This window comes from Sulfitobacter sp. PR48 (assembly GCF_028807335.1).
GTDB lineage: Bacteria > Pseudomonadota > Alphaproteobacteria > Rhodobacterales > Rhodobacteraceae > Sulfitobacter.
Map to the genome: position 1 here is coordinate 1 of NZ_JARAMM010000002.1, position 115,343 is coordinate 115,343.

The following is a 115,343-nucleotide window of genomic DNA, read 5'->3' on the forward strand; positions in this document are numbered from 1 at the left end:
AGCTGGCTATTCCTGCGCTCTCTTGCCTGGAACTGAGCAATTTTGGACTGAAACGGGTGGGCGACAATGAATGTCAACACGACCTAGCTAACGAAGGGTGCCGCGCTGCCCCAGAGCTGTTTGACACGTTCATCCCGACCGCAACCCGCGCGGTACCGCTTGTAAGCCACGGATTTTTTCACCCCGATGCCGACGCTGCTGAAGGCGAGCCTGTCACTGCTCTTGTAATAATCCTGATGATAGGCCTCGGCCGGGTAGAATGGCACAGGCCCAAGAATGGGCGTGACGACCTTCTGGCCCAGTTGTTTTTGCGCATCCGCCCTGGCCATTTCCGCCGCTGCCTTTTGCGCCGGACCCTGCGCGAAGATCGCAGTGCGGTAGCTGTCGCCACGGTCGCAGAACTGACCGCCTGCATCTGTCGGGTCGACCGACCGGAAGAACATGGCAAGCAGGCTGTCGCGGCTGACAACATCCGGATCGAATGTGATCTGAACCGCCTCGTAATGGCCGGTGCCGCCTGCGGTGACCTGTTTGTATGTCGGGTTCGGCGTGGTGCCGCCCGCAAAGCCGGACACGGCTTCCTTGACGCCGCGAACAGATTCGAAATCGGCTTCGACGCACCAGAAACAACCACCCGCAACTGTCAGCGTTTCGGTGCCCGCGGCCTTTGCGCTGCCCGATTGCACCACCAGCCCGACGGCAATCAATGCGCCCAGGACCAATGCCTTGACCTGCGTCAGCTTCTTCATTTTCACCTCCATGAGTCCGCTCTGTCCGCACAAGGCTGAACGCGCATGGGGGTTAGCGCAAGCGGTGAACGGTCAATGTCACGCTGTGGTGAAAAGGCGTGATTGCGACCTTCAGATATTGTCGCTGCGCTTTGATGTTTCCTGCAGGGCCTGGCGGAACAGCCGGATGGCCGGTGTCGGTTCCTCCTCCGCCCGGGCCATGATGCCGACGGGCCCTGACATGCTGTCGGTGTCGATGGGCAGGGCCAGCATCCGGCCTGCTGCAATGTCGTCCGCCACGACTCCCTGGCTGATGATCCAGATTGCCTGAGCCGCGCCAAGTGTCATGGCGCGCCCGAAAGCGCCCGAAACAGTCTCTATCTGGTGTGAATAGCCTGCGATGCCGCGTTCGATCATGAACCGGTCAACCAGGGGCCGGATTGCCGCACCGGGAGGCGGATAGAGGATGCGCTGATCGGCCAATGCGGCGGCGTCCGTGGTTTCCGACCTTGGGTGCCCCCTGGCCACGGCAAAGATGACCTTTTCTGAATAGAGCTGGGTAAAGGTCAGACCGGTCATGCGGTCCGGTGGTCCCATGCGTCCGATCAGCAGGTCAAAATCGCCCGCGCGCAAACCGTTGATCAGATCCGTGATTGGCCCTTCGACGACAGTAACCGGCGTTGCGGGTGACAGGGCGGAGAATCGCAGGATCACATCCGGCAGCAAGTCGGCAGAGACCGACGGCAGGGTCCCGATGCGCAGGGGCGCTGCACGGCCGGCACTCAGCGCATCCAGGCTGGCCAGCCCGTGACTGACGGCGGCAAGCCCCTGTTCCGCGAATTGCCGAAACACAGCGCCCTCGCGCGTCAGGCTTACCCCGCCCCGGCCCCGGTTCAGCAAGGTGACGCCAAGGATGGTTTCGAGATCGCTCAGGGTCTTGGATACCGTGGGCTGGGTCAGGAACATCCGTTCCGCCGCCGCCTTGAGGCTGCCGCCGCGCAGGGTTTCGACAAAGGCCGAAAGGTGACGCATTTTGATCTGTTTGGTGCGCTTAAATTCCATATTGGAACTTATAGCGCATATTTTCTCATTTTGAATGCACCTTTCGATTGGTTAAGCTGCCCCAACGGATCAGGGAGAGTGCCATGTCAGAAAGCTATGAAACCGGGATGCGGGTTCGCCGCGAGGTGCTGGGTGATGCCCATGTGGACCGGGCGGAGGCGGCCAAGGTTGATTTCGACGCGCCGTTCCAGAATTTGATCACCGAAGGGGCCTGGGGCACGGTCTGGGCCGATGACACGATCTCGCGGCGGGAAAGATCCATGCTGACGCTCGCCCTGCTGGCGGCGACAGGGAATTTCGAGGAAATCCCGATGCATATCCGCGCCAGCCGCAATACCGGGGCCGAGCCGCGCGATGTTTTGCAGGCCTTTATGCATGTGGCTGTCTATGCGGGCGTGCCAAAGGCGAACCATGCGATTAAGCTTGCCAAACAGACCTATGCCGAACTGGGAGTTGAGATATGAGCACTGGACCCAAGACCGGAGGTTTTATTCCCCGCGACCGTGGCTGGCAGCCCGACGCGCTGACGCCGCCCTACAAGACCAGCGTCAAACGCAGCCCGCAGGCGGCATTGCTGTCCTTTCCCACCACGCTCAGTGAAGAAACCTCGCCGGTGTTCGGGCATGGCATCCTCGGGGATCTCGACAACGACCTGATCCTCAATTTCGCCCAACCGGGGCAAAGCGCGATTGGCCCCCGGATCATTGTCCATGGTCGGGTGCTGGATGAAATGGGCCGCCCCGTGCCGGGTGCGCTGCTGGAATTCTGGCAGGCCAATGCCGGGGGGCGCTATCGCCACAAGAAGGAAAAATACCAGGCAGCACTTGATCCGAACTTTGGCGGCTGCGGACGCACGATCACAGGCGAGGATGGATCTTACGAGTTCCGCACCGTGATGCCGGGGCCATACCCCTGGCCCAACGGGATGAACGACTGGCGCCCGGCGCATATCCACTTTTCGGTTTTTGGCCACGGGTTTGCCCAGCGCCTGATCACCCAGATGTATTTCGAGGGCGATCCCATGATCCCGCTTTGCCCGATTGTCGGTGTGTTGAAATCGCAGGAAGCGATTGATCAGCTGACCGCGCCGCTGGACATGCACCGTACCGTTCCCATGGATGCGCGGGCCTACAAGTTCGACATCGTTCTGCGGGGCCGTCGGCAGACCTATTTCGAAAACCGGGTGGAGGGACTTTGACCATGGTACAGAAACTCGACTACCTCAGGGAAAGCCCCAGCCAGACGGCGGGCCCCTATGTGCATATCGGCTGCACACCGAACTTTACCGGGATCGGGATATACGGTGGCGATCTGGGAACCACCATGAAGACCGGCCCGGTCCAGGGTCAGGAGATCGTGATCAAGGGGACCGTTTTCGATGGCACCGGCACACCGCTGCGCGATGCGATGATCGAAATCTGGCAGCCCGATGCGGCGGGGCTTTTTGCTTCTGCCAATGAAACGCGCGGCACGCCGGATCCGAACTTTACCGGCTGGGGGCGGTCGCCGGGTGACATGGAAACCGGGGAGTTCATCTTTGACACGGTCAAGCCGGGCGCGGTGCCGATGCCGGATGGCCGGATGCAGGCGCCGCATATCACGGCCTGGATTGTCGCACGCGGCATCAATATCGGCCTGCATACGCGCATCTACTTCGAGGACGAGGCAGAGGCGAATGCCAAGGATCCGCTGTTGAGCGGGATCGAACATCAGAACCGCGTGCCGACCCTGCTCGCCAGGAAAGAAGGTGAGGGTCAGTATCGTTTTGACATCCACCTGCAAGGCCCGGACGAGACCATATTTCTTGATATTTGAGGCAATGACATGACCAAACCCTGCATCATCTGCGTGGCCATCACCGGATCGGTCCCGACCAAGGCAGATAACCCGGCGGTGCCGGTGACGATTTCCGAACAGGTGGAAAGCACCCAGGCAGCATTCGAGGCGGGGGCGACCATCGCCCATTGCCATGTGCGCAATGACGATGAAACGCCCACCAGTGATCCCGACAAATTTGCAGCGTTGAAGGAAGGGCTGGAAAAGCATTGCCCCGGCATGATTGTCCAGCTTTCGACCGGAGGCCGCTCCGGTGCCGGGCAGGCGCGGGGCGGTATGCTTCCCTTGCGTCCGGACATGGCTTCGCTCTCGGTTGGGTCAAACAACTTTCCCAGCCGCGTCTACGAGAACCCGCCGGATCTGGTGGATTGGCTTGCGGCGGAAATGATCACCCATGACGTCAAGCCCGAGATCGAGGCCTTTGACCTCAGCCACATCCTGAAGGCCGCCGAGATGCACAAGAAGGGCCAGATCAAGGATACGCCCTATATCCAGTTCGTGATGGGGGTGAAAAATGCGATGCCCGCCGACCGCGAGGTATTCGATTTCTATCTCAAGACCGTGAAGCGGCTGTTTGGCGAAGATGTAGCCTGGTGTGCTGCCGGAATCGGGGCGAACCAGAGCGTTCTGAACGACTGGGCAATCTCGAACGGCGGTCATGCGCGTACCGGTCTGGAAGACAACGTGCGTCTTGACCGCAATACCCTCGCGCCATCGAATGCCGCCCTGGTCAAACGCACGGCTGAAATCTGCGAAAAGTATGAGCGCCCCGTTGCCACCTGGCAGGAAGCGCGAAAATTGCTGGGGCTGCGCAGCGCCGCCTGACCGCCAGGGCGCATACAGGCGGATATGATTGAGAAGATCGCCGCGGTGCCAGGTGTATTTATGGCACCGGGCGGCCCGGCGATTCACGTCCGTTATTCAGACATTTTCTGGACAACCGGAAAATTTGCGCTCAGTTGATTGGACAATGCGCGATGAACTGCTAAAAACTTGAGCTTTAGCCAGCCGCCGGGGCTTTTTTGACCGCGCGGCATAGACCTCTCTTTTCGAGTGAACTAAAGAGTGAGCGTAACCAGTTCTTCTTGTAAACATAACTTTTTACCTACGATATTAAATACTTGTAAGGAAACAGAAATGACTTCTGTATACACCGACAAGGCGATTCTTGAAAAATCCGATCTATTTGATCCGGAATGGTATCGGCAACAGTACCCGGATGTAGAAATATTGGGCATGGATCCGCTGGACCACTTTCTGTGGCTTGGCGGCCGTTTGCTGCGGAATCCGGGGCCACGTTTCAATTCTGAGTATTATGTAAAAACTCACAGCGATGTTGCGCGCAAGAACTACAATCCCGTGCTTCATTATATCCGCTACGGGCGCGCCGAAGGGCGCCGCACCGCCGAGGTTGCGTCACCACGCATAAACCAGGCCGAAGAAATCGTGCGTGATGGCGTGAAACGCGTCGCCGGGGGCGTCGCTGCACGTCCGGGCCGGCCCACGATCATGCTGTGCAGCCATGTTGCGGGGAAAAACCTTTTCGGCGGGGAGCGCAGTTTCATTGACATGATCGATGGGCTGAATGCGCTGGACTACAATGTCATCGTGACCGTGCCGGGGCATGGCAACCCGGACTATTTCCGGACCCTGCGCAGAAAATCCTTTGCCACTTATGTTTTCCGGTATGGCTGGTGGCGCAAGGGGCAGGCTGTCAGCGACCATGCGGTAACCGATTTTGCCTGCATCATTCAGGATGAAGGCGTGGATGTCGTGCACACCAACACCATCGTCCTGCGCGAACCGCTGCTGGCGGCGCAGCGGATGGGCGTGCGCTGCATGATCCACGTGCGGGAACTGATCCATCACGACGAGGCGTTGCTGAACATGATCGGCGAAAGTGCCGAACATATCGTCGACTGGATATGGGATCATTGCGACCATGTGATCGCCAACTCCAAGGCCACGTTGAAGGGATTTGCCAAGGACGGGAAGACGCCGTCGCTGGTTTACAATACCGCGGATCTTTCCGATCTGACAAAACTTGATCCGCCCCGGGTCGACGGGCCGATGCGGGTGGGCCTGATCAGCTCGAACCTGCCGAAAAAGGGCATCCAGGACCTTGCGGAAATTGCCCGCGTGCTTTCGAAAACCCACCCGGATGTTGAGTTCAAACTGATTGGCCCGGAAACCGAACATACCAATGCCCTGATGGAACAGGTCGCGGCCGGAACGCTGCCAAAGACGCTGAGCGTGACCGGTTACCGGGACACGCCGACCAAGGCCGTGGCCGAGGCGGATGTGATCCTGAATCTGTCCAACTTTCAGGAAAGCTTTGGACGGACCGTGCTGGAAGGCATGGCCGCCGGGCGTCCGACAATCGTGTATCGCTATGGTGCGCCGCCCGAATTCGTGGATGAGGGAAAGACCGGATTCATCGTTCCATTGGGCGATACGAAAGCCGTGGCCGAGCACCTGCGCAGATTTGCCGATGACCGGGCCATGATGCGGCGCATCGGTGAACAGGCAAAGGCCGAAGTGACACGCCGGTTCGCGCATAAGGTCTATGTCGAACAGATGCAGGGAGCCTATGACGCCCTGACGACCACGCAGAGCACGCCCCGGAAGGTCACGCTGAAGCCGCGTGCAAATATTGTCCCGACACCGCGAGCGGCGCTCAAGGTCGCCTATTTCTGCTGGCACTTCCCGGTGCCGTCGGAAACCTTCGTTCTGAACGAGCTGCGTATCCTGCGTGAACAGGGCGTCGATGTTCGCGTTTTCTGCAGGCAGTCACCCTATCCGGATTTCAAACCGGACTTTGATATCGAATGGGAACGGGTGACCGACCATCACCATCTGGCCACGCGCCTGAAAGAGACAGATCGCACGATCGTCCATGCGCATTTCGTCTTTCCCACTGTCACCAACATGGTCTGGCCCGCCTGCGAAGAGGCGAAAATTCCGTTTACCTGCATCGCCCATGCGCAGGATATTTTCAGATACGGGAATGCGGCCGAGAACCGGATCGACGAATTCTCGCGTTCTTCGATGTGTCGCAAGGTCATAACCCTGTCGCAGTTTCACATGCGCTATCTCGTGGATCAGGGGGTGCCGGAAGACAAGATCCTGATCAACTCCAATTGTGTCGACCCCGATCTGTTTGCGGCCGGCAAGGTGAAGGATCGTGCCAAACGAACCAAACGCAGTATCTGCGCGGTCACCCGCTTTGCCGAAAAGAAGGGGCTGGAGCATCTGATCCGCGCCGGCAAGCTGCTGGAAGGCGAAGGCATCACCATCAACATCTACGGCTATGGTGAACTGGAAGACAGCTACCGCAAGCTGATCGCCGAACAGAAAATCGAGAACGTCCATTTGCATGGTCCGGTAAAGGGACGGGATGCGCTGATGGCGGTGTTCCGGGAGCATGATCTGTTTGCCTGTCCCAGCGTGCGTGCTGCCGATGGCGACATGGACGGTATTCCGACCACATTGATGGAATCGATTGCCGCCGGATTGCCCGTGCTGACCACGGATATTGCAGGGATTCCCGACCTTGTGACAGACAAGATCACCGGGTTGGTATGTGATGCGCGCCCGGCAGAGATCGCGGCGCGGATACGGTCATTCTACAAGTGGCCTGACGGCATGGTCCAAAGCATGATCGAAACCGCCGAGGAGCGGCTGCGTCGCAACCACAACGGACCGTCGCTGGTGGAAAACCTGGTCCGGCTCTGGGCGAATGAGCGGGTGGACCTGCTGATCGTGAGCTGGAACAACCTTGCCGAAATCACCGAAGTCACGCGGCGGCTGTTCCAGAACACCTCGATGCCGTTCCACCTGATTATCTGTGACAACGGCAGCAAGCCCGATGTGCTGACCTATCTGATGCGCCTGCATGCCGAGCATGACAATGTCACCCTGGTCCTGAACCGTGATAACGCGATGGTCGGACCCGGCACCAATATTTGCCTGGAGAACGGGCAATCCGACTATGCGATCTATGTCTGCGGCAAGGAAGGCATGACAACCCGGCACGGCTGGGAAAAACCGTTCATCACCTATATGAATGCAAACCCCGAGGTCGGCCTGGCCGGGACGCTGTGCCACGCGCCCACCTATCTTTACGGCCGTGACTATCCGGTTGCGCAATCGCTGTTCGACAAGTTCCGTAACAAGCAGTTTGCCCACGACAACCCTGACAGGATGTTCTTCCATGTGCAGGGCGGTTTCTTTGTGATGCGGCGGTCGATGATCGACGAGATTGGCGGCTTTTCAGACGACGTGCCGCATAATTCCACCGATGTCGAGTTTTCCTATTATGTCGAAAGCTGCGGCTGGAAGCTGGGTGAGGTGCCGGGGCTGATGGCGCTTTACAACAAGACACGTCCGGGACTTTTTCACCGCATTGACGAAAACATGGGTGCCCTGCATCCCCCGATGCTGGAAGATCTGCGCGCACTGGATGCGATCGCCAGGGGCGAAGTGCATCATTGCAACGCCTGCGGCAAACAGAGCACGAAATTCGATGATCTGGATGGGGCCACCCGCTGCCCGAATTGTGGTGCGTCACGGCGGGGCCGCACCTTGCACAGGGTATTGGCCGAATCCACATTGCTGTATCAGCGGCTGCCCGCGCTTGGTGTGAATGTGCCACAGGCGATATCGGAGTTCTGGACCTTTCAGTTCCAGGGACGACGGATCGAGGCGGATGCTTTTCTGGAGCTGCTGAAGTCAAAGGGCCGCACGGATTCACCGGATGGCAGGCTGAGCTTTGTCATGATGAACGACGCGCTGGGCAAGGATCCGAAATCCGATGAACTGCTGCTCAAGGAAGCGTCGCGCCTGCTCAAGACCGGCGGTTCGTTTTTCCTTGCCGGCTGTCCGGAAAGTGACGCGCTGACAAAGAAGTTTGCTGCACTGAAGCTCCAGAAGACCGGGGTGCGCAGATATGCCAGCAAGGTAAGTCATCTGGACTGGTTGCCGATCCAGCTTTTCACCAAAACCTAAGTCGCCGGATGCAGCACCGCACAGAGGATCGGGTGCAATGCGTCGGTTATTTTCAACGGAACACATGGGTCCTGCGGTTGGCCGTTGTTAACAGGCCTATCATTGACATTGGGACTCAGGCACTGAACATCGGGCTTTAGGGCAGACTTTGCAATTCGGGAACTGGTAGACAGAACATGGCGGCAAGAGTAACGACCAAGAACAGCAAGACCACGGCGCGCAAGAAGACCGCGCGGAAAACGGCATCCCCTGCTGCGGCCCGCAAGAAACCCGCAGCCAAACGCGATGCCGTTGTGGTCCTTGGTATGCATCGGTCCGGCACATCTGCATTGGCGGGGGTGTTGAACCTGCTGGGGTGCGATGCACCTGCCAACCAGATGAAGCCGACTGTCGACAATGAAAAAGGGTATTTCGAGTCGACCAGTGTACTTACGCTGCACAACGATCTGCTGAGCTCTGCCGGGTCAAGCTGGGATGACTGGCTGCCGATCAACCCTGGGTGGTTCAAGAGCAACCGGGTGGAAGAATTTCACGACCGCGCGCTTGAGCTTGTGAAAGGCGAGTTCGGCGATTCCCGTCTGTTTGTGCTGAAAGATCCCCGGATCTGCCGGCTCGTACCCTTCTGGGAAGACGTACTGAAAGAAAGCGGCGCTGCACCACGATATGTCCTGACGCACCGCAACCCGTTGGAGGTTGCCGCTTCCCTCGCCAAACGTGACGGGATGAATACCGGGACGGGCATGTTGACCTGGCTGCGCCACGTTCTGGACGCCGAAGCGGCAACACGGGGAAAGGCCCGCTGCTTTGTCAATTACGCCAGCCTGCTTGGAAACTGGGCCGGAATGATAACCAAGGTGCAGAGCACTCTGGATCTGACCTTGCCGCGTTTTTCGATCGGCGTTTCATCCGAGGTCGACGCCTTCCTGGACAGCAATCTGCGTCACCACGAGGAGGCGCCTGCAGCAGCGCTGGAAAACCCGATGTTGTCGGAATGGGTGCGCGATACCTATGCGATCCTCGAAAAATGGGTGGCATCCGGTGAGGCGCGGACCGACCATAAGTCGTTGGACATGATCCGCGCCGCACTGACAGGTGCCGGTACAACCTTTGCCCCGGTGATTCAGGAAAGTCGCAAGACCGCCGCCGCCCTTGTTGACCGCGAATCCAGGCTGGAACACCTGCAGGAAGAGCGGGAAAGCCTGGACAAGCGCCTGAACGATACCATCACGGCACGGGACAACCTCAGCCAGAATCGCGATGCGATCAGAGCGGAACGCGATACGCTGAAAGCCGATCTGTCGCAGGCGCAGAATGAGCGTGACACCATCCGCCAGAAGCTGACAAAGGTCAGTTTGGAAAAAGAAAGCCTGGACGGATCGCTGACTGCGATCCAGGCCGAGCGCGACGCGCTCAAGACAAACCTGTCGAAACAGCAATTGGAGCTTTCGGCGGAACGCGACGCGCTGGTCTTGAAGCGCGATTCCCTGCTGTCCGAAAATGCATCCCTGCGGGAATCCCGTAATGGCGTGGCCGAAGACCGTGACGCTTTGCGCGCGCAGCTCGCCGAGGTCCAAACGAAGTTCAAAAATGCGGAAAGCGCCAAGGAGAACCTCGAACGCGAGAAGAACAGTCTGGCCGAGGAACGGCTCGCCCTTCAGGCTGAGCTCGAAACCACCCGGTCAGAACAACAACTGATCCAACAGGAAAAGGCGAACCTCCAGCAAAAGGTCGCTGGATTGCAGTCTTCGTTTGACCGGTCCGTGCAGGAACAGGACCGGTTGGCAACGCAGCTGACGAACCTTGCCAGCGCAAATGAACAGATGATGCAGACGCAAGACGCGCTTTCTGCGGAACGTGATGCGTTGAAAAATTCTTCTGACGATCTGAAAAAGAAGCTGGCAGCACTTCAGTCCCTTCAGGAACGAACCGAAAAAGACCTGATCGCACGGACATCCGAACGCGATTCACTCAAGGATCTGCGCAAACAGGCCGAAGAGGCGCGGGAGAAGCAGGCGCAAACCCTGGCTGAAACGCGAACCCGGCTGGACACGCTTGCATCGGAACGCGATTCACTCAAGGACCTCAGGAAACAGGCCGAAGCGGCACGTGAGGAACTGGCCCAAACCCTTGTTGAGGCGCAAACCCGGCTGGAGACCCTTGCATCTGAACGCGAGGCGGATCAATCGGAATTGAACACCCTTCGGGCCGAGCTTTCCCAGGCCCAAAGCGCCCTTGCCCAGCGCAGTCACGAAGCGGAGCAGACCCACCGTGAATTGCAGGCCCTGAAAGCTGAGCAATCCGACAGGGACAGACGCTTTGTGGATATGAAAACCAGCCTTTCCCGCAAGGAAACTGCGCTGGAACAGGAAATCAACCGTATTGGCCAGCTGAAGCGCAGCATGAGCGAAAAGAGCAACCGGATTGCCATTCTGGAGACCTCAGTCGAAACGCAGCAGCGCGAAATCACGGATCTGACCAGAATCCTGATCGAAAGCGAACAGGCGGCGAAGTCAGAAATCAGCGAGCTGAAAAGCCGGGGCGCATATGCGGAAGCCGCGTATGAATCGATGAAGGCCAGCACGTCCTGGAGGATCACGGCTCCGATGCGGTGGATTGTGCGGAAGATCCGGAACTAAAGCGTCATGCGACCAACCTGAATCGCATAACGCTGCCTGAAATCAGAAATTTCAACGCGTTACGTGATGTTTCATGGATTTCGTCAGGCGCCGCAGGTCAGCCGTTCCGGGCGACCCAGAACAACCTTCTGCTGTCGCTGCGCAACACTCTTGAGACGCGCTGTGCAATGCCTGCGCGAAGGCCGGACGTTGTGTTGACCAATGCAGCAGGCGCGGCGCCCGACCCCTCGGGCCAAACCATCAGGCCGCCGGGTTCAAGGCGCGCCAACAGTCGTTTTGCCATGTCGTGGCCGGGTTCGCTGCCCAGACAGATCAGCGTGAAACTCTCGGATTGAGGCAGGTCCTGCCAACTGGTTGCAGTCGGATCGAACATACTGGTGCCAAGCGCATCGACCAGGGAGGCAACGCAATCGACAAGCAGTGCCTTGTTGCCCCGGTGTGCGCGCCAGTCATGCGCCAGGAACTGGTAGAGTTTCCGATCCATGCCCAAGCTCTGGCAATGGCTGCAACGCCCGTCGTCCTGAATGCAATCCCATCCCTGGCAAAGGTTGCACCTTGTCGTTGTCGGGATCTGCATCCGATCCAACTGGTATGTGTCATGCGGCAAAACGGGATGGGCGACGGCAGTGGCCTCGTCCAGTACCGCATCCAGTCTTGGCAGTGTCTTGACCGTCAGGGATGACACCTGGGGAATATTGGTCAGCTTGTGACCACGGCTTTCAAGAAAATAGCTGAATTCAACATCGGTGCTGGCCTGGGGCAGGCTGGACGAAAAGCCGGTTTCACGATCAACAACATCCCGGCGCAGGATGAAGGCACCGCCCTGGACGTGCTGAAACGGGCGGTCGGGATGGCTTTTGGCAAATTCCGGGTTTCTGAAGCTGGGGAAAGCGGGATGTTGGACAATCTCCCTGCCCAGCGTATGCGGCGGCAGGTGGCACAGGTTGCCACCCAGGCTGACATCAGGATGCTGGCGCATATGGTCTATCAGCGGCCGTTCCCACCCGTGCCGGGCGACAAAACCTTCTTTCGAGCAAAGGTAAATCGCATAGACAGCATCGGACCCGGCGAGGGCGATGTTGGTCGCGGGACCGACAAACCGGTTCCGGTCCAGGAAATGCAGCCGCATGTTGGGCATCTGCCGGGCCAGCTGTGTCAAAGCCGCGCGGAAGGCCCGGTCTGATCCGTTGTCGATCACCACCAGACGGTAGGGCGTGGTGGTATATGAGCGGATGCGCCGGATGATCTCGATGGTCTGCTCGAAATCGTCGTGCTCAGGCGTGTTGTAGGTGACCAGCACGATATCCAGTGTCGCGCGATACCAGGTATCGCAATAGGTCTGCATGGTCCTGTCGGTTCCGACATGGTCGCGCAGGAAATCAGCGCCATTCTGCAGCATCGCGCGGCGATTCACCGCGGGCTGGTGCAACATGCGTCGCACCGCATTGGCAAGCGCCTGCGGATCACGGGGCGCGGCAACATGGGCGTGGATCCCGTCAGTCAGATAGTCCTGAATGGCAGAAACCGCAGTGGTGACAACCGGCCTGCGCGCGGCCATCGCTTCCATGACGACAGTGGGGAACCCTTCGGTATCGCCGGTGTCCGCCACGATGGAGGGCACGATACAGAAGTCACAGTCCCGAAGGATGTCACGTACCGCATAGCGACCGTCCAGGGGGCCGTGAAAGGTGATGTTGTCGACACCCAGCGATTTCGCCTGTTCATGGATGATGCCCCAAAGCGGCCCATAGCCATAAACGTCGAATGCGACCGCTTCATCGCGCAGCAGTGCCGCCGCTTCAATCAGGGTTTCGATCCCCTTTTTCTCGGTAAAGCGGCCGATGAAAACGCCGCGCGCCACCGCATCCCTGGCCGGTGCCGGCTTGTCCGGAATGCCGCGGAACAGATCCAGATTGGCACTTTGAAATGCATAGGCGAGCTTCTCGACCGGGATGTCCTGCGTCTCAAGATGCTTTCGGTGATAGTCGCCATGCACAAACAGTTTCAGGCACAGCGGATCGTTCATGATCTCTGCGATCCGGTTCACGGCGATGTTATTGTGCAGGAAAATATCTACCGCATGACCGAAAAACGTGAAGGGGATCCCAGCCAACTGGCAGGCTGGCCAGGTCAGCAGGGTCATCGCGGGATAGGCGAAATGGCAATGCACAAGCGTCCGGTCGCGCAGGATCAAAAGCTTGGCAAGTTCTTCGGGCGTCTCTACCTGATGCTGCTTGATGTCAAAGGGCACCTCTGCCGCGCGATCCGGCGCGATCTTGAAGAAAACCTCAACGTCAAAGCCACGCGAAACAAGCCATTCGAGCTCGGCCATGACAAAGCTCTGGCTCAATGCGGGCCAGTCCCAAAGCACATAGGCAATCCGGGGCGCTTCCAGCCCATGACGCCAGCGATCCTGACGGTGCCGGGCCTGTGTATCATGCCGCGCATGCTCTGAACCGGTTTCGGTCAGGTCCCGGACCACGTCAGCGCCGACAAAACCTAGGTAGCCAGGGGCATAAACTGCAGTCTGCCGCAGGATCAGGTCCCAGGCGGCGCAGCACCCCAGATCCTCGTCAAAGCCGCCCAATTGGTCTGACACGGACCGGCGATGCATATAGGTGCTCAGGTCGATCGTCTGTTCCTGCAGCAACGCGGCCCGGTCATAGGGTGTGCCCCAGGCCTGAGGCTTGCCCGGCCGGATCATTCCCCTGCGCCATCCGGCATAGCCGGTCGCCAGATCGTCATTCTGGGCAAACCAGGCTGTCATCAGCTTGAGATAATCCTGCCGCCAGTGGCAATCACCGTCGAGGTAGGCGATCAACTCGCCACGCGCGGCTTCCAGCGCCGTGTTGCACGCCAGCGCATATCCGGTGCCGATGCTCGGGAGTATCCGCAGCAACCCCGAACTGATGGCCTCGGTATAGGTGCGTCTGACCTGGGTCAGGGTTTCGTCCTGTCCGGCGCTGTAGACCAGAATGATCTCCGCTGGCGTAACGCTTTGCCCCAGTGCTGAATCCAACGCGCGGAAGAACCCGCGACCGTGGATCGGCAGGACCACGGAGACCGTCGGGATCTGGGTGCAGCCCGACAGAACGGCACCGGCAATTGCGCGTGCTTCGGGTGATGGCAGCTCTGCCGGACCATCGCCTTGCAAAGTGGTCTGCAAGGGTGAATTCCGCAGCGCATCGCCCCAGGGCGCAGGCCCCAGGACATCATGACCGGGCCGGTTCTGCGGGATCGGCAGCGCCACATCATCCGGATGCGCGCGCCGGCCTTCCGCATGCCCATGGCGCAGATAATGCACCAGGGGGTTCATTTTTGCCGCGGCGACCTCGGGGTTCTGCTCAAGATAGAACTGACCGCTGAAGTATGGCGACGGGTCCCGGCCCATGACCGCACCGACCCAAAGGTAATGTTCTGCAGGGGCGAGGCCACAGTCTACCGCGTCGGGAAACTGGTCGAGATACCAGAATTCATCGAAATAGGGCGAGCTTTGCAGCAGCGCCACGTCACCCATCAGCGGACGGGTTGCGGGCAGTCTGATCATGCCGCCCGACCTCGCCTGTAGCTGGTCATCTGCCAAGCAACTGCCCCAGCTTCCGGACCGGAGCCATCAGGCGCCAGGATGTACTGGATCGGATCGACTGAAGTTCCGCGAGGTTGTAATCCACGATCCCCTGGGCACGGCCCAGCGCCTGCCGGGCCTCGGCAAGTTCAGCTTCAAGGCTCTGAATACGCAATGCCTGCGCTTCGACCTCGGCCTCCTTGTCGATCAGGGCGGCGGTGATATGCGCCAGTTCGCGGTGCCGGGTCATCAGCGAGGTTTCCGCATCGGCGAGGCGAAGCGCATGCGCCTTTGTTCCGGGGCGGGGAGAAGTCATGGCTGGCGTTACTCGCTATTCACAAAGTGTAGCCGTACCGTTACCAATCCTTGTTCGGATGGTCCAGTGGTCAGGCCTTGGCCAGGGAGCAATCCTGGCGGTCGACACCTGTGTGATCATGCAGTGCAGCGAAGGTCTGGCGGCTTCGGTCTCTTCCGGGACTGGCTGGCACTGATTGACGGCAGTTTACCCGCAAAGCCGACACCCGACCTGCCAGCCTGAGCGTCGACTGCCATCACCAATCCAATGCGATCCGGTGGCTATCGCCCGGTCAAACCGGCAGGAACGCGCTGTTCCGGCAGGGTGTCAGACAAAGCTGCGCACGGTCTGAATGGCCCCTTCAAGCGCCTTTCCGTCCGGGTCCTTAAGCGCCGCTTCGCGGAGCCGTCCCATCCATTCCGCCGCATCCTTCCGCCCGCGCAACAGATCCGCCGCGTTCATCACCGTGGCAAACTTTGTCAGACCGCGGGCATGGGTATCGGAATAGCCTTTGACAAGCCGTCTGTTCCTGAGCAGCTCGACACTCAACGCATAATCGTCATCAAGTGGTGCCAGACTGGCCTCAAGCCATTGCTGTAAATGCGCGACCTCCACCTGATGGCGGCGGGTCTTCAGGCGATATCCTTTCAGGCCCCCCAGAAAATGCAGCAACAGAAAAGACCGTAACGAATGAGTGCGCAGGCGGCGCCCCTTGTTGAACAGCCGGTCGATCAGAGCCATGCGCTTCGGACTGGCCTCCCATCGCGCGCCCATGTTGGCCGGTAGCAGGCTGACGATTTCTTCAGCGCGGGGATGGAAGAATTCCGTCACCTCGACAAGTTGCCCGTCTTTCACGCCCATCTCTGCCTGTATACGGGCCATGCGCGGTGCGCGGGTCTTGAGGTCGGCCACCCGGATGATGTCGTCATATGCCATTGCGTTGGCGATGTATTTTGCCGCTGTCACGCTGAGCAGCCAATCGTGACCGGCACTGTCCCTGGCAACGATACGGTCAAGATGATCCAGGTAGGTTTCGCCATAGGCGCAGTCCTGAAAATCAACGACCTTCATCAACCCGTTTCCTGCCATCTGCCGCACCGGCCCGGGCAGCGCATTCGCACGGTCCGACAGCGCCTTCCAGCGGGCAATTTCGCTGTCCGGCCCGGTCAGTTCGGGCGCGGGGGGCTTTGCAGGCGCAACCGGTTCTTCGGTGCTGTTCTGCGCGGCGTCATAACCGGCGGCAAAGGCCCTGAGCGAAGCATCCACGCCCTTGCCGCTGGCGCGAATGGCCTCCTCAAAGGCTTCACGCGGGAAGGGCAGCGCCCCGGACCCCGCAAGCGCGCCGAACAGGCTGGAGGAAATCACGGAACCCTCGGCAACGGCCAGACCATCCATATCGGCAAGGATCAGCTTTTGCGCCGCGATTTCGGCTGCAGCGCGCACTTCCTCCGCGTCCGCGATCCCGTCGCCGGGTGCCATCTTTTCCGACACTGCAAGGGCGCGGTGGGTGGAGCCGATCAGCGTCGTCCGGTCCGGGGTGACAAAGCCGCGCATCACTGCGCGACCGACCTCCATCATTTCCGCAGCGATCAGCACATCAACGTCACCACCCGCCGGTGCAAGTGCAAAAACAGGCTCTAAATCGGACTTTTTTGCCATTTCGACGTAGTAGATCGTGGCACCCGTGCGTTGTGCAACACCCGCGACAGAGGTGGCCTGACAGGCATATCCCCGGGATCTGGCCAGAGCCTCGATCCAGCCGGTCAAAACACCGCCGCCCTGACCGCCCACCGCCATCACGGCAAGTTTGATGATGTCGCCAACGCGGGGATCGGGCGATTTCTGTGGCGGGACCAGGTTCATGTGGGTGCTCCGGTCAGGCGCAGCCGTTTGGCATCACGCCGGGCCTGAAGCCAGGAAATGACCCGGTTGCGCAATCCGGCCCGCCAGGTCTCGAACCCACCGGGGTTGTGCACCACATCCGCGCGGTAAAAGGAGGGGCACAGCACGGCGGCATCTGCCACCTCTCCGCAATTGCCGCAGCCGACACAGGTCTGGTCGATATGGGCGATCGGATCGTCACGCAGCGGATCGTCGAGCCGTTTCAATGACAGCGAAGGACATCCCGACAGGCGGATGCAGGCGTGATCGCCGGTGCAGACATCACTGTCGACCCCAAAGCGGGGCACATCGACGCGCCGTCCATCCTTGATCGCCTTGTTCCGGATCGGCTTTTCCCGGCGCTGTTTGTTCAACATGCATTCGGAGGAGGCGACGATCACCTTCGGACCTTTGAAGTCGGTTGTCAGCGCCTCGCGCAGGGTATCACGCACCTTGCCCACGTCGTATGTATGGTCAATCTGCCTGATCCATTCCACACCAACGCCCTTGAGCGCGGCGGAGATCGGGTTGTTGGTGGCTTTCGTGTCGTTGTGCGCGCGGGATGACAGCACATCCTGGCCGCCGGTGGCGGCGGAATAGTAATTGTCCACGATCACGACCACATTGTCGGACTTGTTGAACACCATGTTCCCGATCGAGGATGACAGCCCGTTGTGCCAGAACCCCCCGTCCCCCAGCATGGAGATTGCCCTGCGTTCGCCACCGCCGTCAAAAGCCGCGTTTGATGCCGGACCAAGCCCGTAGCCCATCGTCGCGCCGCCGATCTCGAACGGCGGCAGCGACCCGAACAGGTGGCAGCCGATATCGCCGGTGATCTGGTGCTTGCCCAATTCCTGTTCGACCAGCTTCATTCCCGCAAAGATCGGGCGTTCGGGACATCCGGTGCAAAAGCCGGGTGGCCTGATCGGCACGGTCTTGCTCAGGTCAGGGATCCTGGGTTCTTCGGCATTCGGCGCGCGCACCTTGCCCGGCAACATCTCGGGCGCCGCGGCTTTGAGGAAGCCGGTGACGCCGTCCAGCATCACCTGCCCGGTGTATTCGCCCGCCATCGGCAATACGTCCTTGCCATAAAGCTTTAGCCGCCGGCCAGCCTTGTAAAGAAACGAACCAAGGTGTTGTTCGATATGTTCGGGCTGCCCTTCCTCGACAACAAGAATATGATCCTTGCCTTCGCAAAAATCGTCAAATTCGTCTCTGACAAGGGGGTATGTGACATTCAGGCAGTAGATCGGCACGTCGGTCCGGCCAAAGAGATCGGCCAGCCCAAGGCGTTGCAGCGCCCGGATCAGGCCGTTGTACATGCCGCCCTGCACGACGATGCCGATCTTGGCATCCCTGGGGCCGAAGTGTTCGTTCAGCTGGTTTTCCACAATGAACTTTTCCGCGGCCGGCCAGCGGTTCTTGATCTTGTCCTGTTCGTGCATGTAGCTCATCGGCGGCAGGACGACGCGGTTGAAATCCGATTGCGGGTTTGCGATGGCCTGTTTCACCGTCAGCGGGGGCGGGACATTGTCCTTTGTCGCAAAGCTGCCGGTGACGTGACAGGACCGGATTCGCACCATCAGCATCACGGGGGTGTTCGATGCCTCGCTCAGCTCGAAGCCGTCTTTGACCGCCTTGGTGATGCTGGGCAGGTTGGGGCGCGGGTCCAGCATCCAGAACTGCGATTTCATCGCAAAGGCATGCGACCGTTCCTGCATGATGGAGGAGCCTTCGCCATAGTCTTCGCCAACGATCACCAGCGCGCCGCCGTTCACGCCGGATGAACACAGGTTGGCCAGCGCATCTGACGCGACATTGACGCCGACCGGACCCTTGAAGGTCACGGCGCCACGGATCGGATAATGGACGGAGGCGGCGAGCATCGCGGCGGCGGCCGCTTCGGAGGCATTGGCCTCGAACCGCACACCCAACTCCGCCATCAGCTCTTCGGCATCGGCGAGAACGTCCATCAGGTGAGAGATCGGTGCGCCCTGATAGCCGCCCACGTATCCAACACCGTTCTCCAGCAGTGCCTTGGTGATCGCCAGAATTCCTTCGCCGGTGAACACGTCACCGTTGCCTTTGCGCAGGTGTTCCACTTCCGCCTTGAAGGATCGTTCAGCCATCGAAGTATCCTCTTAAAAGTCGTGTTTCCGTATGTTGCGCAGCATGGTTTGCAGCGTGGCGACAAAGTTGCGTTGTTCAGTTGCGCTGATGCCCTTGAACATCGCCTCGTAGGAGGCAGACATATGGGGCCACAGCCGGTCATAGGCCTCGCGCCCCGCTTCCGTCAGGAACACCCGTGTTGCGCGGCTGTCTTTTTCGTCGGTCTCGCGGCGGATCAGTCCGGACACGGCCAGCGCGTCCAGGGCGCGGCTGAGTGTCGATTGCTGGACCACGGCATAGACCGCAAGTTCGCGAATAAGGATCCCATCGATGACGGACAACACCGCCAGTGACCGCATCTGCGGCGTCGTCAGCCCCAGCTCTGCCATTTCCGAGGACAGCGAGGCATTGTAGCGGCCAATTATGCGGTTCATCAGATAGGGGGCGAAATTTTCCAGGCCCATTTCGCCCAGTCGAAGAGATTCCTTTTCCGTATCCTGTGGCTTCATGCGCCCAGACCTTTCGCAATGTTGAAGCCCGAACCGCCACCCAGGCCCGGCCCGGGATGGGTCGATGCACCGATGTGGTAAAGTCCCTTGATCGGCGTGGCGTTGTTAGACTGCGTGGCGTAGGGGCGCCAGACAAAGAATTGGTCAATCGTGCAGGCACCGCCATAGGGGTCGCCGCCGACGAGGTTGATGTTCATGCCTTCCAGGTCCGCCGGGGAATAGGCCCTGCGTGCGAGGCGGATGTCATCCCAATTCCGGATGTGCCGTTTCAGGATGTTCTCGATCCGGTCGGCATAGGCTTCGCGCATGGTCTCGGTCCAGTCGGGGGTGGTGTCGATCTCTGCCGCCGCATCGCCTTTGATCACGCGGGGGGCATCGGGGATCTGCAGCCAGAGGATCGCCTTGCCCTCGGGGCAACGGGTCGGGTCCAGCCGGTGCGGTTGCCCGACACAGATCGTGGGCGTTTCGGGCAACATGCCCCGCTCCGCCTCGTTGCTGGATTTGGATACGGAATCTATCCCGTCGGAGAGGTGGATCAGCGCGACATCTTCAAGCCCCTCGGCCTCCCACTCAACCGGTCCGTCGAGCGCATAGTGGAGCTGGAAGTTGCCCCGCCCGTGGCGGAATTTCTTTGTCGGTTCAGGCAGCGGTTCTGCCTTGAGCAGATTGTCGTAAAGCTGGCCGGGTGCGGTGCTGGCGATCACGTTGCGGGCCCGCAGTTCTTCACCCTCACTGGTGCGCACGCCAATGGCTTTGCCGCCCTCTGTCAGGATGCTGGCGGCCTCCACCCCGGTGCGGATTTCCCCGCCATTTGCTTTTATCAGAGACGCAAATGCCGCAGCGGCCTGTCCCGCGCCGCCCTTGACCACGGGCGCGCCCGCAGCCTCCAGCGCGAATGCAATCACGCGGGTCATCTGACCGCTGTAGCTGGCTTCCGGCGTCAGGCCGACGTGCAGCACCCAGGGCGCCCAAAGCGCCTGCACATCGGCGCTTTGATAGCGCGTCTCAAGCCAGCCGCGCGCCGGTTCCAAGGCCTCCCCGAACCATGTCTTCAGCGGGCCGACACCGCGCTTCCATGCCTGTTTCGCCAGTAACAGAGCCGTTTTCCCGGACCAGAGCGGTTGACCCAGAAGGGCAAAAAGGAAGGCTGCGTCCTGTTCGACCCCGCGCACATCCGCGCCGTGTTGATCACCGTCACCGGCGCAACGGCTGTTGAAGGTTCTGATGTTGCTGTCGCGGTCCATTGTCAGGGTCAGCGCGCTGCCATCCGGCCTGAGCACGGCCGTGGGGTGCGAGGTATGACAAAACTCAAGCCCGTGCCTTGCCAGGTCGCTGCCCAAAGCCTCATGCGCGGGGCCGGTCAGGAACAGAACGAAGGTCGCGGCCATCACATCATGGTGGAACCCCGGCAGCGTGACCTGATCGGTGGTGAACATGCAGCCCCCGATCCTGTCCTCGCGTTCGATCATCAGCACGGAGTCACCCTTGCGCGACAGCATGGCTGCCGCGACCAGGGCATTGATGCCTGATCCGATGATCAGATGATCGACCGCCGCCACCCTTTAACCCTTGGGTACAAGTGCCAGCGCGCGAATGGGGCTGCCTGTGCCGTTCTCGATCTTGAGCGGGGCAGCGATCAGCACGGCACCCTTGGCCGGCAGCTTGGACAGATTGGCCAGGGATGCGAGGCCAAAGCAATTGTCACGGTGCAACAGGTTGTGGGCAGGGAAGGGCGGTTCCATCCCGCCGGCCTGACCGGCGTCGGTGCCGATGCATTGCGTGCCCCATCCGACGATCTTCTTGCCAAGCAGGTATTCGATGGCTTCGGGTGTTGGTCCGGGGCTGTGCGGCCCGGTGTCGTCCGCGTTGAGAAAGCGGGCTTCGTCATCGGCGCGCGAATCCCAATCGGTGCGCATCACCACCCATTCGCCTGCCTTGATCTCTCCGTGTTCCTTTTCCCAGGCCTTGATGTGGTCGGCGGTCAGGAGGAAGTCTTCGTTCTCTGCCGCTTCCCTGGAACAGTCGATCACGTTGACCGGTGCGATCAGGCGCTGCACATCCAGCTTGTCGGTATATCCGTCGGCGTGGTCCTTGCCGGTGATCCAGTGGTGCGGCGCGTCGAAATGGGTGCCCGTATGCTCGCCCAGAACCATCCAGTTCCATGCAAAGAACGGGCCGTCGCTGTCATATTCGGAAATCTTGTGAATTTCGACTTTCGGCGTGTTCTTGGCAAAATCCGGCGGCAATTGCAGGATCGGGGTATTCGGCCCGAGAACACCCGTGCAATCAACCACCTCAACACCGCCGGAGGCCAGCATTGCCCCCAGATTGCTTACAACATCCGTCGCGTTCATTTGATCGTCTCCCTGGATCTGCGTGCTTGGCTTCACGCTATAGTAGATGAATCAATGCTAGACAAAATTACATGCGTTTGCAATTATCTTATGCAAGGAGCCTTGAGCGCATGACGCAGAATCCCGACGCTATTATCATCGGCGCAGGACACAATAGTCTTGCCTGTGCGTGTCATCTTGTGTCGCGCGGCTGGAAGGTTGCCATCTACGAACAGAACGCCAAACCGGGGGGTGCGGTGAAAACCGGCGAATATACCTTGCCGGGCTTCCGTCACGATTGGGCGGCGATGAACCTGTCGCTATTCGCCGGCTCGGCCTTTCACCAGCAACACGGCGCGGAACTGGCGCAGCACGGGCTGGCCTTTGCACCCACAGTCAATCCGTTTGCCAGTCTGTTTCCCGATGGAAAGTGGCTTGGCGTATCGAGCGACGCGGCACTCACGACCGCAAGGATACGCGGGTTTTCCGATACGGATGCGGCGGCATGGACTCAGCTGACCGAAAGTTTTCCCGCCGACGCAGAGGCGATCCTCGGCGTGTTGGGCAGCCCTATGAACCTGCGGGCGCTGGGCACCCTTGTGGGCAAGACATGGTGGCGTCGCGGCACGGCAGGATCGCTTGATCTGGCGCGGTTCCTCACGATGTCGTCTCGGGCCTGGCTGGATCAGACGTTTGAGAGCGATCACGTCAAGGCGACTTTGGCCGCCTGGGGCATGCATCTGGACTTTGCGCCCGACATCGCGGGCGGTGCTGTCTTTCCCTATCTGGAGGGGATGGCAGGTCAGGCCTTTGGCATGGTGCTGGGGCAGGGTGGCGCCGATACGATCACCAGCGCCATGGTCGCGATGATCGAGGCGCGCGGCGGGTCGGTGCAGTGCGGCACATCTGTCAGCAGCATCGAACAGGTCGCCGGGCGGGCGATCGGGATTACACTGTCCGATGGCACGGTGGTCCGGGCGGAAAAGGCGGTGATCGCCAATCTGTCGCCGCGCGGCCTGATGAAATTGACCGGTGGCACGGGCGACCCCCGCCACGAGCGCGCGATGAAGACGTTCCAGCATGCGCCGGGCACGATGATGATCCATCTGGCCATGGACAGTTTGCCGAACTGGCCCGCCGCTGAGTTGAAACGATTTGCCTATGTGCATCTGGCGCCCTCAATGGACCAGATGGCGCGAACCTATGCGCAGGCCATGGCCGGGCAATTGCCGGAGGAGCCGGTGATCGTCTGCGGGCAGCCGACAGTTGTCGACCCATCGCGCGCACCGGCGGGAAAGCATGTTCTCTGGCTTCAGGTGCGGATGGCCCCCGGCCAGATAAAGGGGGATGCAGCGGGCACCATTGATGCCAGAAACTGGCAGGATGCCGCAGAACCCTTTGCGGAACGCGCACTGGATATCCTGGAGCGTTACGCACCCGGCACCCGTGAAAACATCATCGGAAAACACGTGGTTACCCCGGATATGTTCGAGGCGGACAATCCCAACCTCGTAGGGGGCGATCAAGTCTGTGGCAGCCATCATCTGCACCAGCATTTCATGAACCGTCCCGCACGCGGTTATGCCGACGGGACAACGCCGATCAGAAATCTTTATCACACCGGCGCTGCAGTCTGGCCCGGTGGCGGCACAGGAGCGGGACCCGGCACCCTTCTGGCCAGAAAACTTGTCGGAAACTAAAAAATTGAAAAACAGGGGAAGAACAATGTCACTTTCAAGAAGAAGTCTGCTCAAGACATCAGCGGCGGCAGCCGCTTTTGCAACCGTCGGTCTGCCCAGCTTTGCGCAGGAGATCGACGAGTTGGTGATCGCCTATAACGTAAACCTGCCCAGCTGGGACCCGACCGTCGGGCCATCTGCGGTCAACCCGACCATCCAGGGATTCTATCAATCGGTTTTCGATCTTTTCATCCACCAGAACCCCGACCTGTCCTTCGGGTCCGGTCTGATCACCGACTGGGGCTGGAACGAGGACAACACAAAACTGTGGATGGATGTGCGCGAGGGTGTGACATGGCATAACGGTGATCCTTTCACAGCCGAAGATGTCGCATGGTCGCTGCAACGGGCTGCAAATCCGGAAACCGGCAACCCCATCCAATTCATCTGGGGCAAGGTTGATAACATCACCGCCGAAGGCAATCGCGTAACGGCGGACGTCAAGGAATTTGAGCCGACCTTCTTCAAGTGGATGAGCTTTCTCACCGGCTATGTGCTGCCCAAGAAATATTACGAGGAAGTGGGCGCAGAAGGGTTCGAGGCAGCACCCATCGGCACCGGCCCCTACATGGTGGAAAAATTCGAGCGCAACGCCTTTGTCCGGCTGAAGGCCAATGAAAACTACTGGGGCGGTGCGCCGGAGTTCAAGTCTGTGACGATCAAGTTCGTGACCGATGCGGCCAGCCGCGTCGCCGAGATTGAATCCGGCAATTCCCATGTGACGCTTGAAGTGCCCTATGAAGAGTTCGACCGGCTTAAGGCCAAGGACGGTATCAATGGCGTGGCAGAGCCGATTTCTGACATCGGCATGATCTTCCTGAATGACATTGAGGTGATGACCGATCCGAACGTGCGCAAGGCGGCTGCACATGCCATCGACAAGAAGCTGATCATTGACCGTTTGCTGTCGGGTTACGGCATTCCGATCGACACGTTGCAGACGCCGGATTACACCGCCTATGACGAAACCACCAAGGTTCCCTTTGACCCGGAACTGTCAAAGAAGCTGCTGGCTGACAGCGGTTACGGCCCCGACAACCCGGTAAAGTTCAAGATCCAGACAACCAAGGGGTTCAAGCCCAAGGATTACGAGATGATCCAGGCGATTGTCGGGCTGTGGCGTCGTGTCGGGATCGAGGCCGAGATCGAGGTCTATGAGATCGCCAAACATTACGAGTTGCGTGCCGCCGACACGCTTGCGCCCGCGGCTTTCTACAACTGGGGCAATTCGATTGGCGACCCGTCAACCTCCACCGGCCATGCCATGTTCGGGCCCTCGCCGCATTCGGTCTGGGACGGCCAGGAAACGTTCGACGCGATCCTCCCGCTCTGGGCTGAAGCGGACGAGGAGAAGCGTATCGAAGGCTGGAAGGCAGTCGACCGCATGATTGCCGAAAACGCCGAGGTGATCCCGCTGTTGCAATATGTTCAGCCGATCCTTTTCGTGTCGGGCGTCAAGGTGACGCCGCACCGGTCGGGCGCGCTGTTGCCGCATCTGATGACCCGGGCCTGAGGCTTCTTCCTGACTGGTGGGGTCGCCTGCGCGGCCCCACCCCTTTTTCCGGGTTTACATGACACTCCTGCGCACGATCTTTCTGCGGCTGCTGACCACCGCCATCACGCTGTTTGGCGTGGCGGTGATTGTCTTTGTCGTGATCCGGGTGGTGCCGGGCAATCCCATCGCGATGATGCTGCCGCCCGGGGCCACCGAAGCCGATATTGCGCGGTTGCAGGCGCAATACGGGTTCGACAAATCCATCTTTGACCAGTTCCTGATCTGGCTGAGCGGTGTTTTGCAGGGTGATTTCGGCACCTCCATCTCCCTTCGCCAGCCGGTTTCACAGCTTGTCCTCAACCGGCTTCCGGCCACGCTGGAACTGTCCGTCATGGCGCTGCTGATGGCGGTGCTGATGGGCGTGACGCTGGCATTGATCGGCACCCGGTTCCGCGACGGCAAGACCGAAGGCGTGGTCGACGTGACTGCCGGAATGGCGCTTTCGATCCCTGATTTCCTCTGGGGGCTCGTGTTGATCCTGCTGTTTGGGGTGTTCTGGCCGGTGTTCCACATATCGGGGCGCATTTCGCCCGCGCTCAATGTCGATTTCACCACCAACTTCTACCTGTTCGAGGCCATTGCGCGGCTGCGCTTCGACGTGATGGCCGACCTTGCCGCGCATATGTTCATGCCGGCCCTGGCCCTGGCGATCCCGTTGGCTGCAATCGTCTCGCAATTGCTCAAGCAATCGCTGAAGGAAACCATGCATCTGGATTACGTGACCCTGGCCAGAACCAAAGGGTATGGCGAGAACCATGTCATCACCCGCGAAGCATTGCCGAATGCGATCCTGCCGACGCTGACGCTGGTCGGGGTGCAGTTCACCTTTCTGATCGGCGGCACCGTGATCATCGAGCGCCTGTTCAGCTATGAGGGGCTGGGCAACATGGCGATTGATGCCGTGATCAATCGCGATCTGCCTTTGATACAGGGCATCGTGATCCTCTTTGCCATGCTGTTCACCCTCGTGAACCTTGCTGTCGATATGCTTTATGTCGTGCTGAACCCGAGGCTGCGCCATGCGTGACGCCCGCGGAGATCTGCGCCGACCTGTGGGTCTGCGGCTTTGGCTATCCGGAGGATGGCTGACCCTGCTGGTGCTGGGGGCGGTATTCGCACCCTGGATCGCGCCCAAGGATCCGCTGATGCAGGATCTGTTCCTGGGCCGGTTGCCGCCATTCTGGGAAAGCGGGACAGAGCCGGGCTTTTGGCTGGGGACGGATTCGCTTGGCCGGGACGTGCTGTCGCGCATGCTTTACGGTGCGCGTCTGGCGCTGGAGGTGGCAATGATCGCAGGCACGCTGACCTGCATCATCGGCGCGGCGCTGGGCCTGATCGCGGGATATTACCGCGGCTGGCCGGACCGGATCATCAGCCGTTTCGTGGACATCTGGATGGCCTTTCCGCCGGTGCTTTTTGCCATTCTGCTGATTGCGGTCCTGGGGCCGGGGCTGTGGTCGATCATCATTGCCATCGTCGTGATCGACTGGACCCGCTTTGCCCGGGTGATCCGCGCCGAAGCAATGAGCCAGGGCGCGATGGACTATGTCGCCTCCGCCCAGGTGGCCGGGCGCAAGAGGTTTGGCATCATGCTGACGGAAATCCTGCCGAATGTCCTGCCCACCATCGTCGTGCTGCTGACCCTGGAAATGGGGATCGCCGTGATCGTCGAGGCGATCCTGTCCTTCGTGAACCTGTCGATCTCGACCGATAGCCCGACATGGGGCGGCATGATCGCAGAGGGGCGCACATCGGTCCATCAGGCGTGGTGGGTGCTGGTCTTCCCGCTGATCGCGCTGTTCCTGACGGTGCTCAGCTTCTCGCAATTGGGCGAAGGGTTGAAAGACCGCTTTGATCCGGTGCTGAGATGAAAAGTTTCCTGTCGATCCGCAACCTGTCGGTCCGGCTGAAGAACGGCAGCCCGATCCTGCGGTCGGTCTCGCTGGATGTCGCTGCCGGGCAGGTGCATGGGCTGGTCGGTGAATCCGGGGCGGGCAAATCCATGATCGGCAAGGCCGTGCTGGGCACCCTGCCGCGCGCGCTGAGCGTTTCGGGCGGTGAGATATGGCTGGACGGTACCGACCTGATGTCCCTGCCTCCGGCAGAACGGCGCAGGCGCATCGGGGCCACGGCGGCGCTGATCCCGCAGGATCCGCTGACGGCCCTGAACCCGTCGAAACGGATCGGGCCGCAGATCACACGCCGTCTGGTCGATATCCTGGGCTGGTCGAAGCAGGATGCGCAGGACCGCGCGCTGGAGCTGCTGGGAGAGGTCCACATCCCCGACCCCGCGCGCGTGATGCGGAATTACCCGCATGAGCTGTCAGGCGGCATGCGGCAACGCATTCTGATTGCGTCGGCCTTTGCCGCGGAACCGCGTCTGATCATTGCCGATGAACCGACAACCGCACTTGATGTGACGGTGCAGAAACAGATCCTGCGCCTGATCGCGGATATGCAGACGCGCCACGGGACTGCGCTGCTTTTTGTGACACATGACCTCGGCGTGGTGTCGAAAGTCTGTGATACGCTCAGCGTTCTTTATGCCGGAAAAGTGGTTGAGGAAGCGCGGATGCATCGGTTCTTCATGCGTCCGATCCATCCCTATTCGGCGGCGCTGCTGGCGGCAACGCCGACCTATACCGATCCGACCGGCAGCCTGACGCCCGTGTCGCAGGAGGTTATTGACGGGGTGGAGGCCGAAGTGGCCCAGCATGACGCGAGGCGCGCGCGATGATGTATCAGATCAAGGATCTGCATCTGTCCCTGCCGGACATGACCCGAAAGCCCTTGTTAGGCCCTGCGCCGCGCATCGAGATCCTGAAAGGGCTGACGTTCGATGTGCCCAAGGGGGCCGTCCTGGGCATTGTTGGCGGGTCGGGATCCGGCAAGTCGACCCTGGGCCGTGCCATGCTGCGGTTGCTGGAGCCGACTGCGGGCGAAGTTGTTTTTGACGGGCAGACCATCACGCATCTGAGCGAAAATGCCCTGCGGCCCCTGCGGCGGCGTTTCCAGATGATATTCCAGGACCCGATGTCATCGCTGAACCCGCGCCGCCGGGTGGGCGGGATCATCGCGGGGCCGCTGCACCTGCATGGGTTCGACGGGGTTCCCGGCCGCGTGGCCGAAGCATTGGATATGGTGGGGCTGCCGCGCCATTTTTCCCGCCGCTATCCGCATGAATTGTCCGGTGGTCAGCGCCAGAGGGTCGGCATCGCCCGGGCCATTGCACTGCAACCCGACTTCATCCTCGCCGATGAAATTGTTTCCGGCCTTGATGTATCGTCTCAGGCGCAGGTCCTGAATCTGCTTGGGGAGTTGGTGCGTGATCTGGGTCTGACGCTGGCTTTCATCAGCCATGATCTCTCCGTGATCCGGCGTCTGTGCAACCGGGTGGTTGTCCTGCATCAGGGTGTCATCGTCGAAGAGGCGGAAACGGCACTGCTTTTCGATGCGCCCAAGGCGCGTTATACGCAGGAGTTGTTGCAGGCGATCCCCTTGCCAGATCCGTTCCAGAAGTGGCTGTAATCACGCCGAACCTGCCTATCATCCTTATTAGAGACTGAACATGACCGCTGATCCCGCCTATTTCCTGTATCATTCGATCGGACAATATCCGGGCAAGGCCAAGGATATGGCCGCTGCACTGACGGGTTTTGCCGAAGATTGGGGCCGTCATGACGATGCACAATGGCCAAATGTGCTGAGCGCGCGCGCCGAATTTCTGAACCTCTGGCGCGACCTGATCGATGCGCCGGAGGGAACGCTGACTTCGGCAGAGAATGTGACAACCGGGCTGTTCTCAGTCCTTGGTGGTTTGCCCGATGAAGTCTTGCGCGGCAGACGGGTGCTGGTCGGGGCGGATTGCTTTCCTTCGCTGCATTTCCTGCTGAACGGCATGGCGGACCGGCTGGGATACACGCTTGAGACCGTACCGCTGCGGCAAGGCGAATTCTGGGTCCGGGACGAAGACTTGATGGCATCCTGGGGGCCCGACGTCGGGCTGGCGCTGCTGACATTCGTCACCTCTACGGCATCGCATCGTTGCGATCTTGAGGCGCTCAGCGCCCATGGCGCGCGCATGGGGTCCATTGTCGGGGTCGATCTGACGCAAGGCATTGGCATCTTGCCCTTTTCGCTGGCCGAAACCCCTGTGGATTTTGTGGTTTCGACCTCCCTCAAATGGCTCTGTGGCACCCCGGGTGCCGGCATCATCCAGATGCGCAGCGATCTGATCGAGCGGTGCCAGCCGGAATTGCGGGGCTGGTTCTCGCAGGACAACCCGTTCTCCTGGGATCTGGACGGGTTCGAATATGCACCCGATGCGCGGCGGTTCGAACATGGCACGCCCTCTGTCATGGCCTGTGTCGGCTCGGTGCCCGCGCTGAAATGGCAGTCGGGGCAAACCGGTTTGCTGGATCATAACCGCAGCCTGACGCGGCAGGTGATCGCATGCGCCGAAGAAGCGGGTCTGCCCCTTGCCTGCCCGGAAAACGAGGACCGCCGGGGCGGATCGGTGATGTTGCAATTGCCCGGTGAAAGTGATCCTGTCGCCATTGTAGACGGGTTGCGCGCCAGGTCTGTCCATGTTGACGCAAGGGGGCGGATTTTGCGCATTTCACCCGGTACAGTGACTGATGAAACGCATGTCCAGCGCCTGTTCGAAGGGCTTGCAGCGTTGATCTGAGACAGGGATTTGCCATGCGCATCGCGATGTGGTCCGGGCCGCGCAATCTGAGCACGGCGATGATGTACAGTTTTGGCGCAAGAGCCGATTTCACCGTCATGGACGAGCCCTTTTACGCGGCCTATCTGGTGCAGTCCGAATTGGACCATCCGATGCGGGACGACATCATCACCCACCACGAAACCGACCCTGAAAAGGTTTCGGCGGCCTGTTCCCGGGGCGGTTCACCGCATCTTTACATGAAGCATATGCCGCATCACATGTTGCCGGGCATGCCGATGGACTGGGCCGAGGGATGTGTGCATGTCCACCTGCTGCGCCATCCCGCGCGGGTGATTGCCAGCTATGCGGCCAAACGCGAGGCGCCGACGCTGGAAGACATCGGATTTGTCCAGCAGGCGCGTCTGTATGACAGGATCGGCGGGCTTGTGATCGACAGTACCGATGTTCGTGCCGACCCCGAGAAGGCGCTGCGCGGTCTTTGTACCGCTATTGATCTGCCGTTTGATCCCGCGATGTTGAAATGGCCGGCAGGGCCAAGGGCGGAAGATGGAATCTGGGCCAGCCATTGGTACGGCGCGGTGCATCAGAGCACGGGGTTTGCCGGGGCAGAAGGGCCTTTGCCCAGGCTCGACGCCGAACAGGCCGCCCTGGCTGAAAGGGCGATGCCACATTACGAAAAACTGTGGAATCAGCGGCTCGGAAAATAGAATCCGGTTTTCGTGAAACTTCTGCGTCTCCCGTTCCGTGGCTGCGGCATACATCAAGAGGGAGACAGAGATGAAATATGTAACGAGTTCGATTGCCGCACTGACCCTGACAGCAGGTGTGGCTTTTGCCGCAGCGCATGCCACGCCGATGGTCGAGGCATCTGATCAGGATGTGTCGAATGGCGTTGTCAGCGCGGACAAGGTCGTCGCGGGCGAAAACGGCTGGCTGGTGGTGCACCGCACCGATGCCGATATGAAGCCGGGCCCTGTGGTAGGTTACGCCCCCCTGCGCGGTGGCGAGAACATGGATGTCGCCGCGATCCTTCAGGAAGACGTTGCATCGGGCGACATGCTGATGCTGATGGTTCACTCCGAAGCGGGTGGCATGAAAGCCGGCGTATTCGAATATACGCTCGGCGCCAAGGAAGACGGCCCGATCAAGCCGGATGGCAACCTCGTGATGACGGTCGTCAAGGCCAAGTGATACCAGCCGCCTAACGAGTTTCCGGTTTTGGTAACTTGAAGCGTATTTTCACCAAAAGGGCCCGGATATTGCGATCCGGGCCCTTTTTTGTGTTGGCGTCGGGGCCTTAGCCCTTCATGCGCTTGTCGCGGGCGGCCAGCAGTTTCAGGCGCAGCGCATTGAGCTGGATGAAACCTGCCGCATCTTTCTGGTCATAGGCGCCGGCATCATCCTCGAAAGTCACATGCGCCTCTGAATAGAGCGAGTGATCGGACCAGCGGCCCACGGTCCGGACGTGACCCTTGTAGAGTTTCAGGCGCACGGTGCCGGTGACATGGGTCTGGCTGGCGTCAATGGCGGCCTGCAGCATGGTGCGTTCGGGGCTGAACCAGAAACCGTTGTAGATCAGTTCGGCATAGCGCGGCATCAACTCGTCCTTGAGGTGCATGGCACCCCGGTCGAGCGTGATGGATTCGATGCCGCGATGTGCCTCAAGCAGCAGGGTGCCGCCGGGGGTTTCATAGATCCCACGGGATTTCATCCCGACAAAACGCCCCTCGACCAGGTCGAGCCGCCCGCAACCGTGTTTGCCGCCCAGTTCATTGAGCCTGGTCAGGATGGTGGCAGGCGACATCGCCTCGCCATTGATGCTGACCGCATCGCCGCGTTCAAATCCGATTTCGACATATTCGGGCTGATCCGGTGCCTTTTCCGGATCGACAGTGCGCTGATAGACATAGTCGGGCGCGTCAATGGCCGGGTCTTCCAGCACCTTGCCCTCGGAGGAGGTGTGCAGCAGGTTGGCATCCACGCTGAAGGGGGCCTCTCCGCGTTTGTCCTTGGCGACGGGGATCTGGTGCTTTTCGGCAAACTCCAGCAGTTTTGTCCGGCTGGAAAGATCCCATTCGCGCCAGGGGGCGATCACCTTGATGTCCGGGTTCAGCGCATAGGCGGCCAGCTCGAACCGTACCTGGTCATTGCCCTTGCCGGTTGCACCATGTGCCACGGCATCGGCCCCTGTCTCGGCGGCAATTTCCACCAGACGCTTGGAGATCAGCGGGCGGGCGATGGAGGTGCCGAGCAGGTAGAGCCCCTCGTATACGGCATTGGCGCGGAACATCGGGAAGACGAAATCGCGCACGAATTCCTCGCGCACGTCTTCGACGTAGATCTCGGAAGCGCCCATCATCTCGGCTTTCTTCCGGGCCGGTTCCAGTTCCTCTCCCTGACCGAGGTCAGCGGTAAAGGTCACGACCTCGCAGTCGTATTCGGTTTGCAGCCACTTCAGGATGATCGAGGTATCTAGGCCGCCGGAGTAGGCGAGCACGACTTTCTTGGGCGCGGACATGGATGGTTCCTTTCTGACTTGGATCGCGGGGTATCCGGTTTTGCGGTCACGGGCAAGATCAGCTTGCCACGTTGACCTGTGCCGCCCGCGCGCCTATCGAGTTTGAACGCAAGCCGGAGACAGGTGGCATGACAGAGAATTTTCAGGCGATGGCCACATTGGCGACGGCCAGGATGCGGCAGGTATTTCCCGCCACGCCGCTTTTGCGCAATGAGCTGTTGTCGGAGCGGTTCGGGGCGGACATCTGGCTCAAACGCGAAGACCTGAGCCCGGTCCGGTCCTACAAACTGCGCGGGGCCTTCAACGCCATGCGAAAGGTCATTCCCGATCAGCAGCTTTTTGTCTGCGCCTCGGCGGGCAATCATGCCCAGGGCGTTGCGTTCATGTGCCGTCATTTCAATGTGCGCGGCGTCATCTTCATGCCGGTGACCACGCCCGAGCAAAAGATCCTGAAGACGCGAATGTTCGGCGGCAGCGCGGTGGAGGTAAAGCTCGTCGGAGATTATTTCGACAAGACGCTGACGGCCGCACAGGAGTTCTGTGCGCGGGAGGGGGCACATTTCCTGTCTCCCTTTGACGATGAGGACGTGATCGAGGGGCAGGCATCGGTCGCGGTCGAGATCGAACAGGAACTGGGCCGCGTGCCGGATCACATCATCCTGCCGGTTGGTGGCGGCGGGTTGTCTGCCGGTACGCGCAGCTATTTCGGGACAGATTGTGCCTATACCTTTGTCGAACCTTCCGGCGCGAAAAGCCTTGCCGCCGCCCTGGCGGAGGGCAAGCCGGTGGATGTGTCGCCGATCAATTCCTTCGTGGACGGTGCTGCGGTTGCGCGGATCGGCGCGCGCACCTTTGCGCGTCTGGCGGATGTGTCGCCGGAAGACGTGATCGACCTGCCGGAGGACCGCATCTGCCAGACCATCATTGAAATGCTGAATGTTGAGGGGATCGTGCTGGAACCTGCGGGAGCCATGGCGATCGAGGCGCTGGGCGATGTGGCAGAGGCGATCAAGGGAAAGACGGTTGTCTGTATCGCATCCGGCGGCAATTTCGATTTTGAGCGCCTGCCGGAGGTCAAGGAGCGCGCGCAGCGTTATGCGGGGTTGAAGAAGTACTTTATCCTGCGCCTGCCGCAGCGTCCCGGCGCGCTGCGCGATTTTCTGGACCGGCTTGGTCCAGCCGACAACATCACCCGGTTCGAGTACATGAAGAAATCGGCGCGCAACTTCGGCTCTGTTCTGATCGGGATAGAGACGGATGCGCCGGAGAATTTCCCGGCCATGTTCCGGCGGATCGACGAGGCCGGTTTCACCTATACCGACATCACCAATGATGAAACACTGGCGCAATTCGTGATCTGAGGGGAGAGCAGATGCAGTTCAAGGGAAGTTCGGTTGTCATCACCGGCGCAGGCGGCGGCATTGGTGCCGCGATTGCACGTGCGGCAGCGGCCAGGGGCGCGCGGGTCTGCGTTTCCGACATTGATGGTGACAAGGCGCGGCAGGTCGCAGAGGAGATCGGCGGCATTGCGGTTGCCTGCGATGTCACGGATGAGGCGGCGATACAAAACCTGATCGAAACCGCCAGGGCGGCGCATGGCCCGGTGGACATCTATGTCTCTAACGCGGGGCTTGGGCGGGGTGACCCCTCTCATGCGGCCTCACAGCCGAATGCGGACTGGATGTTGAACTGGAACGTGCATGTGATGGCGCATGTCTATGCCGCCCGCGCGCTGCTGCCCGAGATGATTGCGCGGGGCAGCGGCCACCTTGTCAACGTGGCCTCGGCGGCGGGGCTGCTGAACCAGATTGGCGATGCGGCTTATTCCGCGACCAAACACGCGGCCGTCAGCTTTGCGGAATCCCTTGCGATTACCCATGGGGCGGATGGCATCGGGGCGTCGGTGGTCTGCCCGCAATATGTCGCGACACCCCTGTTGGGGATGAGCGATGCTGACGCGGATCCGGATGCATCGCTGCTGACCGCCGATGACGTGGCGCAGGCAGTGGTTGCGGGCGTGGAGGAGAACCGGTTTCTGATCCTGTCGCATCCGGCCGTACAGGGCTTTGCGGTGCATCGGGCAAAGGATCATGATCGCTGGATTGCCGGGATGCAGGCGCTGCGGGTAAAGGCGCTGGACACCTTTGGTGAAATCAGGGTCCAGGAATTTTACAAACTGGTCTGACTGTCAAAGGCCGTGGGCAAGGCCTGCAGGAAAGCCGCCTTGGACATTGCGTAGGCTGACAGGATCGGATGAAGATCGACCTGGCTGGTGCCACCCTGCGCGGCCAGAGTCTCACCAGTCTGACAGAGGTCGGAGAACCTGGTGAAGCCCAGGTTCAGCGCGCTGCCCTTGAGGAGATGAAGGTCTTCCTCCACGGACAGGGGCGACTGCCCCTTGGCCAGCCGCGCCGTCACTTCTTCAACCTCCTCGATGAAAAGAGCGACGATGTCGTCAAAATCTTCTGCCCCGACTTCGTCGCGCAGCCTTGCGACCTGATCCCAGTCAATCATTTTCCCAGTCAATCATGCACCTGTTCCTCCGGCCCGGGCAGCATGAAGTTCAGAGATTAACAATGTCTTTGCAGACCGGGGCCCTTTGACACGGATTTTACCTTTTAAGAGCTCTTAACCTGTTTGGTCCAATGGTGGGCATTCCGGACCAGAGAACGTAACAGAAGCGGAGAACCGATCAGAAAATGCGGAATTTCAGCGCGGCCAGACATCCCGAAACGCTGGCCGACAACCCGGTTGCAAAGACCCGGATCCTTGTTGTCGATGACAGCCGTCTTCAGCGGCGTCTTCTGACCGGTTCATTGGTGAAATGGGGGTACGAGGTGATCGAGGCCGCCTCGGGTAAGGAAGCGTTGCAGCTTTGCGCCGACAACCTTCCGGATCTGATCCTGAGCGATTGGATGATGCCGGGCATGACCGGGCTGGAGTTTTGTCGCGCCCTGCGGGATCTGCCCGGCGAACAGTTTGCCTATTTCATTCTGCTGACCTCCAAAAAGGAGAAGGAGGAAGTGGCGGTGGGCTTGCACTCCGGCGCGGATGATTTCTTGTCCAAACCCGTGGACAATGCCGAGCTGCGGGCGCGCATCACGGCGGGCGAACGCATTATCAACACGCAGCGGCAGCTGTGCCGCAGCAACCAGATGATCCGCGACACCCTGGCCGAGCTTCAGGGCCTCTATGATTCGCTCGACAAGGACCTGCTGGAAGCCAAGAAGCTGCAGCAATCGCTTTTGCCCGAACGGCACAGGGTCTTTCGGGGCGGCACCCTGTCCTTGTTGCTGCGGTCCAGCGGGCATGTTGGCGGCGATCTGGTCGGCTTTTTCGAAGCCGGGCCGCGAAAACTGGGCCTGTTCGGGATCGATGTGTCCGGTCACGGCATCAGCTCTGCCCTGATGACCGCGCGCCTGGCCGGTTACCTTTCCGCGTCGTCTCCGGGTCAGAACGTGGCCTTGATCCCGGATGGTGAGGACAGCTTTGTTGCCCGGCCGCCGGCCCAGGCGATTCAGGCAATCAACGAACTGGTGCTGAACGAGATGGAGACGGAGCATTACTTTACGCTGATGCTGGCCATCGTCGATCTGGACAGCGGGTTGGTCCAGATTGCACAGGCCGGGCACCCGCACCCCGTCATTCGCCGCCGGAACGGGGATATCGAACAATTCGGCACCGGTGGTTTCCCGGTCGGGCTGATCAGCGGCGTATCATTTCAGCAATTCGAGGTTCAGATGCACCCGGGGGACCGGCTGCTGATCCTGTCGGACGGATTTACGGAATGCCCGGACCAGACCGGCCAGATGCTGGGAGAAGCCGGGCTGGAGGAGATCGTAACCAGCCTTGGCGACATGCATGATGAGGCGTTTTTGTCGGGGCTTTTATGGAAATTGTCCGAATTTGCAGGCGCGATTGATTTTTCTGACGACCTGTCCGGCATCATGTTCCAGTTCAATGGCGATGCACCGCCATAGGCTCAGGTCAGCAGCGCCAGATACCGCTGGAACATCAGCCGGTCGCCGTCATTCCCAAGGTTTTCGATACATTCCGAGGCAGAGAGAACCAGGGTGACATGATCCGGTTCTGTCGGCGGTGCGATCTCTCTCACCGGGCGGGCGACATAGACGGTACACAGCTTTTCGGCCCAGAGGTCGTATTCCGGCATGAAGACGAACCGCCGGAAGGCACCCAGCCTGCGGGGGGCCGCGATGCGCCATCCGATTTCCTCCATTACTTCGCGGTGCAGCGCCTGCATTGGCGATTCGCCCGGATCTATGCCGCCGCCCGGCAATTGCACGTCGATTTCCGGGGTCACCTGCGCAGTCATCAGGAAACGGGTCTTGAGGGGCAGAATGGCATATGCTCCCGGCCGCAGGCGGTAGGACCGGTTCTTTTGCGGTGGCATGCCCATACGCCTGATCATGACCGTCCCCTTTATCCCCGGGTTGCTGCTCCTATATAGACGCGGTATGCCAAGCGACCCGCGATAAGGAAACCCCCATGACTTCTCCAACCCTGCCAGGAAACAAGATCGCCTGGGATGACAGCGTATTGCCGTTTCAACTGGACCATTCGAACATTCGTGGTCGGGTGGCCCGTCTGGATGGCGTGTTGGAAGGGGTGCTGCGCCAGCACAACTATCCGCCGCAGGTCGAGGCGCTTGTGGCCGAGATGGCATTGCTGACCGCCCTGATCGGCCAGACGATCAAACTGCGCTGGAAATTGTCCCTGCAGGTGCAGTCGAAAGGCGCGGTGCGGATGATCGCCACCGATTACTATGCGCCGGAGGCTGACGGTAAATCGGCCCGTATCAGAGCCTATGCCAGCTATGATGCGGATCGGCTGACAGATGCGGCGCCCTTCGAACAGGTGGGCGAAGGGTATTTTGCAATCATGATTGACCAGGGCAAAGGGATGACCCCCTATCAGGGCATCACACCCTTGAACGGCGGTTCCCTAGCGGCCTGTGCCGAGGCGTATTTCGCCCAGTCAGAGCAGCTGCCGACACGGTTCTCACTCAGCTTTGGCCGGTCCTCCGGCCCTGACGTGGCAGAACACTGGCGCGCGGGCGGTGTGATGTTGCAACATATGCCCAAGGCGTCGCCTTTTGCGGCCAAGGGCGAAGGGTCGGGCGAGGTGCTGCAGGCCCATGACCTTGTCGATGGCGAGGACGAGGAAAACTGGAACCGGGTGAATGTCCTGCTCGATACGGTTGAAGACCTGGAGCTGATCGGGCCCAGCGTCCCGCCCACGGACCTTTTGCTGCGGCTGTTTCACGAGGAACAGCCCAGGGTGTTTGACGCGCAGGCCGTTCGTTTTGGCTGCAGCTGCTCTGAGGAAAAGGTGCGCCAGAGCCTTTCGATCTATTCGGCCCGGGACATCGAAAAGATGACCACGGATCAGGGGCGCGTCACGGCGGACTGCCAGTTTTGCGGCGCCCATTACGATCTCGACCCGGCCACAGTCGGTTTCGAGGCGGAAGGGCAGAATGGCAAATGATCAGATTGACCGCATCCGCGCAGCCTTGCTGCATCCGGGCGTGGCGACATCAGATTTCGATCTGAACCCCGACGTGGTCCTGCCCGAGGGGCGTGTGTCTCGGCCCGCCGGGGTTCTGGCACCAATCCAGCTGGTCGATGGCCGGCTGGAACTGTTGCTGACAAAAAGATCTTCCGCGTTGAAACATCATCCGGGGCAGATCGCCTTTCCGGGAGGCAAGCAGGACCCGGGTGATGCCGATAGCATCGCTGCGGCGCTGCGCGAAGCGCATGAGGAAATCGGCTTGCCGCCTGAAAATGTCGAGGTGCTGGGCACGCTGCCGGTGCATGATACGGTCACCAGCTTTGCCGTGACGCCGGTGATCGGTCTGATCCGGGACAGATTTGATATCAGGCCCGAGCCCGGCGAAGTGGCAGAGGTGTTTTCTGTTCCACTGTCGCATGTACTGGATCCTGCCAACTACCTGGTGCAGTCCCGGCGGTGGCGCGGCAGTTTGCGGCACTATTTCACCGTACCTTACGGTCCCTATTACATTTGGGGCGCAACCGCGCGTATGTTGCGGGAATGGACAGAGCGGATGAAAACCTGATTCCAGCCGATACCGATTGGCTGCGCGATCCCGCCGCTCAGGCGGTGTGCAGCGCCGTGACGGAGGCGGGTTTCGATATCTATTTTGTGGGTGGCTGCGTGCGAAATGCCTTGCTGCATGCGCCCGCCAGCGACGTGGATCTGGCAACGGATGCACGCCCGGAAGAGGTTATGGCCTTGGCCGAAAGGGCCGGGATGCGGGCAGTTCCCACGGGGATCGACCACGGCACGGTGACAGTCGTGCAGGATGGAACCGCTTTCGAGGTGACGACCTTCAGGCGGGATGTGGAAACAGACGGGCGTCGTGCGGTTGTCGCCTTTTCCACGGATATCGCAGATGATGCGCGGCGGCGAGATTTCACCATGAACGCGCTTTATGCCACGCCGCAGGGGGTGGTGGTGGATCCGCTGGGCGGTCTGCCGGACCTTTGGGCGCGCCGGGTCCGCTTCATCGAAGACCCCGCCGCCCGCATCCGGGAAGATTACCTGCGCATCCTGCGGTACTTTCGTTTCTGCGCCTATTACGCGGACCTGGACGGTGGTTTCGAGCCGGACACGCTGGCAAGCATTTCAGAAAATCTGCACGGTTTAGAGACGCTTTCGGCAGAGCGGGTCGGACAGGAGATCATCAAGCTGTTGGGTGCGCCCGACCCGTCGCAGGCGGTTGCCGTCATGCGGGCCATCGGTGTTTTGCACGCCATCCTGCCGGGGAGTGATGACAGGTTCCTGGCACCCTTCGTACATCTGGAATCGATCTGCAACATTACCCCCGACTGGTCTGGCCGACTTGCCGTTCTGGGCGGCGATGACATCGCGGCACGGTTGCGCCTCAGCAAGTCGGATGCGCGGAATCTCGCCTTGCTGCATCAGATCGGATGGATGGGGCCGCCCCTGGCGGAGGTCGCCTATCGTCATGGCCTCCGCATCGCCGAACAGGTGATGCTGATGCGCTGTGCCCTGAACGGTGAACTGCCGGAAAAAGGTTGTTTAGAGACGATTCAGAGCGCCGCCCGGGCGGTGTTTCCGGTCTCCGCCCGTGACCTCATGCCGGCATATCAGGGGCCCGCGCTGGGCGCGCGCCTGGCGGAACTGGAAAGCAAATGGATCGCCTCGGGCTTTGCCCTGAGCCGCGAGGCATTGATTGGTACATTTTGAGGTCTCGACAGAACAGAGCGCATCCAATAAATGTAAATGCATAAACTTGGAGGGTTGCAAAATGTACCGCGGGATCTGGTTCAGATAAGTCTGACATAACCCACGTCCCGACTGGCTCGCCCGGCGCGCCGGTGCATTTTGCTGTTTCTGCCCAAGGCCCCTGCCATGTTTCGTTTTTTCGAGAATCTCGTCGACCCTTATATTGCCTATTCAGAGTCTGATACGCCGCCACGCAAGCTCTGGCCGTTTCTGCGTGAGTATTCCATCCCTTTCAAAAAGGTCTTCATGCTCACCGGGGTGATGTCCATCATTGTTGCCGCGATCGAAATCGGGCTGATCTATTACATGGGACGTCTTGTTGATCTGCTGGATAGCGATCCCGCACAGATCTGGGCCGATCACGGCATCGAATTTATCTGCGTTGCGGCCTTCGTGCTGATCCTGCGCCCGCTTCTGCAGGGGTTCGACGTGGCCTTGCTGAACAACGCCATTCTGCCGAATTTTGGCACGCTGATCCGTTGGCGCGCCCACCGGCATGTGCTGCGGCAGTCTGTCGGCTGGTTCGAGAACGATTTTGCGGGCCGGATCGCCAACCGCATCATGCAGACGCCGCCCGCTGCGGGTGAAGTGGTGTTCCAGGTGTTCGATGCGATGTCTTATGCGCTGGCCTATATGATCGGCGCGGCGATTCTGCTGTCCACCTCTGATTGGCGCTTGTTAGTGCCGCTTTTGATCTGGTTTGCCCTTTACGCGGCGCTTGTGAAATGGACTGTTACCCGTGTCGGGCCGGCGTCCAAGGCCGCATCTGATGCGCGGTCCATGGTGACCGGGCGCGTGGTGGATGCCTATACCAACATCCATTCGGTCAAGATGTTCGCGCATCACGACTTGGAAGTCAGCTTTGCCAAGGAAGCCATCGAGAAGACCCGCGTCACCATTCAGAACGAGATGCGGATCTTTACGGTCATGGATGTCGTTCTGGTGGCCCTGAATGGCGTCTTGATCGTGGGTGTTGTCGGCTGGGCGCTGGCGCTCTGGATCGCGGGCGAGGCCAGTGTCGGTGTCGTTGCAGCGGCCTCTGCGCTGACATTGCGGCTTAACGCCATGACCGGCTGGATCATGTGGGCGCTGTCGTCATTCTTCCGTGAGCTTGGCGTGGTCGCGGAGGGGATGGAGACGATTGCGCAACCCGTCACGCTGACCGACCAGAAAGGTGCGGCACCCCTGAAGCTGGAACACGGCCGTATCGAGATCAAGGGCCTGTCGCATCACTACGGGCGCTATTCGGGCGGGCTGAACGACATTTCCCTGACCATCAAACCGGGGGAGCGGATTGGCCTTGTTGGCCGTTCCGGTGCGGGAAAGTCGACCTTGGTAAAGCTGTTGCTGCGGTTCTATGACCCGGAGGCAGGCCAGATCCTGATCGACGGGCAGGACATCACGACCGTCCGCCAGGACAGCCTGCGGCGGCAGATCGGCATGGTCCAGCAGGACAGTTCCCTGCTGCACCGGTCGGTGCGCGACAATATCATCTACGGCAATCCCGAAGCATCCGAGGCCCAGATGATTGCCGCGTCGAAGCAGGCGCAGGCGCATGATTTCATCCAGGATCTCGTCGATCCCGAAGGGCGGAAGGGTTACGATTCGCGTGTGGGCGAGCGTGGCGTAAAGCTGTCCGGCGGGCAGCGCCAGCGGATCACGCTGGCCCGGGTGATCCTGAAAGACGCGCCAATTCTGTTGCTGGACGAAGCGACAAGCGCGCTCGACAGCGAGGTGGAGGCGGCCATTCAGGAGACGCTTTATGGCATGATGGCGGGCAAGACGGTGATCGCAATTGCACACCGGCTTTCCACAATTGCGGAAATGGATCGGATTATCGTTCTGGATCAAGGTGCTATTGTCGAAGACGGCACTCATGACGCGCTTTTGGCCCAGGGCGGACTATATGCAGATTTCTGGAACCGCCAGTCCGGCGGCTTCCTGACGATGGATATGGAAGAGACACCCGCGTGAGACTTGCCAACTGGATCGACCCGTTCTCCAAAAGCGACAGCCCGCCGCCGCGGCACCTGATGGGATTCTTCCGCTGGACCCTCAAGGGGTCCGGGTCGGCGCTGGCCACAGCATCGGTGCTGTCGATCCTGGCTGGCGTGGTCGAGGTGATGGCAGCGTTGATCCTTGGTATGGTCGTGGATGCGGCGCTGTCTTCTGACGCGGGGTCGGTCTTTCGGGATCAATCGGGTATCTTGCTGTTGTCTCTGGCCTTCTTTGTGATCCTGCGCCCGGCGCTCTTTGGTGCCAGTTCCTTCATGCAGTCCATCGTCATCGGGCCGAATGTGTTCAACCTCGTCCTGTCGCGGTTGCATCGCTATACGCTGGGGCAGGCGGTCACCTTCTTTGACAACGATTTTGCCGGCCGAATCTCGCAAAAGGAAATGCAGACCGGGCGCGCCCTGACCGATGTGGTGATCGAGATGATCCACACGGTTCTTTTTGCGCTGGCGTCCTTTGTCGGGGCGGTAATGTTGCTGGGCACAGTGGATTGGCGCATCGCGCTGGGGCTGGTGGTGTGGATGGGCGGCTACGTCCTTTTGATCCGCCGCTACATGCCGCTTGTGCGGAGCCGGTCAAAGGCGCGCGCATCTGCCCGCGCCATGGTGACGGGGCAGGTGGTCGACACGATCACCAATATCAAAACGGTCAAGCTGTTTGCCCATGCCGAGCATGAGGACCGCGCCGCGCTGGGCGCGATGAGCAGGTTTCGCGATACTTCGCTGGCCTTTGGCAAGGTCAGCGTTTCGTTCCGGTTCTGGCTGATGACAATTGCAGGCCTGCTGCCCGTGCTGCTGGTGGGTGGTGCGCTTTGGTATTGGTCGCTGGGGCTGGTGACGGCAGGCGACATCGCTGCCACCGGCGCCGTGTCACTGCGTCTGGCGCAGATGACCGGCTGGGTCAGTTTCACGTTGATGGCGCTTTATGCCAACCTGGGCGAGGTCGAGGACGGGATGCGCACCCTGACCCCGGCGCAGACCCTACTTGATGCCAAGGACGCGACCGACCTTGAGGCGGCGCAGGGCGATATCGTCTTTGACGATGTGCGTTACACCTATGGGCGCGGCGGCGGCGGTGTCGAGCATTTGTCACTGACCATTGCACCGGGGGAGAAACTGGGTGTGGTCGGGGCGTCGGGTGCGGGAAAATCCAGCCTGGTTTCGCTTCTTTTGCGGCTCTATCCGCTGGAGAAGGGCCGTATTCTGATTGACGGTCAGGACATTGCCCATGTGACGCAGGAAAGCCTGCGGCGGCAGATCGGCATGGTCACGCAGGAAACCGCGATGTTCAACCGCTCAGCCTTTGACAACATCAGATACGGCAAGCCTGACGCGACCCGCGACGAGGTTATCGCGGCTGCGCGCAAGGCCGAGGCGCATGAGTTCATCGAGAACATGCAGGACCACAAGGGCCGCAAGGGATACGATGCGCATCTGGGCGAGCGGGGTGTGAAGCTTTCGGGCGGTCAGCGCCAGCGGATCGCTTTGGCCCGCGCCATTCTCAAGGATGCACCGATCCTTGTGCTGGATGAAGCGACCAGCGCGCTCGACAGTGAGGTCGAAGCGTCGATCCAGGCTGCGTTGACCCGTGTGATGGAGGGCAAGACGGTGCTGGCCGTGGCGCACCGCCTGTCCACGCTCACGGATATGGACCGGATCATCGTGATGGACGCGGGCCGGATCGTTGAAGAGGGGACGCATGAGAGCCTGTTGGCCGAGGATGGGCTTTATGCCCGCTACTGGCACCGGCAGTCTGGCGGGTTCCTCGATTTGGCGGCGGCGGAATAGGCCCTTTTTCTATGCCCGTGCACAGGATATGGCGCTGGTATGACAGAACATCAGATCATTCGTTTGGGTCACCACGGTGACGGTATCGCAAGTGGCCCGATTTACGCGCCCATGACCCTGCCGGGCGAGATCGTTTCCGGCGAGGTCGAGGGCGAGACGCTTACCAATGTCCGGATCGTGACGCCGTCGGATCAACGGGTGTCGCCGCCCTGCCGCCACTACAAGTCCTGCGGCGGGTGTCAGTTGCAGCATGCCTCGGATGATTTCGTTGCGGGCTGGAAACAGGAATTCGTTCGGATTTCGTTGAATGCCCATGGGTTAGAGACTGAATTCCGTCCCATCGTCACCTCCCCGCCGCAGTCGCGCCGCAGGGCCGCTTTTGCCGCGCGCCGAACCAAGAAGGGCGCCATGGCCGGGTTCCACGGCCGTGCATCCGACGTGATCGTCGAGATTCCCGATTGCAAGCTGCTGCATCCCGATCTCATGGCTGGTCTGGCCATTGCGGAACGGTTGGCCATGATCGGCACCAGCCGCAAAGCGGCGCTGGCCGTGACGGTCACGCAAAGCGATGTGGGGCTGGATGTTGCCGCTGCGCAGGGCAAACCGCTGGATGGGCCCCTGCGCCAGGCCCTGGCACAGGTGACCGAAGAGCTTGGGCTTGCGCGGTTGAGTTGGGATAATGAGACCGTCGCGATGCGCGTGCCCCCGGTGCAGCATTTCGGCAGGGCCAGGGTGACGCCACCGCCGGGCGCATTCCTGCAGGCCACCAAAGAGGGTGAAGCGGCGCTTTGCGCTGCGGTCAGGGAGGCAGTAGGCCCGGCGGCCCGGATTGCCGACCTGTTCGCCGGATGCGGAACATTCACATTGCCCCTGGCGGAAAACGCCAGTGTCCTGGCGGTGGAAAGCGCAGCGGAAATGCTGGAAGCGCTCGATCACGGATGGCGCATGGCCGAGGGGCTGAAACCGGTCACAACCCAGGCGCGCGACCTCTACCGGCGTCCGATGCTGCCGGATGAACTGGCCAGGATGGATGCCATCGTGCTGGACCCGCCGCGCGCCGGAGCCGAGCGGCAGGTGGTGGAAATCATTCCGGCCAAAGTGCCGCGTATTGCCTATGTTTCGTGCAATCCGGTGACCTTTGCGCGCGATGCCGCAATGTTGGTGGGCGGTGGATATACGCTGGATTGGGTGCAGGTCGTGGACCAGTTTCGCTGGTCGTCACATGTTGAACTTGCCGCGTGTTTCTCCAGATAGCGTCTGCGCCCTGTTCTGATGCCGCAGTGTGAAAATTCTTGTGTCTCACCACTTTTTGAACAGCCCGTTTTGGGGTATGTGATAGCGGGGAACAAAGATACATTTGACCCGTCAGGCAGGATCGAAAACAAATGAAACGCAGAACACTTATTCTGGGCGGCACCGCGCTGGTGGCACTGGGTGCGTGCAGCAACAGCAAGTTCAAGCGCTATAACGGCCCCGAAGTCACCTATGTCGTCGTGAACAAGCAGGATCGCAAGATGTGGCTGCTGCATCATGACAGGGTGCTGGAGGAATATCCGATTCATCTTGGATTTGCTCCGGTCGGGCACAAGACGGTCGAAGGCGACGGCAAGACGCCGGAAGGCACCTACATCATCGACCGCCGCAATCCGAACAGCCGTTTCCACCTGTCGATTGGGATTTCATATCCCAACGAAGAGGATCGCAGGCGCGCGGAAGAGCTGGGTCAGAAGCCCGGCGGCGACATCTTCATCCATGGCCAGAAACACCCGTCGCGCAAGGACAAGGGCGACTGGACCTGGGGCTGCATCGCTGTCCGGAACAAGGATATCGAAAACATCTATGCGATGGTGCGGGACGGTACACCGATCCTGCTGAACCCGTGAAGGGCAGGGGAACTGCTGATCAGTTCCCCATCACCAGCGTCCACCAGATCTTGCCACCCGGTTCCTGAAACCAGGAAAAGCCCATGTTGCGCGCATCCGGCGACATGATGACGCGACGGGTATCCGGTTGCTCCATCCAGGCGGCCAGGGTCTCCAGCTCCGATTCGTAGGTCTCGGAAATCGTTTCGCCGATCAGGTGACCGGTATAGCCGACGCGGGCGATCCGGTCGATCGGGGAGGACCCGTCAGAGCCGAAGTGCCAGGGCCGATTCTGTACCGACATGTCACGGGAATGCGTGGCGGCAGCAGCGTTCAGCTGCGGGTTCAGTTCCACGGTCGCCTGTCCGGCGGCGCTGCGCAGGGCATTGACGGAATCAAGCATTCTGAACTGAATCTTGCCTGTTTCGCCGGCGCGGATGCGATAGGCCTTGGGCAGCGGTTTGCCATCAGAGCCAATTTGGGGGGTGACTGGCGCACAGGCAGACAAGGCGAGGCAGATTGCCATCAGGACGGACAGGATACGGATCACGGCATAGCTCCACGAGTTTGTTTTGCCCCTCCTACAGCGGACAGCGTTGCAGTTCAAACGCACATCGGCGTTACCTTGCCTGATGACGGGTCTTTGATTTGATACTGAGGCTTTGGGGTCATATATCGGGAAGAATCTCAAAATTCCTTTTTGATGGAGACATGATAATGTCCGACAAGCACCAAAAATTAAGCAGCCGTCGGGCCTTCCTTGCAGGATCCGCCGCCCTGATCGCTTCGCCCGTTTTGGCACAGACCTCGTCAAACGTGAACTCCGAGGCGACAACCCAGACCGAACGTGATCTTACCGAGACGGTCCGCCGCAACATCTCCAGCTTCCGGACGCTGGATTGGCGCCCCTATTTCGACAACACCCGCAACGGCGCGGTTCTGGTCGATATCGACAGCCGCGCAGTGCATTTCTGGTCGGAAGATCAGAGCGTCTACAAGCTTTACCCCTCCTCGGTCCCTCTGACGGAGGACCTGACGCGGCGGGGCCGGACAAGTGTTGTGCAAAAGGTCGTGGGGCCAAGCTGGCGGCCGACGCCGTCCATGCTGCAGCGCAATCCGGAGTGGCCCGAATTCATCGGACCGGGCCCGGATAACCCCCTTGGCACCCACGCGCTGTACCTGAGCTGGACCTACTACCGGATCCACGGCACCCACGACACCCGCAAGATCGGACGGCGGTCGTCGAACGGCTGTATTGGTCTTTATAATGAACACATTGCGGAATTGTTCAGCATGACCAAGGTCGGCACGCAAGTGTTGCTTATTTGACGACATTTCAGGACTTGTAAGGCGCAAAAACGGAATCCGGGTTTGCAATCCCCCGGTTATGCTGTTTAGAAAGTTTTACGAGGTAAGTCTTGGGTGCGTGCGTGCACGATTGTGCAACACGCCTTTTCTGGAGGTTATACTATGAAAAAACTCGTTCTCGCCGCTGCTCTGACAGCCGCTGCATCGACTGCTTACGCTGGTTCGCTGGCAGAGCCGATCGTGGAAGCACCCGTCATCGTTGAAGAAGCATCTTCTTCTTCTTCCGGTGTTCTGGTTCCTCTGCTGCTGCTGGCCGTTGTTGCCGCTGCTGTTGCTTCTGACTAATTCAGAGCGACATCTAAATCGAAAAAGGCGGTGTTCTGCACCGCCTTTTTTGCGTTCCGGGGCATGTTTCCCGGCAAGGGCAACTTGCGTCGCAGGTTCAGCCAGTCAGTCCAGCCAGCCCTTCAGATTCTCCTGAACCGCGTTCGACAGCGCCGTGATATGCGCGTCTTCATCGTTGAGGCAGGGGATATAGGTAAAGCTTTCGCCCCCCGCCTCTTCAAAGCTTTCCTTGATCTCTTCGTTGATCTCTTCCAGCGTTTCGATGCAATCCGCTGAAAAGGCGGGTGCGCAGACCGCGATGGTTTTTTTGCCTGCTTTGGCCTGCCGGGCAACTTCTTCGACGGTGTAGGGCTGCAGCCATTCCTCGGGGCCGAATTTCGATTGGAAGGTCGTCATGATCTGGGTGTCGTCCCAGCCCAGCCGCTCTTTCAGCAGGCGCGTCGTTTTCTGGCATTGGCAATGGTAGGGGTCGCCCTCCATCAGGTAGCGGATGGGGACACCATGATAAGAACAGATCAGGATATCCGGCCGCTTCTCCGCCGCGGCATAGGCGCGCTCGACAGATTGGGCGAGCGCCTCGATATAGTCGGGGCGGTCAAAGTAGGGTTCGACAACCCGCGCGATCGGTTGCCATTTTTCCTTGCCCAAAGCGGCAAAGAACGCGTCGCAGGCCGTGGCTGATGTTGCCCCTGCGTATTGCGGATAAAGCGGAAAGAACAGGATCTTCGTGCAGCCTGCCGCAGTCATTGCGGCAACCTTGGACTGCGTTGACGGGTTTCCGTAACGCATGCAGAAATCAACCATCACGTCATTGCCGTAACGTTCTTTCAGCGCTGCCGCCATCTTGGCGGTCTGCGCCTTGGTAATGGTCATCAACGGGCTTTCACCGGCGGCATGGTTCCAGATGCTCTTGTAGGCGGCGCCGCTGGTGAAGGGGCGTTTGCTGAGGATGACCAGTTGCAGCAGCGGCTGCCAGAGCCATGGGGAATAGTCGATGACCCGGCGATCCGACAGGAATTCTCCAAGGTAACGGCGCATCGACCAGTAGTCATAATTGTCAGGCGTGCCGAGGTTCGCCAGCAGAACGCCGACACGTTCCCTGGGGACAGCGGGATGGTCGGCGTTGGCATGTTGCGGGCGCGCGGCTTGCATAATTCTGTCCTTGGTCACCAGTGTCGTGCTGAAATAGCCGGTTTCAACGCAGGGTCAATTGCGCAACTTTGTCTCATCCGTGTTCAGGGCATCCGCCAGGCGCTGTTGTGCGGAACCGGGCCGCAGCGGTTTCTGCTGGCTTTCGTCCGGGGCCCAGCCGGTCAGGAAAATCAGTTCGAAGGTGGCAATCACACGGCCTTCGCCATCATTGAAATGGTTTTGATAAAGCTGTGCCGCGGTTTCAATCACGGCGCGGGCGGTGGGCCGTCGCAGCCGTGCTGACAGGGCGTTGGATTCGCCCATCGCGCGCAGGTCGCGCATCAGGGCCCAGGCGTCCTGGTAAGAAACGGTCAGAGGCACGGCATCCGCCACCGGCAGCGCAAAACCGGCCCGCTGCAGCAGCCCGCCCATGTCGCGGAGTTCGGCCATGGGCGCGACACGAGGGGACATGCCACCGGTAACCGAGGCTTCGGCCTGACCCAGACAGGCGCGCAATTCCTGCAGGGTCTGCCCACCAAAAGCGGCAGAGACAAACAGACCGTCCGCGCGCAGCGCCCGGCGGCACTGGATCAGCTGCCCGACAGGGTCATTGGCCCAATGCAGCGACATGCCGTGGATCACAAGGTCATGCGCCCCCACCTCCAGCGACAGGACATCCGAGGCGGGAACAACCGTCGCTTCTGGCAGCAGGTCACCCCAGACGGCGGGAAAATCCGTGACCACGGCCGGCGCGGTAAAGGACTTGTTAACCATCCCGAGCCGATCCTGAATCTCGTCGATGGCCTGTTGATGCAGGAACAGCGCCTCGGGCGTTGCGCGCGCGCGTCGAAGGGACAGTGCAGTCAAGTCGGTCAGGGGCGATGGCGTGGTCATGGGAGGTCAATATGCCGTTGTTGGATAGACTGCAAACCGCGTTGAACGCCATCTATCCTGCGCGATGTCTGACCTGCGGTGAAATCGTGGACAGCGACTTTGGCCTCTGCGGACCATGTTGGCGCGACACGTCTTTCATCGGCGGCACGATCTGTGACCAATGTGGTGCACCATTGCCCGGCCTGTCGGGGGGCGATGTATTATTCTGCGATTCCTGCCTGCAAAGCACGCGCCCCTGGGTGCAGGGGCGCGCGGCACTGTTGTACGCCAATACCGGGCGCAAGCTGGTGCTGGCGCTGAAACACGGGGACCGTCAGGAGATTGCGCGGCCCGCAGGCCGCTGGATGACAACAGCTGCGCGACCTGTACTGCAGCCCGACACCCTGATCGCCCCTGTTCCGCTTCATTGGCGGCGCAGGATCAGGCGCAGGTACAACCAGTCGGCTTTGCTGGCCCGCGCGATGGCACGGGAATCGGGGCATCTGTGCTGTGTCGATCTGCTGCAACGGTATCGTGCGACCCCCACGCTGGACGGTCTGGGCCGGGAGGAACGGTGCAAGACCCTTGAAAATGCCATCCGCCTCAACCCGGCCCGGCGGGACGTAGTCCGTGACCGGCCGGTGTTGCTGGTGGATGACGTGATGACCTCCGGCGCGACATTGGCCGCCGCGACGGAGGCCTGTCATTCGGCAGGTTCGGGACCTGTTTGTGTGGTAACACTGGCGCGCGTGGCCAAAGACACCTAAATCCCCTCTAAGCGTTTCTTGTTGAAAGGGATATCGAATGAAACCCGTCGAAATCTACACATCGCCGCTTTGCGGTTTCTGTCATGCCGCCAAACGGTTGCTGAACCAGAAGGGTGTCAGCTTTTCCGAGGTGGACGTATTGGCCAACCCCGACCTCAAACCCGAAATGATCCAGCGGGCAAACGGAGGGCGCACCGTTCCGCAGATCTTTATCGGGGAGACCCATGTGGGCGGATGTGACGATCTTTTCGCGCTTGAACGCGAGGGCAAGCTGGATGGCTTGCTGGCTGCATGATGCAAGGCGCGATCCTGCAACTGAATGTCACGGATGACCCCGGGGACAACCTTGGCAAGACGCTGGCCATGCTGGATGAGGCGGTGCGCGCCGGGGCAGAGTTTGTTCTGACGCCGGAAGTGACCAATTGCGTGTCGACCAGCCGCAGCCACCAGCAGGACGTGCTGTTGCATGAAGACGAGGACATCACCCTGGCCGCCCTGCGCAAGGCGGCGGCGGATGCGGGGATCTGGCTGTTGATCGGGTCGCTCGGGCTCAAGACCGGGGACGCGGACGGGCGTTTTGCCAACCGGTCCTTTCTGATCGACCCGCAGGGCGGGATCGTGGCGCGATACGACAAGATCCACATGTTCGACGTGCAGATAAACGAGAGCGAGACCTATCGCGAATCGGCGGGCTACCGTCCGGGCACGCAGGCCGTGGTGGCCGACACGCCCTTTGGCAAGATCGGGTTGAGCATCTGTTACGATGTCCGGTTTCCGCTGCTTTACAACGCATTGGCCCGTGCCGGGGCGCAGATCATCACCGTGCCGGCGGCGTTTTCGCCGGTGACCGGTGCGGCCCACTGGCATGCGCTGCTCAGGGCGCGGGCGATTGAGACAGGCTGTTTCGTGATAGCCCCGGCGCAGACGGGCACCCATGCCAGCGCCGAACACAAGACGCGGGATTGCTATGGTCATTCGCTGGTGGTGTCGCCCTGGGGCGAGGTGCTGCTGGATGCAGGCGACACAGCCGGCGTTTACAACTTTGCCCTGGATATGGATGATGTCGCGAAAGCGCGGGGCAAGGTCCCCAGCATGGCAAACGCGCGCATGTTTGATGCGCCTGAAGTGGCTTCTTGATCAGGTCGGTAGATGAGTGATGACAGTCAGACAGTTGCGATCATGCTGTTCAGCGAGTTGCTGGCGGCCGATCACGCTGTGCGCAGTCGTCTGACACGGGTGTTGCCGAAGGGAATGGAGATTTCGCATTTCTCGGTGCTGAACCATCTTTCCTGGCAGGGCGATGAAAGCAGCCCGGCGCGGTTGGCCGAACGGTTCGGTGTCACCCGCGGGGCGATGACCAATACCCTGACCAAGCTGGAATGGTCCGGCTATGTCCACATCCGCCCGGACTGGGACGATGCGCGGCGCAAGATGGTCGCGATCAGCCCGGCGGGGCGGCAGGCACGCGACGATGCGGTGGCTGCCATCGCGCCGATGATCAACGAGGTGGTGGAAAGCCTGGGCGAGGAACAGACCCGCGCGGCCCTGCCGATCCTGCGCGAAATCCGGATCAAGCTTTCCTGAGGCTTGCCGTCACGTAGTTCACGCTCAGGTCCTTGTCGGACAGCCGCCAGGTCCAGGCGATGGGGTTGAATACGAACCCCTTGCGGTCCACCGGCTCAAGCCCTGCCTGCCGCAGCAGGTCGAACAATTCGTCGGGGGTGATGAACTTGGACCATTCATGTGTCCCTTTCGGCAGCCATCGCATGATGTGTTCCGCCCCCACGATCGCCATGGCAAAGGATTTCGGATTTCGGTTGATTGTCGAACAGATGTGCAGCCCGCCCGGTTTCAGCAGGTCATGGCAGGCGGTCAGGTAATCAATCGGGGAAGCGACATGTTCGACCACTTCCATGTTGAGGACAACATCGAACCGTTCGCCCGCCTCTGCCATCGCTTCGGCAGTGGTGTGGCGGTAGTCGATATCGAGGCCGGATTGTTCCGCGTGGACCCGTGCCACGGGAATATTCCCTTCCGCCGCATCGGCGCCGACCACATCCGCACCCAGCCGCGCCATCGGTTCTGCCAGCAGCCCGCCGCCGCAGCCGATATCGAGGATTCGCAGGCCCTTGAAAGGGTCGGCGGCTTTCAGGTCGCGGTCGAATTCCCCGGCAATCTGGCTGGTGATATAATCCAGCCGACAGGGATTGAGCATGTGCAGCGGCTTGAACTTTCCGTTCAGATCCCACCATTCGGCGGCCATGGCTTCGAATTTGGAAATTTCTGACGGATCAACTGTTGTTCGAGACATTTGCATTTTCCGCTTCCTATGTTCTTGTAGACTTGGACACTATATAGGTCCCCCATGGACAAGTATCCCGACCAAATGCGCGCGGCGCAGTATCTTTATCCGCCCATTGACCCCTTCGATCAGGGGATGATGTCGGTCGGGCAGGGGCATAGGGTTTATTACGAACAATGCGGCAACCCGGATGGGCTTCCGGTTGTGGTCCTGCATGGTGGCCCCGGTGGCGGCTGCAGCCCGTCGATGCGCCGATATTTCGATCCCTCCGTCTATCGGGTGATTCTGTTTGATCAGCGCGGCTGTGGACGGTCGCGGCCCCACGCAAGCGTGACGGACAACACCACCTGGCACCTGGTCGCGGACATCGAGATGATTCGCAAAGAATTGAAGATCGACCGCTGGATCGTCTTTGGCGGGTCCTGGGGGGCGACGTTGGCGCTGGTCTATGCCCAGACACACCCGGATGCCGTGCGCCACCTGGTCTTGCGCGGCGTTTTCCTGATGACACAGTCGGAGCTGGATTGGTTCTATGGCGGCGGCGCCGGGAAATTCTGGCCCGAGGTCTGGGACCGCTTCGTGTCCTTGATTCCCAAAGAAGAACAGGACGACCTGATCAAGGCCTACCACAGGCGTCTGTTTTCGGGCGATCTGCCGATTGAGCAGCGCTTTGGCAGGGCCTGGGCCGCATGGGAAAACGCGCTGGCGTCGATCCAGTCGTCGGGGGCATCGCATGAGGGGCCATCCGACTATGCCCGCGCCTTTTCCCGGTTGGAGAATCACTATTTCACCAATGCGGGCTTTCTGGAGTTCGACGGCCAGATCGTGGAACATATGCCGCGTATCGCGCATATCCCCGGCACCATCGTGCAGGGGCGGTATGACATGATCTGTCCGCCGGTCAGCGCCCACAGGATCGCGGAACGCTGGCCCGGTGTGGAGCTGTTGATGGTGCGCAATGCGGGCCATGCCCTGTCGGAACCGGGGATCAGTGCGGAGCTGGTGCGCGCCATGGACAGAATCGCGAAGCTATGAGCCGCAGGACCACCCTTCTTGACCGACGCGCGGTCTTTTCCAGTGCCGCGGCGGCGGCCTTGCTGGCCGCCACGGGCGTTGGCGCGGCGGGCGTGCCCGCACGTGGCGGGCGTTTGCGGATGGCGCTGTCGGGCGGATCCCGCAGCGATTCGTGGTCGCAGGGTGATGGGTTGTTCATGCAGGTGGCGCGGCAGGGGCTGATCTACGACACCCTGACCGAAGTGGCCGCAGATGGCACCCTGCGCGCGGAACTCGCGCTGGGCTGGCAGGCCTCGGACGATGCGCGGGTCTGGGATTTCGACCTGCGTCGCGGGGTACGGTTCCATGACGGTGCTGCTTTTACGGCGGCGGATGCGGTGGCCAGCCTGCGCGGGCTGGTGGCGGGAGAGGTGCGTGCAATGCGCCCCGACCAGCTGAGAATCACCCTGGAAGTACCGAACGTTGGGCTGCCGCTGATGCTGTCGGGGCCTGAGTACGTGATCCGGCCCGCCCATGCACCGGAGGCAGGCATCGGCACCGGGCTTTACCAGCTGCGCCGGTTCCGGCCCGGCCAGCAGGTTCTGGCGACGCGAACAGCCAGCCACTACCGCGACGGCACGGCGGGCTGGTTTGACGAGGTCGAGCTGACCTCGATCCCTTCCGAACCGGTGCGTGGCCAGGCGCTGGGCGAATACCTGGTCGACGCGGTGGATATCCGCGACGCGGGCGCGCTTGCCGGTTTGCCGGATATTCACCTGATGCCCGACGCGCGGCACCCGGTGCAGGCCGTCAGCGCCGCCGTCGCTCAGCCCGCGCAGGTCAGCCCCCTTCGCCCGCTGGACAACCTGCGCGCGGCGGAACGCTGGTGGTTCGGATGAGCCTTGCGCGGGGGGCCTTGCGATTGGCGGCAACCCGGCGTATATGGTTGCCAACAGCGGCGCGTTCGGGTCCACACCAAACGCTCCACCGATCTTGAACACGGGCCGCGCGCCCGTTTTTTTGTGTCTGAAAGAACCATGTCCAACGATCTGATAGCAAAAGCCGCCATTGACCGCCGCCTGGCCGAGATCATCACCCCGGTGATCGAGGACATGGGGTTTGAACTGGTGCGCGTGCGACTGATGTCAGGCAAGAACACGACCCTGCAGATCATGGCCGACAGGCCCGAGGGCGGGATCGAGGTTGATGACCTTGCGCTGATCAATCAGGCCATCGGCACCGTGCTGGATGTCGAAGACCCGATCCTCGATGAATACACGCTGGAGGTCTCAAGCCCCGGCATCGACCGTCCGCTGACCCGGCTCAAGGATTTCGACATGTTCGAAGGCTACGAGGCCAAGATCGAGACGGACGAGCTGATCGACGGCCGCCGCCGTTTCAAGGGCGAGCTGGCCGGGATTGACGGGAACGAAGTGCTGATCAACGTCGAAGAGGGGACCATCGGGCTCAACTTTGACTGGCTGTCGGACGCCAAGCTGGTGCTGACGGACGAGCTGATCAAGGAAATGTTGCGCCAACGCAAGGCGGCCGGCGCGCTGAATGAAGAAGATTTCGATGAAGTTCAGACCGATGACGGGTCTGCTGAGGGAGAAGACTAATGGCCATTACATCTGCCAACCAGCTTGAGCTGCTGCAAACCGCCGAAGCGGTGGCGCGTGAAAAGATGATCGACCCCGGTCTGGTGGTCGAAGCGATGGAAGAATCGCTCGCCCGGGCGGCCAAGTCCCGCTATGGCGCGGAAATGGACATCCGTGTGTCCATCGACCGCAAGACCGGGCGCGCCACCTTTACCCGCGTCCGCACGGTGGTCGAGGATGAGGAACTGGAAAACTACCAGGCCGAGTTCACGGTTGAGCAAGCCCGGCAGTACATGGACGATCCCAAGGTCGGCGATACGCTGGTTGAGGAAGTGCCCCCCGTTGAAATGGGCCGCATCGCCGCGCAATCGGCCAAGCAGGTGATCCTGCAGAAGGTCCGCGAAGCCGAGCGTGACCGCCAGTACGAAGAATTCAAGGACCGCGCAGGCACCATCATCAACGGCCTGGTCAAGCGCGAGGAATACGGCAACGTCATCGTCGATGTGGGCGCTGGCGAAGCGATCCTGCGCCGGAACGAAAAGATCGGCCGCGAAAGCTACCGGCCCAACGACCGTATCCGCGTCTATATCAAGGACGTGCGCCGCGAGCAGCGCGGGCCGCAGATTTTCCTGTCGCGCACAGCGCCCGAGTTCATGGCCGAATTGTTCAAGATGGAAGTGCCCGAAATCTATGACGGCATCATCGAGATCAAGGCCGTGGCCCGCGACCCCGGTTCGCGCGCCAAGATCGCCGTCATCTCCTATGACAGCTCGATCGACCCGGTTGGCGCCTGCGTCGGCATGCGCGGCAGCCGCGTGCAGGCCGTGGTGAACGAGCTTCAGGGCGAAAAGATCGACATCATCCCCTGGAACGAGGATCAGCCGACCTTCCTGGTGAACGCGCTGCAGCCTGCGGAAGTGTCCAAGGTTGTTCTGGATGAAGAAGCCGGCAAGATCGAAGTCGTCGTCCCCGAAGAGCAGCTGTCGCTTGCCATCGGCCGTCGCGGTCAGAACGTGCGTCTGGCCAGCCAACTGACCGGTCTTGATATCGACATCATGACCGAAGAGCAGGAAAGCCAGCGCCGTCAGGCCGAGTTCGAGCTGCGCACCAAGCTGTTCATGGACAATCTGGACCTGGACGAATTCTTTGCCCAGCTTCTGGTCTCCGAAGGGTTCACCAACCTTGAGGAAGTGGCTTATGTCGAGGTTGACGAGCTTCTGGTGATCGACGGTGTGGACGAAGATACCGCCGCCGAGCTTCAGGCCCGTGCCCGTGACGTGCTGGAAGCGCAGAACAAGGCGGCCCTGGAAGCCGCCCGCGCATTGGGTGTCGAAGACAGCCTGGTTGAATTCGAGGGCCTGACACCCCAGATGATTGAAGCGCTGGCAAAGGATGACGTGAAGACACTGGAAGACTTTGCAACCTGCGCCGACTGGGAACTGGCCGGCGGTTGGACAACCGTGAATGGCGAGCGTGTAAAAGACGATGGCACGCTTGAACCCTTCGACATCTCGCTGGAGGAAGCGCAGGACATGATCATGACCGCCCGCGTCATGCTGGGCTGGGTCGATCCTGCGGATCTTGAAGCGGCTGAAGAAACCGACGAAGACGGCGAAGCAGCCGAGGAGGCCGGGGCCTGATCGCAGGCCCCGGAAGCACCTGATGGGTCGCGGTGGCGCAACCAAGGATCGGTCTGACGGTCCCGAACGCAAATGTATCTCGACGGGCGAGGTGCAACCCAAGTTCGGGCTTGTGCGTTTTGTGGTTGGCCCTGATCAGCAGGTTGTGCCCGATATTCTGGGCAAACTGCCGGGGCGCGGCATCTATGTCGCGGCGGATCGCGATGCGATTGAACTGGCGGTGAAGAAAAAGCTGTTTACCCGTGCAGCCAAGCAGCAGGTGAATGTACCTGAAGGGTTGGCTGATGAAGTGGAAAAGCAGCTTGCCCGGCGCGTGGTCGACCTTATTTCGTTGCAGCGCAAGGGCGGACGTGCCGTTGCGGGCTACGAAAAGGTAAAGAGCTGGCTGCAGTCCGAAGAGGCAGAAGTGCTGATCCAGGCGTCAGACGGATCGGGTCGCGGCAAGAGCAAGTTAAGCACGCCGCACTACGGCCATTACATCGGATGGCTGACGGCAGATGAATTGGGTTTGGCTTTCGGACGTCAAACTGTGATACATGGGGCGCTCGCCTCTGGTGGACTCACGCTACGTGTTGTAGAGGAAGCCCAACGACTTAAAGGCGTGCGCAAAAACGAGACTGGCAAGGGCCAGTCGAAAGGATAGACGAGCTAGATGAGCGATAGTGACGGCAAGAAAACATTGGGTCTGCGCGGAGGCGCGCGTCCGGGGAATGTAAAGCAAAGCTTTAGCCATGGGCGGACCAAGAACGTCGTAGTCGAAACCAAGCGCAAGCGCGTTGTGGTGCCCAAGCCGGGTGCCGGTAAGGCAGGTGCTGGCGGATCTCCGGTTGGGGACCCTTCCAAGCGTCCTGCGGGGATCACCGATGCGGAAATGGATCGCCGCCTGAGGGCTGTTCAGGCCGCCAAGGCCCGCGAGTCCGAAGAGGCCGCAGCCCGCGAAGCCGAAGAAAAGGCCCGCGCGGAAGACCGCGAGCGCCGCAGGGCTGAGCAGGAAGAGAAAGAACGCGAGGAAAAAGAGCGCGAAGAAGCGCTCAAGGCGAAGGCCGAGGAAGAAGCCGCAAAGGTCCGCGAGGCCGCTGCGGCTGCCGAAGCTGCGGCAGCAGCGCCTTCCGAACCTGCCGTTGCCCGCACGCCGAACAACAAGGCGGCACCGGCGCAAGCCCCCCGCAAGACCGAGCGTGACCGCGAGGAAACCAACAAGAAGAACCGCGGCAATGACAACCGTCGCTCCGGCAAGCTGACGGTCAATCAGGCGCTGACCGGCGGCGAAGGCGGACGGCAGCGGTCGATGGCTGCGATGAAGCGCAAGCAGGAACGCGCACGGCAGAAGGCCATGGGTGGCTCTGTCGAGCGTGAAAAGGTCGTGCGCGATGTGCAACTGCCCGAGGCGATTGTCGTTTCCGAACTGGCCAACCGTATGGCCGAACGTGTGGGCGAAGTCGTCAAGGCGCTGATGAACAACGGCATGATGGTGACGCAGAATGAAACCATTGATGCCGATACCGCCGAACTGATCATCGAGGAATTCGGCCACAAGGTTGTCCGCGTTTCCGATTCCGACGTCGAGGATGTCATCAAGGAAGTCATCGACGATCCCAAGGATCTGGTTGGCCGTCCGCCGGTCATCACCATCATGGGTCACGTCGACCACGGCAAGACATCGCTGCTGGATGCAATCCGCAACGCCAAGGTCGTCGCGGGCGAAGCTGGCGGGATCACCCAGCACATCGGGGCCTATCAGGTTACCACCGAAAACGGTGCCGTGCTGTCTTTCCTCGATACACCGGGCCACGCGGCGTTTACGTCGATGCGGTCGCGCGGTGCTCAGGTGACGGACATCGTGGTGCTGGTTGTGGCTGCGGATGATGCGGTGATGCCGCAGACCATCGAAGCGATCAATCACGCGAAAGCGGCCAAGGTGCCGATGATCGTGGCGATCAACAAGATCGACAAGCCTGCCGCGAACCCGGACAAGGTCCGTACCGATCTGCTGCAACACGAGGTCATCGTGGAAAAGCTGTCGGGCGACGTTCAGGACGTGGAGGTTTCCGCGACCACCGGTCAGGGCCTGGATCAACTGCTTGAGGCCATCGCGCTGCAGGCCGAGATCCTGGAGCTCAAGGCGAACCCGGACCGTGCCGCTGTTGGTGCCGTGATCGAAGCGCAGCTTGACGTGGGCCGCGGCCCCGTGGCGACGGTTCTGATCCAGAACGGCACGCTGCGCCAGGGCGACATCTTTGTCGTGGGCGAACAATACGGCAAGGTGCGTGCGCTGATCAACGATCAGGGCGAGCGTGTGAAGGAAGCCGGGCCATCTGTTCCCGTCGAGGTTCTGGGCCTGAACGGGACACCCGAAGCAGGCGACGTGCTGAACGTGACCAGCACCGAAGCTCAGGCGCGCGAGATCGCCAGCTACCGCGAGAAAGCGGCCAAGGACAAACGCGCTGCGGCGGGTGCGGCGACCACTCTCGAACAGCTGATGGCCAATGCCAAGGCGGACGAGGATGTTTCCGAACTGCCGATCCTGGTCAAGGCCGACGTGCAGGGTTCTGCCGAAGCCATCGTTCAGGCGATGGAAAAGATCGGCAACGACGAGGTGCGCGTGCGGGTTCTTCACTCCGGTGTCGGTGCGATCACCGAGACGGACGTGGGTCTTGCCGAAGCATCCGGTGCCCCGATCATGGGCTTCAACGTCCGTGCCAACGCATCCGCGCGCAACACAGCCAACCAGAAGGGTGTGGAGATCCGGTATTATTCGGTGATCTACGATCTTGTGGACGATGTGAAGGCTGCGGCCTCCGGCCTGCTCAGCAACGAGATCAAGGAGAACTTCATTGGTTATGCAACCATCAAGGAAGTCTTCAAGGTCACCGGTGTGGGCAAGGTTGCCGGCTGTCTGGTCACCGAAGGTGTCGCAAGGCGCTCTGCCGGTGTGCGTCTGCTGCGCGACAACGTCGTGATCCACGAAGGGACGCTGAAAACGCTCAAGCGGTTCAAGGATGAAGTGCCCGAAGTGCAGTCCGGTCAGGAATGCGGCATGGCCTTCGAGAATTACGATGATATCCGTCCCGATGACGTGATCGAAATCTTTGAACGTGAGGAAGTCACCCGGACCTTGAGCTGATCGCGTTCAGCTTTGAAAATTGTCAGGGACCCGGCTGAATTGCCGGGTCTCTTTCGTTTCAAACCGGCCCGTTTCCTCGTCAAAGCTTTGCCGGGCGACGTGAATTGTATCTGGCGAGATGTCGATCAGATTGAAATCATTGGGTTCGCCGCGCATCCGTGACGACAGGCTGGTGCCCGCATGCAGCTGGATCGCATTGCGGTGCAATTCTTCCCCGGCGCGGTGGGCGAATTCTCCGGCGTGCCACAGGTGCAGATGCCCCGACAGGATCAGATCGGCACCGCAGCCAATCAGGCGCTCCAGCGCAGCGGCAGCGCCGGGGATGGGTTTCTTGCTGACGCCTCTGGGGTGCTCAAGCGGATGGTGGGCGACCAGCACGCGCAGCTTATGGGCAGGCGCGCCCCGCATGGCATTGCAGGCCCTGAGCAACCGGGACGCGGACAGGCGACCTGCCTGCCATTGAAAGCGGTCGACGGTGTTCAGGCCGACCATCACCATCTGCTCGGTTTCGACACGCGGGGTCAGATCGCGGGATATATAGCTGCGATAATGCCCGAAAGGCCGGAAAAAGCGCGTCAGGGGCCGGTGGATGGGGATGTCGTGATTGCCGGGGATGCACAGCACCGGCGCGTTGATCCGGTCGATAAACGCGCGGGCGCTCATATATTCCCGCCGCCGCGCGCGCTGGGTCAAATCACCCGAGATCGCAACCTGATCAGGTCCGAGTTCCGACAGCGCCCTGAGCAGTGGCTCGATCAGATTGGCACGGTCCTTGCCGAAATGCAGATCGGACAGGTGGATCAGCCGGGTCATCGCACGGAAGGCGGCGCATCGCGCGGGACCATGATCCGCAAGGGATCTGCCGCGTGGCGCAGGGTAAAGGGCCCGCCCATGCGGGTGATCTCCCCATCCCGCGCAACCGGACGGCGTTTCCGTTTCATCACGATTTCGATGTTTTTCCCGCTGATCATTTCGTAATCAGTTTCAGATTTTGCAATGCCAAGGGCAAGGGCCGCTGCATGGCGAAACAGACCCAGGCGCCCGGTATTGGGGGCGATCAGCACCACCAGTTCACCTGCCGCCACGGCCTCCGCGCCATCCAGCCCCATTTGCTGCAGCTGGTAGGCGTTGTTGATGACAAAGATGATCGGGGTGCGGCGGGTCAGGGTCTGATCGTCGACCCTGACGTTCAGACGCAGTGGCGCACGGAAGGTCACAAGAGTTTTCACCACGGACCAATAGGCCGCCAACCTGCTGCGGCCCCAGCGGCGGTAGGTCCCCTCGCGGGTCTGGAGGATTGCCGCATAGGCCCCGATGCTGGCGTTGTTGAGGAACATCCGGTCATTGACGGTTGCAACATTGACCGCGCGGGGCTGTCCCGTGATCAGGGTTTCCACCGCCGCATCCATTTCCTGTGGCAGGCCCAGAGAGCGGGCAAAGTAATTGAATGTGCCCGCCGGGATGATGCCGATGGCACGGCCACTGCCCGCCAGCACAGAGGCCGCGCCGCAGATCGTGCCGTCACCGCCCGCTATCGCCAGGGCAGCGTCCGGGTCGGCCAGCGCCGCATTTGCCGCGGCCTCCACACTGTCATGATCCTGGACATTGATAAAATCGACGCCGCGTCCACGCTTGGTGAACGCGGCGGTAATTGCCGATCTCTTGTCATCGCCATCCTGACTGCCGGAGGCAGCATTAAGGATCACGATTGTTCGTTGGTCTGACATCTTCTGCCCCTATCACAAAAGGGCAGATGCCCCAGAGGACAACGCCCAAGGTCGGGCGAAGTTCGTCAGACGCCAAAATATTCCGTCAGTTGCTCCGATTCACAGGCTTTCCGCTATAAATCTTGTCGTCCACCTGCACGGTCATCTGTCCGTTTGGTGTGTTGCCGACAAAGATACCCTGCACGGAAATACAGGAACCGATCGTAATCGTGCGCAACATACTGCTTCCTCCCCAGAAAGTTGAAATCAGTTTACCAAACAATAAGAGCATTACCACAAAATTGTTTTACAAAAGCTTAACTTTGGTGCGCAAATTTAGGGCGGTTGCGCAATTTTGTTTCACAACCAGTCTCGGAGAACGGGGATAAGCGGGATATCGGCCGCTGGCATCGGGTAGTTGCGCAAATCGTTCGGGCGCACCCATTTCAGTGACTGACCTTCGTTCGACCGCGGCGTGCCTTCCCATTTGCGGCAGGCAAACAAGGGCATCAGCAGGTGAAACCTGTCATAGCTGTGGCTGGCAAAGGTCAGCGGCGCCAGGCAGGAAGACCAGGTATTGATCCCCAATTCCTCCTGCAACTCGCGGATCAGCGCCATTTCAGGTGTTTCGCCCGGTTCGACCTTGCCGCCCGGAAACTCCCACAAGCCCGCCATTTCCTTGCCCTCGGGCCGTTGCGCCAACAGGACCCGCCCGTCGACGTCGATCAGCGCAACGGCAGAGACAAGTACAACCTTCACTTCAGGCGTCTCTGCGGGGTCATGAGCGGTAGTCGGCATTGATCGCGATATAGCCGTGCGTCAGATCACAGGTCCAGACCGTGGCGGTGCCGGCCCCGAGGCCCAGATCCACGGCGATCACGATGTTCTCGCCCTTCATATGGGCGGCTGCGGCTTCCTCGGAGTAATTGGGGCTGCGCCAGCCATCCTTGGCGACTTCCACCTCTCCGAAACGGATCGACAGGCGGTCGCGATCTGCATCTGCACCGGATTTGCCGATGGCCATGACAACCCGGCCCCAGTTCGGATCTTCGCCCGCGATGGCGGTCTTGATCAGGGGTGAATTGGCGATTGCCATGGCATGTGTCCTGGCGTCTGCATCCGATGCGGCACCGGTGATGGCGACCTCGACGAATTTCGTCGCACCCTCGCCATCGCGCACGACCTGATGGGCGAGATCCAGCATCACACCATGCATGGCGGCGGCAAATTCCGCATTCCCCGTCACGTCCTGGCCCGACGCGCCGGTGGCGGCGACGATCAGGCTGTCCGATGTCGATGTATCGCTGTCCACGGTGATACAGTTGAATGTCTTGTCCGCGCCTGTGCTGATCATCGCCTGCAGCGCCGCCTGATCAATCGCGGCATCGGTAAAGATATAGACCAGCATCGTGGCCATGTCGGGGGCGATCATGCCGGAACCCTTGGCGATCCCGGCAATCTTAACCGTTGTGCCACCAACCTCTATTTCCGCCGACGCGCCCTTGGGAAAGGTGTCGGTCGTCATGATGGCCTTGGCCGCGGCGGCAATGCCGCCGGCATCCAGCCCGGACTGCAGCTCGGCGAGGCTGGCGGTGACCCGCTCATGCGGCAAGGGTTCGCCGATCACGCCGGTGGAGGAGGTGAAGACACGCGATTGCGGGACATCGCAGGCGGCTGCCACAGCCGATGTGATGGCCTGCACCGAGGCGACACCGTTCTTGCCGGTAAAGGCATTGGCGTTGCCCGAGTTCACCAGTATCGCGGCCCCCGCATCGCAGGCACCGCCGATCTTGTCCTGGCAATCCAGCACCGGCGCGGCGCGGGTCCTGGACCGGGTAAAGACCCCGGCCACCGCCGTTCCCGGCGCCAGTTCCGCCAGCATCACATCAGTGCGGCCCTGGTATTTGACCCCGGCAGAGGCGGTGGCGAAACGCACACCGCCAATGACCGGCAATTGCGGGAAGGCCGCAGGGGCCAGCGGGGAGACTTGTGTGATCTTGCCCAATTCTTACTCCAGCCATTCGACGTTTTTGAGAACCGCCGGGTCGATCCCTTCGGCGGCGGATTGATCCACGTCAGCCTTCTCGGTGATTTCCTCGATGGCGGTTTGAACACGGGTCTGGCGCAGCTGCAGTTCGATCTCTTCGCGGACAGCGTCCAGCGCAGGCGCTTCGGTGTCGCGCACCTCGTTCAGCTTGATCACATGCCAGCCGAACTGTGTCTCGACCGGGTCGGAAACCGCGCCCGGTTCCATCTCCATCACGGTGTTCTCGAAGGCAGGCACCATCATGCCCTTGCCAAACCATCCCAGTGCACCACCACCGGGACCGGAGGGGCCGGTCGACTTCTCGCGTGCAAGTTCGGCAAAATCGGCACCTTCATCCAGTTGCTTCTTGATCGCCTGTGCCTCTTCCTGCGTCTCGACCAGGATATGCGCGGCGTTGAATTCCTTTTCCGGCTCGGCGCTGGCGTATTGTTCGTCATAGGCGGCCTGAACCTCCGCTTCGTCCAGCGGTTCCGCCATGATCTTTTCGATCACTTCACCGGCCTTGAGCGAGCGGCTCTCGTTTTCCAGTGACAGGGTGACACGGGCGGGCAAATCGCCCTCAAAATTGTCGCTGAGGGCGGTTTGTTGAACCAGCTGTTCGAGGATGCCCTTGAACAGCACGTCGTCGGGAAGTTGCTGATATTGTTCGGGCAGGCGCGCGCGGGCGATGATCATGTGGCCCAGCGTAATATCGGTGCCGTTGACTGTTGCCACCACGGTATCAAGCTGCGGCGTGTCCTGCGCGGTCGCAGGCAGGCCGAGGCAGGCGGAAACGGCCAGAGCGGCCACGAAAGTGAGTCGTTTGTGCATGGATTGTCCTATCGTTACGCCCCGGGAGGGGCTGCTACATTGACAGTGTTATGTGCGGCCCTTACATCGCCTATCAGGCGCGGCTCAGGCGTTTCCCCATACATCTATGGTCTGACTGAGCGCTGGGCAAGCAGATCGCTGCCACACATAAAAATCGGCTGGAGAGCACATGCTGGGTATCGGAACAATCGCCAAAAAGGTCTTTGGCACGCCAAACGATCGCAAAATCAAGGCGACCCGCCCGCTGGTGGATCAGATCAATGCACTGGAACCAGACTTTGAAAAGCTGACCGACGCCGGCATCAAGGACAAGACAGAGGAGCTGGCCAAACGCGCCCTGTCAGGTGAAAGCCTTGACAACCTCCTGCCCGAAGCCTTTGCCAACTGCCGCGAGGCTGCCCGCCGCACACTGGGCCTGCGCGCCTTTGACACGCAGCTGATGGCGGCGATTTTCCTGCATCAGGGCAATATCTCGGAACAGAAGACGGGCGAAGGCAAGACACTGACCGCGGCCCTGGCAGCCTATCTGAATGCACTGTCCGGCAAGGGCGTGCATGTGGTGACCGTCAACGAATATCTGGTGAAACGCGACGCCGACTGGATGGGCAAGGTGTTCAATGCGCTGGGCCTGACCTGTGGTGCCGCCGTGTCGCAGATGCCCGAAGACGCCAAGCGCGCGGCATATGAATGTGACATTACCTATGCCACCAACAACGAGCTCGGATTCGACTATCTGCGCGACAACATGAAGTCGAACCTCGACGAAATTCTGCAAAAGAATCACAACTATGCCATCGTGGACGAGGTCGACAGCATCCTGATCGACGAGGCGCGGACGCCGCTGATCATCTCCGGTCCTGCGCAGGACCGTTCCGAGATGTATGTCACCATCGACAAGGTGATCCCGCTGCTGCAGCCCGAACATTATGAGCTCGACGAAAAGACCCGCAACGTCACCTTCACCGACGAGGGCAACGAGTTCCTGGAAGAACAACTGCGCGCCCGGTCGCTGCTGGAGGACGGTCAGACCCTTTATGACCCTGAAAGCACCACCATCGTGCACCACGTCAACCAGGGCCTGCGCGCACACAAGCTGTTCCTGAAAGACCGCGATTACATCGTGCGCGACGGCGAGGTGATGCTGATCGACGAATTCACCGGCCGGATGATGCAGGGCCGCCGCCTGTCGGACGGGCTGCACCAGGCGATCGAGGCCAAGGAAGGCACCACGATCCAGCCAGAGAACGTGACCCTCGCCTCTGTGACCTTCCAGAACTATTTCCGGCTTTATGACAAGCTGGCCGGGATGACCGGCACCGCGCTGACCGAAGCCGAGGAATTCCAGGAAATCTATGGTCTGGGTGTGGTCGAAGTGCCGACAAACCTGCCCATCGCCCGTGTCGACGAAGATGATGCCGTTTATCGCAGCGTTCAGGAAAAATACGATGCGATGATCGAAAAGGTGAAAGAGGCAAATGCTAAGGGGCAGCCTTGCCTTGTTGGCACCACCTCCATCGAGAAATCCGAACAGCTGAGCCAGCTGCTGACGGCTGCGGGCATTGAACACAACGTCCTGAACGCGCGCCAGCACGAACAGGAAGCGCAGATCATCGCCGATGCGGGCAAGTTCGGGGCCGTGACCATCGCCACCAACATGGCCGGGCGCGGCACCGACATCCAGTTGGGCGGCAATGTGGAACTGAAGGTGCTCGAAGCACTGGACAATGACCCCGAAGCGGACCCCGAAAAGATCCGGGCAGAGATCGAAGCCCAGCATGCGGACGAAAAGCAAAAGGTGCTTGAGGCCGGGGGGCTTTACGTTCTGGCCTCTGAACGGCACGAAAGCCGCCGGATCGACAACCAGTTGCGCGGCCGCTCGGGCCGTCAGGGTGATCCGGGACGCACCTCGTTTTTCCTGTCGTTGGAAGACGACCTGATGCGCATCTTTGGCTCTGAACGTCTGGAAAAGGTTCTGACCACACTTGGCCTGAAAGAAGGCGAAGCGATCATTCACCCCTGGGTCAACAAGTCGCTGGAACGCGCACAGGCCAAGGTGGAGGGGCGCAATTTTGACATCCGCAAACAGCTGCTCAAATTCGACGATGTGATGAACGAACAACGCAAGGTCATCTTTGGCCAGCGCCGCGACATCATGGAAGCGGAGGACCTGAACGAGATCGTCACCGATATGCGCCATCAGGTGATCGACGATCTGATCGACACCTATATGCCGCCGCGCACCTATGCGGATCAATGGGACACACAAGGGTTCTATGCGGCCGTGATCGAACATCTGAACATCGACCTGCCGATCATCGCCTGGTGCGAGGAAGAGGGCGCGGACGACGAGGTGATCCGCGAGCGCCTGATCGAGGCAACGGACAAGATGATCGCACAAAAAACCGAAGCCTTTGGCCCGGAAAACATGCGCACCATCGAAAAACAGCTTTTGTTGCAATCGATTGACGGCAAATGGCGCGACCATCTGATGACCCTTGAGCATCTGCGGTCCGTTGTCGGGTTCCGGGGTTATGCGCAGCGTGACCCGCTGAACGAATACAAGAACGAAAGCTTTCAGCTGTTCGAAAGCATGCTGGACAGCCTGCGCCAGGACGTGACTCAGAAACTGTGTCAGGCGCAGCCGGTGTCCGCGGAAGAGCGCAACGCCTTCATGCAGGAGATCGCGCAGCGGCAGGCGGCAATGCAAAAGGCCGCAGATGCGGGCGCGCAGGAACCGAATGTGCCGGCGCCCTCCCCGGTTGCCGCTGCAGAGGGCTTTGTCGAGGATGATCCGACCACATGGGGCAACCCGTCACGCAATGACGCCTGCCCTTGCGGATCGGGCAAGAAATTCAAGCATTGCCACGGCCGCCTGTCCTGAGGTGACATCGGGCCTTGTCCCGATTTCGCCCAATTCCCAGCACGTCACCGTCATACGCTAGCCCAGATTCCAAGGCACTCATTCCCTGAACGATTCCTTTTCTGGAGGACAGGTAATGGCGCGTATGAAGGAAATTCTGACGGTTGCAGGCACGCTGGCCTGTGCCATCGGTATCGGCTTTGTCATGCAGAATTCCGATACGGCCAAAGCGCGATACGGCAACCAGGACAGGCCCGCGCCCAGAGAGCTGGAAGATACCGCCACCAGCGCCCTGCTGGATGTGCAGCAGATCAGGCTGACCTCGGGCGAGTTCAAGGGTGCCGATGATCTGCCTGCGACTTCCGCCTTTGCCGCATCGGAGCCCGATGAGAATGTGATCAAGGTGCGCGCACCGCAAAGCGTTCTCGAAGGCCCGCCCGCGCCAGGCTCTGCGGACCCGGTCCCGGCCTGTGACATCACCGCCGAAGCCCAGGCCATTGCGGCGGCCATGGTCAACCTGCGGCTGGATGCGCCCTGTTTTCCGAATGAGCGGGTCACCGTGCACCACAACGGCATGATCTTTACCGAAACCACCGATGCAAAGGGCGCGCTGAACACCACTGTTCCCGCTCTGGCACGTGACGCCATGTTCATCCTGGCCTTCGGCAACGGCGAAGGTGCGGTTGCACAGACCGAGGTTGAGGAACTGATCGACTATGACCGCGCTGTGGTGCAGTGGAAAGGCAATGCCGATTTTGAAATTCACGCCCGCGAATTCGGCGCAAACTACGGCGATGCCGGTCACCACTGGAAAGAAGCCCCCGGCGAGGTGGCCGATGCCGTGATCGGACGCGGTGGTGTGCTGACGCGGCACGGGGATATCGCGGCGGCTGATCCCTTGCTGGCCGAGGTCTATACCTTTCCCAAGGCCGGATCGGAACGGGCTGGCACCATTGCACTGAGCGTCGAAACCGAGGTCACCAAAGCCAATTGCGGCATCGAGGCCGAGGCGCAATCGCTTCAACTGACCGGTGACGGCCAGATCAGAACACAGGACCTGATGCTCTCCGTCCCGGAATGCGATGCGGTTGGCAGCTTTCTGGTGTTGAATAATCTGCTCCAAGACCTGAAAGTCGCGGGAAACTAAAACCGCACTCAGAGGTCCCATGATCTTGCTCAGATGTGCGGCGTTCATCGCCGCACTTTTTCTTTTCTGGCACCATCCGGCCGCCGCGCAGGATGTTTCCCTGACCTCGCGCGATGGCAAGGTCGAAATCAGCGGCATGTTGCTGGGATTTGACGGGGAATTCTACCGCGTCCAGACGGAGTATGGCGAGCTGACGATAGACGGGTCGGGCGTGCTCTGTGCCGGGCCCGGCTGCCCCAACCTCGAAGATTTCGTGGCCGAGGTGCAATTGTCCGGTTCCGCGACAATGGGTGCGGTTCTGATGCCGGCGCTGATTGACGCCTATGGCCAGCGCGCGGATTACCTTGTCACCCGCGAAGACGGCGAGGACCCGACCCGGTTCACCTATCTGTTGTCGCGGCGGGACACGGGCAAACCTGCGGCCCGGTTTTATTTCCGCGCGACCAACACGGATGAGGGGTTTGCCGACCTTCTGGCGGATGAGGCCGATATCGTCATGGCGCTGCGCGAGATCGGGCGCGAGGAACGCATCAATGCCCGCGACGCCGGGATGGGGGATCTGACGGGTGCAAACCGCAGCCGGGTTCTGGCCCTGGATGCGGTGGTGCCGGTTGTGGCCCCGACCAATCCCTTGCGGGCGATTTCACCGCTCATGCTGGCCCGCGCCTTTGCGGGGGAGGTGACCAACTGGCAGGAGCTTGGCGGACCCGATGCGCCGATCGAACTGCATCTGCCCAGCCCGTCCAGCGGTTTGAGCCAGGCAATCGTGGATCAGGTCATGAAGCCGGCGGGGCTGACCCTGGCCGATACGATTGTGCGCCATGCCCTGCCTGAAGACCTGGCAAAGGCCGTGGCCAAAGACAGCCTGTCGCTGGGCATCACCAGCTATGCCGAACAACGCGACACGATGGTGCTGACCCTGGGTGGCACCTGCGGCTTTGCGCTGAACGCCGCGCGGCGGACGATCAAGACGGAAGATTATCCGCTGACGGCCCCCATGTTCCTGTATTTTCCGGCGCGTCGCCTGCCCCTGATCGCGCGGGAGTTTCTGGCCTTTACGCGGGGGCCGGCGGCGCAGAATGTCATCCGGCGCGCGGGGTTTGTGGATCAGGCGCCTGAGGAGATCCCGGTTGAGCAGCAGGGCAACCGTTTCACCAATGCCATTACCGTGGCGGGCGAGGAAATTTCGCTTCAGGAACTGCAGCGGATGACCGCGACGCTTCAGCCGATGGCCCGGCTGACCACGTCTTTCCGCTTCGAGGCTGGGTCGATCCGGCTGGATGCGCAGAGCCGGTCAAACGTGCAGCAGCTGGCGCGGGCGCTGGAACAGGGGCAATATGATGCGCGGCGCATGTTGTTTGTCGGCTTCAGCGACGGGCAGGGGGCCGCGGCGCCGAACCGGGATATCGCCCTGCGTCGGGCCGAGGCGGTGTTGCGTGCAGTCTCTGCCGCCGCGGTCACCGCCAACCTGGAACGCGTTGATCTGGGCGTCGATGCCTTTGGCGAGGCGATGCCGATGGCCTGCGACGATACCGCCTGGGGGCGGCAGGCGAACCGGCGGGTGGAAGTCTGGGTGCGGTGAGGCTTCCGGCACCCAAGCCGCTGTTTTCCCTTACAGGTATCCTTCCGACCGAAAGCTGAGTTCGGTGGATTTCCCGATGATCAGGTGATCGTGCAGGGTGAGCCCAAGCGCCCCGCAAGCCGTCGAGATCTGGTTGGTCATATCAATGTCCAGGCTGGATGGCGTGGGATCGCCCGAGGGATGGTTATGTACAAGGATCAATGCGGAGGCGTTGAGTTCCAGCGCCCGTTTAGCAACCTCTCGGGGATAGACGGGCACGTGATCCACTGTTCCTTTCGCCTGTTCCTCATCCGCGATCAGGACATTCTTGCGATCAAGGTAGAGCACGCGAAACTGCTCCGTTTCGCGGTGGGCCATGGTGGTGTGGCAATAGTCCAAGAGCGCATCCCAACTGGAAACCACCTGTTGTTTCAACACCTTGGCACGGGCAAGGCGTTGCGCTGCCGCCTCGATTATCTTGAGCTCTATGATGACGGCATCCCCGACACCGGGCAGGTCGCGCAGCCGCGATTCAGAGGCAGAGACGACGCGGTTGAAGTCGCCGAAACGATCCATCAGGGCATGTGCCAGGGGTTTGACATCGCGGCGGGGAATGGCGCGGAACAGGACCAGTTCCAGCAGTTCGTAATCCGGCATGGCGGCGGGACCGCCGGCCATGAACCGCGCCCGCAGGCGCTGGCGGTGATCCTTGATATAGGAGGGCTGCCTGCCCGTTACCGGCGCGGTTTCTGCCGCTTCGTCCAGCAGATAGGGGAGGGGCTGTTCATTGAATTGAGCCATGCCCGAGGGTCACCCGAGTCTGGTTACCAATGGGTTAATGGCGCCCGGAATTCAGGTTGGCACACGAAGCGGGCCTGTGCCATGCATCTGTCGGACCGGAGCGCACGCCGGAGAATATCCGGCGTGCTGGTTACCCCTTCATCGAATCCCAGAAACTTTTGACGCTGGAAAAGAAGCTGCTGCTTTCGGGGTTGTTCTCGGACGACAGGTCCTCGAATTCCCGCAGCAGTTCCTTTTGCCGCGATGTCAGGTTCACCGGAGTCTCGACCGCCAGTTCGATGATCATGTCGCCGGTGCCGCCGCCGCGCAGGGGGGGCATGCCCTTGCCGCGCAGGCGCATCTGGCGGCCCGACTGGCTGCCGCTGGGGATCTGCACCCGGCCACGACCGCCGTCGATGGTAGGCACCTCGATGTTGCCGCCCAGGGCCGCAGTGCTCATCGACACGGGCACCCGGCAGAACAGGTTCGGGCCGTCGCGATCGAAGAGCTCGTGCTCCTTTACCTCGATGAAGATATAGAGGTCGCCCGAGGGGCCGCCCCGCATCCCGGCCTCGCCCTCGCCTGCCAGGCGGATGCGGGTGCCGGTTTCGACACCGGCGGGGATGTTGACACTGAGCGAGCGGTCTTTCTCCACCCGGCCGGCGCCACGGCAGGTCTTGCAAGGGTTCTTGACGATCTGGCCCATGCCGGAACAGGTGGGGCAGGTGCGTTCAACGGTGAAGAAGCCCTGCTGCGCGCGGACCTTTCCCATGCCCGAACAGGTCGGACAGGTTGTCGGCTCTGCGCCGCCTTCCGCGCCGGAGCCGTTACAGGATCCGCATTGCACGGAGGTTGGCACATTGATCGACTTTTGCAGGCCCGAATAGGCGTCTTCCAGCGAGATGCCGAGGTTGTAGCGCAGGTCGGCCCCGCGCGCCGCGCGACGGCCACCGCCGCCCGCGCCACCGCGACCGCCCATGAAGTCGCCAAAGAGGTCGTCGAAAACATCCGAGAAAGCGGAAGAGAAATCGCCCTGACCGCCGCCAAAGCCGCCGCCGGGGCGTCTGCCGCCACCGCCGCCACCCATGCCACCTTCAAAGGCGGCATGTCCGAAACGGTCATAGGCTGCTTTCTTGTCCGCGTCTTTCAGTACTTCGTAGGCTTCGTTGGCTTCCTTGAACTTCGCTTCGGAATCGGCGCTGTCCTTGTTCCGGTCCGGGTGAAATTCCTTGGCCTTCTGACGATAGCCCTTCTTGATCTCGTCGGCGGATGCGCCTTTGGAGACACCAAGCACCTCGTAGTAATCACGTTTTGCCATGGATCATGTCCTTTTGCTGGAACGTGAAGGGCCGGCCCGTCTGGATCGGACCGGCCCTGTCAGTGGTTCCCTCGCGCGGGATTACGCGCGCTTGTCGTCGTCGAGGTCTTCGAACTCGGCATCGACGATGTCGTCGTCGCCACCGCTGCGGGAGGCCTGCTCATCGGCAGCTTCCGCCATGTCGTCGCCGTCTTCCTGCGCGGCCTTATAGATCGCCTCGCCCAGTTTCATGGCAGCTTCGGTCACGTTCTGGATGCCGGACTTGATCTTGTCGGCACTGTCGGATTCCAAATCGTCCTTGAGCGCGGCAATGGCCAGTTCGATGGCTTCGACGGTGGTCGGATCGACCTTGTCGGAATGCTCTTCCACGGACTTTTCGGTCGAGTGGATGAGGCTTTCCGCCTGGTTCTTCGCCTCGATCAGCGCGCGGCGCTCCTTGTCGGATTCCGCGTTCTCTTCGGCGTCCTTGACCATCTTTTCGATGTCTTCATCGCTGAGACCACCCGAGGCCTGGATCGTGATCTTCTGCTCCTTGCCGGTGCCCTTGTCGAGCGCACCAACCGACACGATGCCGTTTGCGTCGATGTCGAAGGTCACTTCGATCTGGGGCATGCCGCGCGGGGCAGGCGGGATGTTTTCCAGGTTGAAGGCACCGAGGATCTTGTTGTCGGCGGCCATCTCACGCTCACCCTGGAAGACCCGGATGGTGACCGCGTTCTGGTTGTCTTCAGCGGTCGAGAAGACCTGCGACTTTTTCGTCGGGATCGTGGTGTTGCGGTCGATCAGGCGGGTGAACACGCCACCCAGCGTTTCGATGCCCAGCGACAGCGGGGTTACGTCGAGCAGGACCACGTCCTTGACGTCGCCTTGCAGAACGCCGGCCTGAATGGCGGCGCCCAGTGCCACGACCTCATCGGGGTTCACGCCTTTGTGGGGTTCTTTCCCGAAGAACTTCGTCACTTCTTCCACGACTTTCGGCATGCGGGTCATACCACCCACAAGCACGACTTCGTCGATGTCGGAGGCCGAAAGGCCCGCGTCCTTGAGCGCGTCCTTGCAGGGCTTCAGCGAGGCCTTGATCAGGTCGCCCACCAGGCTTTCCAGCTTGGCGCGGGTCAGTTTCATGACCATGTGCAGCGGCTGACCGTTGGCACCCATGGAGATGAACGGCTGGTTGATCTCTGTCTGGCTGGAGCTGGACAGTTCGATCTTGGCTTTTTCAGCGGCTTCTTTCAGACGCTGCAGCGCCATCTTGTCCTGGGTCAGGTCGACGTTGTGCTCTTTCTTGAACTCACCGGCGAGGTAGTTGACGATGCGCATGTCAAAGTCTTCACCACCCAGGAAGGTGTCCCCGTTGGTGGATTTGACTTCGAAAAGGCCGTCGTCGATTTCCAGGATGGTCACGTCGAATGTACCGCCGCCAAGGTCATAGACCGCGATGGTTTGCGTGTTTTCCTTGTCCAGGCCATAGGCCAGCGCGGCCGCTGTCGGTTCGTTGATGATCCGCAGCACTTCCAGACCGGCGATCTTGCCCGCGTCCTTGGTTGCCTGGCGCTGGGCGTCGTTGAAATAGGCCGGAACGGTGATGACCGCCTGGGTCACTTCTTCGCCAAGATAGCTCTCGGCGGTTTCTTTCATCTTGCCGAGGATGAAAGCGGAGATCTGGGAGGGGGAGTATTTCTCGCCCTTGGCCTGAACCCATGCGTCGCCATTGCCGCCGTCGATGACGGAGAAGGGCAGGTTCTTTTTGTCCTTGGCGAGATCCGTGTCGTCGTTGCGACGGCCGATCAGGCGCTTGACGCCAAAAATGGTGTTGTCGGGGTTGGTGACAGCCTGGCGTTTTGCAGGCTGGCCGACGAGACGTTCGTCGTCGGTGAAGGCCACGATGGAAGGTGTTGTGCGCGCGCCTTCCGCGTTTTCGATCACGCGGGGCTGGCTGCCGTCCATGATGGCGATACAGGAGTTGGTAGTTCCAAGGTCAATGCCGATTACTTTGGCCATGTTTTCGATCCCTCATGCTATTCAAGGCGATGACACGAGGCGCAGGCCCGTTACGGCACCCTTGCCCCGATCTGGTTGAGACTGAATGCGGCTGCATCCAGCGGTTCGGAGGGTATATAGGGAGCGGCCAAGGACCTCGCAACCGTTTCAATGGGGCGGTGTGGAGGATTTTGGGCGGATTTTGCGCAATTTTTCCGGATCATGTGGATCAGGTGACACGTTCAGGCGTCCGGCGCGCCGGAAAGTTCGGGAGGCCGGTCCTGGCATCTGTCCGGCTGCCCGCCTTACCGCCGCGCGTTCCAGCTGAGCGATGCGTGTCTGCGGGTGTAGAATTCGCCCATCAGGCCGATGACCAGAAAGGCCAGGCCGACCCACATGGCGTATTCCCAGTTCGTGTAGCGGGGATTGTAGTTGATGAAGGCATAGCCGCGCGCCTGGTCGATGACGTGGAACAAAGGGTTCCAGTCGAACATCGCCAGCATGAAGCCGGGCAGCGTGTTGGCCACGAACATCTTGCCCGAGGCGATCATGTTGGCGCGCTGGTAGACCATGCTGAACATGCTGACCACCGTGGGGAACCATGGTTTCATCGCCAGCAGGACAAGGCCCAGCGCGCAGCCGGTGAACCAGGCGATCAGCAGCATGCCGAAGGCGGCAATCGGCTGATCAATTTCAAGGGGGGTCCAGGCCACATGGTAGGCAAACAGGATCACGAACAGCGACAGGACCTGGATGTAGAGCGCGCCCACGGCAGCGGAGGCGATCGCGATGATGGTGTTCATCGGCGCGTGCTGCATCATCGGGCTGGCGGGCCCTTCGGAACCTGCGACGGCGCCCAGCGCCTTGGTATGTGTCAGGTAAAGAAAGATGCCCGACATGATGTAGACCAGAAAATCACCGCGCAGCGCGGCACTGCGCATGCCCAGGATGGAGAACATCACATAAAAGGCGGCGACGAACATGATCGCCTGAAGCATATTGGTGAAGATCGCGACAAAGGCGTTGTTGTGTTGCTTGCGCACGGATCGGACGACAGAATGATAGATCAGTTCGGCCATCGCCATGGCGGAACTGAAGCCGCCTTTGGGTTTGCGGGTGGACTGGAACATTTGGTCTGCCTTTTGATCTGCGCGAAGCTGACACGGATTTCTTGCCGTTCCGTTAGTGCCGCAGCATAAGGGGGGCTGACCGACTAATCAACGAAAGCGATAGAGGCAGCTTGTTATGGACTATAATAAATTGGTGACTGTGATGCGGAAACTCTCGCTGGAGGCGGGGGACAAGATCATGGAGATTTACGGCCAGGACGATTTCGACGTGAAGGCCAAATCCGATGACAGCCCGGTCACAGCCGCCGATGAAGCTGCTGATGCCATCATCTCGGCGGGGTTGCGGGCGGCATTTCCCGATGTGGCGCTGGTCACCGAGGAACAGGCGGCGACACATGCGGCACAGGGCGATACCTTTCTGATCGTGGATCCGCTGGACGGCACCAAGGAATTCATCCACCGGCGGGGCGATTTCACCGTGAACATCGCGCTGGTCGAGGGCGGTGTGCCCACGCGCGGTGTGGTCTATGCCCCGGCGAAATCGCGCATGTTCTTTACCCGGGCCGATGGGCAGTCGGTCGAAGAGACAGGTGAATTCAACAAGGACACGGTGGGTCAGGTCGCGCCCATATCCGTCTCTGACTCGGACAATTCGGCCCTGATGGTGGTGGCGTCCAAGTCGCACCGTGATCAGGCGACGGATGATTACATCGCGAAATATGCGGTCAAGGACATGAAGAGCGCCGGGTCCTCGCTGAAGTTCTGTCTGGTGGCGACCGGCGAGGCGGACCTTTACCCCCGGGTCGGGCGCACGATGGAATGGGATACGGCTGCGGGCCATGCGGTATTGCTGGGAGCCGGCGGTGCGGTGGTGCGTTTTCACGATCTGACGCCCCTGACCTATGGCAAGGAGGGCTTTGCCAATCCATTCTTCATCGCCCATGCGCCGGGCGTCGATCTGAAGCCGGCCTGATGTCTGTTCTGGTTGTCATTCCGGCGCGCTATGCCTCTACGCGGTATCCGGGCAAGCCGCTTGCGGCGCTGAAGGGGGCAAGTGGCGTGTCGCGGAGCCTGATCGAGCGGTCCTGGCATGCTGCCAGCGCGGTGCAGGGAGTGGACCGTGTGGTGGTGGCGACGGATGATGACCGGATCCGGCAGGCGGCCGAAGGATTCGGGGCGGAGGTTGTCATGACCTCGGCCGATTGCGCCAATGGCACCGAGCGATGTGCGGAGGCGCATCAGGCGCTGGGCGGCGGATTTGATATTGTCGTCAACCTGCAGGGCGATGCGCCGCTGACACCGCATTGGTTTGTCGAAGGTCTGGTCGCGGGGCTGCGCAACGCGCCCGAAGCGGGCATCGCCACGCCGGTGCTGCGCTGTGACGGGGCCGCGCTGAACAGTCTGCTGGCCGACCGCAAGGCAGGCCGCGTCGGCGGTACAACTGCCGTTTTCGCAGCGGATCACCGGGCGCTCTACTTTTCCAAGGAGGTCGTGCCCTTCACGTCAAAGCCCTATGCAGAGACTGAACAGACCCCGGTTTTTCACCATGTTGGTGTCTATGCCTATCGACCCGACGCGCTGGCGGCCTATCCGACCTGGCCCTCGGGCCCGCTGGAGCAGCTGGAGGGGTTGGAGCAGCTGCGGTTCATGGAGCATGGCGAATCCGTTCTTTGCGTTGAGGTAGAGGCGCGGGGGCGTGCCTTCTGGGAACTGAACAACCCCGAAGATGTGCCGAAGATCGAGGGCATGATGGCGCAGATGGGCCTTGAATGAGCGATCCGACGGTCAGCGTGGTGATCGTCAGCCGGGGCCGTCCCGATGCCCTGCGACGCTGCCTGACCGGCGTTTCACAGCTTCAGTATCCCGCTTTCGAGGTCGTGGTTGTCGCTGATCCTGCCGGGGTCGATGCGGTGCAGGTCGGCGGATTTGCCGATGATCTGAAGGTTGTGCCCTTTGATGAGGCCAATATCTCGGCCGCGCGCAATCTGGGCATCGGTCAGGCCGCAGGTGAGATCGTTGCCTTTATTGACGACGATGCCGTGCCGGAGCCGCAGTGGCTGCGCCATCTGGTTCAGCCCGCCGGCAGACCCGAGGTTGCCGCGATGGGGGGCTATGTAAGGGGGCGCAACGGCATATCCTTTCAATGGCGCGCCCGCAGCCTTGATTCGCTGGGTGAGGCGCAGGAGCTGGACCTGCATCCGCGCCAACCGACAGTGCTGCACCCGCCCAAGGGGCGCGCGATCAAGACCGAAGGCACAAACATGGCGTTCCGGCGTGATGTGCTGGTGGCGCTGGGGGGATTTGACCCTGCATTCCATTACTTTCTGGATGAGACCGACCTGAACATGCGTCTGGGTCGGGCCGGACATGCCACGGCAATTGTACCGCTGGCAGAGGTGCATCACGGATTCGCCGCCAATGCGCTGCGCGGACCGGACAGGGTGCCCCGGGATCTGTTTGATATCGGGGCCAGCTGGGCGGTATTCCAGCGCAAGCATATCGACCCGTCCGGACATGCCGAACAATGGGCGCGGCTGCGCCGGTCAGAGCGGCAGCGGCTGTTGCGTTATCTTGTTTCCGGCCCGCTGGAACCTGCGCAATTGCGGCGGCTGATGAAACGGCTTGATCAGGGCTATGCCGAAGGCAAAGTGCGTGAACTGACAGCCGCCCGGATCGCCACGCATCCGCAGACCCCCTTTGCGCCCTTCCCCGCCGTGCCCCGCCGCTGTGCCGTTGTCGCGACGCGCCCCTTCCGGCTGCGCCGGGACCGGCAGATTGCCGCGCAGCGCGTGCGAAACGGCGAGATCATCACCCTGATTTGCCTTTCCCTGACAGCGCGCTACCACAGGGTTAGTTTCGAGCCGGAAGGCTTTTGGATGCAAAGAGGCGGGATATTTGGTAAATCTGATCGTGAAATGCCGATTTTCAGCGCTTTTTCGCGCATGTCACGGCTGAAAAAGGAACAAAACCGCGTTGCCAGTCAGCGCGGATTGCGCGAAGAGTAGCATGCGGTCCAGAACGTAAGGCTGGAAATGATTTTGCTCTGGCTGATCTGAATCAGATATTAATGAGATGAAAAATGTAAAAGAGAATGGCGAAAGCTGTTTCGAAGGGACTTAGGATCAAGATGCGTAAAAAGGTCACAAAAGCAATTTTCCCCGTCGCGGGCCTCGGAACCCGGTTCTTGCCGGCAACCAAATCGGTACCAAAGGAAATCATGACCCTCGTGGACCGGCCGCTGGTGCAATACGCCATCGACGAGGCGCGGGCCGCCGGGATCAAGGAATTCATCTTTGTCACATCCCGCGGCAAGGGTGCGCTGGAGGATTACTTTGACCACGCGCCGCAGCTGGAACAGGAGCTGCGCAAGAAGGGCAAGGAAGAGCTGTTGCAGGCCCTTCAGGACACCAACATGGAAAGCGGCGCGATTGCATATATCCGCCAGCACGAGGCGTTGGGGCTGGGGCATGCGGTGTGGTGCGCGCGGCGGCTGATCGGGAACGAACCCTTTGCGGTGATGTTGCCCGATGACGTGATCGCGGCGGAAAAGCCCTGCCTTCAGCAGATGGTCGAAGCCTATGCGGAAACCGGCGGCAACATGGTCGCCGCGATGGAGGTGGAGCCGGAGCGCGCGTCGTCCTACGGGATGCTCGATATATCCGAAGACATGGGCCACATGGTCAAGGTCAAGGGCATGGTGGAGAAGCCCAAGGCGGAGGATTCGCCCTCCAACCTCGCGGTGATCGGGCGCTATATCCTTGAGCCATCGGTGCTGCGCAATCTGAACCAGTTGAAATCCGGGTCCGGTGGCGAAATTCAACTGACAGATGCGATTGCCCGCGACATCGAGCAGGGCAATGCGGTTTACGGCTATCGTTTCCGGGGTCAGCGGTTCGATTGCGGCTCCAAATCAGGGTTCCTGCAGGCGACCGTCGCCTTTGGCCTTGCCCGTGAAGAGCTGCGCGACGATCTGCATTCCTACCTCAGCAGCATCATGCAGGTGGACAAGGCCGCGCAATAGCCGCACCGGAAAGGAAAGACATGAGCAATGTTCTGGTGACAGGCGGTGCGGGCTATATCGGGTCGCATGCCTGCAAGGCGCTGCGGGATGCGGGATATACGCCCGTTACCTATGACAACCTCGAAACCGGCTGGCAGGATGCGGTCAAGTTCGGCCCGTTCGAACGGGGCGATCTGCTGGACCGGGCGCGTCTGGACGCGGTGTTTGCGACCTATGCGCCGGTTGCGGTGATGCATTTCGCGGCGCTGAGCCAGGTGGGCGAGGCGATGGCCCAGCCCGGCAGATACTGGCGCAACAATGTCTCGGGATCGCTGACCCTGATCGAGGCGGCAGTGGCGGCGGGCTGCAAGGATTTTGTATTCTCCTCGACCTGCGCCACCTATGGCGATCAGGACAATGTGGTGCTGGATGAAAATTCGGCCCAATACCCGCTGAACGCCTATGGCGCGTCGAAACGTGCGATCGAGGATATTCTGCGCGATTTCGAAGCTTCCGATGGTCTGCGCCACGTGATCTTTCGCTATTTCAACGTGGCCGGGGCGGACCCGGATGGCGAAGTCGGGGAATTCCACCGGCCGGAGACGCATCTGGTGCCGCTGATGCTGGATGCGATTGCGGGCAAGCGCGATGCGTTGACGATCCATGGCACCGATTACGATACGCCCGATGGCACCTGCATCCGCGACTATGTGCATGTCTGCGATCTGGTCGATGCGCATGTTCTGGGTCTGAAATGGCTCGAAGATGGCAAAGGCAGCCGGGTGTTCAACCTTGGCACCGGGTCGGGGTTTTCGGTGCGTGAGGTGCTGACCCACAGCCGCGAGGTGACCAACCACGAGGTGCCCCATGTCGAAGGGCCGCGCCGTGCGGGGGATTGCACCAAGCTGGTGTCAGGTTCACAGCGGGCAGAGACGGAACTGGGCTGGAAACCGCATCGGTCCACGCTCAGACAAATGATCACCGACGCGTGGAGATGGCACCAAACTGGCCATTACGATACATAATTCTGCGCCTGTGCGGCTGCTGGACCTGACCCGCTCATTGCGGCGGGCAGGCCGGGTCGCGACGGGTGTGGACCGTGTCGAACAGGCGTATCTGCGCCGTTTCCTGCAAGAAGACTCTCCCTGTTTCGGTCTGGTGCGCACCGCGCTGGGCTATGTACTGCTGGACCGGGATGGGCTGGAAGGTTTCCTCGCCCGGCTGGAAGGGCGCAGGCCCTGGGGCCGCAGCGGCATCCTGTCCCGGCTGGGGCGGTCGCGGCCGGATGCGGTCCGGCGGGCGGAAAGCGATCTGCGGCGGCTTGCCCTGGCGCGGTCCTGGCGGTCGGCCCTGCCGGGCATGTTGCGGCGGCATTTTCCTGGGGGTTTTGACTATTTCAACACCGGGCACAGCAATCTGACGGAACGCGTCCTGGAGGCCGTCAAAGCCGCGGGCGGTACTGTCCATGTGCTGATTCATGACGTGATTCCGCTGGAATATCCGGCATTCCAGCGCGCGGGCAGTGTGAAAACCTTTGAGGCCAAGCTGCGCCGGGTCAGCGCGCGGGCCGACAGGATCATCTATAATTCAAACGACACCCGGGACCGGACGGAAAGGTATCTTGACGCGATGGGGCGGGTGCCGCCGGGGGTTGTGGCCTACCTTGGCACCGATCTGCCGCGCCCGGATGTAACGGCGCTGCCGGCGGGATTGCCGCCCGAGGGACCCTATTTCGTGACTGTCGGCACGTTGGAGCCGCGCAAGAACCATGCATTCCTGCTCGACCTGTGGGAGGAATTGGGCCCTGCCGCGCCGCCGCTGCTGCTGTGTGGCAGCAGGGGCTGGAACAACGAGGCCTTGTTCGCGCGCCTTGATGCCCTGCCCATGGGCCACCCGGTTCGGGAGCTGCCCCGCCTAGAAGACAAGGCGCTTGCGGCCCTTGTTCAGGGGTCTGCGGGAGCGCTGTTTCCAAGTCTTGCGGAAGGTTTTGGTCTGCCGCCACTGGAGGCGGTACAGCTTGGATCGCGGGTTTTATGCAACGATCTGGAGGTATTACGCGAATTTTTGGGGGAGAATGCCGTTTACGCGTCGGTTTCGGATCGGTATTTGTGGCTGGATATGCTTAACCAGTGGGCAGAGATGCCGGTAGGCGCGGGAAGGAAGATTTCGTTTGTTGGCCCTGATTGGGACAAACACTTCAAGACCGTGTTAAGTTAGAGATGGTAGCGCCTAGAAACGCGGCCATATCGGCAAGGTAGAGGGCGGTTATTGGGTGTTTTGCAGTCATATTGGCTGAGGGTGCAGCGGAAGCGATGGCGTGTCCGTGCCCTGCGCAAACGTCGCGAACTCAAGCGGGTCGCAAATCGGACCGGACAAATCCGGCCCGACGATCTGCTGTTGTTCTGCACCCAGCGGAACGAAGGTATCCGGCTGCCCTATTTTCTGGATTACTACCGGGAAATGGGCATCGGCCATTTCTTCTTTGTCGACAATGACAGCACCGATGGATCCCTCGACTATCTTGCGGATCAGCCGGATGTTTCGGTGTGGAGCACGACGGCAAGCTACAAACGCGCCCGTTTCGGTGTGGATTGGCTGAACTGGCTGGCCCGCAAATACGCCCATGGGCATTGGGCGCTGACCGTCGATCCCGATGAATTCCTGGTCTATCCGTTCTGCGATACCCGCCCGCTGCGGGCCCTGACGGACTGGCTGGATGCCTCTTCGATCAAATCGTTCTCTGCAATGTTGCTGGATATGTACCCCAAGGGGCGGCTGGACGAGCAGCCCTATCAGGCGGGTCAGAACCCGATCGAGATTGCCACCTGGTTCGACAGCGGCAATTACACCATTTCGCGCAATCACCTGTTCACCAACCTGTGGATTCAGGGGGGGCCGCGTGCGCGTGTCTTCTTCCCCGACGCGCCGGCAAAGGCACCGGCCCTGAACAAGGTGCCATTGGTGAAATGGGACAAACGCTATACCTATGTCAGCTCCACCCACATGCTGCTGCCGCGCGGGCTGAATCAGGTCTATGACGAATGGGGTGGTGAAAAGGCATCGGGTGTGTTGCTGCATGCCAAGTTCATTGACACTTTCGGCGCCAAGGCCGCAGAGGAGCTGGAGCGGTCGCAGCACTATGCCGGTTCCGTCGAATACAAGGCCTATGCCGACCGGCTGAAGCACGACCCGCAGCTTTGGTGCAAATGGTCAGAACGTTACATCAACTGGCGACAGCTTGAGATTCTCGGCCTGATGTCGAAGGGAAACTGGGCATGACGGTCGGGATTGTCATGTTGGTGCATACCGCACTGGGCCGGGCCGAGCAGGTGGCGCGCCACTGGTCGGCGGCTGGCTGCCCCGTGGTGATCCATGTCGACAAGGGCGTTCCGCGCCGGACCTATGATGCCTTTGTCAATGCGATGGCTGACCGGAAGGATGTCTCCTTCAGCACCCGCTACCGGTGCGAATGGGGCACCTGGGGCATTGTCGCCGCATCGCAAAGCGCGTCGGAACAGCTGCTGGCCAGCTATCCGGAGATCAAACATGTCTACCTGGCGTCCGGGTCCTGTCTGCCGTTGCGTCCGGTGCAGGAGCTGATTGATTATCTGGACGAACGCCCCAACACCGATTTCATCGAAAGCGCGACAACAGCCGATGTGCCCTGGACCGTGGGCGGGCTGGACGAAGAACGGTTTACCATGCATTTTCCGTTCTCCTGGAAAAAGCGGCGCTATTTCTTTGACAAGGCGGTGGCGGTACAGCGCTTTCTCGGGCTCAAACGCAAGATGCCGCATGGGATCGTGCCGCATATGGGCTCGCAATGGTGGTGCCTGTCGCGCCGCACGTTGTCCGCGATCCTGCAGGACCCGGAAAGACCCGCATACGACCGGTTCTTCAGACATGTCTGGATCCCGGATGAATCCTATTTCCAAACGCTTTCGCGGCTGTATTCCGAGAAGATCGAAAGCCGTTCCCTGACGCTGTCCAAGTTCGATTTTCAGGGTAAGCCGCATATTTTCTACGACGACCACCTGCAATTGCTGCGGCGGTCAGACTGCTTTGTCGCGCGCAAGATCTGGCCCTATGCCGATCGCCTGTACGAGGCATTTCTGACCGATGTTGCGGGTGCCATGAAAAAGACGGAGCCGAACCCCGGCAAGATCGACAGGATCTTCTCCAAGGCGGTGGAGCGGCGGACGCGCGGGCGGTCGGGCCTGTACATGCAAAGCCGCTTTCCCAACGAAGATTGGGAAAACGGTGTCACGGCGGCACCCTATTCGATGTTCCAGGGCTTTGCCGAATTGTTCGAGAATTTCGAACCCTGGCTGGCCAAGGCAACCGGCGCGCGGGTGCATGGCCATCTGTTTGCCGCGGATGGTGTGCATTACGCGGACGGGCAGACAGCCATCAACGGGGCCTTGTCGCAATCCGCGACGCTGCGCGATTATAACAGCAAGGCGTTCCTGACCAATCTGATCTGGAACACCCGGGGTGAGCGGCAGTGTTTCCAATTCGGCCCGGCAGACAACCAGGATATCAACTGGCGGGTGGCAAAGGACCCGAACGCGCAGGTTTCCGTTATCACCGGGGCCTGGGCGGTGCCGTTGTTCCGGTCCAACCTGGATTTTGCAAAGATCCGCACAATTGCCGCGCATCTGCAAAAGGTCGAAAGCGAACATATGGATATCCTGCGGTCGCCCTATTCCAAGGCCCGCGTGCGCATCTGGACCATGGCGGAATTCATCGAGGCACCGATGGAGCCTTTGCAGGGGATACTGGATGAGATCGGGCGCACCAAATTGCGCCGCCTGTCCGAAGCCCCCAAGATGGTTGATCTGAGTGGTTTCGGCCAGTTCCTGCAAAACCTGAAGAACCAGGGGATGCACCCCTATCTGATGGGCGATTTTCCGGCCGAGCGCGGTGTCGCGTCAAATCAGAAAACCCAGCGCAAACCCTATCTGGTACAGTAAGACATGGCCGAGAAATTCCACAGCTTTGTCGTGTTTGCAGAGATGCGCACGGGGTCGAATTTTCTGGAAACAAACCTGAATGCCTTTGGCGGTATCTCCTGTCATGGGGAGGCGTTCAACCCGCATTTTCTGGGCTACCCGCACAATGAACCGATCCTGGGAATTGATCAGAAGACGCGCGACCGGGATCCGCATCTGCTGTTGAACGCCATGCGCGGAAACACGGCGCGGCTCAGCGGTTTCCGGTATTTCCACGATCATGATCCGCGCGTTTTCGATGCGATCATGGACGATCCGAAATGCGCCAAGATCATCCTGACCCGCAACCCGGTGGACAGCTATGTCAGCTGGAAGATTGCGCAGGAGACAGGGCAGTGGAAGCTGACCGACGTCAAGGCGCAGAAGACGGCGCAGGCGGTCTTTGACGCGCGCGAATTCGAGGCGCATCTTGAGGCGTTGCAGGCGTTTCAGGTGACCTTGCTGAACAGGCTGCAGGTCAGCGGGCAGACGGCTTTCTATGTCGCCTATGACGATCTGCAAAGCGTCGGGGTGATGAACGGGCTGGCGCGCTACCTGGGGGTGGATGAGACGCTGGACGCGCTGGACAGCAATCTGAAAAAGCAAAACCCGAGCCCGATCTCGGCGAAGGTCAGCAACTACGACGAGATGACGGCGGCGCTGTCCCGGCTCGACCGTTTCGATCTGACCCGGACTCCGAATTTCGAACCGCGGCGGGGGCCCAATGTGCCGTCCTATTTTGCTGCGGCGCAGTCGCCCCTGCTCTATCTGCCTCTGCGCTCTGCACCGAGGGTGGAGATCTTGCAGTGGCTGGCGGCATTGGACGGTGTCGGGCGGGGCGCGCTTTGCTCCAAGATGACGCAGAAAGAGCTGCGTGAATGGAAGCGCGATCATCCCGGGCACCGCAGCTTTACCGTGATACGGCACCCGCTGGCACGGGCGCATGACGCCTTCTGTCGTCACATTCTGACGACGGAGAAGGGCAGTTTTGTGCAACTGCGCAAGACCATGATGCGCCGCTATAACATGCCGCTGCCTGCCGACGGACCGGATGCGGGCTATGGCCTTGCGGAACATCGCGCTGCCTTTGCGGCCTTTCTGGTCTGGCTCAAGGGGAACCTCGCGGGTCAGACGGCCATTCGGGTGGATGCGGCGTGGTGCTCGCAGGCACAGGCGATCCAGGGCTTCGGGGAACTGTGCCTGCCTGACCGGATCATCCGCGAAGAGGACATGGTGCAGGACCTGGCTGCGCTGGCGGCTTCGGTCGGGATTGCAGATGCGCCGCCGCCGCCCTTGCCGGATGCCGATCAGCCCTTCACGCTGGATGCGATCTATGACGATGAAATTGAAAAACTTGGCGCGCAGGCCTATCAGCGCGACTATATAACCTTCGGCTTTTCCGCCTGGAGATAGCAGGCGGTCAGGCGGCCTGAACCGAGGGTTCTTCGATCAGGATGGTGTACAGCGTTGCGGGGTCCGGGTTCGCGCGCAGTTTGCTGCATATCGTCTGGTTGCGAAGGGTGCGCGACACCAGAGCAAGCGCCTTGAGGTGCTCGACGCCCGCTTCTTCGGGGGCAAAGAGTGCAAAGGCGATGTCCACCGGCTGCCGGTCAACGGATGAGAAATCGACAGGCCGATCCAGAAGGATGAATGCGCCCACCACCGATTCCAATCCGTCAAGCCGGGCATGGGGCAGGGCCACACCGTGGCCCACACCCGTTGGTCCCAGAGCTTCTCTTGCCATCAGGGCATCAACGACAATGCCTGATTTGAAGCCATAGACAGATTCAACCAGGTCGCCGAGATCCTGCATCAGCCGCTTCTTGCTGGAGGCAGCGTTAACGACTTTAACCGCTTCCGGCTTGAGTAGTTTTGCAAGTTCCATTCGGTTTGTCCTGCTCTCTTGAACGGGTTACCCCGAGCACCTTTTTCAGGGATCAATCCAGCCGATGTTGCCATCTTCGCGGCGATACACGACGTTCAGGCCCTCTTTGCCCTCTTTGCGAAACACCAACACTGGCGCCCCCGCGAGTTCCATCTGCATGACAGCTTCGCCGACAGACAAGGTTGCGATCTTGGTCTGCATTTCCGCGATGATCATGGGTTGGAGGGTATCGGGTTCCTGCGCGTCAGAATCGCTTGTAGAGGCAAGGATATACGAGGAGGCACCGAAGAGTTCAACCGGTACGGCACGGTCTTGGTGGTGATCTTTCAGGCGGCGTTTGTAGCGGCGCAGCTGCTTTTCCATCTTTTCGCTGCAGGCATCGAAGGCGCCATAGATTTCGGTGCTGTGCGCCTTGGCCGATGCGGTCAGACCGGTGGAAAGATGGACGGTCGCCTCACAGACAAACTCGTGTCCCGACTTTGAAAAAATGACCTGTGCGTCCGTCGGACGTTGTGCATATTTCCCGACCGCCGCGCCCAATTCCTCCTGAACGTGGGTTTGTAATGCTTCGCCGATGTCGATCTGCTTGCCGCTGATTTGGTACCGCATAGGTTCTCCTTGTTATCTCTTGTTTGAACAACGCCAAGCGGACCACCAGAGTGGGGCAAGATGATGTTCAAATGCGGAAAAATGGCCGTGCGTCCAGGTAGTTCTTGACCGTGCCTTGGCGTGAAGGCCGGTGCAGTCTCAAACAGGAACGCAGTGTTGCCATGTCTTCATGAGGCCAAGAATACGCTGCAAAGTCAATGGTGATCCCATCTGCGCCAGCCGAATATCGCTGCCTGAAGTTTACGAAATTTTAGGAAATCCGAAAGTTCTCGCCAAGATAAACACGTCGCACGTTTTCGTTCTGCACCACCTCGTCGGGGCTGCCGGACATCAGCACCTTGCCTTCGTGCAGAATATAGGCGCGGTCCACGATTTCGAGCGTTTCCCGGACGTTATGGTCGGTGATCAGAACGCCGATGCCCCGTGTTTTCAGATCCGCGACCAGCAACCGGATGTCGCCGACGGAAATCGGATCAACCCCGGCAAAAGGTTCGTCAAGCAGGAGGTACTTGGGGTTTGCGGCCAGGCAGCGGGCAATCTCGACCCGGCGGCGTTCCCCGCCCGACAGGGCCAAAGCCGGCGCGCGGCGCAGGTGCTCGATGGAGAACTCCGACAGCAGTTCCTCAAGCCGTTCGCGCCGCTTGTGACGGTGCGGCACGGCGATGTCGAGAATCGCGGCGATGTTGTCCTGCACGCTGAGGCCGCGAAAGATGCTCATCTCCTGCGGCAGGTAACCGATGCCAAGCTGCGCGCGACGGTACATGGGCAGCAGGGTCACGTCCTTGCCATCCACGGTGACACTGCCGCCTTCGGGTGTGACCAGCCCGGCAACGGCATAGAATGTCGTGGTCTTGCCCGAGCCATTCGGCCCCAGCAGGGCAACAACTTCGCCCCGGTTCAGGTGCATCGAGAAATCCCGGATCACCGTCTTTTTCCGGTAGGATTTGCGCAGGTGATCTATCTTCAGGCCGGAACTGCCTTCCGCGACCTTCAGGTCAGGGGATGCCATCAGTTGTCGCCACCTGTCTGCAGGATGGTGCGCACCCGGCCGGACATCTGTGCGGTGCCGTCCGAAAGCCGAACGCTCATCTTGTCGGCGGAAAGCGCGCTGGGGCCCTGTGCCAGCAGCACATTGCCCGTCATCACGATGGTGCCGGTGTCGATGTTGTAATCCGCCCGCTCGGATTCAGCGGCGTCCGGGCCGGATACCAGCGTGACACCGCCAGTCGCTTCCAGCCGCGCAATGCCCTTGTTCTGATTGCGGTAGACCACCAGGACGCGGGCGGCGGACAGGCGCAGATCGCCCTGACCGATCATCACGTTCCCGGTAAAGATCGCGGTCCCGGTCTCCTGATCCACGGAGAGGTTGTCGGCGGTCACTTCCACCGGTTGTTTGGTGTCCTGTCGGATGGTGCCAAAGGCGACGCTGGCCCCCTGTGCCAGAAGCGGCCCGGCAAACACGATCAGAAAGACGGGCAGCAACAGGGATCTTAGATGGTTCACGTGGGTCACTCTTCTACCAGTTTGGGGTCGTATATCAGTTTCACGCCGTTTTTGAAAATCAATTGGGTGGCTTCTCCCTCGTTTGAGGTACTGATGACCATGCTTCCCGCATTGAGGGTGCCAATCGGGGTTTGTGCCTGGACCGGCCCGGGGGACCTGACATCCAGATTGGTCATCTGGGTGGTCAGCCGGTCACTTTCAATCATGTAGTTGTTGGAGGTTTCGATCACCACGTTGCCCTCAAGATCAGCACGGTCTTTGGGCATTTCGAAATGGGCGACATTGGCCTGAAGCGTCAGGGTGGTGCCGCCGTGAAGATCCATGACCACCCGCACATCCTCGGCACGGTTCGCGCCGACCTCGTTCTGCGGGGTGGTCAGCTTTTCCGCGGAAAAGGAAATCAGATCGCCGTTGGCGCTGGCACCGGAAAAGAAGGGGCCGGTCACCTGCTGGTCGCGCAGGCGATCCTGAATTTCCTTGTCGGCAAAGGGTATCGCCGTTTCCGGGTCGATGACGCGGGACAGCAGGAAGAGGGTCGACAACAGCGCCAGTGCCAGAAGCGGAAACAGCACCTTGAGCAAGGATACCATGCGCGAATGGCGGTCGGCCTGCATGGTGTTCAACCCAGCCCGACGCGCAGGCAGTCGTGGATGTGCAGCAGGCCGATGAGGATGTCCGGCGCGGCCGGCTCCACCACCAGCAGGCAGGTGATCTTGCGGGCGTTCATGATGCCGACGGCGCGTTCGGCCAGGTCGTCCGGACCGACGGTGATGGGATTGCGTGTCATGACGTCGCGGGCTTTCAGCGCCATCATCCCTTCGATGTGGCGGCCCAGGTCCCCTGTTGTGATGATGCCGATGAGCCGCCCCTCGTCGTCGGAAACGCCGGTGACGCCAAAGGCCTTGCTGCCGATCTCTGCCAATGCGCGGGACATATCCACGTCTTCATGTACCAGCGGCAGGGCGTCACCGCTGTGCATGAGGTCCCGCACCCGGCTGAACTGTGCGCCCAGTTTGCCGCCGGGATGAAAGTTGCGGAAATGTTCGGCGGTGAAGGCGCGGTTTTCCATCAGGGCAACGGCCAGCGCATCGCCCAGCGCCAGTGTCATGGTCGTGGAAATCGTCGGCACCGCCCCGGTCCCACAGGCTTCGCCCAGTTGCGGCAGTGCCAGTATCACGTCCGACTGGCTGCCCAATGCGCTCTCGGGGCGGCTGGTCATGCCGATCAGCGGAATGTCGAAGCGCCGCGAATAGGCAATGAGGTTGCCAAGCTCCGGCGCTTCGCCGGAGTTCGAGATCGCGAGCACGACGTCAGCGGCAGTGATCATGCCCAGGTCGCCATGGCTGGCCTCGGCCGGGTGGACGAATTGGGCTGGCGTGCCGGTGCTGGCCAGGGTCGCCGCGATCTTCTTGGCGATATGGCCGGATTTTCCGATGCCGGTGACAATCACGCGGCCCTTGCAGGCGCGCATCATGTCGATGGCGACGCGAAAACGGTCATCGAGGCTGTCGGCGAGGGTTTCAAGCGCGGCGGATTCGGCGCGGATCACCCGGCGTGCGGTATCCAGAAAGGGTGTTGTCATATGTGTGCAAAGATGTCCGTGTCTGGCCAGCCCAGCAGATCGAGCTTTGCGCGCGAGGGCAGAAAATCAAAGCAGGCCTGCGCAATATCCATCCGGCTCTCACGTTCCAGCATTTCATCCAGCCGGTCACGCAGCTGATGCAGGTACAGAACGTCGGATGCGGCATAGTCAAGCTGCGCGTTGGTCAGTTTGGCAGCGCCCCAGTCGCTGGATTGCTGTTGCTTGGAAATGTCGATGCCCAGCAGCTCCTGAAGCAGTTTTGCCAGCCCGTGCCGATCAGTGTAAGTGCGCACAAGACGGCTGGCAATCTTGGTGCAATAGACCGGTGCCGTCAGGACGCCAAAGGCATTCATCATGGCGGCAATGTCGAAACGGCCAAAATGAAAGAGCTTCAGTACTTCAGGGTCTTGCAGGAGTTTGCAGAGGTTCGGTGCCTCGGTCTGCCCTTTGGCAATCTGGACCAGGTGGGCGTTGCCGTCCCCTGCAGAAAGCTGCACCACGCAGAGCCTGTCGCGGTGCGGGTTCAGGCCCATTGTCTCGCAGTCGATGGCGACAACCGGTCCAAGATCCAGGTCATCAGGCAGATCGTTCAGATGGAGTGTGTTTGTCATGCAGACGCTATATCCTGCCTGCGCTTCTGGGGAAAGCGCGTTGCGTTCCGGCCTGCTGGTGGCGGATCAGGTGGTCAGATCGCGCAGGGACGGGCGGGGGAAACGGGCCAGAAGATCGGCGACCATCAGATGAGATTGTCGTGCCGGTCCGTCGGGGTCCGTCAGAATCAGGGGCAGTGGCGGGTTTTTCAGAACCAGCCGCCGCCAGTTGTGCACGATCAATCCCCTGAGCACGGCAATCTGCAACGGGGTCATCGTGTCGCTTTCCGGCAGGTCTGCTGCCAGCTTTTTCAGGGTTTGGGCCAGATTGGCATAGGCGGTGACCAGCGGCTCGGTGTGAAGCTGCGCGCGCAGCCAGTCCGGTGCGGTGGTGCCAGGAAGGCTCAGCGCGCCGGGGGGCGAGACTGCGTCGGCTGGCCCCACGAAAAGGCGCGGTGCCAGCGGGGTAAAGCCCAGTTGCCCCATGCGCGCAACGGTCTGATCCTCGGCCGTTTCCAGCAGGACCAGTTGCCAGCCGCCGGATCCGTCGTCGGGAGTGGAATAGATGCGCGGGGTGGCCGCCGCGCTTTCGGCACGTCCTTTTTCACTCAGGCTGTGGCGGCTGATGCGCCCGACCTTGTCGGAATTCACCCAGCCATCGTTGCGCAACCGATGCAGGGCAACGCGGGCGGCTTCGGGCTTGACCTCAAGCAGGGTCATCATCGCGGACAGCACCGGACCGTCGATCGCGGTTCCCTGCTCCTGCGCCAGATCACCGAAGAGACTGATCATCAGGGACCACACCCGCCCGCCGCCAACGGCGCGCAGGGGGGCCGTCAGCGTGATGAAATTCTCAGTACGCATTCATGGTCAGCAGTTCATATTCGGCAACGGGTTTGTCGTTTTGATTGGTGAGGGTAACATGCCAGCGCACCTCTCCATAGTCGTCGTTGCGCGGTGTCTTGTGCTTGACGCTCAGGCGCACCTTGATGCTGTCGCCTGCCGCCACCGGTTCCATGAAACGCAGGTTGTCCAACCCGGTGTTGGCCAGAACCGGCCCCGGATCGGGCTGAACGAACAGCCCCGCGGCAAAGCTGAGCAACAGGTAGCCATGTGCCACGCGGCCCGGAAAGAAAGGGTTCGCCCTGGCGGCTTCGTCGTCCATATGGGCATAGAAGGTATCGCCGGTGAAATGGGCAAATGTCTCGATATCGTCCAGTGTCACGGTGCGGGCAGGCGAATTGAAGGTCTCGCCCAGATCAAGCTGATCAAATGTCCGGGTAAAGGGATGGGCCCGGTCCGAAATCTCTGTCGCGCCGGGCACCCATTGCTGACCGATGGCGGTCAGGATGTCGGGGCTGCCCTGCACGGCGGTGCGCTGCATGTAGTGCATGACGCCACGGATGCCGCCCAGCTCTTCGCCACCGCCTGCGCGGCCGGGGCCGCCGTGAACCATGTGGGGCAGGGGTGCGCCGTGACCGGTCGCCTCTTTCATCGAAGCGCGGTTGTTGAAGTAGAGCCGCCCGTGGAAGGCAGCGGCCCCCAGCGTGATCTCGCGCGCGACATTGCCGTCATTGGTGATGACGGATGCAACAAGCGATCCCTTGCCCTTGTTCAGAAGCTGGACCGCATGGGGCAGATCGCGGTAAGGCATGATTGTCGAAACCGGGCCGAAGGCTTCGGTGTCATGCACCCTGACCGCGCTGTCGGGATCGGCGCAGTGGAACAACATGGGCGGCAGAAATGCGCCCTTGTCCCGGTCTGCGCCTTCGACCGCGAAGTCGTCGGGGTTGCCAAACACGCGCTCGGCCTCTGCGCCGATGGTGGCGGCTTTTTCCAGCACATCGCGTTTCTGGCTGGCGGAAACCAGCGCGCCCATACCGGTGGATTCAAGCCGGGGATCCCCGATGGCGATCTTGCCCAGTCTTTCGCTGATGGCCGCGATAACAGGCTCTACCAAGGCAGTCGGGACCATGATGCGCCGGATCGCCGTGCATTTCTGGCCCGCCTTCGCGGTCATCTCGCGCTGGACTTCCTTGACGAAGAGATCGAATTCCGGCGTGCCGGGCGTGGCATCGGGGCCCAGGACGCTGGCGTTCAGGCTGTCCTGTTCCGACGCGAAACGCACCGAGTTCTGCATCAGCCGGGGATTGCCGCGCAGCTTGAGCGCGGTGTCGGCGGAACCGGTAAAGGCGACCGCATCCTGGCAGTCGAGATGATCCAGCATGTCGCCAAGGCCGCCAGTGACCAGTTGCAAGGCCCCCTTTGGCAGCAGGCCGCTGTCCAGCATCATGCGCACGCAGGCCTCTGTCACATAGCAGGTGGCGGTGGCGGGCTTCACGATGGCGGGCACCCCGGCCAGCAGGGTCGGCGCCAGCTTCTCCAGCATCCCCCAGACCGGGAAGTTGAAGGCGTTGATATGCACCGCTACACCCTGCAACGGTGTGCAGATATGGCGGCCAAAGAACTGCCCGCCCCGGCCCAGTTGTTCGGGCGGACCGTCCAGATAGACCTGCGCATCCGGCATCTCGCGCCGCCCCTTGGCGGCAAAGACCATCATCGTGCCAATCCCGCCGTCCACGTCGATCCTGTGATCCGACAGCGTGGCGCCGGTGTCGTAGCTGAGGTCGTAGAGCGCCTGCTTGCCGTCGTTCAGATAGCCCGCCAGCGCCTTCAGCATCCGCGCGCGGTCATGGAACGTCATCTTGCGCAGCGCAGGCCCGCCGGTGTCGCGGGCGTAGGACAGCATGGCCTGCACATCCAGCGCGTCGTTTCCGGCATGGGCGATCACATCGCCGGTGATGGCGCTGGCGATGGTGCGGGCGCCGGCCCCCGGTGCGATCCATTGTCCGGCGGCGTAACTGGAAACGTCGAGCATATTGGCTCCTTAATGTGTGTCGTAGTCGATGACGAGCTTGTCGCTCAACGGGTAGGATTGGCAGGTCAGCACATAACCGCGCTCCACCTCATAATCCTCAAGCGCGTGGTTGCTGATCATCTCGACCTCGCCTTCAAGGACCTTGCCCATGCAGGTGGAACAGACACCGGCCTTGCAGGAAAACGGCGCATCCTGCCCGTTCTCCAGCGCGGCTTCCAGCACGGATTGACCCTTCTGCATGGTAAAGCTGCGCTCGGCCCCTTCGATGATCACGGTGATCTCGGTGCCCTTCTGACCCTCGCTGCGCTTGGCCATCTCCTTTTTGGCAAGCTGGCCCTGCTGGCTTTCGCTGAACAGTTCGAACTTGATCTGATCATGCTCTAACCCGTGGCCTTTCAGGCTGTCGGCAATGGCCAGCATCATCGGTTCGGGGCCGCAGATGAAGGCGGTGTCGATGCTGTCAACGTCGATCCATTGCTTGAATAGGCGTGTGCATTTTTCCTGATCCACGCGGCCGGTGAACAGGTCGATGTCCTGCCCGGATTCCAGCATGTGGATGATGGTCAGCCGCCCCATGTAGCGGTTCTTGAGGTCTTCCAGCTCTTCGCGGAACATGATCGTGTTCACCGCGCGGTTGGCATAGACCAGCGTGAAGGTGGATTTCGGTTCACGTTTCAGCACGGTCTTGAGGATCGACAAGACCGGCGTGATGCCGGACCCACCGGCAAAGCCGAGGTAATTCTTGGCTCGATCAGGCTCTAACGCAGTGAAAAACTTGCCCTGCGGCGGCATGACATGCAGCGTATCGCCGACCTTGAGGGTCTCATTGGCAAAGGTGGAAAAGGCACCGCCATCCACCTTCTTGATCCCCACCTGTAACTTGCCGTCGTCCAGACCAGCGCAGATCGAATAGTTGCGGCGCAGTTCGGTGCCGTCGAAATCCTGCTTGAAGGTCAGGTACTGGCCCTGGGTAAAGGCAAAGGCGTCGGGGTTTTCCGGCTCCAGTGTCAGCACCACGGCATCACGGATCGTGTGGTGGATATCAGTCACTGTTACGGGGTGAAACTGGCTCATGTCAGTGCCTCAGATACATTTGAAATAGTCGAAGGGTTCAAGACAGGACTGGCAGCGCCATTGCGCCTTGCAGGGGGTGGACCCGAACTGGCTGATCTTTTCCACCTGGGTCGATTTGCAGCGCGGGCAGTGTTGCGGGCCACCGGCTGGCCGAGGCGGGGCGATGCCGTATTCCTCCAGCCTGGCCTTGCCCGTGTCGGTTAGCCAGTCGGTGGTCCAGGCCGGGGAAAGCTGCCGCTTCAGCGTCAGATTCTCGATCCCCTTCGCGCGCAGGGCGGTTTCGATGTCCAGATTGATGATGCTGGTGGCCGGGCAGCCGGAATAGGTCGGTGTCACCGTGACCTCAAGCGTGTCGTCCCGCCATTGCACATCACGGATGATGCCCAGATCGGTCAGGGAAATCACCGGGATTTCCGGGTCCGGCACGGCAGAAAGCCAGGACCAAACAGTCTCTAACGAGGGTTTTTCGGTTACCATGTGGCATCCGGGTAGGCCCGCTGCAGCCATTGCATCTGGGTCAGCATATGGCCCAGATGCTCGGTATGCCGCGCGCCCGATTTCCCGCCCTTGTGGGCAAAATCGTCTGCCGGTTTCTGCAATGTCGCCTCGGCCAGGACGGCATCAAGCATCGCGTCGTAACCGGGGCGCAGCGATGCCGGATTGGGCGCGATGCCCGCGCTGACCATCTCCTCGTCCACCGCGTCCGCGATGAACATTTCGCCCACAAAAGGATAGAGCCGGTCCAGCGCGGCCTGCATCCGCTTGTGGCTTTCTTCGGTCCCGTCGCCCAGGCCGATCACCGTATCGGTGGCCCGCTCAAGGTGATAGGTGACTTCCTTCACGGATTTCTCTGCAATCGCCGCAATCTGGTCGTTGCTGGAACCCATCAGCCCCCTGAGTTGCGCCAGATGCCAGCCGTCAAACAGGAACTGGCGCATCATGGTGCGACCAAAGTCGCCGTTGGGCTGTTCGACCAGCAGCAGATTGCGGAAATCCCAGACATCCCGGTGAAAGGCGAGGCGGTCGGCATCGCGGCCCTTGTCCTCAACCTCGCCCGCCAGCCCGAGCCAAAGCTGCGTCTGCCCGATCAGATCCAGCGCCGTGTTGGCCAGCGCGATATCTTCCTCAAGCACGGGTGCAACGCCGCACCATTCAGAGATGCGATGCCCCAGGACCAGGGTGTTGTCGCCCATCCGGCAGAGATATTCAAAGAGGGCGTCGCTCACATCGCACCCACTTCGTCTGGAATGTCAAAGAACGTCGGGTGACGATAGACCTTGTCGTTCGCCGGTTCATAAAGCGCGCCTTTCTCTTCCGGGGAAGAGGCGGCAATGGCGCTGGCCGGGACGGCCCAGATGCTGACACCCTCGTTGCGGCGTGTGTAAACGTCGCGCGCGTTCTTAATAGCGCCCTCCGCATCGGCGGCGTGAAGGCTGCCCACATGCCGGTGGCTCAACCCGTGCTGGCCGCGGATGAAGATTTCCCAAAGCGGCCATTCGGTTGCCCGTGCCTTGCCGTGGGGCGCGGCATCGGTGTCGGAATAGGGACTGGATTCGGGGCTGCTCATCTGGGCGTCCTCCTGTCAGGGGTGGGGGCAAAAGTTTTCGAAAACTTTTGACCAATTCCTTTCAAGGAATTGGTCACTCCGCCGCGATGGCGGTTTTGCGTTTCTTTTCAGCGTGGGCGAGCAGGGCTTCGCGCACCCAGCGGCCTTCGTCCCAGGCGCGGTTGCGGGCTTCCAGCCGTTCGGTGTTGCAGGGGCCATTGCCCTTGAGCACGTCAAAGAATTCGTCCCAGTCGGGTTCGGAGAATTCGTAATGCCCGGTTTCCTCGTTGAACTTCAGGTTCTCGTCGGGAATCGTGAGGCCCAGGTATTCGGCCTGCGGCGCTGTCTGATCGACGAATTTCTGGCGCAGCTCGTCGTTGGAGTTCATCTTGATCTTCCAGGCCATGGATTGCGCGGAATGCACCGATTCCGCATCCGAGGGGCCGAACATCATCAGTGATGGATACCAGAACCGGTTCAGCGCATCCTGTGCCATCTTGCGCTGTGCCTCGGTGCCCTTGGCCATCTTCATCATGATGTCGAAGCCCTGACGCTGGTGAAAGGATTCCTCCTTGCAGATCCGCACCATAGCGCGGGCGTAGGGCCCGTATGATGTGCGCTGCAGCGGCACCTGGTTCATGATCGCGGCACCATCGACCAGCCAGCCGACGGCCCCCATGTCGGCCCATGTCAGGGTCGGATAGTTGAAGATCGACGAATACTTCATCTTGCCCGACAACAGGTCGCGGGTCAGCTGGTCGCGGGTCACGCCCAGCGTTTCCGCCGCGCAATAGAGGTAGAGGCCGTGACCGGCCTCATCCTGCACCTTGGCCAGCAGGATCGCCTTGCGCTCCAGCGTCGGGGCGCGGGTGATCCAGTTGCCCTCGGGCAACTGGCCAACGATTTCGGAATGGGCGTGCTGGCCGATCTGGCGGATCAGGTTCTTGCGATAGCCTTCCGGCATCCAGTCCTTCGGCTCGATCTTGCCGCCCGCGTTGATGCGTTCCTGAAAGGCGCGTTCATCCGGTTCCATATCGTCAAGGGATTTGACGCCTTCACCGGTAGACTTGATCATCTGTGCATACATCGAATCCGTCCTTTCAGGTTAACATTCAGCTTGTGCGTTCGAGGATCAGGGCGACACCCTGACCAACGCCCACACACATGGTACACAGGGCATAACGTCCGCCCGTGCGTTTCAGTTGCAAGGCAGCGGTCATCGCAAGGCGTGCACCGGACATGCCCAGGGGATGTCCGATGGCGATGGCCCCGCCATTGGCGTTTACATGCGGCGCGTCGTCCGCCACGCCGAGGGCGCGCAGGGTGGCAAGCCCCTGGGAGGCAAAAGCCTCGTTCAGCTCGATCACATCCATCTGGTCGATGGTCAGCCCGGCGCGGGCCAGCACCTTTTTGCAGGCGGGGATCGGGCCAATGCCCATGACGCGCGGTTCCACACCGGCGGCGGACATGGCGACGACACGGGCGATCGGCGTCAGGTTGTGATCCCTGGTGGCCTGTTCGGATGCGATAAGCAACGCCGCGGCACCGTCATTGACGCCAGAGGCGTTGCCGGCGGTCACGGTCAGATCCGGCCCGTTGATCGCGCGCAGCTTGCCCAGGGCTTCTGCGGTGGTCTGGGGACGCGGATGTTCGTCGCGGTCCACGACAATCGGGTCACCCTTGCGTTGGGGGATCGTGACCGGCGTGATTTCATCGGCAAAGACGCCAGCGGCATCTGCGGCAGCCCAGCGTTCCTGGCTGCGCAGGGCAAATGCATCCTGGTCGGCACGGCTGACGTCATGGTCGGCGGCGACATTGTCGGCGGTTTCGGGCATCGAATCGACGCCATATTGCGACTTCATCTTCGGGTTGACGAAGCGCCAGCCGATGGTCGTGTCATAGACAGCGTTGCTGCGTGAAAAGGCGGTTTCTGCCTTGGGCATCACGAAGGGTGCGCGCGTCATGCTTTCGACGCCACCGGCGATGGCAAGATCGATGTCGCCCGCGCGGATTGCACGCGCGGCAGAGCCAACGGCGTCCATGCCGGAGGCGCAGAGCCGGTTGATGGTTGCGCCCGGAACGTCGACGGGCAGCCCCGCCAGCAAGGCGGCCATACGCGCCACGTTCCGGTTGTCTTCGCCAGCCTGGTTGGCGCAGCCCATGATCACGTCATCGACGCGCGACCAATCCACATCCGGATTGCGCGCCATCAGTGCCGCGATGGGGGCCGCTGCCAGATCGTCAGCGCGGACGGATGCCAGTGCACCACCGAAGCGGCCAATTGCCGTGCGTTGCGCGTCGCAGATGAAAGCCTGCATGTAGTTCTCCTCTTTGGTTGATTTTAACTCTGGTTGCGATTCGGAACAAGGTAAATGTTACGTGTTTGGTCATATCATCAGAATTAAGTAACATATTGGATCTGGGCGTCCTGACACGGGCCCTGAAGGCCTGCGTGGTCCGATATCAGCGCAACGATGGTCACCGCTGTCACCGGGTCCGGGACGATGGGGGGAAAGTCAGCTGCAAAAGCGCGTTTCCGGTGCCGGACAGGCCATTGATAAAGCCGCCGCAAGCGGCACCGGTCACAAGACAGAGCAGGGGTGTCAGGGTCACGACGGAACCGCTTCCCTGACAACAGCTCAGAAGTCGAGGTTTTCGACGCTCAATGCATTTTGCTGGATGAACTCGCGGCGCGGTTCGACGACGTCGCCCATCAGTTTGGTAAACAGATCGTCTGCCTCTGCCATATCCTCGACCTTGACGCGCAGAAGGGTGCGCGCCTCCGGATCCAGGGTGGTTTCCCAAAGCTGGTCCGGGTTCATTTCACCCAGCCCTTTGTAGCGCTGCAGGGACAGGCCCTTTTCACCTTCGGCCAGGATCGCTTCCAGCAGGTCCATCGGGCCATGGATCAGTTGCGACCGGTCCTTGCGCACCAGTGTGGCCGGCAGGTCATAGACATCCTGCAGGTGTTCGGTGAAGGTGCCGGATTTCCTGGCCTCGCCAGAGCGGAGCATCTTGCCGTCCAGTGTCCGCACTTCTTCGACGCCGCGCAGGATACGGGCCAGTTTGATGCCGTGGTCCTGGGTGATGCGGCCTTGCCAGCCGCGTTCGTATTCCAGCGCGATCAGGTCCAGACGTTTGGCGACCTTGTCCGCCACCCCTTGCAGGTCGCGGTCCACCGCGCCGGGAACGAAGGCACCGGCGATGGCAGCCTGTTCCACGATATGGCGTGGATAATGTGTCGGGAAGGCTTCGAGAACGCGGCGCATCTGGCGTGCCAGATCGACCACCCGGGCGAGGTCCTGACCGATGATTTCCTCACCGTTGCCCTGACGCAGCATGGCGCCCTCGATGCCCTGTTCGATCAGGTATTCCTCCATCGCTGCCTGGTCCTTGAGGTAGACCTCGGACTTGCCGCGCGACACTTTGTAAAGCGGTGGCTGGGCGATGTAGAGATGACCATGTTCGATCAGTTCGGGCATCTGCCGGTAGAAGAATGTCAGCAGCAGGGTGCGGATATGCGCACCGTCCACGTCGGCGTCGGTCATGATGACGATCTTGTGGTAGCGCAGCTTGCTCAGGTTGAATTCATCGCGTCCGATCCCGGTGCCGAGCGCCATGACCAGGTTGCCAATCTCCTGGCTGCCCAGCATCCGGTCGAAACGGGCACGTTCCACGTTGAGGATCTTGCCCTTGAGCGGCAGGATCGCCTGGGTCTGCCGGTCGCGGCCGGTCTGGGCCGATCCACCGGCGCTGTCACCCTCGACAAGGAAGACTTCGGTCTTGGAGGGATCTTTCTCGGAACAATCCTTGAGCTTGCCGGCCAGGAAATTCACGTCCATCGCGGTCTTGCGGCGGGTGAGGTCGCGCGCCTTGCGCGCCGCCTCGCGGGCATGGGCGGCCTCGATGATCTTGCCGACGACGATCTTGGCCTCGTTCGGGTTCTCCTCGAACCATTCGGCCAGCTTTTCGTTCACCAGCCCTTCGACGGCGGGGCGCACCTCGGAAGAGACCAGCTTGTCCTTGGTCTGGCTGCTGAACTTGGGGTCCGGCACCTTGACGGACAAGACACAAGTCAGCCCTTCACGGGCGTCATCACCGGTGAAGTTGATCTTTTCCTTCTTCGCGATGCCGCTGGACTGGGCGTAGTTGTTGATGGTCCGGGTCAGGGCGCCGCGAAAGCCTGCCATATGGGTGCCGCCATCGCGCTGCGGGATGTTGTTGGTAAAGGGCAGGACGTTCTCGTGATAGCTGTCGTTCCACCACATCGCGACCTCGACGCCGATGTCGTCCTTTTCGCCGGTGATGAAGATCGGTTCAGGCATGACGGACGACTTGTGCCGGTCCAGGTACTTCACGAACTCTTTCACGCCACCTTCGTAGAACAGCTCCGTCTGCAGGGTTTCCACAGGCCGTTCGTCGCGCAGGATGATCCGCACGCCGGAGTTCAGAAACGCCAGTTCGCGCAGGCGTTTTTCCAGCGTTTCAAAGCTGTATTCGAGGTTGGAGAAGGTGCTGGTCGACGCCATGAAGCGGACTTCGGTGCCGGTGCGGTCGGTGGGGCCAACCACGCTGAGATGCTCCTTGGTGAAGCCGCCCTCAAAGCGGGCCACATGTTCCTTGCCCTCGCGCCAGATCCGCAATTCCAGCCAGTCGGAAAGCGCGTTGACCACCGACACACCCACGCCGTGCAGGCCGCCCGAAACCTTGTAGGAATTGCTGTCGAATTTGCCGCCTGCGTGCAGCTGGGTCATGATGACTTCGGCCGCCGACACGCCTTCGCCCTCGTGGATGCCGACGGGAATCCCGCGGCCATTGTCGCTGACGGAAACGGAGGAATCGTCGTGGATCGTGACGGTCACGGCGTCCGCGTGACCGGCCAGCGCCTCGTCAATGCCGTTGTCCACGACCTCGTAGACCATGTGGTGCAGACCAGAGCCGTCATCGGTATCCCCGATGTACATGCCAGGACGCTTTCGAACCGCCTCCAAGCCTTTGAGAACCTTGATGGAATTCGCGCCGTATTCTTCCGGCATCTGCTCAGTTTCGGACATTCAGGAAAACCTTTTTCTTTTGCCCGATTTATAGTGTTTTCAGCGAAGAATGTCACGCGCCTGACACAAGATTTTGTGTCAGATCAACGGGATCAAAAGGCCCACGCAGATCAGCAGCGAACCGGATACCACATTGATCCGGCGCAGGGTGCGGGGATTGGTCAGAAGGCTTCGGATATGACTGACGAATGCGGCCAGGGTCAGGTTGCCTATCAGGGGCACGACGACCGAAATCGCGACGATTGCAGCCAGGTCCTGCCAGGTGACATTGCGCAGGTCGAAGAAGCCCGGCAGGACGCCGACATAGAAAAGCACCGCCTTGGGATTGCCCAGGATCGCGATGACCCCGGCGATGAACCCGGCCCACATGCCAGGCCGTGTCAGGCGGCTGTCGCGGTCCGGTGCGGCATCCCGGTGGCGGATCAGCAGGAAGCCCATCACCAGAAAGACAAGGCAGGCCACAGCGCGCAGGACGACCATGAAGACATCGAATACCGCGAGAATCCAGGTAATCCCCAGCGCAGCCACCAGCGGCCAGAGCAGATCACCGATCGACACCCCCAGGGCCAGCGGCCAGGCCGCACGAAAGCCGCCCGACATCGCCCGCGCCATCATCGCCACCATGACCGGGCCGGGAGTGACAAACAGCGCCACCATCGCACCGGCATAAAGCAGGAGGTCGTAATAAGGGATGGTCATCATGGTCTCCTGACCGCTGACACGCCGTCGACCTCTGTCACTTCCAGAATCTGGGCACGGTCGCCGAGTTCCGTGAACAGTTCCACCCCGGTTCCCGTCATCCAGGCTTGTGATCCCAGTGCGGTGATCTCGTCATACAGGGCCGCCTGGCGGGTTGTATCGAGGTGGGCTGCGACTTCGTCCAGCAGCAGCAGGGGCGGCGCGCCAAAGTCGGCTGCGAGGGCGCGGGCATTGGCGAGGATGAGCGAGACGAGCAGTGCCTTCTGCTCTCCGGTGGAGCAATCCCTGGCCGGGACATCCTTGGCTGCATAGACGCCATTCAGGTCAGCGCGGTGGGGGCCGATCAGGGTGCGTCCGGCGGTGAGGTCGCGCATCCGGTTGTCGGCCAATGCCTGGCGCAGGCCCTCTGCGGTGTCGGGCATGTCGCAGAGCAGTTCCAGTGTGGCGGTGGGAAATGCGGTTTCGGCCTGTTCCTGGGCCTGGGCGATGGCCTGCAGCGCGTTCAGCCTGTTGGCGTGGATCGCGGCGCCCGCTTCGGCCATGGCGTTTTCCAGGGCCAGATACCAGGAGGGTTCGCGCACCATATCCTTGAGCAGCCGGTTGCGTTCACGCATCGCCTTTTCATAGCGCAGGGTCTGGTCCCCGTGATCGGGCAGGAAGCTGAGCGTCATGCGGTCCAGGAACCGTCTGCGGCCATCTGCGCCTTCGATCCAGAGCCTGTCCATCGTCGGCACCAGCCAAAGCACCCGCGCAATCCGGCCCAGCGTGTTCTGGGCAGTGGCCTTGGCATCTATCCGGGTCTGGCGCGCGGCCCCGTTTTCTGACCAGATTTCGACCTCATGCACCTGACGCTGTGCGTGCAGAATGCCGGTGACCTTCCAACCCAGCGCCTCGGGCCTGCGGGTCATGTCCTGCGCGCTGGAGCGGCGCAAGCCGCGTCCGGGAGAGAACAACGAGACCGCTTCGAGAATGTTGGTCTTGCCCGCCCCGTTGGGCCCGTGCAGCGCCACCGGGCGCGCGTCGCAGTCGATCACGCTGCGCCGGTGCGACCGGAAGTGGGACAATGTGAGTTGGGACAGGAACAATCCGGTCATGGGTCAGCGCCGATATTTTCAAAATATCGGGCCGGAGTTTTCGAAAACTCCGACGCGTCACACACGCATTGGCATGACGACATAGACGGCCGACATGTCATTGCCTTCGCGCATCAGTGTCGGGTCACCCGATGAGTTGAACAGGAACACGGCGTTCTCCCGGTCCACCTGGCTTGCGATCTCCAGCAGGTATTTCGCGTTGAACCCGATCTCCAGACGCTCGTCGCCGTAGGCCACGGCAAGCTCCTCCTCGGCGGCGCCGCTGTCAGGGGCATTCACCGAGAGGATCAGGCGATCTTCGTCCAGTTGCAGCTTGACCGCGCGGGAGCGTTCCGAACTGACAGTGGCGACCCGATCCACGGCCTGGGCGAATTCGGCGGCGTCCACCTCCATCTTGCGGGTGTTCCCCTGCGGGATCACGCGGGTGTAGTCGGGGAAGGTGCCGTCGATGACCTTGGAGGTCAGGGTGATCTCCGGTGTGGCAAAGCGGACCTTGGTCTCTGACACGGATACGGCGATTTTCATGTCGTCGTCTTCCAGCAGCTTGCGCAGTTCACCAACCGTCTTGCGGGGCACGATGACGCCGGGCATCTCTGCCGCCCCTTCGGGCATGTCGGCGTCAATCCGGGCGAGCCGGTGTCCGTCCGTGGCCACGCAGCGCAGCATCTTGCCGCCATCGCCGTCGGCGATATGCATATAGACGCCGTTCAGGTAATACCGGGTTTCTTCGGTGGAGATGGCGAATTTCGACTTGTCGAAAAGGCGGCGCAGCACGGGTGCCGGCGCGCTGAAGTTCGACGCATACTCAGACGATGCCATCACCGGAAAATCCTCGCGGGGCAGGGTGGCGAGGCTGAAATTGGAGCGGCCCGCTTCCACCGTCAGGCGGCCGGCCGCGGTGTCTGCGGTCAGGTTGATCAATGCGCCATCGGGCAGTTTGCGGACGATTTCATGCAGCAGGGTTGCCGATACCGTTGTGGCACCGGCGCGTTCCACCTGGGCGCCAACCTTGTCCACCACTTCGATATCCAGGTCGGTGGCGCGAAAGGACACATCGCTGCCTTCGGCCTCGATCAGCACGTTGGCGAGGATCGGAATGGTGTTGCGCCGTTCGACAACGGATTGGGCCTGGCTGACCGCCTTGAGCAATGCGGCGCGTTCGATGCTGAATTTCATGATGGCTTCTCCGTCAGACCCGTCGGGAGGGGCAAACTACCCGGTTCCCTCGTTTTAACAAGACTTTTCATGCTTTGGCGGGCCAAATGCAAGAGGGGCCGCAAGGGCCCCTCAATCACCTGACAGCCGTGACATTGATACCGCGTTCAGGACTCCAGCGCGCGGCGCAGCAGTTGCAGATCTTCGGCGATCTGGTCATCCGTCGTTTTCAGCTCTTCGATCCGGCGGACGCCATGCATGACCGTGGTATGGTCACGCCCGCCAAACCGGCGCCCGATCTCCGGCAGGGAGCGGCTGGTCATCAATTTGCACAGGTACATGGCCACCTGGCGCGGGCGGGCATAGCTGCGCAGCCGCTTCGGCCCGATCATGTCGCTCAGCCGGATATTGTAGTGCTCGGAGACCTTGCGCTGGATCTCCTCGACGGAAATCTTGCGTTCGGAATCGCGCAATACGTCCACCAGGCAGTCCTGGGTCAGCTCCATGTTGATCTCGCGACCGACAAGGGAGCCGAAGGCGAACAGACGTGTCAGGGCGCCTTCAAGGACCCGGACGTTGGAGGTGATCCGGTGGGCGAGGAATTCAAGCACGCCATCCTCGACCTCAAGGTCGGGATAGTTTTCGCGCTGCCCTTCGACTTTGCTTTGCAGGATGCCCAGGCGCAGTTCGTAGTCTGTGGGGTGCAGGTCCACGACCAGACCGCATTGCAGCCGGGATTTCACACGGTCTTCCAGATCCTTGATCTCGCCGGGCGCGCGATCGGCAGAGATGATGATCTGCTTTCGCTGGTCCACAAGGGCGTTGAAGGTGTGAAAAAATTCTTCCTGGGTGCTGTCCTTGCCGGCAATGAACTGGACGTCATCAACCATCAGCACATCAACGGAGCGGAAAATTTCCTTGAAGTCCATCATCTTGCGGTCACGCAAGGCCTGAACGAAACGATACATGAACTGTTCGGCCGACAGATAAAGGACGTTCATCTGGGGTTTCTGTTCGGCCAGTTCGCGGGCGATGGCATGCATCAGGTGGGTCTTGCCCAGGCCGACGCCACCATAGAGAAACAGCGGGTTGAAGGTCACGGGGCCGCCCTCGGCCACCCGTTTGGCGGCTGCATGGGCCAGTTCGTTGGGTTTGCCGACGACAAAATTGTCAAAGCTGAACCTGGGGTCGAGGGGGGCCGTTGCCATGACGCTGGTAGCGCTGGCCGTGGCGGCAACGGCGGGTTTACGGGGCGTGTCCGAAGGTTTGGCGGCGTCATTTGCAACGCGGGGCTGCAGCGCGAAATTCAGGCGGGAAACCTCGATGCCCTCGGCGTTGATCTCATGCAGGATCAGATCCGAAAAATTCTGGCTGACGTAGTTGCCGAAAAAGTTTGTCGGGACATGCAATGTCGCGATTCCGCTTGCCACCTTGCCCGCAACCATCGGTTCAATCCAGGTTGTGAAGTTGTTCTGTCCAACTGTTTTCAGCAGCCTTTGTCTGATCTCGCCCCATTGATCCTGCGTCATTTTTTCTAACTCGTCCCCAGCCAGGTTTCTAACAAGCGCCAGAGCAGTCCGGCACTACACACAATCCAGAACACAGATCGATTGTCCGGTCCCAAACGGAAACCGACCCAAGCATCTGGACCTTTCAAACAAGGATTTCGCCAATCGATGCAGCCAGGTGCATCGGTCTTGGCAAAAGCCGTCCGTATCAAAACGAACAGGGCAAACGCGCTAGCAGCAGCATTCGCAATACGGGTGTGACGTGACCAAACCACATCCACCCGCGTCCCAAAATAGATACTATCCGATTCCGAAAGTGCCTATTTACAGGGCCTGTCCCCCCACGCGAAATGAATCGCTCTATGTAGGTAGCAAGGACAGAGGCCGCGCTTCAACATATCTTCCGACTTGACTCACTTTTTTGTCGGGAAAGAATCTATGTTGGTTTTTTGAGACCTCAGACACGAAAAAAGGCGCCGCTATGCGACGCCTTTTGATTCAAGCAGATAGTCGATTCGGTTCGCGAGAACCCTGAAAATCAACCCAGAGCTTTGACCCGTGCCGCGAGGCGCGACATTTTTCTCGATGCGGTGTTTTTATGAAACACACCCTTTGTCACACCGCGCATCAGCTCGGGCTGTGCTGTTTTCAGCGCTTCGGTCGCTGCTGTCTTGTCGCCGGAAGCGATCGCTTCTTCGACCTTGCGCAGATATGTGCGGATGCGCGAACGACGCGCCTTGTTGATCTGGAAACGCTTTTCGTTCTGACGTGCGCGCTTCTTGGATTGTTCTGTGTTTGCCATGAGGATCAGCCTTCGGGTTTTTCAATTTCGGTTCAAGGCGCGTGACGCCAAACCCGTGCCGGATGTACCGGGAAGGTGATTCTAGCCTGAGCGGGCTGCACGCGCATGTATTGGGCGGGCTATAGCGGGAAATGCAGCCGGTTGTAAAGCCATCGGAACGTCAGGCCGCAATGGCGCGGCGGCGTTCAGGCAATTGCAGGGCACCGGCCGGTTGGCGGGCCGTCCGAAGCAGGACGGCCTTATTTGTCTCTGAACTGTGCTTCGCGCTTTTCAAGGAAGGCGGACATGCCTTCGTTCTGGTCCTCGGTCGCGAACAGCGAGTGGAACATCCGGCGTTCAAACAACAGCCCTTCGCGCAGCGGCACTTCGTAGGCGCGGTTGACCGCCTCCTTGACCACCATGACGGAGATCATGGATTTCTCCGCGATCTTTGCGGCGGCGCTCATGGCTTCTTCCATCAGCTTCTTTACCGGGACAACCCGCGAGACCAGGCCGGAACGTTCGGCCTCGTCTGCGTCCATGAAGCGGCCGGTCAGGTTCATGTCCATCGCCTTGGATTTGCCGACAAGGCGGGTCAGCCGCTGGGTGCCGCCGATCCCGGCCACGACGCCAAGGTTGATCTCGGGTTGGCCGAACTTCGCGGTTTCGGAGCAGATGATGAAGTCGCACATCATCGCCAGTTCGCAGCCGCCACCCAGCGCATAGCCGGATACCGCCGCGATGATGGGCTTGCGGACGCGCATGATCTGTTCGGTTTCGGGTGTGAAAAGATCTCCGGAAAAGGCTTCGACGAACGTCTTGTCGCGCATCATGGCGATATCGGCACCGGCGGCGAAAGCCTTTTCAGAGCCGGTGATGATGATGCAGCGGACCTTTTCATTGTCCTGCGCACCCTTCAGCGCGTCGGCAAGCTCGGACATCAGAACATCGTTCAACGCGTTCAGGGCATCAGGTCTGTTCAGCGTGACAAGCGCCACATGGTTTTCCACATCCACGATGATCGTTTCGTATGCCATCAGAGGGTCTCTCTATCGTTGCGCTCAGGTCGCCACGCATAACACGGGCAAAATACGTTTCAAGCTATCTTTGACATTCACCGCAATAGAACGAAGAGCGTCCGGACTGCACGATGCGTCTTATGACCTGGCCGCAGCCCGGAGTGCGACAGGGGGCGTTTTCGCGCCCGTAGACATCGAAATTGTGCTGGAAATACCCCAGTTCGCCATCCGCCTGACGAAAGTCGCGCAGCGAGGATCCGCCAGCTTCAATCGCCTCTGAAAGCACGTTGCGGATGATCGGAACCAGGGTGGCAATCCGCGTGGCCGAGATACGGTCGGCCTTGCGTGCGGGATGGATGCGGGCGCGGTAAAGCGCTTCGCAGACATAGATATTTCCCAATCCCGCGACGATGCGCTGATCCAGCAGCGCGGATTTGATCGGCGTGTTGCGCCCCTTGAGCGCGGCGATCAGATGCGCCTCGCTGAAGGTGTTGCCCAGAGGTTCCGGCCCCAGAATGGCCAGCAGCTTGTGCTGGTCGGCCCGGGCGGTCTGCATCAGGTCCATCGCGCCAAAGCGGCGCGGGTCGTTGAAGGTGATCCGCGCACCATTGGCCATGTGCAGCACCACGTGGTCGTGTTTTTCGGGCGCGGGATGGCTGTGCACGAATTGGCCCAGCGGGTCACCGGAAACCAGCATGCGGCCCGACATCCCGAGGTGGATCAACAGCGATTCCCCCGATGCGAGATCGGCCAGTATGTATTTCGACCGGCGGCGCAGACGCTCGACCATCTGCCCTGTCAGCCTTTCGGCCATTCCGGCGGGAAAGGGCCAGCGCAGGTCGGGGCGGTTCACCTGCGCCCGTTCGATCACAACGCCTTCCATCGCCGGGGCAAGGCCACGGCGCACGGTTTCGACTTCTGGCAGTTCGGGCATCTGGCCTCCTTTTCACGGGCAGTCGGGGCCTGCGGCAATTGGCGGTTTGTATCCCGCGTGTCTAGGCTATATCTCCGCCTTGATAATATCGGGACGCTGATCATGACAGACAAGACCACGCATTTCGGCGCACAGACCGTGCGCGAAGATGACAAGGCCGGAATGGTCCGCAACCTGTTTTCCGATGTGGCGAACAAATATGACATCATGAACGATGTGATGAGCATGGGCATCCACCGTATCTGGAAAGAGGCGATGATGGATTGGCTTGCCCCGCGCGCCGGGCAGCGGCTGCTGGATGTGGCGGGTGGCACGGGTGACGTTTCGTTCAAGTTCCTCAAACGCGCAGGGCAGGGGCATGCCACCGTCTGCGACCTGACCGAAGGGATGCTGGTCGAGGGGCGCAAGCGCGCCGAGGCAGAGCAATTGGCCGACAGTCTGGACTGGGTTGTCGGCGACGCGATGAACCTGCCCTTCGACGACAACAGCTTTGACGTCTATACCATCAGCTTTGGCATTCGGAACGTGACGCGTCCGCAAGAGGCGCTGAACGAGGCCTATCGCGTGCTGCGCCCCGGCGGGCGGCTGATGGTTCTGGAGTTCAGCCAGCTGCCGAACCCGATGATGCAAAAGGCCTATGATCTTTACAGTTTCAACGTGATCCCGCGCATGGGGCAGGTCATCGCCAACGATCGCGACAGCTATCAGTACCTGGTGGAATCGATCCGCAACTTCCCCGACCAGGAGACGTTTCTGGACATGGTCCGCGCCGCGGGATTCGAACAGGCCAGGTACCGAAATCTGACCATGGGCATTGCCGCCCTGCATTCAGGCTGGAAGCTTTAGGTGCGTGGGCCCCATAACATATGGCGGTTGATCCGCACCGGTGCCACGCTTGAGCGGACAGGTGCGATGAACCTGGTGCTGGATGCCTTCGAGGCGACGCCGACCCTTCGGTTTGTGGCCCGTGCGCTTGGCCTGCCGTTCAAATGGCTGGGCTACAAGGGCGATCCGTCGATGCCGCCCGCGACCCGCGCGCTGACGGCGCTGGGACCGGCCTACATCAAGTTCGGGCAGGTCCTGTCCACCCGGCCCGATGTGGTGGGCGATGAGCTTGCGGTGCAATTGCGCGTGTTGCAGGACAAGCTGCCGCCCTTTTCCATCGAAGAAGCCAAGGCCGAGGTGGAGCGTGAGCTGGGCGAGCCGGTGAGTGATCTGTTCTCCGATTTCAGCGAATCGGTGGCCGCGGCCTCCATCGCGCAGGTGCACAAGGCGACATTGGCGGATACGGGCGAGCAGGTTGCAGTCAAGGTGTTGCGCCCGAACATCGAACGCGCCTTCCGCAAGGATGTCGATGCATTCTACCTGGCGGCCCGCATGGTTGAAATGTTCTCTCCCGGTTCGCGACGCCTGCGCCCGATGGATGTGATCGAGCATTTCGATGGCGTTGTGCGGGGCGAGCTGGATCTGAGGCTGGAAAGCGCTGCGGCGTCGGAATTCGCCGCCAACACCAAGGATGATGAAGGATTCCAGCTGCCTGCAATCAAGTGGAACCTTTCGGCGCGGCGGGTGATGACCCTGGGTTGGGCGGATGGCGTGTCGATGGGTGACAATGACGCCATTGATGCCGCCGGCCATGACAGGGTGGCGCTGAGCAACCGGGTGCTGCAATTGTTCCTGAACCATGCGCTGCGCGACGGCTTCTTTCACGCCGACATGCACCAGGGGAACCTCAAGGTGGCGCCGAACGGTGATATCATCGCCTATGATTTCGGGATCATGGGCCACATCGACGCCTATACCCGCCGCGTCTATGCCGAGATCCTCTATGGGTTCATCCGCCGCGATTACATGCGCGTGGCCAAGGTACATTTCGAGGCGGGATATGTGCCTGCCGACAAGGATGTCGACGAATTCGCCCGCGCCCTGCGCGCGGTGGGCGAGCCGATCTTTGGCATGGATGCCACGCGGATTTCCATGGCGCGGCTGTTGACCTATCTCTTTGAAGTGACGGAGCGGTTCGGGATGGAAACCCGGACCGAACTGATCCTGCTGCAACGGACGATGGTGGTGGTCGAAGGGGTTGCACGCTCGTTGAACCCGCATATCAACATCTGGGAAGTGGCCAGCCCGATCGTGACCAATTACATTTCCAAATCCATCGGTCCCAGGGCGCTGCTCAGCGATCTTGCCGGCACGGCGCAGGTACTGGCGCGGTTTGGTCCACGGTTGCCGGGTCTGGTGGAAGCGGCGCTTTTGCGGCAGAGCAACGAGACGACGATTGTGCGCCCGCCGCGCAAACGCTGGATCGCCCTGTCCGCGCTGGGCGGGGCCGCCGCAATGGCGGGCCTGATCGTTCTGGTTGAAGCCCTGACCTGATCCGTCGCACCCTGCGACAGACAAATACAAGAGACCGCGCGATGAGCCCTACGATGAAACTGGCCACAGGCAGTATTGCGATTGGCATTGTCGTGCTGCTGCTCAAGGTGATTGCCTATTGGGTTACCGGCTCTGTCGCGCTGTTTTCCGATGCTCTGGAAAGCACCGTGAACGTGGCCACGGCCATTGCCGCACTGATCGCGATCCGGATTGCGGCGCGGCCCCCGGATTCGAACCATCCCTTCGGTCATCACAAGGCCGAGTTCTTCAGCGCGGTACTGGAGGGGGTGATGATCATCGTCGCCGCCCTGATCATTCTGAACCAGGCCTATGCCGCCTTTGCATCCCCCCGTGAGCTGGATGCGCCGATCGAGGGGCTGTTGATCAATCTTGGTGCCACCGCGCTTAACGGTGTCTGGGCCTGGCTGCTGGTGACGCGGGGGCGTCGCTACAAATCGCCCGCGCTGGTGGCGGACGGCAGGCATCTGTTTACCGATGTACTGACGTCATTCGGCGTTGCATTCGGGATATTGCTGGCTTTTGCCACCGGCCTTTGGGTGCTTGACCCGTTGATGGCCGTGGTGGTGGCGCTGAATATCCTTTGGTCCGGCTCGAAGGTGGTCAAGGAATCGCTGAGCGGTCTGATGGACGAAGCGGTGCCGGAGAGCGAGCTGGACCAGATCAGGGAAATCATCGCGACCGAAGCGGGCGGCGCGACGCAGGCGCACGACCTGCGCACCCGGCACGCTGGCGCGATCACCTTTATCGACTTTCATCTCGTGGTGCCGGGAGAGACCTCTGTCTTTGAGGCGCATGAGATTTGCGACCGTGTGGAGAACAGGTTGCGGTCCGAACTTGGCGAGGCGCAGATCACCATTCACGTGGAGCCCGAGCACAAGTCGAAGAGCACGGGCATTTTCATCGTCGATTGAGCATATGCTGTTCGCAGTTCAGCGCCGGACATGAAAAGGCCCCCGCCGATGCGGAGGCCCTCTGCTTTGTCGTCAGATCATTCGGTCCAGTGAACGGCCGTCAGGTCGGTCGCCTGTGTCGGGGCGTTTTCCCACAGGCCTTCGATCCCGGCTTTGGCCACCGTCGGCAGGGCCAGCTGGAACAGGTAGCCATTCACGTAATCCTCCGAGATCATCCGCTGCGCATCACCCAGCATCTGGTTCCGCTTGTCCGGGTCGGTGGTGCGGTTCAGATCGGCCATCAGCGCTTGCAGATCGGGGTTGTCGTACTGGAAGTAATAGTCGGGATTGGCGTAGATCCCGATGTCCATCGGCTCGGTATGGCTGACGATGGTCAGGCCGAAATCCTTGCCCTTGAACACGGTTTCCAGCCATTGCGCCCATTCGACGTTGGTGATTTCTGCCTTGATGCCCACTTCGGCAAGCTGCGCCGCGATGATCTCTCCGCCGCGCCGGGCGTAGGAGGGGGGCGGCAGGTGCAGCGTGGTTTCGAAACCGTCAGGGAAGCCTGCTTCGGCCAACAGCGCCTTGGCCTTTTCGGGGTCATATGCGCTCAGCGAGGTCAGATCGACATAGGCCGGGTTGTGCGGGGCGAAATGTGTGCCGATGGGCGTGCCAAGGCCGAACATCGCGCCGTCGATGATCGCCTGCCGGTCAATCGCATGGGCCATCGCTTCGCGCACTTTTACGTTGTCAAAAGGCGCGCGGGTGTTGTTGGTGGAGAGAATAGTCTCACCCTCGGTCGATCCTACGATCACCTGAAAGCGCGGATCAGCCTCGAACTGGGGCAGGTTTTCCGGCGCAGGGAAGCCTGCGAAGACATCCGCATCCTCGGCCATCATCGCGGCAAAGGCGGCGGTGGGGTCGGAGATGAACTTGAACGTTGCCGATTCAAGTTGCGCGGGCGTGCCCCAGTAATCGGGGTTCTTCGACAGCACGATCTTGTCGCCCTGTGTCCAGCTGTCGAACTTGAAGGCGCCGGTCCCGATCGGCTGCTGTTTGATGTTGTCGATGCTTTCGGGTGCCACGATCACCGCGTCACCCCAGGCAAGGTTGAACAGCATGCTGCCGTTCTGCTCGCTCAGCTTGACCTCGACGGTCGCGGGGTCGATCACGTTGACTTCGGAGATGGCTGAGTAAAGCGCCTTTTGCGCATTTGCGCTGTCCTCGGCATTGATGCGGTCGAGGCTGAATTTCACATCCTCTGCGTCCATGGTGGTGCCGTCGTGAAAGGTGACGCCTTCGCGCAGCTTGAAGGTATAGGTCAGACCGTCTTCGGAAATTTCCCAGCTTTCGGCGAGGCCCGGCACGACGGAGCCGTCGGACATGAAGCGCGTCAGCCCCTCGAACACATTGGAATAGAGCACGGAATCGATGGCCCCGGCAGCAGCTGATGTGGGGTCAAGGTGAGGTGGCTCAAGTTGCAGCGCGACGGTGATGTCGTCCTTGGCAACAGCCGCGCCTGCCATCAGGGCGGCGGTGCTGACGCCAAGCAGCAAGTGGCGAAGGTGGAACATGGGTGGTCTCCCTTTTGATTATGGTGAAAGGCTAGCCAAATCGCAGACTTCTTGCCAGCGTTCTTAATCGGTCAATTGCCATTCATTCACGGACCGCTTAGTCAGCGACCTTTGATTCAGGGGCGGGCGGCGGCATGTCAGCGACATTGGGTATAGATTTCGGCACATCGAATTCTGCCGCCGGGATCCTCGTGGATGGCAGACCGCATTTGATTCCGCTGGAGGCCGATGCGCAGACCTTGCCGACAGCGGTCTTTTTCGATTTCGAGGCGGGTCAGATGGTGGTGGGCGAAAGGGCGAGCGCCGCCCTGCTTGCCGGTGATGAGGGGCGCTATATGCGCGGGCTGAAAAGCCTGCTGGGCACAAGGCTGATGCGCGAAAGCAGGATGCTGCTGGGCGAACGGCTGGATTTCATCGACATCGTCGCGCGGTTCCTGGCGGAGCTGAAATCAAGGGCCGAAGCGGCAACCGGATTTCAGTTTGATCGGGCGCTTTCCGGGCGACCGGTCCGGTTTCATTCCGCTGATGCCAGGCGCGACGCCCAGGCATTGCTGGACCTGACAGAAGCCTACCGCCGCGCCGGGTTTTCAGAGGTGCGGTTCATGAACGAGCCGGAGGCGGCGGCGCTGGCAAACCGCGAGGTGCTGGCCCCCGGCGATCTGGCGTTGATCGTGGACATCGGTGGCGGCACGTCGGATTTCACGCTGTTCCGGCAGAAGGGCACGGCAGAGATCGATATTCTGGCCAGCCACGGCGTTCGCATCGGTGGCACCGATTTCGACCGCCATCTGAGTATCGGGCGGGTCATGCCGCAGCTCGGCATGGGCAGTCCGATCCGCCATGCCTTTGGCGATGACACGCATATCGCGCCGAATGCCATCTTCAATGACCTTGCCACCTGGGCCAAGATCCCGTTTCTCTATGGCCCCGATACCCGAAAGGCGGCGGCGGAGCTGGAGAAATTTGCGGTGCATCCCAAGCGGCTGGGCCGTCTGGTCAAGGTGCTGGAAGATGAATTGGGCCATGATCTCGCCTTTGCCGTCGAGGCGGGAAAGATCATGGCGAATACGCCGGGGGTAGCCGACCCGGTGGTCAAGGTCGGGATGCTGAAACCCGGTGCCACATTGCCCTTGCCTGCGGATTGGATGACGGCGCGGCTGGCCCCGCTCGCGGATGAGATCGGCACGGCGGCTTCTGATGCGATGGTCACGGCAGGGGTTGCGCCGGAACAGGTCGACAAGGTGATCTTTGTCGGCGGCTCCAGCCTGATGCAGGTGGTCGAAAACGCCCTGCGCATGCGTCTTCCGAATGCCGAGATCCACCGGGGTGCGGCGCTGACGGCGATTGTCGATGGTCTGGCCATTGGCGCCGCGACCGCCTTTGACGGCTAGCCTTTCAGCAGCAGGCTTTCCATCGCGGCACCCATGACCATGGCACTGTCGATCATGTCATCTATGCCGATCCATTCGTCGGGTTTGTGGGCCAGTTCCAGAACCCCCGGCCCGTAGGCGATGCAGTTCTTCAGGGTGCCGATCCGGTCGATGTGTTTCTGGTCATAGCTGCCGGGCGAGGCGACATATTCAGGTGCCTTGCCCATGACCTGTTCGATGGCGTCTGCCACGGTGCGAACCACCGGCGCGTCACGGTCCGTCATGGAGGGCAGGACCGAGTTCCGCTCGGTCAGTTCAAAGTCAAAATTGGCGCGTGTGGCGCGCAGCCCTTCCAGCAGGTCCATGACCTCACCCCGGACCTGGTCCAGCGGCTCTTCGATCAGGAACCGACGGTCGATCACGATGCGGCAGCTGTCGGGGACGCAATGGGCCTGCAGGCCGGTGAAACCTTCCTCCGGTTCGGCCTCTCCGCCGTGGATGGAGTTGATGTTCATCGTCGATTGCCGCGCGCCTTCAGGCACGACCGGCATGTCGGTATAGCGGGCAGCCATCGCGGGAAACAGCTTGTCCTCGAACTCCTGCAGGACCGCGCCCATGTGGCGGACGGCGCAGTCGCCCAGAAATGGCATCGCACCATGGGCGATTTCGCCCTTTGTCTCGATCTCGGCCCACCAGCCACCGCGATGGCCCAGGCAGATGCGGTCCTTGTTCAGCGGTTCGGGGATGATGACGTGCTGAACGCGGCTCGGGTTGAAATAGCCCTGCTCCGCCAGGTAGGCGACGCCGCCGTAGCCGCCGGTTTCCTCGTCTGCAGTACCTGAAATCTCAATCGCACCTGCGAAGTCGGGATGCGTTTCGATAAAGGCCTCGGCCGCGATGATGGAGGCGGCCAGCCCGCCTTTCATGTCGCATGCACCGCGTCCGTAAATCTTGCCGTCGGCGATGTCACCGCCGAAGGGATCGAAGGTCCAGCCCGCGCCGACCTCCACCACGTCCGTGTGGCTGTTGAAGTGGATGCAGTCGCCGGGCCGCGTACCCTCGCGCCGGGCGACGATGTTCCAGCGCGGATATTTGTCGCTGTCGCCAGGGGTGCCGGTGGCGCGGATCAGTTCCGTCTCGAAACCATGCTTGCGCAGGCGATTGTCCAGATATTCGCAGATCAGGCGATAGTCCCGCCCCGGCGGATTCAGGGTAGGAATGCGGATCAGGTCCTGGGTCAGCGCGATGAGGTCATCACGCTTGGCAGAGATGGCAGTGCGGAGCGATGTGTTCATACCAGCATCGTTCACTGGTCTGAGACGATTGGCAAGGTCATCTCTTGCATGGCCAGCAACAGCGCCCGGACTTCCGCGAGGGTGTTGTAGTGACAAAGCGAGACACGCACCGCAGCGTCAAGGCCAAGCGGGGTCAG

104 protein-coding genes (1 of these 104 running past the window's edge) are annotated in these 115,343 nt (G+C 60.8%); 53 read left to right on the plus strand and 51 right to left on the minus strand.

Annotated features, from left to right (window positions below; translation table 11 throughout):
• Positions 1-83: 83 nt before the first annotated feature.
• Both msrA and pcaQ read right to left on the minus strand, forming a co-directional pair.
• Positions 84-749 (minus strand): peptide-methionine (S)-S-oxide reductase MsrA, encoded by a 666-nt coding sequence (msrA, locus tag PVW51_RS02745; RefSeq protein ID WP_274573529.1) that lies wholly within the window; start codon positions 747-749, stop codon positions 84-86.
• Between the two features lie 111 nt (positions 750-860).
• On the minus strand, positions 861-1,760 hold the full coding sequence (gene pcaQ / locus PVW51_RS02750; protein WP_274573530.1) for a pca operon transcription factor PcaQ: 900 nt from the start codon (positions 1,758-1,760) through the stop codon (positions 861-863).
• Positions 1,761-1,873: 113 nt separating this feature from the next.
• Here pcaQ and pcaC point away from each other — a divergent pair, with 113 nt between their 5' ends.
• From pcaC to PVW51_RS02780, 6 genes are all read left to right on the plus strand, one after another.
• Positions 1,874-2,254 carry a 4-carboxymuconolactone decarboxylase gene (pcaC, locus tag PVW51_RS02755; protein WP_269363220.1) on the plus strand — a complete coding sequence of 127 codons (381 nt, stop codon included), beginning with the start codon at positions 1,874-1,876 and terminating at the stop codon, positions 2,252-2,254.
• Positions 2,251-2,988, plus strand: coding sequence for a protocatechuate 3,4-dioxygenase subunit beta (gene pcaH / locus PVW51_RS02760; RefSeq protein WP_274573531.1), 738 nt, complete (start codon positions 2,251-2,253; stop codon positions 2,986-2,988). The genes pcaC and pcaH overlap by 4 nt, the downstream gene beginning before the upstream one ends.
• 2 nt (positions 2,989-2,990) lie before the next feature.
• The gene (gene pcaG / locus PVW51_RS02765; protein ID WP_274573532.1) at positions 2,991-3,605 is read left to right on the plus strand and encodes a protocatechuate 3,4-dioxygenase subunit alpha; all 615 of its coding nucleotides are present in this window, start codon (positions 2,991-2,993) and stop codon (positions 3,603-3,605) included.
• Between the two features lie 9 nt (positions 3,606-3,614).
• Positions 3,615-4,451 (plus strand): 3-keto-5-aminohexanoate cleavage protein, encoded by an 837-nt coding sequence (locus PVW51_RS02770; protein WP_269363226.1) that lies wholly within the window; start codon positions 3,615-3,617, stop codon positions 4,449-4,451.
• 312 nt (positions 4,452-4,763) lie between these two features.
• Positions 4,764-8,633, plus strand: a complete 3,870-nt coding sequence (locus PVW51_RS02775; protein WP_274573533.1) for a glycosyltransferase — start codon at positions 4,764-4,766, stop codon at positions 8,631-8,633.
• Between the two features lie 176 nt (positions 8,634-8,809).
• On the plus strand, positions 8,810-11,269 hold the full coding sequence (locus tag PVW51_RS02780; protein ID WP_274573534.1) for a hypothetical protein: 2,460 nt from the start codon (positions 8,810-8,812) through the stop codon (positions 11,267-11,269).
• Positions 11,270-11,366: 97 nt separating this feature from the next.
• Here PVW51_RS02780 and PVW51_RS02785 read toward each other — a convergent pair whose 3' ends face one another.
• From PVW51_RS02785 to PVW51_RS02815, 7 genes are all read right to left on the minus strand, one after another.
• Positions 11,367-14,816 (minus strand): glycosyltransferase, encoded by a 3,450-nt coding sequence (locus PVW51_RS02785; protein WP_274573535.1) that lies wholly within the window; start codon positions 14,814-14,816, stop codon positions 11,367-11,369.
• A 25-nt stretch (positions 14,817-14,841) separates the two neighbouring features.
• Complete coding sequence (locus PVW51_RS02790) at positions 14,842-15,150, minus strand: hypothetical protein (RefSeq protein ID WP_269363234.1); 309 nt, start codon at positions 15,148-15,150, stop codon at positions 14,842-14,844.
• Positions 15,151-15,456: 306 nt separating this feature from the next.
• Entirely contained in the window at positions 15,457-16,992 is a 1,536-nt protein-coding gene (locus tag PVW51_RS02795; protein WP_274573536.1) for an indolepyruvate oxidoreductase subunit beta family protein, read from the minus strand.
• Positions 16,989-19,139 carry an indolepyruvate ferredoxin oxidoreductase subunit alpha gene (locus tag PVW51_RS02800; RefSeq protein WP_274573537.1) on the minus strand — a complete coding sequence of 717 codons (2,151 nt, stop codon included), beginning with the start codon at positions 19,137-19,139 and terminating at the stop codon, positions 16,989-16,991. Before PVW51_RS02800 ends, PVW51_RS02795 begins: the two co-directional genes overlap by 4 nt.
• 12 nt (positions 19,140-19,151) lie before the next feature.
• The gene (locus PVW51_RS02805) at positions 19,152-19,628 is read right to left on the minus strand and encodes a MarR family winged helix-turn-helix transcriptional regulator (protein WP_269363240.1); all 477 of its coding nucleotides are present in this window, start codon (positions 19,626-19,628) and stop codon (positions 19,152-19,154) included.
• The gene (locus PVW51_RS02810; RefSeq protein WP_274573538.1) at positions 19,625-21,187 is read right to left on the minus strand and encodes a phytoene desaturase family protein; all 1,563 of its coding nucleotides are present in this window, start codon (positions 21,185-21,187) and stop codon (positions 19,625-19,627) included. Before PVW51_RS02810 ends, PVW51_RS02805 begins: the two co-directional genes overlap by 4 nt.
• Positions 21,188-21,190: 3 nt before the next feature.
• Entirely contained in the window at positions 21,191-21,982 is a 792-nt protein-coding gene (locus PVW51_RS02815; protein WP_269363244.1) for a cyclase family protein, read from the minus strand.
• A gap of 110 nt (positions 21,983-22,092) precedes the next feature.
• Here PVW51_RS02815 and PVW51_RS02820 point away from each other — a divergent pair, with 110 nt between their 5' ends.
• The 9 genes from PVW51_RS02820 (at position 22,093) to PVW51_RS02860 (ending at position 31,136) form a co-directional block, all read left to right on the plus strand.
• The gene (locus PVW51_RS02820; RefSeq protein ID WP_274573540.1) at positions 22,093-23,661 is read left to right on the plus strand and encodes a phytoene desaturase family protein; all 1,569 of its coding nucleotides are present in this window, start codon (positions 22,093-22,095) and stop codon (positions 23,659-23,661) included.
• Between the two features lie 25 nt (positions 23,662-23,686).
• On the plus strand, positions 23,687-25,213 hold the full coding sequence (locus tag PVW51_RS02825; RefSeq protein WP_274573541.1) for an ABC transporter substrate-binding protein: 1,527 nt from the start codon (positions 23,687-23,689) through the stop codon (positions 25,211-25,213).
• 58 nt (positions 25,214-25,271) lie between these two features.
• Complete coding sequence (locus PVW51_RS02830) at positions 25,272-26,282, plus strand: ABC transporter permease (protein WP_274573543.1); 1,011 nt, start codon at positions 25,272-25,274, stop codon at positions 26,280-26,282.
• Positions 26,275-27,126, plus strand: a complete 852-nt coding sequence (locus PVW51_RS02835) for an ABC transporter permease (RefSeq protein ID WP_269363252.1) — start codon at positions 26,275-26,277, stop codon at positions 27,124-27,126. Before PVW51_RS02830 ends, PVW51_RS02835 begins: the two co-directional genes overlap by 8 nt.
• Positions 27,123-27,992 (plus strand): ABC transporter ATP-binding protein, encoded by an 870-nt coding sequence (locus PVW51_RS02840; RefSeq protein WP_114274009.1) that lies wholly within the window; start codon positions 27,123-27,125, stop codon positions 27,990-27,992. Before PVW51_RS02835 ends, PVW51_RS02840 begins: the two co-directional genes overlap by 4 nt.
• Positions 27,989-28,783, plus strand: coding sequence for an ATP-binding cassette domain-containing protein (locus PVW51_RS02845; RefSeq protein WP_269363256.1), 795 nt, complete (start codon positions 27,989-27,991; stop codon positions 28,781-28,783). The genes PVW51_RS02840 and PVW51_RS02845 overlap by 4 nt, the downstream gene beginning before the upstream one ends.
• A 40-nt stretch (positions 28,784-28,823) precedes the next feature.
• Positions 28,824-29,942: an aminotransferase class V-fold PLP-dependent enzyme gene (locus PVW51_RS02850; RefSeq protein WP_274573544.1), complete on the plus strand. Its 1,119-nt coding sequence runs from the start codon at positions 28,824-28,826 to the stop codon at positions 29,940-29,942.
• A gap of 14 nt (positions 29,943-29,956) precedes the next feature.
• Positions 29,957-30,652, plus strand: a complete 696-nt coding sequence (locus tag PVW51_RS02855) for an HAD family hydrolase (RefSeq protein ID WP_269363260.1) — start codon at positions 29,957-29,959, stop codon at positions 30,650-30,652.
• Between the two features lie 70 nt (positions 30,653-30,722).
• Entirely contained in the window at positions 30,723-31,136 is a 414-nt protein-coding gene (locus tag PVW51_RS02860; protein WP_274573545.1) for a DUF7282 domain-containing protein, read from the plus strand.
• A gap of 106 nt (positions 31,137-31,242) precedes the next feature.
• Here the strand turns inward: PVW51_RS02860 and PVW51_RS02865 are convergent, their stop codons facing one another.
• Positions 31,243-32,463, minus strand: a complete 1,221-nt coding sequence (locus tag PVW51_RS02865) for an argininosuccinate synthase (protein ID WP_274573546.1) — start codon at positions 32,461-32,463, stop codon at positions 31,243-31,245.
• Between the two features lie 128 nt (positions 32,464-32,591).
• On the opposite strand from PVW51_RS02865, the gene ilvA reads away from it, so the two are divergent.
• Positions 32,592-33,824 (plus strand): threonine ammonia-lyase IlvA, encoded by a 1,233-nt coding sequence (gene ilvA / locus PVW51_RS02870; RefSeq protein WP_274573547.1) that lies wholly within the window; start codon positions 32,592-32,594, stop codon positions 33,822-33,824.
• 11 nt (positions 33,825-33,835) lie between these two features.
• Complete coding sequence (locus PVW51_RS02875) at positions 33,836-34,648, plus strand: SDR family oxidoreductase (RefSeq protein ID WP_274573548.1); 813 nt, start codon at positions 33,836-33,838, stop codon at positions 34,646-34,648.
• On the opposite strand, the gene PVW51_RS02880 is transcribed toward PVW51_RS02875, so the two are convergent.
• Positions 34,633-34,977 carry an Hpt domain-containing protein gene (locus PVW51_RS02880; RefSeq protein ID WP_274573549.1) on the minus strand — a complete coding sequence of 115 codons (345 nt, stop codon included), beginning with the start codon at positions 34,975-34,977 and terminating at the stop codon, positions 34,633-34,635. The genes PVW51_RS02875 and PVW51_RS02880 overlap by 16 nt on opposite strands.
• 185 nt (positions 34,978-35,162) lie before the next feature.
• Here PVW51_RS02880 and PVW51_RS02885 point away from each other — a divergent pair, with 185 nt between their 5' ends.
• On the plus strand, positions 35,163-36,443 hold the full coding sequence (locus PVW51_RS02885) for a PP2C family protein-serine/threonine phosphatase (RefSeq protein ID WP_269363268.1): 1,281 nt from the start codon (positions 35,163-35,165) through the stop codon (positions 36,441-36,443).
• Positions 36,444-36,445: 2 nt separating this feature from the next.
• Here the strand turns inward: PVW51_RS02885 and PVW51_RS02890 are convergent, their stop codons facing one another.
• Positions 36,446-36,892 carry an NUDIX hydrolase gene (locus PVW51_RS02890; protein ID WP_274573550.1) on the minus strand — a complete coding sequence of 149 codons (447 nt, stop codon included), beginning with the start codon at positions 36,890-36,892 and terminating at the stop codon, positions 36,446-36,448.
• A 77-nt stretch (positions 36,893-36,969) separates the two neighbouring features.
• On the opposite strand from PVW51_RS02890, the gene hslO reads away from it, so the two are divergent.
• The 7 genes from hslO (at position 36,970) to PVW51_RS02925 (ending at position 45,433) form a co-directional block, all read left to right on the plus strand.
• The gene (hslO, locus tag PVW51_RS02895; RefSeq protein WP_269363273.1) at positions 36,970-37,968 is read left to right on the plus strand and encodes an Hsp33 family molecular chaperone HslO; all 999 of its coding nucleotides are present in this window, start codon (positions 36,970-36,972) and stop codon (positions 37,966-37,968) included.
• A complete protein-coding gene (locus tag PVW51_RS02900; protein WP_269363275.1) occupies positions 37,958-38,557 on the plus strand; it encodes a CoA pyrophosphatase in 600 nt (199 codons plus the stop codon). Before hslO ends, PVW51_RS02900 begins: the two co-directional genes overlap by 11 nt.
• Positions 38,533-39,711 carry a CCA tRNA nucleotidyltransferase gene (locus tag PVW51_RS02905; RefSeq protein ID WP_274573551.1) on the plus strand — a complete coding sequence of 393 codons (1,179 nt, stop codon included), beginning with the start codon at positions 38,533-38,535 and terminating at the stop codon, positions 39,709-39,711. Before PVW51_RS02900 ends, PVW51_RS02905 begins: the two co-directional genes overlap by 25 nt.
• Before the next feature lie 165 nt (positions 39,712-39,876).
• Complete coding sequence (locus tag PVW51_RS02910; protein ID WP_274573552.1) at positions 39,877-41,724, plus strand: ABC transporter ATP-binding protein; 1,848 nt, start codon at positions 39,877-39,879, stop codon at positions 41,722-41,724.
• Positions 41,721-43,550, plus strand: a complete 1,830-nt coding sequence (locus PVW51_RS02915) for an ABC transporter ATP-binding protein (RefSeq protein ID WP_274573553.1) — start codon at positions 41,721-41,723, stop codon at positions 43,548-43,550. The genes PVW51_RS02910 and PVW51_RS02915 overlap by 4 nt, the downstream gene beginning before the upstream one ends.
• Before the next feature lie 39 nt (positions 43,551-43,589).
• Positions 43,590-44,804, plus strand: coding sequence for a class I SAM-dependent RNA methyltransferase (locus tag PVW51_RS02920; protein ID WP_274573554.1), 1,215 nt, complete (start codon positions 43,590-43,592; stop codon positions 44,802-44,804).
• A gap of 131 nt (positions 44,805-44,935) precedes the next feature.
• On the plus strand, positions 44,936-45,433 hold the full coding sequence (locus PVW51_RS02925) for a L,D-transpeptidase family protein (RefSeq protein ID WP_269363285.1): 498 nt from the start codon (positions 44,936-44,938) through the stop codon (positions 45,431-45,433).
• Between the two features lie 19 nt (positions 45,434-45,452).
• Here PVW51_RS02925 and PVW51_RS02930 read toward each other — a convergent pair whose 3' ends face one another.
• The gene (locus tag PVW51_RS02930; RefSeq protein WP_269363287.1) at positions 45,453-45,962 is read right to left on the minus strand and encodes a CAP domain-containing protein; all 510 of its coding nucleotides are present in this window, start codon (positions 45,960-45,962) and stop codon (positions 45,453-45,455) included.
• Between the two features lie 167 nt (positions 45,963-46,129).
• Here PVW51_RS02930 and PVW51_RS02935 point away from each other — a divergent pair, with 167 nt between their 5' ends.
• Complete coding sequence (locus PVW51_RS02935; RefSeq protein ID WP_274573555.1) at positions 46,130-46,741, plus strand: L,D-transpeptidase; 612 nt, start codon at positions 46,130-46,132, stop codon at positions 46,739-46,741.
• Positions 46,742-46,882: 141 nt separating this feature from the next.
• On the plus strand, positions 46,883-47,065 hold the full coding sequence (locus tag PVW51_RS02940; RefSeq protein WP_269363289.1) for a hypothetical protein: 183 nt from the start codon (positions 46,883-46,885) through the stop codon (positions 47,063-47,065).
• A gap of 105 nt (positions 47,066-47,170) precedes the next feature.
• Here PVW51_RS02940 and hemH read toward each other — a convergent pair whose 3' ends face one another.
• Both hemH and PVW51_RS02950 read right to left on the minus strand, forming a co-directional pair.
• On the minus strand, positions 47,171-48,217 hold the full coding sequence (gene hemH, locus PVW51_RS02945; protein ID WP_274573556.1) for a ferrochelatase: 1,047 nt from the start codon (positions 48,215-48,217) through the stop codon (positions 47,171-47,173).
• A 54-nt stretch (positions 48,218-48,271) separates the two neighbouring features.
• Positions 48,272-49,090, minus strand: coding sequence for an SAM-dependent methyltransferase (locus PVW51_RS02950; protein WP_274573557.1), 819 nt, complete (start codon positions 49,088-49,090; stop codon positions 48,272-48,274).
• A gap of 11 nt (positions 49,091-49,101) precedes the next feature.
• Between PVW51_RS02950 and PVW51_RS02955 the strand changes: the two genes are divergently transcribed.
• From PVW51_RS02955 to PVW51_RS02970, 4 genes are read left to right on the plus strand one after another with little or no spacing between them, the layout of a single operon-like run.
• Positions 49,102-49,836: a ComF family protein gene (locus tag PVW51_RS02955; RefSeq protein ID WP_274573558.1), complete on the plus strand. Its 735-nt coding sequence runs from the start codon at positions 49,102-49,104 to the stop codon at positions 49,834-49,836.
• A gap of 37 nt (positions 49,837-49,873) precedes the next feature.
• Positions 49,874-50,131 carry a glutaredoxin 3 gene (gene grxC / locus PVW51_RS02960; RefSeq protein ID WP_274573559.1) on the plus strand — a complete coding sequence of 86 codons (258 nt, stop codon included), beginning with the start codon at positions 49,874-49,876 and terminating at the stop codon, positions 50,129-50,131.
• Complete coding sequence (locus PVW51_RS02965) at positions 50,131-50,973, plus strand: carbon-nitrogen hydrolase family protein (RefSeq protein ID WP_274573561.1); 843 nt, start codon at positions 50,131-50,133, stop codon at positions 50,971-50,973. Before grxC ends, PVW51_RS02965 begins: the two co-directional genes overlap by 1 nt.
• A gap of 12 nt (positions 50,974-50,985) precedes the next feature.
• On the plus strand, positions 50,986-51,420 hold the full coding sequence (locus PVW51_RS02970; RefSeq protein WP_067297619.1) for a MarR family winged helix-turn-helix transcriptional regulator: 435 nt from the start codon (positions 50,986-50,988) through the stop codon (positions 51,418-51,420).
• On the opposite strand, the gene ubiG is transcribed toward PVW51_RS02970, so the two are convergent.
• On the minus strand, positions 51,407-52,153 hold the full coding sequence (gene ubiG, locus PVW51_RS02975) for a bifunctional 2-polyprenyl-6-hydroxyphenol methylase/3-demethylubiquinol 3-O-methyltransferase UbiG (RefSeq protein ID WP_274573562.1): 747 nt from the start codon (positions 52,151-52,153) through the stop codon (positions 51,407-51,409). The two genes, PVW51_RS02970 and ubiG, sit on opposite strands and share 14 nt — an antisense overlap.
• Before the next feature lie 48 nt (positions 52,154-52,201).
• Here ubiG and pip point away from each other — a divergent pair, with 48 nt between their 5' ends.
• The 6 genes from pip (at position 52,202) to infB (ending at position 59,493) form a co-directional block, all read left to right on the plus strand.
• Positions 52,202-53,173, plus strand: coding sequence for a prolyl aminopeptidase (pip, locus tag PVW51_RS02980; RefSeq protein WP_269363303.1), 972 nt, complete (start codon positions 52,202-52,204; stop codon positions 53,171-53,173).
• On the plus strand, positions 53,170-54,030 hold the full coding sequence (locus PVW51_RS02985) for an ABC transporter substrate-binding protein (RefSeq protein ID WP_269363305.1): 861 nt from the start codon (positions 53,170-53,172) through the stop codon (positions 54,028-54,030). Before pip ends, PVW51_RS02985 begins: the two co-directional genes overlap by 4 nt.
• A gap of 138 nt (positions 54,031-54,168) precedes the next feature.
• Entirely contained in the window at positions 54,169-54,750 is a 582-nt protein-coding gene (rimP, locus tag PVW51_RS02990) for a ribosome maturation factor RimP (RefSeq protein ID WP_269363307.1), read from the plus strand.
• Positions 54,750-56,369 (plus strand): transcription termination factor NusA, encoded by a 1,620-nt coding sequence (gene nusA / locus PVW51_RS02995; RefSeq protein WP_269363309.1) that lies wholly within the window; start codon positions 54,750-54,752, stop codon positions 56,367-56,369. The genes rimP and nusA overlap by 1 nt, the downstream gene beginning before the upstream one ends.
• Before the next feature lie 22 nt (positions 56,370-56,391).
• Positions 56,392-57,012, plus strand: a complete 621-nt coding sequence (locus tag PVW51_RS03000) for an RNA-binding protein (RefSeq protein ID WP_114273982.1) — start codon at positions 56,392-56,394, stop codon at positions 57,010-57,012.
• A 9-nt stretch (positions 57,013-57,021) separates the two neighbouring features.
• Positions 57,022-59,493 carry a translation initiation factor IF-2 gene (gene infB, locus PVW51_RS03005; RefSeq protein ID WP_269363311.1) on the plus strand — a complete coding sequence of 824 codons (2,472 nt, stop codon included), beginning with the start codon at positions 57,022-57,024 and terminating at the stop codon, positions 59,491-59,493.
• Positions 59,494-59,499: 6 nt separating this feature from the next.
• Here the strand turns inward: infB and PVW51_RS03010 are convergent, their stop codons facing one another.
• The 5 genes from PVW51_RS03010 to PVW51_RS03030 form a co-directional block, all read right to left on the minus strand.
• The gene (locus PVW51_RS03010; protein WP_274573564.1) at positions 59,500-60,306 is read right to left on the minus strand and encodes a metallophosphoesterase family protein; all 807 of its coding nucleotides are present in this window, start codon (positions 60,304-60,306) and stop codon (positions 59,500-59,502) included.
• Positions 60,303-61,220 (minus strand): diacylglycerol/lipid kinase family protein, encoded by a 918-nt coding sequence (locus tag PVW51_RS03015; protein WP_269363314.1) that lies wholly within the window; start codon positions 61,218-61,220, stop codon positions 60,303-60,305. The genes PVW51_RS03010 and PVW51_RS03015 overlap by 4 nt, the downstream gene beginning before the upstream one ends.
• A 339-nt stretch (positions 61,221-61,559) precedes the next feature.
• Positions 61,560-61,958: a (deoxy)nucleoside triphosphate pyrophosphohydrolase gene (locus PVW51_RS03020; protein ID WP_114273978.1), complete on the minus strand. Its 399-nt coding sequence runs from the start codon at positions 61,956-61,958 to the stop codon at positions 61,560-61,562.
• Positions 61,959-61,977: 19 nt separating this feature from the next.
• Positions 61,978-63,204 (minus strand): bifunctional glutamate N-acetyltransferase/amino-acid acetyltransferase ArgJ, encoded by a 1,227-nt coding sequence (gene argJ / locus PVW51_RS03025; RefSeq protein ID WP_269363318.1) that lies wholly within the window; start codon positions 63,202-63,204, stop codon positions 61,978-61,980.
• Between the two features lie 3 nt (positions 63,205-63,207).
• Positions 63,208-64,056, minus strand: a complete 849-nt coding sequence (locus tag PVW51_RS03030; RefSeq protein ID WP_274573565.1) for a peptidylprolyl isomerase — start codon at positions 64,054-64,056, stop codon at positions 63,208-63,210.
• Between the two features lie 169 nt (positions 64,057-64,225).
• Here PVW51_RS03030 and secA point away from each other — a divergent pair, with 169 nt between their 5' ends.
• The 3 genes from secA (at position 64,226) to PVW51_RS03045 (ending at position 69,645) form a co-directional block, all read left to right on the plus strand.
• Positions 64,226-66,937 carry a preprotein translocase subunit SecA gene (gene secA, locus PVW51_RS03035; RefSeq protein WP_274573566.1) on the plus strand — a complete coding sequence of 904 codons (2,712 nt, stop codon included), beginning with the start codon at positions 64,226-64,228 and terminating at the stop codon, positions 66,935-66,937.
• Positions 66,938-67,052: 115 nt separating this feature from the next.
• The gene (locus PVW51_RS03040; protein ID WP_274573567.1) at positions 67,053-68,063 is read left to right on the plus strand and encodes a hypothetical protein; all 1,011 of its coding nucleotides are present in this window, start codon (positions 67,053-67,055) and stop codon (positions 68,061-68,063) included.
• Positions 68,064-68,082: 19 nt separating this feature from the next.
• The gene (locus tag PVW51_RS03045; RefSeq protein ID WP_269363330.1) at positions 68,083-69,645 is read left to right on the plus strand and encodes a phosphate ABC transporter substrate-binding/OmpA family protein; all 1,563 of its coding nucleotides are present in this window, start codon (positions 68,083-68,085) and stop codon (positions 69,643-69,645) included.
• Positions 69,646-69,675: 30 nt separating this feature from the next.
• On the opposite strand, the gene radC is transcribed toward PVW51_RS03045, so the two are convergent.
• The 4 genes from radC to PVW51_RS03065 all read right to left on the minus strand — a co-directional run bounded on the left by radC (position 69,676) and on the right by PVW51_RS03065 (position 74,832).
• Complete coding sequence (radC, locus tag PVW51_RS03050) at positions 69,676-70,425, minus strand: RadC family protein (RefSeq protein ID WP_274573568.1); 750 nt, start codon at positions 70,423-70,425, stop codon at positions 69,676-69,678.
• A gap of 130 nt (positions 70,426-70,555) precedes the next feature.
• Positions 70,556-71,722, minus strand: coding sequence for a molecular chaperone DnaJ (gene dnaJ, locus PVW51_RS03055; protein ID WP_269363335.1), 1,167 nt, complete (start codon positions 71,720-71,722; stop codon positions 70,556-70,558).
• 81 nt (positions 71,723-71,803) lie between these two features.
• Positions 71,804-73,723: a molecular chaperone DnaK gene (gene dnaK / locus PVW51_RS03060; RefSeq protein ID WP_269363337.1), complete on the minus strand. Its 1,920-nt coding sequence runs from the start codon at positions 73,721-73,723 to the stop codon at positions 71,804-71,806.
• Between the two features lie 284 nt (positions 73,724-74,007).
• Complete coding sequence (locus PVW51_RS03065) at positions 74,008-74,832, minus strand: ABC transporter permease (protein WP_269363339.1); 825 nt, start codon at positions 74,830-74,832, stop codon at positions 74,008-74,010.
• 115 nt (positions 74,833-74,947) lie between these two features.
• Between PVW51_RS03065 and cysQ the strand changes: the two genes are divergently transcribed.
• The 9 genes from cysQ (at position 74,948) to PVW51_RS03110 (ending at position 85,176) form a co-directional block, all read left to right on the plus strand.
• A complete protein-coding gene (cysQ, locus tag PVW51_RS03070) occupies positions 74,948-75,745 on the plus strand; it encodes a 3'(2'),5'-bisphosphate nucleotidase CysQ (RefSeq protein ID WP_274573570.1) in 798 nt (265 codons plus the stop codon).
• Positions 75,745-76,545: a 3-deoxy-manno-octulosonate cytidylyltransferase gene (locus tag PVW51_RS03075; protein WP_274573571.1), complete on the plus strand. Its 801-nt coding sequence runs from the start codon at positions 75,745-75,747 to the stop codon at positions 76,543-76,545. The genes cysQ and PVW51_RS03075 overlap by 1 nt, the downstream gene beginning before the upstream one ends.
• The gene (locus PVW51_RS03080; protein WP_274573572.1) at positions 76,542-77,777 is read left to right on the plus strand and encodes a glycosyltransferase family 2 protein; all 1,236 of its coding nucleotides are present in this window, start codon (positions 76,542-76,544) and stop codon (positions 77,775-77,777) included. Before PVW51_RS03075 ends, PVW51_RS03080 begins: the two co-directional genes overlap by 4 nt.
• Positions 77,778-77,899: 122 nt before the next feature.
• Positions 77,900-78,793, plus strand: coding sequence for a UTP--glucose-1-phosphate uridylyltransferase GalU (gene galU / locus PVW51_RS03085; RefSeq protein WP_274573573.1), 894 nt, complete (start codon positions 77,900-77,902; stop codon positions 78,791-78,793).
• 20 nt (positions 78,794-78,813) lie between these two features.
• A complete protein-coding gene (galE, locus tag PVW51_RS03090; RefSeq protein ID WP_269362432.1) occupies positions 78,814-79,797 on the plus strand; it encodes a UDP-glucose 4-epimerase GalE in 984 nt (327 codons plus the stop codon).
• Positions 79,798-79,807: 10 nt separating this feature from the next.
• Complete coding sequence (locus PVW51_RS03095) at positions 79,808-80,989, plus strand: glycosyltransferase (protein ID WP_274573575.1); 1,182 nt, start codon at positions 79,808-79,810, stop codon at positions 80,987-80,989.
• A gap of 75 nt (positions 80,990-81,064) precedes the next feature.
• The gene (locus PVW51_RS03100; RefSeq protein ID WP_269362717.1) at positions 81,065-82,051 is read left to right on the plus strand and encodes a glycosyltransferase family 2 protein; all 987 of its coding nucleotides are present in this window, start codon (positions 81,065-81,067) and stop codon (positions 82,049-82,051) included.
• Positions 82,048-83,745: a DUF5927 domain-containing protein gene (locus PVW51_RS03105; RefSeq protein WP_269362435.1), complete on the plus strand. Its 1,698-nt coding sequence runs from the start codon at positions 82,048-82,050 to the stop codon at positions 83,743-83,745. Before PVW51_RS03100 ends, PVW51_RS03105 begins: the two co-directional genes overlap by 4 nt.
• Before the next feature lie 3 nt (positions 83,746-83,748).
• On the plus strand, positions 83,749-85,176 hold the full coding sequence (locus PVW51_RS03110; protein ID WP_274573576.1) for a nodulation protein NodH: 1,428 nt from the start codon (positions 83,749-83,751) through the stop codon (positions 85,174-85,176).
• A 7-nt stretch (positions 85,177-85,183) separates the two neighbouring features.
• Here PVW51_RS03110 and PVW51_RS03115 read toward each other — a convergent pair whose 3' ends face one another.
• The 23 genes from PVW51_RS03115 to mutM all read right to left on the minus strand — a co-directional run bounded on the left by PVW51_RS03115 (position 85,184) and on the right by mutM (position 107,674).
• Positions 85,184-85,648, minus strand: coding sequence for a PTS sugar transporter subunit IIA (locus PVW51_RS03115; protein ID WP_269362440.1), 465 nt, complete (start codon positions 85,646-85,648; stop codon positions 85,184-85,186).
• Between the two features lie 45 nt (positions 85,649-85,693).
• On the minus strand, positions 85,694-86,257 hold the full coding sequence (hpf, locus tag PVW51_RS03120; protein WP_269362442.1) for a ribosome hibernation-promoting factor, HPF/YfiA family: 564 nt from the start codon (positions 86,255-86,257) through the stop codon (positions 85,694-85,696).
• A gap of 250 nt (positions 86,258-86,507) precedes the next feature.
• Positions 86,508-87,266, minus strand: coding sequence for an LPS export ABC transporter ATP-binding protein (gene lptB / locus PVW51_RS03125; protein ID WP_269362444.1), 759 nt, complete (start codon positions 87,264-87,266; stop codon positions 86,508-86,510).
• Positions 87,266-87,760, minus strand: a complete 495-nt coding sequence (gene lptA, locus PVW51_RS03130) for a lipopolysaccharide transport periplasmic protein LptA (protein ID WP_443287406.1) — start codon at positions 87,758-87,760, stop codon at positions 87,266-87,268. The genes lptB and lptA overlap by 1 nt, the downstream gene beginning before the upstream one ends.
• Positions 87,761-87,765: 5 nt before the next feature.
• On the minus strand, positions 87,766-88,374 hold the full coding sequence (lptC, locus tag PVW51_RS03135; protein WP_274573577.1) for an LPS export ABC transporter periplasmic protein LptC: 609 nt from the start codon (positions 88,372-88,374) through the stop codon (positions 87,766-87,768).
• A 5-nt stretch (positions 88,375-88,379) separates the two neighbouring features.
• Complete coding sequence (locus PVW51_RS03140) at positions 88,380-89,342, minus strand: KpsF/GutQ family sugar-phosphate isomerase (protein ID WP_274573578.1); 963 nt, start codon at positions 89,340-89,342, stop codon at positions 88,380-88,382.
• Positions 89,339-89,953 carry a ribonuclease D gene (locus tag PVW51_RS03145; RefSeq protein WP_274573579.1) on the minus strand — a complete coding sequence of 205 codons (615 nt, stop codon included), beginning with the start codon at positions 89,951-89,953 and terminating at the stop codon, positions 89,339-89,341. Before PVW51_RS03145 ends, PVW51_RS03140 begins: the two co-directional genes overlap by 4 nt.
• Before the next feature lie 66 nt (positions 89,954-90,019).
• On the minus strand, positions 90,020-90,796 hold the full coding sequence (locus tag PVW51_RS03150; RefSeq protein WP_274573580.1) for a PaaX family transcriptional regulator C-terminal domain-containing protein: 777 nt from the start codon (positions 90,794-90,796) through the stop codon (positions 90,020-90,022).
• Positions 90,786-92,810, minus strand: coding sequence for a phenylacetic acid degradation bifunctional protein PaaZ (gene paaZ / locus PVW51_RS03155; RefSeq protein WP_274573581.1), 2,025 nt, complete (start codon positions 92,808-92,810; stop codon positions 90,786-90,788). Before paaZ ends, PVW51_RS03150 begins: the two co-directional genes overlap by 11 nt.
• A gap of 9 nt (positions 92,811-92,819) precedes the next feature.
• On the minus strand, positions 92,820-93,884 hold the full coding sequence (locus PVW51_RS03160; RefSeq protein ID WP_269362452.1) for a 2Fe-2S iron-sulfur cluster-binding protein: 1,065 nt from the start codon (positions 93,882-93,884) through the stop codon (positions 92,820-92,822).
• A gap of 9 nt (positions 93,885-93,893) precedes the next feature.
• Positions 93,894-94,361, minus strand: coding sequence for a 1,2-phenylacetyl-CoA epoxidase subunit PaaD (gene paaD / locus PVW51_RS03165; RefSeq protein ID WP_274573582.1), 468 nt, complete (start codon positions 94,359-94,361; stop codon positions 93,894-93,896).
• Positions 94,355-95,077, minus strand: a complete 723-nt coding sequence (gene paaC / locus PVW51_RS03170) for a 1,2-phenylacetyl-CoA epoxidase subunit PaaC (RefSeq protein WP_274573776.1) — start codon at positions 95,075-95,077, stop codon at positions 94,355-94,357. Before paaC ends, paaD begins: the two co-directional genes overlap by 7 nt.
• A 29-nt stretch (positions 95,078-95,106) precedes the next feature.
• Positions 95,107-95,451 (minus strand): 1,2-phenylacetyl-CoA epoxidase subunit PaaB, encoded by a 345-nt coding sequence (gene paaB, locus PVW51_RS03175; RefSeq protein ID WP_082899434.1) that lies wholly within the window; start codon positions 95,449-95,451, stop codon positions 95,107-95,109.
• Positions 95,452-95,524: 73 nt separating this feature from the next.
• Positions 95,525-96,517, minus strand: a complete 993-nt coding sequence (paaA, locus tag PVW51_RS03180) for a 1,2-phenylacetyl-CoA epoxidase subunit PaaA (protein WP_274573583.1) — start codon at positions 96,515-96,517, stop codon at positions 95,525-95,527.
• 25 nt (positions 96,518-96,542) lie between these two features.
• A complete protein-coding gene (pcaF, locus tag PVW51_RS03185; RefSeq protein ID WP_274573585.1) occupies positions 96,543-97,748 on the minus strand; it encodes a 3-oxoadipyl-CoA thiolase in 1,206 nt (401 codons plus the stop codon).
• 321 nt (positions 97,749-98,069) lie between these two features.
• Complete coding sequence (gyrB, locus tag PVW51_RS03190; RefSeq protein ID WP_269362458.1) at positions 98,070-100,484, minus strand: DNA topoisomerase (ATP-hydrolyzing) subunit B; 2,415 nt, start codon at positions 100,482-100,484, stop codon at positions 98,070-98,072.
• Between the two features lie 78 nt (positions 100,485-100,562).
• Positions 100,563-101,183 (minus strand): LysE family translocator, encoded by a 621-nt coding sequence (locus PVW51_RS03195; protein WP_274573587.1) that lies wholly within the window; start codon positions 101,181-101,183, stop codon positions 100,563-100,565.
• Positions 101,183-102,277, minus strand: coding sequence for a DNA replication/repair protein RecF (recF, locus tag PVW51_RS03200; protein WP_274573589.1), 1,095 nt, complete (start codon positions 102,275-102,277; stop codon positions 101,183-101,185). Before recF ends, PVW51_RS03195 begins: the two co-directional genes overlap by 1 nt.
• Positions 102,278-102,334: 57 nt before the next feature.
• Entirely contained in the window at positions 102,335-103,453 is a 1,119-nt protein-coding gene (dnaN, locus tag PVW51_RS03205; RefSeq protein ID WP_114273943.1) for a DNA polymerase III subunit beta, read from the minus strand.
• A gap of 146 nt (positions 103,454-103,599) precedes the next feature.
• Positions 103,600-104,961, minus strand: a complete 1,362-nt coding sequence (gene dnaA, locus PVW51_RS03210) for a chromosomal replication initiator protein DnaA (protein WP_274573591.1) — start codon at positions 104,959-104,961, stop codon at positions 103,600-103,602.
• 517 nt (positions 104,962-105,478) lie between these two features.
• On the minus strand, positions 105,479-105,742 hold the full coding sequence (rpsT, locus tag PVW51_RS03215; protein ID WP_269362465.1) for a 30S ribosomal protein S20: 264 nt from the start codon (positions 105,740-105,742) through the stop codon (positions 105,479-105,481).
• A gap of 239 nt (positions 105,743-105,981) precedes the next feature.
• On the minus strand, positions 105,982-106,758 hold the full coding sequence (locus PVW51_RS03220) for an enoyl-CoA hydratase (protein ID WP_274573593.1): 777 nt from the start codon (positions 106,756-106,758) through the stop codon (positions 105,982-105,984).
• A 64-nt stretch (positions 106,759-106,822) separates the two neighbouring features.
• Positions 106,823-107,674: a bifunctional DNA-formamidopyrimidine glycosylase/DNA-(apurinic or apyrimidinic site) lyase gene (gene mutM, locus PVW51_RS03225; protein WP_274573594.1), complete on the minus strand. Its 852-nt coding sequence runs from the start codon at positions 107,672-107,674 to the stop codon at positions 106,823-106,825.
• A gap of 102 nt (positions 107,675-107,776) precedes the next feature.
• Here mutM and ubiE point away from each other — a divergent pair, with 102 nt between their 5' ends.
• From ubiE to PVW51_RS03240, 3 genes are read left to right on the plus strand one after another with little or no spacing between them, the layout of a single operon-like run.
• Entirely contained in the window at positions 107,777-108,520 is a 744-nt protein-coding gene (ubiE, locus tag PVW51_RS03230) for a bifunctional demethylmenaquinone methyltransferase/2-methoxy-6-polyprenyl-1,4-benzoquinol methylase UbiE (protein WP_274573595.1), read from the plus strand.
• Entirely contained in the window at positions 108,521-110,053 is a 1,533-nt protein-coding gene (ubiB, locus tag PVW51_RS03235; protein WP_269362470.1) for a 2-polyprenylphenol 6-hydroxylase, read from the plus strand.
• A 41-nt stretch (positions 110,054-110,094) separates the two neighbouring features.
• On the plus strand, positions 110,095-110,985 hold the full coding sequence (locus tag PVW51_RS03240; RefSeq protein WP_274573596.1) for a cation diffusion facilitator family transporter: 891 nt from the start codon (positions 110,095-110,097) through the stop codon (positions 110,983-110,985).
• Between the two features lie 77 nt (positions 110,986-111,062).
• On the opposite strand, the gene PVW51_RS03245 is transcribed toward PVW51_RS03240, so the two are convergent.
• Positions 111,063-112,541 carry an ABC transporter substrate-binding protein gene (locus PVW51_RS03245; RefSeq protein ID WP_274573597.1) on the minus strand — a complete coding sequence of 493 codons (1,479 nt, stop codon included), beginning with the start codon at positions 112,539-112,541 and terminating at the stop codon, positions 111,063-111,065.
• 134 nt (positions 112,542-112,675) lie between these two features.
• Between PVW51_RS03245 and PVW51_RS03250 the strand changes: the two genes are divergently transcribed.
• Entirely contained in the window at positions 112,676-113,932 is a 1,257-nt protein-coding gene (locus tag PVW51_RS03250; protein WP_274573598.1) for an Hsp70 family protein, read from the plus strand.
• Here the strand turns inward: PVW51_RS03250 and PVW51_RS03255 are convergent.
• Positions 113,929-115,206 carry an acetylornithine deacetylase/succinyl-diaminopimelate desuccinylase family protein gene (locus tag PVW51_RS03255; protein ID WP_274573599.1) on the minus strand — a complete coding sequence of 426 codons (1,278 nt, stop codon included), beginning with the start codon at positions 115,204-115,206 and terminating at the stop codon, positions 113,929-113,931. The two genes, PVW51_RS03250 and PVW51_RS03255, sit on opposite strands and share 4 nt — an antisense overlap.
• Positions 115,207-115,217: 11 nt before the next feature.
• A protein-coding gene (locus PVW51_RS03260) for an aminotransferase class V-fold PLP-dependent enzyme (RefSeq protein ID WP_274573600.1) crosses the window boundary here: on the minus strand, positions 115,218-115,343 show its 3' end. Its footprint extends 1,146 nt past the window's final position; the window shows 126 of its 1,272 coding nt (coding positions 1,147-1,272); its start codon lies beyond the right edge, outside the window — the gene reads right to left on this strand; its stop codon occupies positions 115,218-115,220.

Coding starts and splice junctions, on each gene's coding strand:
- msrA (WP_274573529.1), bottom strand. CDS start 749: ATGAAGAAGCTGACGCAGGTCAAGGCATTGGTCCTGGGCGCATTGATT.
- pcaQ (WP_274573530.1), bottom strand. CDS start 1,760: ATGCGTCACCTTTCGGCCTTTGTCGAAACCCTGCGCGGCGGCAGCCTC.
- pcaC (WP_269363220.1), top strand. CDS start 1,874: ATGTCAGAAAGCTATGAAACCGGGATGCGGGTTCGCCGCGAGGTGCTG.
- pcaH (WP_274573531.1), top strand. CDS start 2,251: ATGAGCACTGGACCCAAGACCGGAGGTTTTATTCCCCGCGACCGTGGC.
- pcaG (WP_274573532.1), top strand. CDS start 2,991: ATGGTACAGAAACTCGACTACCTCAGGGAAAGCCCCAGCCAGACGGCG.
- PVW51_RS02770 (WP_269363226.1), top strand. CDS start 3,615: ATGACCAAACCCTGCATCATCTGCGTGGCCATCACCGGATCGGTCCCG.
- PVW51_RS02775 (WP_274573533.1), top strand. CDS start 4,764: ATGACTTCTGTATACACCGACAAGGCGATTCTTGAAAAATCCGATCTA.
- PVW51_RS02780 (WP_274573534.1), top strand. CDS start 8,810: ATGGCGGCAAGAGTAACGACCAAGAACAGCAAGACCACGGCGCGCAAG.
- PVW51_RS02785 (WP_274573535.1), bottom strand. CDS start 14,816: ATGATCAGACTGCCCGCAACCCGTCCGCTGATGGGTGACGTGGCGCTG.
- PVW51_RS02790 (WP_269363234.1), bottom strand. CDS start 15,150: ATGACTTCTCCCCGCCCCGGAACAAAGGCGCATGCGCTTCGCCTCGCC.
- PVW51_RS02795 (WP_274573536.1), bottom strand. CDS start 16,992: ATGAACCTGGTCCCGCCACAGAAATCGCCCGATCCCCGCGTTGGCGAC.
- PVW51_RS02800 (WP_274573537.1), bottom strand. CDS start 19,139: ATGGCTGAACGATCCTTCAAGGCGGAAGTGGAACACCTGCGCAAAGGC.
- PVW51_RS02805 (WP_269363240.1), bottom strand. CDS start 19,628: ATGAAGCCACAGGATACGGAAAAGGAATCTCTTCGACTGGGCGAAATG.
- PVW51_RS02815 (WP_269363244.1), bottom strand. CDS start 21,982: ATGAACGCGACGGATGTTGTAAGCAATCTGGGGGCAATGCTGGCCTCC.
- PVW51_RS02820 (WP_274573540.1), top strand. CDS start 22,093: ATGACGCAGAATCCCGACGCTATTATCATCGGCGCAGGACACAATAGT.
- PVW51_RS02825 (WP_274573541.1), top strand. CDS start 23,687: ATGTCACTTTCAAGAAGAAGTCTGCTCAAGACATCAGCGGCGGCAGCC.
- PVW51_RS02830 (WP_274573543.1), top strand. CDS start 25,272: ATGACACTCCTGCGCACGATCTTTCTGCGGCTGCTGACCACCGCCATC.
- PVW51_RS02835 (WP_269363252.1), top strand. CDS start 26,275: ATGCGTGACGCCCGCGGAGATCTGCGCCGACCTGTGGGTCTGCGGCTT.
- PVW51_RS02840 (WP_114274009.1), top strand. CDS start 27,123: ATGAAAAGTTTCCTGTCGATCCGCAACCTGTCGGTCCGGCTGAAGAAC.
- PVW51_RS02845 (WP_269363256.1), top strand. CDS start 27,989: ATGATGTATCAGATCAAGGATCTGCATCTGTCCCTGCCGGACATGACC.
- PVW51_RS02850 (WP_274573544.1), top strand. CDS start 28,824: ATGACCGCTGATCCCGCCTATTTCCTGTATCATTCGATCGGACAATAT.
- PVW51_RS02855 (WP_269363260.1), top strand. CDS start 29,957: ATGCGCATCGCGATGTGGTCCGGGCCGCGCAATCTGAGCACGGCGATG.
- PVW51_RS02860 (WP_274573545.1), top strand. CDS start 30,723: ATGAAATATGTAACGAGTTCGATTGCCGCACTGACCCTGACAGCAGGT.
- PVW51_RS02865 (WP_274573546.1), bottom strand. CDS start 32,463: ATGTCCGCGCCCAAGAAAGTCGTGCTCGCCTACTCCGGCGGCCTAGAT.
- ilvA (WP_274573547.1), top strand. CDS start 32,592: ATGACAGAGAATTTTCAGGCGATGGCCACATTGGCGACGGCCAGGATG.
- PVW51_RS02875 (WP_274573548.1), top strand. CDS start 33,836: ATGCAGTTCAAGGGAAGTTCGGTTGTCATCACCGGCGCAGGCGGCGGC.
- PVW51_RS02880 (WP_274573549.1), bottom strand. CDS start 34,977: ATGATTGACTGGGATCAGGTCGCAAGGCTGCGCGACGAAGTCGGGGCA.
- PVW51_RS02885 (WP_269363268.1), top strand. CDS start 35,163: ATGCGGAATTTCAGCGCGGCCAGACATCCCGAAACGCTGGCCGACAAC.
- PVW51_RS02890 (WP_274573550.1), bottom strand. CDS start 36,892: ATGATCAGGCGTATGGGCATGCCACCGCAAAAGAACCGGTCCTACCGC.
- hslO (WP_269363273.1), top strand. CDS start 36,970: ATGACTTCTCCAACCCTGCCAGGAAACAAGATCGCCTGGGATGACAGC.
- PVW51_RS02900 (WP_269363275.1), top strand. CDS start 37,958: ATGGCAAATGATCAGATTGACCGCATCCGCGCAGCCTTGCTGCATCCG.
- PVW51_RS02905 (WP_274573551.1), top strand. CDS start 38,533: ATGGACAGAGCGGATGAAAACCTGATTCCAGCCGATACCGATTGGCTG.
- PVW51_RS02910 (WP_274573552.1), top strand. CDS start 39,877: ATGTTTCGTTTTTTCGAGAATCTCGTCGACCCTTATATTGCCTATTCA.
- PVW51_RS02920 (WP_274573554.1), top strand. CDS start 43,590: ATGACAGAACATCAGATCATTCGTTTGGGTCACCACGGTGACGGTATC.
- PVW51_RS02925 (WP_269363285.1), top strand. CDS start 44,936: ATGAAACGCAGAACACTTATTCTGGGCGGCACCGCGCTGGTGGCACTG.
- PVW51_RS02935 (WP_274573555.1), top strand. CDS start 46,130: ATGTCCGACAAGCACCAAAAATTAAGCAGCCGTCGGGCCTTCCTTGCA.
- PVW51_RS02940 (WP_269363289.1), top strand. CDS start 46,883: ATGAAAAAACTCGTTCTCGCCGCTGCTCTGACAGCCGCTGCATCGACT.
- hemH (WP_274573556.1), bottom strand. CDS start 48,217: ATGCAAGCCGCGCGCCCGCAACATGCCAACGCCGACCATCCCGCTGTC.
- PVW51_RS02950 (WP_274573557.1), bottom strand. CDS start 49,090: ATGACCACGCCATCGCCCCTGACCGACTTGACTGCACTGTCCCTTCGA.
- PVW51_RS02955 (WP_274573558.1), top strand. CDS start 49,102: ATGCCGTTGTTGGATAGACTGCAAACCGCGTTGAACGCCATCTATCCT.
- grxC (WP_274573559.1), top strand. CDS start 49,874: ATGAAACCCGTCGAAATCTACACATCGCCGCTTTGCGGTTTCTGTCAT.
- PVW51_RS02965 (WP_274573561.1), top strand. CDS start 50,131: ATGCAAGGCGCGATCCTGCAACTGAATGTCACGGATGACCCCGGGGAC.
- PVW51_RS02970 (WP_067297619.1), top strand. CDS start 50,986: ATGAGTGATGACAGTCAGACAGTTGCGATCATGCTGTTCAGCGAGTTG.
- ubiG (WP_274573562.1), bottom strand. CDS start 52,153: ATGCAAATGTCTCGAACAACAGTTGATCCGTCAGAAATTTCCAAATTC.
- pip (WP_269363303.1), top strand. CDS start 52,202: ATGGACAAGTATCCCGACCAAATGCGCGCGGCGCAGTATCTTTATCCG.
- PVW51_RS02985 (WP_269363305.1), top strand. CDS start 53,170: ATGAGCCGCAGGACCACCCTTCTTGACCGACGCGCGGTCTTTTCCAGT.
- rimP (WP_269363307.1), top strand. CDS start 54,169: ATGTCCAACGATCTGATAGCAAAAGCCGCCATTGACCGCCGCCTGGCC.
- nusA (WP_269363309.1), top strand. CDS start 54,750: ATGGCCATTACATCTGCCAACCAGCTTGAGCTGCTGCAAACCGCCGAA.
- PVW51_RS03000 (WP_114273982.1), top strand. CDS start 56,392: ATGGGTCGCGGTGGCGCAACCAAGGATCGGTCTGACGGTCCCGAACGC.
- infB (WP_269363311.1), top strand. CDS start 57,022: ATGAGCGATAGTGACGGCAAGAAAACATTGGGTCTGCGCGGAGGCGCG.
- PVW51_RS03010 (WP_274573564.1), bottom strand. CDS start 60,306: ATGACCCGGCTGATCCACCTGTCCGATCTGCATTTCGGCAAGGACCGT.
- PVW51_RS03015 (WP_269363314.1), bottom strand. CDS start 61,220: ATGTCAGACCAACGAACAATCGTGATCCTTAATGCTGCCTCCGGCAGT.
- PVW51_RS03030 (WP_274573565.1), bottom strand. CDS start 64,056: ATGCACAAACGACTCACTTTCGTGGCCGCTCTGGCCGTTTCCGCCTGC.
- secA (WP_274573566.1), top strand. CDS start 64,226: ATGCTGGGTATCGGAACAATCGCCAAAAAGGTCTTTGGCACGCCAAAC.
- PVW51_RS03040 (WP_274573567.1), top strand. CDS start 67,053: ATGGCGCGTATGAAGGAAATTCTGACGGTTGCAGGCACGCTGGCCTGT.
- PVW51_RS03045 (WP_269363330.1), top strand. CDS start 68,083: ATGATCTTGCTCAGATGTGCGGCGTTCATCGCCGCACTTTTTCTTTTC.
- radC (WP_274573568.1), bottom strand. CDS start 70,425: ATGGCTCAATTCAATGAACAGCCCCTCCCCTATCTGCTGGACGAAGCG.
- dnaJ (WP_269363335.1), bottom strand. CDS start 71,722: ATGGCAAAACGTGATTACTACGAGGTGCTTGGTGTCTCCAAAGGCGCA.
- dnaK (WP_269363337.1), bottom strand. CDS start 73,723: ATGGCCAAAGTAATCGGCATTGACCTTGGAACTACCAACTCCTGTATC.
- PVW51_RS03065 (WP_269363339.1), bottom strand. CDS start 74,832: ATGTTCCAGTCCACCCGCAAACCCAAAGGCGGCTTCAGTTCCGCCATG.
- cysQ (WP_274573570.1), top strand. CDS start 74,948: ATGGACTATAATAAATTGGTGACTGTGATGCGGAAACTCTCGCTGGAG.
- PVW51_RS03075 (WP_274573571.1), top strand. CDS start 75,745: ATGTCTGTTCTGGTTGTCATTCCGGCGCGCTATGCCTCTACGCGGTAT.
- PVW51_RS03080 (WP_274573572.1), top strand. CDS start 76,542: ATGAGCGATCCGACGGTCAGCGTGGTGATCGTCAGCCGGGGCCGTCCC.
- galU (WP_274573573.1), top strand. CDS start 77,900: ATGCGTAAAAAGGTCACAAAAGCAATTTTCCCCGTCGCGGGCCTCGGA.
- galE (WP_269362432.1), top strand. CDS start 78,814: ATGAGCAATGTTCTGGTGACAGGCGGTGCGGGCTATATCGGGTCGCAT.
- PVW51_RS03105 (WP_269362435.1), top strand. CDS start 82,048: ATGACGGTCGGGATTGTCATGTTGGTGCATACCGCACTGGGCCGGGCC.
- PVW51_RS03110 (WP_274573576.1), top strand. CDS start 83,749: ATGGCCGAGAAATTCCACAGCTTTGTCGTGTTTGCAGAGATGCGCACG.
- PVW51_RS03115 (WP_269362440.1), bottom strand. CDS start 85,648: ATGGAACTTGCAAAACTACTCAAGCCGGAAGCGGTTAAAGTCGTTAAC.
- hpf (WP_269362442.1), bottom strand. CDS start 86,257: ATGCGGTACCAAATCAGCGGCAAGCAGATCGACATCGGCGAAGCATTA.
- lptB (WP_269362444.1), bottom strand. CDS start 87,266: ATGGCATCCCCTGACCTGAAGGTCGCGGAAGGCAGTTCCGGCCTGAAG.
- lptC (WP_274573577.1), bottom strand. CDS start 88,374: ATGCAGGCCGACCGCCATTCGCGCATGGTATCCTTGCTCAAGGTGCTG.
- PVW51_RS03140 (WP_274573578.1), bottom strand. CDS start 89,342: ATGACAACACCCTTTCTGGATACCGCACGCCGGGTGATCCGCGCCGAA.
- PVW51_RS03145 (WP_274573579.1), bottom strand. CDS start 89,953: ATGACAAACACACTCCATCTGAACGATCTGCCTGATGACCTGGATCTT.
- PVW51_RS03150 (WP_274573580.1), bottom strand. CDS start 90,796: ATGCGTACTGAGAATTTCATCACGCTGACGGCCCCCCTGCGCGCCGTT.
- paaZ (WP_274573581.1), bottom strand. CDS start 92,810: ATGCTCGACGTTTCCAGTTACGCCGCCGGACAATGGATCGCACCGGGG.
- PVW51_RS03160 (WP_269362452.1), bottom strand. CDS start 93,884: ATGAGCCAGTTTCACCCCGTAACAGTGACTGATATCCACCACACGATC.
- paaD (WP_274573582.1), bottom strand. CDS start 94,361: ATGGTAACCGAAAAACCCTCGTTAGAGACTGTTTGGTCCTGGCTTTCT.
- paaC (WP_274573776.1), bottom strand. CDS start 95,077: ATGGGCGACAACACCCTGGTCCTGGGGCATCGCATCTCTGAATGGTGC.
- paaB (WP_082899434.1), bottom strand. CDS start 95,451: ATGAGCAGCCCCGAATCCAGTCCCTATTCCGACACCGATGCCGCGCCC.
- paaA (WP_274573583.1), bottom strand. CDS start 96,517: ATGTATGCACAGATGATCAAGTCTACCGGTGAAGGCGTCAAATCCCTT.
- pcaF (WP_274573585.1), bottom strand. CDS start 97,748: ATGCAGGCTTTCATCTGCGACGCGCAACGCACGGCAATTGGCCGCTTC.
- gyrB (WP_269362458.1), bottom strand. CDS start 100,484: ATGTCCGAAACTGAGCAGATGCCGGAAGAATACGGCGCGAATTCCATC.
- PVW51_RS03195 (WP_274573587.1), bottom strand. CDS start 101,183: ATGACCATCCCTTATTACGACCTCCTGCTTTATGCCGGTGCGATGGTG.
- recF (WP_274573589.1), bottom strand. CDS start 102,277: ATGACCGGATTGTTCCTGTCCCAACTCACATTGTCCCACTTCCGGTCG.
- dnaN (WP_114273943.1), bottom strand. CDS start 103,453: ATGAAATTCAGCATCGAACGCGCCGCATTGCTCAAGGCGGTCAGCCAG.
- dnaA (WP_274573591.1), bottom strand. CDS start 104,961: ATGACGCAGGATCAATGGGGCGAGATCAGACAAAGGCTGCTGAAAACA.
- rpsT (WP_269362465.1), bottom strand. CDS start 105,742: ATGGCAAACACAGAACAATCCAAGAAGCGCGCACGTCAGAACGAAAAG.
- PVW51_RS03220 (WP_274573593.1), bottom strand. CDS start 106,758: ATGGCATACGAAACGATCATCGTGGATGTGGAAAACCATGTGGCGCTT.
- mutM (WP_274573594.1), bottom strand. CDS start 107,674: ATGCCCGAACTGCCAGAAGTCGAAACCGTGCGCCGTGGCCTTGCCCCG.
- ubiE (WP_274573595.1), top strand. CDS start 107,777: ATGACAGACAAGACCACGCATTTCGGCGCACAGACCGTGCGCGAAGAT.
- PVW51_RS03240 (WP_274573596.1), top strand. CDS start 110,095: ATGAGCCCTACGATGAAACTGGCCACAGGCAGTATTGCGATTGGCATT.
- PVW51_RS03245 (WP_274573597.1), bottom strand. CDS start 112,541: ATGTTCCACCTTCGCCACTTGCTGCTTGGCGTCAGCACCGCCGCCCTG.
- PVW51_RS03250 (WP_274573598.1), top strand. CDS start 112,676: ATGTCAGCGACATTGGGTATAGATTTCGGCACATCGAATTCTGCCGCC.
- PVW51_RS03255 (WP_274573599.1), bottom strand. CDS start 115,206: ATGAACACATCGCTCCGCACTGCCATCTCTGCCAAGCGTGATGACCTC.